At 31.1% G+C, this 115343-nt stretch carries 137 protein-coding genes, 1 tRNA gene, 1 riboswitch and 2 other annotated features (1 of these 141 running past the window's edge); of the genes, 127 read left to right on the top strand and 11 right to left on the bottom strand.

Going from position 1 to position 115343, the window contains the following annotated elements:
• The 23 genes from ABWP20_RS05005 to ABWP20_RS04895 all read left to right on the top strand — a co-directional run.
• Window positions 1-315 carry the 3' end of a GNAT family N-acetyltransferase gene (locus ABWP20_RS05005; RefSeq protein ID WP_353094343.1) on the top strand. 561 nt of this gene lie to the left of the window's left edge, so the window shows 315 of its 876 coding nt (coding positions 562-876); its start codon lies beyond the left edge, outside the window; its stop codon occupies window positions 313-315.
• A gap of 110 nt (window positions 316-425) precedes the next feature.
• Window positions 426-2012 carry a spore germination protein gene (locus ABWP20_RS05000; protein ID WP_353094341.1) on the top strand — a complete coding sequence of 529 codons (1587 nt, stop codon included), beginning with the start codon at window positions 426-428 and terminating at the stop codon, window positions 2010-2012.
• 10 nt (window positions 2013-2022) lie between these two features.
• Entirely contained in the window at window positions 2023-3195 is a 1173-nt protein-coding gene (locus ABWP20_RS04995) for a Ger(x)C family spore germination protein (RefSeq protein WP_353094339.1), read from the top strand.
• On the top strand, window positions 3196-4302 hold the full coding sequence (locus ABWP20_RS04990; RefSeq protein WP_353094337.1) for a GerAB/ArcD/ProY family transporter: 1107 nt from the start codon (window positions 3196-3198) through the stop codon (window positions 4300-4302).
• Window positions 4302-4514, top strand: coding sequence for a hypothetical protein (locus tag ABWP20_RS04985; RefSeq protein ID WP_353094335.1), 213 nt, complete (start codon window positions 4302-4304; stop codon window positions 4512-4514). The genes ABWP20_RS04990 and ABWP20_RS04985 overlap by 1 nt, the downstream gene beginning before the upstream one ends.
• Window positions 4515-4951: 437 nt before the next feature.
• Window positions 4952-5350 carry a hypothetical protein gene (locus ABWP20_RS04980; protein ID WP_353094334.1) on the top strand — a complete coding sequence of 133 codons (399 nt, stop codon included), beginning with the start codon at window positions 4952-4954 and terminating at the stop codon, window positions 5348-5350.
• Between the two features lie 42 nt (window positions 5351-5392).
• Window positions 5393-5761, top strand: a complete 369-nt coding sequence (locus ABWP20_RS04975) for a zinc ribbon domain-containing protein (protein WP_353094332.1) — start codon at window positions 5393-5395, stop codon at window positions 5759-5761.
• Between the two features lie 34 nt (window positions 5762-5795).
• Window positions 5796-6410 carry a hypothetical protein gene (locus ABWP20_RS04970; RefSeq protein ID WP_353094330.1) on the top strand — a complete coding sequence of 205 codons (615 nt, stop codon included), beginning with the start codon at window positions 5796-5798 and terminating at the stop codon, window positions 6408-6410.
• Between the two features lie 27 nt (window positions 6411-6437).
• On the top strand, window positions 6438-7043 hold the full coding sequence (locus ABWP20_RS04965) for a histidine phosphatase family protein (protein ID WP_353094328.1): 606 nt from the start codon (window positions 6438-6440) through the stop codon (window positions 7041-7043).
• Between the two features lie 27 nt (window positions 7044-7070).
• The gene (locus tag ABWP20_RS04960) at window positions 7071-7793 is read left to right on the top strand and encodes an NAD-dependent protein deacylase (RefSeq protein ID WP_353094326.1); all 723 of its coding nucleotides are present in this window, start codon (window positions 7071-7073) and stop codon (window positions 7791-7793) included.
• Between the two features lie 118 nt (window positions 7794-7911).
• The gene (locus ABWP20_RS04955) at window positions 7912-9087 is read left to right on the top strand and encodes a class I SAM-dependent methyltransferase (protein ID WP_353094324.1); all 1176 of its coding nucleotides are present in this window, start codon (window positions 7912-7914) and stop codon (window positions 9085-9087) included.
• A gap of 118 nt (window positions 9088-9205) precedes the next feature.
• A complete protein-coding gene (locus ABWP20_RS04950; RefSeq protein WP_353094322.1) occupies window positions 9206-9682 on the top strand; it encodes a PDC sensor domain-containing protein in 477 nt (158 codons plus the stop codon).
• Window positions 9683-9709: 27 nt separating this feature from the next.
• A complete protein-coding gene (locus ABWP20_RS04945) occupies window positions 9710-10192 on the top strand; it encodes a methyl-accepting chemotaxis protein (RefSeq protein WP_353094320.1) in 483 nt (160 codons plus the stop codon).
• Between the two features lie 6 nt (window positions 10193-10198).
• Window positions 10199-10387, top strand: a complete 189-nt coding sequence (locus ABWP20_RS04940) for a hypothetical protein (protein WP_353094318.1) — start codon at window positions 10199-10201, stop codon at window positions 10385-10387.
• On the top strand, window positions 10323-10685 hold the full coding sequence (locus tag ABWP20_RS04935; protein WP_353094316.1) for a methyl-accepting chemotaxis protein: 363 nt from the start codon (window positions 10323-10325) through the stop codon (window positions 10683-10685). The genes ABWP20_RS04940 and ABWP20_RS04935 overlap by 65 nt, the downstream gene beginning before the upstream one ends.
• Before the next feature lie 449 nt (window positions 10686-11134).
• Window positions 11135-13213: a methyl-accepting chemotaxis protein gene (locus ABWP20_RS04930; protein WP_353094314.1), complete on the top strand. Its 2079-nt coding sequence runs from the start codon at window positions 11135-11137 to the stop codon at window positions 13211-13213.
• A gap of 280 nt (window positions 13214-13493) precedes the next feature.
• The gene (locus ABWP20_RS04925) at window positions 13494-13874 is read left to right on the top strand and encodes a DUF2500 domain-containing protein (protein ID WP_353094312.1); all 381 of its coding nucleotides are present in this window, start codon (window positions 13494-13496) and stop codon (window positions 13872-13874) included.
• Window positions 13875-13934: 60 nt separating this feature from the next.
• Window positions 13935-14546: a DNA-3-methyladenine glycosylase gene (locus ABWP20_RS04920; RefSeq protein ID WP_353094310.1), complete on the top strand. Its 612-nt coding sequence runs from the start codon at window positions 13935-13937 to the stop codon at window positions 14544-14546.
• Between the two features lie 94 nt (window positions 14547-14640).
• Window positions 14641-15153, top strand: a complete 513-nt coding sequence (locus ABWP20_RS04915) for an RNA polymerase sigma factor (RefSeq protein WP_353094308.1) — start codon at window positions 14641-14643, stop codon at window positions 15151-15153.
• A gap of 92 nt (window positions 15154-15245) precedes the next feature.
• Window positions 15246-16826, top strand: a complete 1581-nt coding sequence (locus ABWP20_RS04910) for a DUF4179 domain-containing protein (protein ID WP_353094306.1) — start codon at window positions 15246-15248, stop codon at window positions 16824-16826.
• A gap of 201 nt (window positions 16827-17027) precedes the next feature.
• A complete protein-coding gene (gene ndk, locus ABWP20_RS04905; protein WP_353094304.1) occupies window positions 17028-17426 on the top strand; it encodes a nucleoside-diphosphate kinase in 399 nt (132 codons plus the stop codon).
• A 159-nt stretch (window positions 17427-17585) separates the two neighbouring features.
• Entirely contained in the window at window positions 17586-18800 is a 1215-nt protein-coding gene (gene dapG, locus ABWP20_RS04900; protein ID WP_353094302.1) for an aspartate kinase, read from the top strand.
• 100 nt (window positions 18801-18900) lie between these two features.
• Complete coding sequence (locus tag ABWP20_RS04895; RefSeq protein ID WP_353094300.1) at window positions 18901-20064, top strand: AI-2E family transporter; 1164 nt, start codon at window positions 18901-18903, stop codon at window positions 20062-20064.
• Between the two features lie 36 nt (window positions 20065-20100).
• Here the strand turns inward: ABWP20_RS04895 and hisC are convergent, their stop codons facing one another.
• Window positions 20101-21195: a histidinol-phosphate transaminase gene (gene hisC, locus ABWP20_RS04890; RefSeq protein ID WP_353094298.1), complete on the bottom strand. Its 1095-nt coding sequence runs from the start codon at window positions 21193-21195 to the stop codon at window positions 20101-20103.
• A gap of 242 nt (window positions 21196-21437) precedes the next feature.
• On the opposite strand from hisC, the gene fusA (ABWP20_RS04885) reads away from it, so the two are divergent.
• From fusA (ABWP20_RS04885) to radA, 6 genes are all read left to right on the top strand, one after another.
• Window positions 21438-23501: an elongation factor G gene (gene fusA / locus ABWP20_RS04885; protein WP_353094296.1), complete on the top strand. Its 2064-nt coding sequence runs from the start codon at window positions 21438-21440 to the stop codon at window positions 23499-23501.
• A gap of 104 nt (window positions 23502-23605) precedes the next feature.
• Window positions 23606-24067 carry a CtsR family transcriptional regulator gene (locus ABWP20_RS04880; RefSeq protein ID WP_353094294.1) on the top strand — a complete coding sequence of 154 codons (462 nt, stop codon included), beginning with the start codon at window positions 23606-23608 and terminating at the stop codon, window positions 24065-24067.
• An 11-nt stretch (window positions 24068-24078) separates the two neighbouring features.
• Window positions 24079-24585 (top strand): UvrB/UvrC motif-containing protein, encoded by a 507-nt coding sequence (locus ABWP20_RS04875; RefSeq protein WP_353094292.1) that lies wholly within the window; start codon window positions 24079-24081, stop codon window positions 24583-24585.
• Window positions 24586-24590: 5 nt separating this feature from the next.
• The gene (locus tag ABWP20_RS04870) at window positions 24591-25616 is read left to right on the top strand and encodes a protein arginine kinase (protein WP_353094290.1); all 1026 of its coding nucleotides are present in this window, start codon (window positions 24591-24593) and stop codon (window positions 25614-25616) included.
• 5 nt (window positions 25617-25621) lie between these two features.
• The gene (locus ABWP20_RS04865; protein WP_353094288.1) at window positions 25622-28048 is read left to right on the top strand and encodes an ATP-dependent Clp protease ATP-binding subunit; all 2427 of its coding nucleotides are present in this window, start codon (window positions 25622-25624) and stop codon (window positions 28046-28048) included.
• Window positions 28049-28089: 41 nt separating this feature from the next.
• Entirely contained in the window at window positions 28090-29466 is a 1377-nt protein-coding gene (gene radA, locus ABWP20_RS04860) for a DNA repair protein RadA (RefSeq protein WP_353094286.1), read from the top strand.
• A gap of 70 nt (window positions 29467-29536) precedes the next feature.
• On the opposite strand, the gene ABWP20_RS04855 is transcribed toward radA, so the two are convergent.
• On the bottom strand, window positions 29537-29953 hold the full coding sequence (locus tag ABWP20_RS04855) for a nucleoside triphosphate pyrophosphohydrolase family protein (protein WP_353094284.1): 417 nt from the start codon (window positions 29951-29953) through the stop codon (window positions 29537-29539).
• A gap of 243 nt (window positions 29954-30196) precedes the next feature.
• On the opposite strand from ABWP20_RS04855, the gene ABWP20_RS04850 reads away from it, so the two are divergent.
• The 69 genes from ABWP20_RS04850 to ABWP20_RS04510 all read left to right on the top strand — a co-directional run bounded on the left by ABWP20_RS04850 (window position 30197) and on the right by ABWP20_RS04510 (window position 81477).
• Window positions 30197-30703 (top strand): CarD family transcriptional regulator, encoded by a 507-nt coding sequence (locus ABWP20_RS04850; RefSeq protein WP_353094282.1) that lies wholly within the window; start codon window positions 30197-30199, stop codon window positions 30701-30703.
• 73 nt (window positions 30704-30776) lie between these two features.
• Window positions 30777-31868 carry a PIN/TRAM domain-containing protein gene (locus ABWP20_RS04845; protein ID WP_353094280.1) on the top strand — a complete coding sequence of 364 codons (1092 nt, stop codon included), beginning with the start codon at window positions 30777-30779 and terminating at the stop codon, window positions 31866-31868.
• Between the two features lie 92 nt (window positions 31869-31960).
• Window positions 31961-32701 carry a 2-C-methyl-D-erythritol 4-phosphate cytidylyltransferase gene (gene ispD / locus ABWP20_RS04840; RefSeq protein ID WP_353094278.1) on the top strand — a complete coding sequence of 247 codons (741 nt, stop codon included), beginning with the start codon at window positions 31961-31963 and terminating at the stop codon, window positions 32699-32701.
• An 18-nt stretch (window positions 32702-32719) separates the two neighbouring features.
• Window positions 32720-33199 (top strand): 2-C-methyl-D-erythritol 2,4-cyclodiphosphate synthase, encoded by a 480-nt coding sequence (gene ispF, locus ABWP20_RS04835; protein WP_353094276.1) that lies wholly within the window; start codon window positions 32720-32722, stop codon window positions 33197-33199.
• Between the two features lie 35 nt (window positions 33200-33234).
• Window positions 33235-33443: a binding site (T-box leader), on the top strand.
• A 263-nt stretch (window positions 33444-33706) separates the two neighbouring features.
• Entirely contained in the window at window positions 33707-35431 is a 1725-nt protein-coding gene (locus ABWP20_RS04830) for a proline--tRNA ligase (protein WP_353094274.1), read from the top strand.
• Window positions 35432-35646: 215 nt separating this feature from the next.
• On the top strand, window positions 35647-35814 hold the full coding sequence (locus ABWP20_RS04825) for a hypothetical protein (protein WP_353094272.1): 168 nt from the start codon (window positions 35647-35649) through the stop codon (window positions 35812-35814).
• Between the two features lie 144 nt (window positions 35815-35958).
• Entirely contained in the window at window positions 35959-37440 is a 1482-nt protein-coding gene (gene gltX, locus ABWP20_RS04820) for a glutamate--tRNA ligase (protein ID WP_353094270.1), read from the top strand.
• Window positions 37441-37558: 118 nt separating this feature from the next.
• Window positions 37559-38956, top strand: coding sequence for a cysteine--tRNA ligase (gene cysS / locus ABWP20_RS04815; RefSeq protein ID WP_353094268.1), 1398 nt, complete (start codon window positions 37559-37561; stop codon window positions 38954-38956).
• A 3-nt stretch (window positions 38957-38959) separates the two neighbouring features.
• Entirely contained in the window at window positions 38960-39379 is a 420-nt protein-coding gene (locus ABWP20_RS04810; protein ID WP_353094266.1) for a Mini-ribonuclease 3, read from the top strand.
• A 17-nt stretch (window positions 39380-39396) separates the two neighbouring features.
• The gene (gene thyX, locus ABWP20_RS04805; protein ID WP_353094264.1) at window positions 39397-40152 is read left to right on the top strand and encodes an FAD-dependent thymidylate synthase; all 756 of its coding nucleotides are present in this window, start codon (window positions 39397-39399) and stop codon (window positions 40150-40152) included.
• 177 nt (window positions 40153-40329) lie between these two features.
• Window positions 40330-41067 (top strand): 23S rRNA (guanosine(2251)-2'-O)-methyltransferase RlmB, encoded by a 738-nt coding sequence (gene rlmB / locus ABWP20_RS04800; RefSeq protein ID WP_353094262.1) that lies wholly within the window; start codon window positions 40330-40332, stop codon window positions 41065-41067.
• Window positions 41060-41590 (top strand): NYN domain-containing protein, encoded by a 531-nt coding sequence (locus ABWP20_RS04795; RefSeq protein WP_353094260.1) that lies wholly within the window; start codon window positions 41060-41062, stop codon window positions 41588-41590. The genes rlmB and ABWP20_RS04795 overlap by 8 nt, the downstream gene beginning before the upstream one ends.
• A 76-nt stretch (window positions 41591-41666) precedes the next feature.
• Window positions 41667-42311: an RNA polymerase sporulation sigma factor SigH gene (gene sigH / locus ABWP20_RS04790; RefSeq protein ID WP_353094258.1), complete on the top strand. Its 645-nt coding sequence runs from the start codon at window positions 41667-41669 to the stop codon at window positions 42309-42311.
• A gap of 55 nt (window positions 42312-42366) precedes the next feature.
• Window positions 42367-42442: transfer RNA gene (locus ABWP20_RS04785), tRNA-Thr, on the top strand.
• A gap of 108 nt (window positions 42443-42550) precedes the next feature.
• Window positions 42551-43744 (top strand): elongation factor Tu, encoded by a 1194-nt coding sequence (gene tuf, locus ABWP20_RS04780; RefSeq protein WP_353094233.1) that lies wholly within the window; start codon window positions 42551-42553, stop codon window positions 43742-43744.
• Between the two features lie 252 nt (window positions 43745-43996).
• Window positions 43997-44146 carry a 50S ribosomal protein L33 gene (gene rpmG / locus ABWP20_RS04775; protein ID WP_072978085.1) on the top strand — a complete coding sequence of 50 codons (150 nt, stop codon included), beginning with the start codon at window positions 43997-43999 and terminating at the stop codon, window positions 44144-44146.
• Window positions 44147-44174: 28 nt separating this feature from the next.
• Window positions 44175-44387: a preprotein translocase subunit SecE gene (secE, locus tag ABWP20_RS04770; protein WP_353094256.1), complete on the top strand. Its 213-nt coding sequence runs from the start codon at window positions 44175-44177 to the stop codon at window positions 44385-44387.
• A gap of 38 nt (window positions 44388-44425) precedes the next feature.
• Window positions 44426-44971: a transcription termination/antitermination protein NusG gene (gene nusG, locus ABWP20_RS04765; protein WP_353094254.1), complete on the top strand. Its 546-nt coding sequence runs from the start codon at window positions 44426-44428 to the stop codon at window positions 44969-44971.
• Window positions 44972-45063: 92 nt separating this feature from the next.
• Entirely contained in the window at window positions 45064-45489 is a 426-nt protein-coding gene (rplK, locus tag ABWP20_RS04760) for a 50S ribosomal protein L11 (RefSeq protein WP_353094252.1), read from the top strand.
• A 55-nt stretch (window positions 45490-45544) separates the two neighbouring features.
• Entirely contained in the window at window positions 45545-46243 is a 699-nt protein-coding gene (rplA, locus tag ABWP20_RS04755; RefSeq protein ID WP_353094250.1) for a 50S ribosomal protein L1, read from the top strand.
• Between the two features lie 39 nt (window positions 46244-46282).
• Window positions 46283-46418: a sequence feature (ribosomal protein L10 leader region), on the top strand.
• An 18-nt stretch (window positions 46419-46436) separates the two neighbouring features.
• Window positions 46437-46964, top strand: coding sequence for a 50S ribosomal protein L10 (rplJ, locus tag ABWP20_RS04750; protein WP_353094248.1), 528 nt, complete (start codon window positions 46437-46439; stop codon window positions 46962-46964).
• 29 nt (window positions 46965-46993) lie between these two features.
• Window positions 46994-47380 carry a 50S ribosomal protein L7/L12 gene (gene rplL / locus ABWP20_RS04745; protein WP_353094246.1) on the top strand — a complete coding sequence of 129 codons (387 nt, stop codon included), beginning with the start codon at window positions 46994-46996 and terminating at the stop codon, window positions 47378-47380.
• A 245-nt stretch (window positions 47381-47625) separates the two neighbouring features.
• A complete protein-coding gene (gene rpoB, locus ABWP20_RS04740) occupies window positions 47626-51378 on the top strand; it encodes a DNA-directed RNA polymerase subunit beta (protein WP_353094244.1) in 3753 nt (1250 codons plus the stop codon).
• Between the two features lie 75 nt (window positions 51379-51453).
• Entirely contained in the window at window positions 51454-54981 is a 3528-nt protein-coding gene (gene rpoC, locus ABWP20_RS04735; protein WP_353094242.1) for a DNA-directed RNA polymerase subunit beta', read from the top strand.
• 108 nt (window positions 54982-55089) lie between these two features.
• Complete coding sequence (locus tag ABWP20_RS04730) at window positions 55090-55332, top strand: ribosomal L7Ae/L30e/S12e/Gadd45 family protein (RefSeq protein ID WP_353094241.1); 243 nt, start codon at window positions 55090-55092, stop codon at window positions 55330-55332.
• Window positions 55333-55360: 28 nt separating this feature from the next.
• A complete protein-coding gene (rpsL, locus tag ABWP20_RS04725) occupies window positions 55361-55783 on the top strand; it encodes a 30S ribosomal protein S12 (protein WP_353094239.1) in 423 nt (140 codons plus the stop codon).
• Between the two features lie 118 nt (window positions 55784-55901).
• Window positions 55902-56372, top strand: a complete 471-nt coding sequence (gene rpsG, locus ABWP20_RS04720; RefSeq protein WP_353094237.1) for a 30S ribosomal protein S7 — start codon at window positions 55902-55904, stop codon at window positions 56370-56372.
• Window positions 56373-56429: 57 nt separating this feature from the next.
• A complete protein-coding gene (gene fusA / locus ABWP20_RS04715) occupies window positions 56430-58499 on the top strand; it encodes an elongation factor G (protein ID WP_353094235.1) in 2070 nt (689 codons plus the stop codon).
• Window positions 58500-58524: 25 nt separating this feature from the next.
• Window positions 58525-59718, top strand: coding sequence for an elongation factor Tu (tuf, locus tag ABWP20_RS04710; RefSeq protein ID WP_353094233.1), 1194 nt, complete (start codon window positions 58525-58527; stop codon window positions 59716-59718).
• A 341-nt stretch (window positions 59719-60059) separates the two neighbouring features.
• On the top strand, window positions 60060-60377 hold the full coding sequence (gene rpsJ, locus ABWP20_RS04705) for a 30S ribosomal protein S10 (RefSeq protein ID WP_072976851.1): 318 nt from the start codon (window positions 60060-60062) through the stop codon (window positions 60375-60377).
• Between the two features lie 55 nt (window positions 60378-60432).
• Window positions 60433-61059 (top strand): 50S ribosomal protein L3, encoded by a 627-nt coding sequence (gene rplC, locus ABWP20_RS04700; RefSeq protein ID WP_353094231.1) that lies wholly within the window; start codon window positions 60433-60435, stop codon window positions 61057-61059.
• A gap of 27 nt (window positions 61060-61086) precedes the next feature.
• Window positions 61087-61710, top strand: a complete 624-nt coding sequence (rplD, locus tag ABWP20_RS04695; protein WP_353094229.1) for a 50S ribosomal protein L4 — start codon at window positions 61087-61089, stop codon at window positions 61708-61710.
• Window positions 61710-62003 (top strand): 50S ribosomal protein L23, encoded by a 294-nt coding sequence (rplW, locus tag ABWP20_RS04690; protein ID WP_353094227.1) that lies wholly within the window; start codon window positions 61710-61712, stop codon window positions 62001-62003. The genes rplD and rplW overlap by 1 nt, the downstream gene beginning before the upstream one ends.
• 25 nt (window positions 62004-62028) lie before the next feature.
• Window positions 62029-62859 carry a 50S ribosomal protein L2 gene (gene rplB / locus ABWP20_RS04685; RefSeq protein WP_353094225.1) on the top strand — a complete coding sequence of 277 codons (831 nt, stop codon included), beginning with the start codon at window positions 62029-62031 and terminating at the stop codon, window positions 62857-62859.
• Between the two features lie 26 nt (window positions 62860-62885).
• On the top strand, window positions 62886-63170 hold the full coding sequence (gene rpsS, locus ABWP20_RS04680; protein ID WP_353094223.1) for a 30S ribosomal protein S19: 285 nt from the start codon (window positions 62886-62888) through the stop codon (window positions 63168-63170).
• Window positions 63171-63190: 20 nt separating this feature from the next.
• On the top strand, window positions 63191-63526 hold the full coding sequence (rplV, locus tag ABWP20_RS04675; RefSeq protein WP_353094221.1) for a 50S ribosomal protein L22: 336 nt from the start codon (window positions 63191-63193) through the stop codon (window positions 63524-63526).
• Between the two features lie 17 nt (window positions 63527-63543).
• On the top strand, window positions 63544-64212 hold the full coding sequence (rpsC, locus tag ABWP20_RS04670) for a 30S ribosomal protein S3 (protein WP_353094219.1): 669 nt from the start codon (window positions 63544-63546) through the stop codon (window positions 64210-64212).
• Between the two features lie 30 nt (window positions 64213-64242).
• On the top strand, window positions 64243-64686 hold the full coding sequence (gene rplP / locus ABWP20_RS04665; RefSeq protein WP_353094217.1) for a 50S ribosomal protein L16: 444 nt from the start codon (window positions 64243-64245) through the stop codon (window positions 64684-64686).
• Window positions 64676-64882, top strand: coding sequence for a 50S ribosomal protein L29 (gene rpmC / locus ABWP20_RS04660; RefSeq protein ID WP_072976872.1), 207 nt, complete (start codon window positions 64676-64678; stop codon window positions 64880-64882). The genes rplP and rpmC overlap by 11 nt, the downstream gene beginning before the upstream one ends.
• A 6-nt stretch (window positions 64883-64888) precedes the next feature.
• A complete protein-coding gene (gene rpsQ, locus ABWP20_RS04655) occupies window positions 64889-65143 on the top strand; it encodes a 30S ribosomal protein S17 (RefSeq protein ID WP_072976875.1) in 255 nt (84 codons plus the stop codon).
• Between the two features lie 29 nt (window positions 65144-65172).
• Window positions 65173-65541, top strand: coding sequence for a 50S ribosomal protein L14 (rplN, locus tag ABWP20_RS04650; protein ID WP_072976877.1), 369 nt, complete (start codon window positions 65173-65175; stop codon window positions 65539-65541).
• 15 nt (window positions 65542-65556) lie between these two features.
• Window positions 65557-65871 (top strand): 50S ribosomal protein L24, encoded by a 315-nt coding sequence (gene rplX, locus ABWP20_RS04645; protein WP_353094215.1) that lies wholly within the window; start codon window positions 65557-65559, stop codon window positions 65869-65871.
• 26 nt (window positions 65872-65897) lie between these two features.
• Entirely contained in the window at window positions 65898-66440 is a 543-nt protein-coding gene (gene rplE / locus ABWP20_RS04640; protein WP_353094213.1) for a 50S ribosomal protein L5, read from the top strand.
• A 17-nt stretch (window positions 66441-66457) separates the two neighbouring features.
• Window positions 66458-66643, top strand: coding sequence for a type Z 30S ribosomal protein S14 (locus ABWP20_RS04635; RefSeq protein WP_353094212.1), 186 nt, complete (start codon window positions 66458-66460; stop codon window positions 66641-66643).
• A 31-nt stretch (window positions 66644-66674) separates the two neighbouring features.
• Window positions 66675-67070: a 30S ribosomal protein S8 gene (gene rpsH / locus ABWP20_RS04630; RefSeq protein WP_353094210.1), complete on the top strand. Its 396-nt coding sequence runs from the start codon at window positions 66675-66677 to the stop codon at window positions 67068-67070.
• A 33-nt stretch (window positions 67071-67103) separates the two neighbouring features.
• Window positions 67104-67643 carry a 50S ribosomal protein L6 gene (gene rplF / locus ABWP20_RS04625; protein WP_353094208.1) on the top strand — a complete coding sequence of 180 codons (540 nt, stop codon included), beginning with the start codon at window positions 67104-67106 and terminating at the stop codon, window positions 67641-67643.
• 16 nt (window positions 67644-67659) lie between these two features.
• Window positions 67660-68022 (top strand): 50S ribosomal protein L18, encoded by a 363-nt coding sequence (rplR, locus tag ABWP20_RS04620; RefSeq protein WP_353094206.1) that lies wholly within the window; start codon window positions 67660-67662, stop codon window positions 68020-68022.
• A 17-nt stretch (window positions 68023-68039) separates the two neighbouring features.
• Window positions 68040-68546: a 30S ribosomal protein S5 gene (gene rpsE / locus ABWP20_RS04615; RefSeq protein ID WP_353094204.1), complete on the top strand. Its 507-nt coding sequence runs from the start codon at window positions 68040-68042 to the stop codon at window positions 68544-68546.
• A gap of 13 nt (window positions 68547-68559) precedes the next feature.
• Entirely contained in the window at window positions 68560-68736 is a 177-nt protein-coding gene (gene rpmD, locus ABWP20_RS04610) for a 50S ribosomal protein L30 (protein WP_353094203.1), read from the top strand.
• 18 nt (window positions 68737-68754) lie between these two features.
• The gene (gene rplO, locus ABWP20_RS04605) at window positions 68755-69204 is read left to right on the top strand and encodes a 50S ribosomal protein L15 (RefSeq protein ID WP_353094201.1); all 450 of its coding nucleotides are present in this window, start codon (window positions 68755-68757) and stop codon (window positions 69202-69204) included.
• Window positions 69205-70479: a preprotein translocase subunit SecY gene (secY, locus tag ABWP20_RS04600; RefSeq protein ID WP_353094199.1), complete on the top strand. Its 1275-nt coding sequence runs from the start codon at window positions 69205-69207 to the stop codon at window positions 70477-70479.
• 19 nt (window positions 70480-70498) lie between these two features.
• On the top strand, window positions 70499-71146 hold the full coding sequence (locus ABWP20_RS04595) for an adenylate kinase (protein WP_353094198.1): 648 nt from the start codon (window positions 70499-70501) through the stop codon (window positions 71144-71146).
• 66 nt (window positions 71147-71212) lie between these two features.
• Window positions 71213-71494, top strand: coding sequence for a KOW domain-containing RNA-binding protein (locus ABWP20_RS04590; RefSeq protein WP_353094196.1), 282 nt, complete (start codon window positions 71213-71215; stop codon window positions 71492-71494).
• Between the two features lie 30 nt (window positions 71495-71524).
• Window positions 71525-71743, top strand: a complete 219-nt coding sequence (gene infA, locus ABWP20_RS04585) for a translation initiation factor IF-1 (protein ID WP_072976916.1) — start codon at window positions 71525-71527, stop codon at window positions 71741-71743.
• Window positions 71744-71759: 16 nt separating this feature from the next.
• On the top strand, window positions 71760-71873 hold the full coding sequence (gene rpmJ, locus ABWP20_RS04580; RefSeq protein WP_072976919.1) for a 50S ribosomal protein L36: 114 nt from the start codon (window positions 71760-71762) through the stop codon (window positions 71871-71873).
• A 53-nt stretch (window positions 71874-71926) separates the two neighbouring features.
• Entirely contained in the window at window positions 71927-72289 is a 363-nt protein-coding gene (gene rpsM / locus ABWP20_RS04575) for a 30S ribosomal protein S13 (RefSeq protein WP_353094193.1), read from the top strand.
• Window positions 72290-72307: 18 nt separating this feature from the next.
• On the top strand, window positions 72308-72706 hold the full coding sequence (gene rpsK / locus ABWP20_RS04570) for a 30S ribosomal protein S11 (RefSeq protein WP_353094191.1): 399 nt from the start codon (window positions 72308-72310) through the stop codon (window positions 72704-72706).
• A 15-nt stretch (window positions 72707-72721) separates the two neighbouring features.
• Window positions 72722-73345 carry a 30S ribosomal protein S4 gene (rpsD, locus tag ABWP20_RS04565; protein WP_353094189.1) on the top strand — a complete coding sequence of 208 codons (624 nt, stop codon included), beginning with the start codon at window positions 72722-72724 and terminating at the stop codon, window positions 73343-73345.
• Window positions 73346-73413: 68 nt separating this feature from the next.
• On the top strand, window positions 73414-74361 hold the full coding sequence (locus tag ABWP20_RS04560) for a DNA-directed RNA polymerase subunit alpha (protein ID WP_353094188.1): 948 nt from the start codon (window positions 73414-73416) through the stop codon (window positions 74359-74361).
• 23 nt (window positions 74362-74384) lie between these two features.
• A complete protein-coding gene (gene rplQ / locus ABWP20_RS04555) occupies window positions 74385-74726 on the top strand; it encodes a 50S ribosomal protein L17 (RefSeq protein WP_353094186.1) in 342 nt (113 codons plus the stop codon).
• A gap of 363 nt (window positions 74727-75089) precedes the next feature.
• Window positions 75090-75923, top strand: a complete 834-nt coding sequence (locus tag ABWP20_RS04550) for an energy-coupling factor transporter ATPase (RefSeq protein ID WP_503012511.1) — start codon at window positions 75090-75092, stop codon at window positions 75921-75923.
• Window positions 75920-76783: an energy-coupling factor transporter ATPase gene (locus ABWP20_RS04545; protein ID WP_353094184.1), complete on the top strand. Its 864-nt coding sequence runs from the start codon at window positions 75920-75922 to the stop codon at window positions 76781-76783. The genes ABWP20_RS04550 and ABWP20_RS04545 overlap by 4 nt, the downstream gene beginning before the upstream one ends.
• Window positions 76776-77573 carry an energy-coupling factor transporter transmembrane component T family protein gene (locus ABWP20_RS04540; RefSeq protein WP_353094182.1) on the top strand — a complete coding sequence of 266 codons (798 nt, stop codon included), beginning with the start codon at window positions 76776-76778 and terminating at the stop codon, window positions 77571-77573. The genes ABWP20_RS04545 and ABWP20_RS04540 overlap by 8 nt, the downstream gene beginning before the upstream one ends.
• 8 nt (window positions 77574-77581) lie before the next feature.
• Entirely contained in the window at window positions 77582-78319 is a 738-nt protein-coding gene (truA, locus tag ABWP20_RS04535; protein ID WP_353094179.1) for a tRNA pseudouridine(38-40) synthase TruA, read from the top strand.
• 113 nt (window positions 78320-78432) lie between these two features.
• The gene (rplM, locus tag ABWP20_RS04530; protein WP_353094177.1) at window positions 78433-78861 is read left to right on the top strand and encodes a 50S ribosomal protein L13; all 429 of its coding nucleotides are present in this window, start codon (window positions 78433-78435) and stop codon (window positions 78859-78861) included.
• Between the two features lie 25 nt (window positions 78862-78886).
• A complete protein-coding gene (gene rpsI / locus ABWP20_RS04525) occupies window positions 78887-79279 on the top strand; it encodes a 30S ribosomal protein S9 (RefSeq protein ID WP_353094175.1) in 393 nt (130 codons plus the stop codon).
• A gap of 265 nt (window positions 79280-79544) precedes the next feature.
• A complete protein-coding gene (locus ABWP20_RS04520) occupies window positions 79545-79907 on the top strand; it encodes a BlaI/MecI/CopY family transcriptional regulator (protein ID WP_353094173.1) in 363 nt (120 codons plus the stop codon).
• A 2-nt stretch (window positions 79908-79909) separates the two neighbouring features.
• Window positions 79910-81058 (top strand): M56 family metallopeptidase, encoded by a 1149-nt coding sequence (locus ABWP20_RS04515; protein WP_353094171.1) that lies wholly within the window; start codon window positions 79910-79912, stop codon window positions 81056-81058.
• A 92-nt stretch (window positions 81059-81150) separates the two neighbouring features.
• Complete coding sequence (locus tag ABWP20_RS04510; protein ID WP_353094169.1) at window positions 81151-81477, top strand: hypothetical protein; 327 nt, start codon at window positions 81151-81153, stop codon at window positions 81475-81477.
• Between the two features lie 340 nt (window positions 81478-81817).
• Here ABWP20_RS04510 and ABWP20_RS04505 read toward each other — a convergent pair whose 3' ends face one another.
• Complete coding sequence (locus tag ABWP20_RS04505) at window positions 81818-82018, bottom strand: tyrosine-type recombinase/integrase (RefSeq protein WP_353094167.1); 201 nt, start codon at window positions 82016-82018, stop codon at window positions 81818-81820.
• A 230-nt stretch (window positions 82019-82248) separates the two neighbouring features.
• Here ABWP20_RS04505 and cwlD point away from each other — a divergent pair, with 230 nt between their 5' ends.
• The 22 genes from cwlD (at window position 82249) to ABWP20_RS04395 (ending at window position 103923) form a co-directional block, all read left to right on the top strand.
• Window positions 82249-82983, top strand: coding sequence for an N-acetylmuramoyl-L-alanine amidase CwlD (gene cwlD, locus ABWP20_RS04500; protein WP_353094165.1), 735 nt, complete (start codon window positions 82249-82251; stop codon window positions 82981-82983).
• 385 nt (window positions 82984-83368) lie between these two features.
• Complete coding sequence (gcvT, locus tag ABWP20_RS04495; protein ID WP_353094163.1) at window positions 83369-84463, top strand: glycine cleavage system aminomethyltransferase GcvT; 1095 nt, start codon at window positions 83369-83371, stop codon at window positions 84461-84463.
• Between the two features lie 20 nt (window positions 84464-84483).
• On the top strand, window positions 84484-84867 hold the full coding sequence (gene gcvH / locus ABWP20_RS04490) for a glycine cleavage system protein GcvH (RefSeq protein ID WP_353094161.1): 384 nt from the start codon (window positions 84484-84486) through the stop codon (window positions 84865-84867).
• A 3-nt stretch (window positions 84868-84870) separates the two neighbouring features.
• The gene (gene gcvPA / locus ABWP20_RS04485; protein WP_353094160.1) at window positions 84871-86217 is read left to right on the top strand and encodes an aminomethyl-transferring glycine dehydrogenase subunit GcvPA; all 1347 of its coding nucleotides are present in this window, start codon (window positions 84871-84873) and stop codon (window positions 86215-86217) included.
• Entirely contained in the window at window positions 86214-87668 is a 1455-nt protein-coding gene (gene gcvPB / locus ABWP20_RS04480) for an aminomethyl-transferring glycine dehydrogenase subunit GcvPB (protein ID WP_353094158.1), read from the top strand. Before gcvPA ends, gcvPB begins: the two co-directional genes overlap by 4 nt.
• Window positions 87669-89087 (top strand): dihydrolipoyl dehydrogenase, encoded by a 1419-nt coding sequence (gene lpdA / locus ABWP20_RS04475; RefSeq protein WP_353094157.1) that lies wholly within the window; start codon window positions 87669-87671, stop codon window positions 89085-89087.
• Between the two features lie 434 nt (window positions 89088-89521).
• Window positions 89522-90091: a sigma-70 family RNA polymerase sigma factor gene (locus ABWP20_RS04470; protein ID WP_353094155.1), complete on the top strand. Its 570-nt coding sequence runs from the start codon at window positions 89522-89524 to the stop codon at window positions 90089-90091.
• Window positions 90084-91055 carry a DUF4367 domain-containing protein gene (locus ABWP20_RS04465; protein WP_353094153.1) on the top strand — a complete coding sequence of 324 codons (972 nt, stop codon included), beginning with the start codon at window positions 90084-90086 and terminating at the stop codon, window positions 91053-91055. The genes ABWP20_RS04470 and ABWP20_RS04465 overlap by 8 nt, the downstream gene beginning before the upstream one ends.
• A 465-nt stretch (window positions 91056-91520) precedes the next feature.
• Window positions 91521-91706, top strand: a riboswitch (cobalamin riboswitch).
• A 144-nt stretch (window positions 91707-91850) separates the two neighbouring features.
• Entirely contained in the window at window positions 91851-92699 is an 849-nt protein-coding gene (locus ABWP20_RS04460; RefSeq protein WP_353094151.1) for a YitT family protein, read from the top strand.
• Between the two features lie 116 nt (window positions 92700-92815).
• A complete protein-coding gene (locus ABWP20_RS04455) occupies window positions 92816-93424 on the top strand; it encodes a phosphatase PAP2 family protein (protein WP_353094149.1) in 609 nt (202 codons plus the stop codon).
• A gap of 115 nt (window positions 93425-93539) precedes the next feature.
• Window positions 93540-94013, top strand: a complete 474-nt coding sequence (locus ABWP20_RS04450; protein WP_353094148.1) for a M56 family metallopeptidase — start codon at window positions 93540-93542, stop codon at window positions 94011-94013.
• Window positions 94014-94054: 41 nt separating this feature from the next.
• Window positions 94055-94243 (top strand): hypothetical protein, encoded by a 189-nt coding sequence (locus ABWP20_RS04445; protein ID WP_353094146.1) that lies wholly within the window; start codon window positions 94055-94057, stop codon window positions 94241-94243.
• Window positions 94244-94605: 362 nt separating this feature from the next.
• Window positions 94606-96009 (top strand): TolB-like translocation protein, encoded by a 1404-nt coding sequence (locus ABWP20_RS04440; RefSeq protein WP_353094144.1) that lies wholly within the window; start codon window positions 94606-94608, stop codon window positions 96007-96009.
• A 73-nt stretch (window positions 96010-96082) separates the two neighbouring features.
• Window positions 96083-97489 carry a hypothetical protein gene (locus ABWP20_RS04435; RefSeq protein WP_353094142.1) on the top strand — a complete coding sequence of 469 codons (1407 nt, stop codon included), beginning with the start codon at window positions 96083-96085 and terminating at the stop codon, window positions 97487-97489.
• A gap of 130 nt (window positions 97490-97619) precedes the next feature.
• Complete coding sequence (locus tag ABWP20_RS04430; RefSeq protein ID WP_353094140.1) at window positions 97620-98603, top strand: ABC transporter substrate-binding protein; 984 nt, start codon at window positions 97620-97622, stop codon at window positions 98601-98603.
• Window positions 98578-99333 (top strand): ABC transporter permease, encoded by a 756-nt coding sequence (locus ABWP20_RS04425; RefSeq protein ID WP_353094138.1) that lies wholly within the window; start codon window positions 98578-98580, stop codon window positions 99331-99333. Before ABWP20_RS04430 ends, ABWP20_RS04425 begins: the two co-directional genes overlap by 26 nt.
• Window positions 99312-99998: an ABC transporter ATP-binding protein gene (locus ABWP20_RS04420; protein ID WP_353094137.1), complete on the top strand. Its 687-nt coding sequence runs from the start codon at window positions 99312-99314 to the stop codon at window positions 99996-99998. Before ABWP20_RS04425 ends, ABWP20_RS04420 begins: the two co-directional genes overlap by 22 nt.
• A gap of 78 nt (window positions 99999-100076) precedes the next feature.
• Entirely contained in the window at window positions 100077-100631 is a 555-nt protein-coding gene (locus tag ABWP20_RS04415; RefSeq protein WP_353094135.1) for an RNA polymerase sigma factor, read from the top strand.
• Window positions 100624-101292 (top strand): DUF4367 domain-containing protein, encoded by a 669-nt coding sequence (locus tag ABWP20_RS04410; RefSeq protein WP_353094133.1) that lies wholly within the window; start codon window positions 100624-100626, stop codon window positions 101290-101292. Before ABWP20_RS04415 ends, ABWP20_RS04410 begins: the two co-directional genes overlap by 8 nt.
• 77 nt (window positions 101293-101369) lie before the next feature.
• Complete coding sequence (locus tag ABWP20_RS04405; protein ID WP_353094131.1) at window positions 101370-101810, top strand: hypothetical protein; 441 nt, start codon at window positions 101370-101372, stop codon at window positions 101808-101810.
• Between the two features lie 249 nt (window positions 101811-102059).
• Entirely contained in the window at window positions 102060-103298 is a 1239-nt protein-coding gene (locus ABWP20_RS04400; protein WP_353094129.1) for an amidase domain-containing protein, read from the top strand.
• A 76-nt stretch (window positions 103299-103374) separates the two neighbouring features.
• Entirely contained in the window at window positions 103375-103923 is a 549-nt protein-coding gene (locus ABWP20_RS04395; RefSeq protein WP_353094127.1) for a hypothetical protein, read from the top strand.
• A 55-nt stretch (window positions 103924-103978) separates the two neighbouring features.
• Here ABWP20_RS04395 and ABWP20_RS04390 read toward each other — a convergent pair whose 3' ends face one another.
• The 7 genes from ABWP20_RS04390 to ABWP20_RS04360 form a co-directional block, all read right to left on the bottom strand.
• Window positions 103979-105796, bottom strand: a complete 1818-nt coding sequence (locus tag ABWP20_RS04390) for an ABC transporter ATP-binding protein (RefSeq protein ID WP_353094125.1) — start codon at window positions 105794-105796, stop codon at window positions 103979-103981.
• 11 nt (window positions 105797-105807) lie between these two features.
• Window positions 105808-107601 (bottom strand): ABC transporter ATP-binding protein, encoded by a 1794-nt coding sequence (locus ABWP20_RS04385; protein WP_353094123.1) that lies wholly within the window; start codon window positions 107599-107601, stop codon window positions 105808-105810.
• 368 nt (window positions 107602-107969) lie between these two features.
• The gene (locus ABWP20_RS04380; RefSeq protein ID WP_353094122.1) at window positions 107970-108239 is read right to left on the bottom strand and encodes a putative Se/S carrier protein; all 270 of its coding nucleotides are present in this window, start codon (window positions 108237-108239) and stop codon (window positions 107970-107972) included.
• A gap of 8 nt (window positions 108240-108247) precedes the next feature.
• A complete protein-coding gene (locus tag ABWP20_RS04375; RefSeq protein ID WP_353094120.1) occupies window positions 108248-108460 on the bottom strand; it encodes a sulfurtransferase TusA family protein in 213 nt (70 codons plus the stop codon).
• Window positions 108453-109547, bottom strand: coding sequence for a YedE family putative selenium transporter (gene yedE / locus ABWP20_RS04370; protein ID WP_353094118.1), 1095 nt, complete (start codon window positions 109545-109547; stop codon window positions 108453-108455). The genes ABWP20_RS04375 and yedE overlap by 8 nt, the downstream gene beginning before the upstream one ends.
• A gap of 153 nt (window positions 109548-109700) precedes the next feature.
• The gene (locus tag ABWP20_RS04365; RefSeq protein WP_353094116.1) at window positions 109701-110381 is read right to left on the bottom strand and encodes a Crp/Fnr family transcriptional regulator; all 681 of its coding nucleotides are present in this window, start codon (window positions 110379-110381) and stop codon (window positions 109701-109703) included.
• A 147-nt stretch (window positions 110382-110528) separates the two neighbouring features.
• The gene (locus ABWP20_RS04360; protein ID WP_353094114.1) at window positions 110529-111440 is read right to left on the bottom strand and encodes a copper amine oxidase N-terminal domain-containing protein; all 912 of its coding nucleotides are present in this window, start codon (window positions 111438-111440) and stop codon (window positions 110529-110531) included.
• A gap of 364 nt (window positions 111441-111804) precedes the next feature.
• Between ABWP20_RS04360 and ABWP20_RS04355 the strand changes: the two genes are divergently transcribed.
• The 4 genes from ABWP20_RS04355 to ABWP20_RS04340 all read left to right on the top strand — a co-directional run bounded on the left by ABWP20_RS04355 (window position 111805) and on the right by ABWP20_RS04340 (window position 114139).
• On the top strand, window positions 111805-112089 hold the full coding sequence (locus ABWP20_RS04355; RefSeq protein WP_353094112.1) for a hypothetical protein: 285 nt from the start codon (window positions 111805-111807) through the stop codon (window positions 112087-112089).
• A 38-nt stretch (window positions 112090-112127) separates the two neighbouring features.
• Entirely contained in the window at window positions 112128-112721 is a 594-nt protein-coding gene (locus ABWP20_RS04350) for a DUF4230 domain-containing protein (protein ID WP_353094110.1), read from the top strand.
• A gap of 106 nt (window positions 112722-112827) precedes the next feature.
• On the top strand, window positions 112828-113547 hold the full coding sequence (locus tag ABWP20_RS04345; protein WP_353094108.1) for a L,D-transpeptidase family protein: 720 nt from the start codon (window positions 112828-112830) through the stop codon (window positions 113545-113547).
• A gap of 103 nt (window positions 113548-113650) precedes the next feature.
• Entirely contained in the window at window positions 113651-114139 is a 489-nt protein-coding gene (locus ABWP20_RS04340; RefSeq protein ID WP_353094107.1) for a ferritin, read from the top strand.
• Between the two features lie 48 nt (window positions 114140-114187).
• Here ABWP20_RS04340 and ABWP20_RS04335 read toward each other — a convergent pair whose 3' ends face one another.
• Window positions 114188-114400 (bottom strand): alpha/beta-type small acid-soluble spore protein, encoded by a 213-nt coding sequence (locus tag ABWP20_RS04335; protein ID WP_353094105.1) that lies wholly within the window; start codon window positions 114398-114400, stop codon window positions 114188-114190.
• 287 nt (window positions 114401-114687) lie between these two features.
• Between ABWP20_RS04335 and ABWP20_RS04330 the strand changes: the two genes are divergently transcribed.
• The 3 genes from ABWP20_RS04330 to ABWP20_RS04320 all read left to right on the top strand — a co-directional run.
• Window positions 114688-114882, top strand: a complete 195-nt coding sequence (locus ABWP20_RS04330) for a spore coat associated protein CotJA (protein ID WP_353094103.1) — start codon at window positions 114688-114690, stop codon at window positions 114880-114882.
• Window positions 114875-115135, top strand: coding sequence for a spore coat protein CotJB (locus tag ABWP20_RS04325; protein WP_353094101.1), 261 nt, complete (start codon window positions 114875-114877; stop codon window positions 115133-115135). Before ABWP20_RS04330 ends, ABWP20_RS04325 begins: the two co-directional genes overlap by 8 nt.
• Window positions 115136-115147: 12 nt before the next feature.
• Window positions 115148-115343: manganese catalase family protein (locus tag ABWP20_RS04320; RefSeq protein ID WP_353094099.1), on the top strand; the 196-nt coding region annotated here is incomplete at its 3' end.

Raw genomic sequence — 115343 nt, 5'->3', positions numbered from 1 at the left:
ATATTAAGATTAAATAATCATAGGAAAGTATTTGTCTGTAAAGAAGCTAACGAATTAGCTGGCTATATTTATGTTGAAGCTGAACCTGAATTTGGTGAAGGAAATATTGAATTTTTTGCAGTAAATGAGTTAAAGAGAGGTAAGGGAGTAGGATGTAAATTGTTGACTATGGCATTAAAATGGTTATTCTCATTTGATTCAATAGATTCTATTAGTCTTTGTGCTAATTCGCAAAATGAAAATGCAATTAATTTGTATAAAAAGGTAGGTTTTAAAGAAAAACACCAATTAAGTTATTTTATGAAGAAGAGATAGGATATGTAAATGAAAAATAGATAGCAATTGCTATCTATTTTTCATTTATTGAATAATGCAGAAGAAAGTGCTAACAATATTTATAACACATGGGAGGGGCGTTGTTATGAATGTTGTTTAGGTATTTTATGAGGAAAGTTGTATTTTGGCAAAATCACAATAGGCGAGAACATGATAATGAAGATTATCTAGATAAATACATAGCAAGGAGCTTAGCAGAAAATATAGAATTTTTTAAGCTAGTTTTAGGTAATAGCAACGATATAAAAATACATGAATTTATGTTTGGAGACTGTTGTGAGTTTAATGGAGCAATTATATATATTGATGGACTTGTAAATAATTTAGAGATTACAGAGAGTATATTAAAACCTATTATACTAAACAAGGATTTTAAAGATGATATAATTGAAAATTTTAATATGGGAGATTTGAAAAAATGTATTATTTGTTCAGGAGACACTGGGGAAAGTAAAAAATACTCAGATTTACTTGAAGGATGTCTTTCGGGAAATACAATATTATTAGTAGATGGGTTATCTACAGGTCTAATTGTAAGTACAAAGAGATGGGAGAAAAGAAGTGTTACAGAGCCTCAGACAGAATCAGTGGTTAGGGGGCCTAGAGAAGGATTTACTGAAGATTTCAGGACAAATACATCTCTCTTAAGAAGAAGAATTAAAAGCCCTCAATTTAAAATGGAAAATATGATAATTGGAAGAAAAACATATACCCATGTATGCATCGCATATATAGAAGGAATAGTAAGACCAGAAATTCTAAAGGCTTTGCGGGCTAGATTAAAAAACATAGATGTAGATTCCATAATAGATTCGAGTTATATAGAGGAATATATAGAAGATTATCCCTTTTCGATATTTTCTACAATAGGGTATAGTGAAAAGCCTGATGTAGTTGCCGCTAAAATACTTGAAGGGCGTGTTGCTATTGTAGTAGATGGAAGTCCGTTTGTCCTGACAGTTCCAATGTTATTTGTTGAAAGCTTTCAAACAGCAGAGGATTATTATATAAGGCCTATATATGCGTCCCTTATTAGAATGATGAGGTTTTTAGCATATTTTATTGCAATATTTGCAGTTCCAGGTTTTATTGCATTAACTACTTTTCATCAAGAATTGATTCCAACGACTCTTTTATTTACAGTAGCAAATGCAAGAGAGGGTACACCATTTCCAGCTTTAATAGAGGGATTAATAATGGTTATATCCTTTGAAATATTAAGAGAGGCTGGTTTAAGATTGCCCCGTCCTATAGGTCAGGCAATTAGTATAGTAGGTGCTTTAGTTATGGGAGATGCAGCAGTATCTGCAGGAATAGTGGGAGCGCCTATGGTAATAAATGTTGCAATAGCAGCTGTAGCTGGATTTATAATACCAGAGCAGGCAGATTCTATTTCTATACTTAGGATAATTATGATGTTTTTAGCATCTGCATTGGGAGGGTTTGGTATAGCTGTAGGATTTCTAGGTATGCTTATACATTTATCTATATTGGAACCTTTTGGGGTGCCATATTTTGCATCTATAAAGTTTTCTAGAAATCAGCAAGATAGTTTTGTTAGAATGCCACTTTGGATTATGGAAGAAAGACCAAAGGAGTTAGCTTATATAGATGAAAAAAGGAAGAAAACTTTTATTCCTCCAAATGAAGGAAAAGATAATAATATAGAAAAATAGAGGTTAGTATATGAGGATTAAAAATCTATATTTAATTAAAATCATTACAATTATATTGATTTGTTTTATTTTAGTAGGGTGTTGGGATAATAAAGAATTGGATACTATTTCAATAGTAACAGGCGTTGGCATAGATGCCACTGATAATGATGACAAGATTGATCTTATACTACAAGTAGGAAAGATAAATAAAAGTAATTCTGATTCATTTAAAAGTGAAAATGCTAATGATAATTCAGTGATTTTAGAAGCAGAGGATAAAAGTATTATATCTGCCATTGATAAACTTCAGAAACAAAGTACTAGAGATTTATTTATGCATCATAATCAAGTTGTTATATTTGGAAAAGAACAAGCCATAAAAGGAGTTCAATCTCATGTAGATGCATTTCTCAGGCAATATGATATGCGTATGGAAACTTTAGTATTTGTTGCAGAAGGTAAAGCTAGAGACATTCTCTATAATAGTATGGATCAGGATAAGATATCTTCCCTAGCAATTACTAAAATGATTGAATCTACTAATAGATATTATGAATCATATTCAATTAGAGTAATAGACCTTGTTTCTATGATAATAGACGAGACTACAGCTCCTGTAATTCCTATTGTGAAATTAGAGAATAATCAGGGAAATACAAGACTGTTTTTATCAGGATTAGCTATTCTAAATAATGAAAGGCTTATTGGTCAATTAAATGAAATTGAAACTAGAGGATATACTTGGATTGCTGATAAATATAAAAATGCTTTTATAGAGGTGGATACAGAAGATGGTTTTTCAAACTTAAATATAATCCATATAAAACATAAGCTTGAGCCAGAAATTAGGAATGAAAATGAATTAGTAATATCATTGGAGGTTATTGGAGATATTGTAATTTCCGAGATACAAGGATTTGAAGATATGGCAGTTAAAGAAGTAACCGATATTCTCTTAGAAGAAGGGAAGAAAACAATAGATAAAGAAATACAAGCTTGTTTACAAAAAAGTAAGGAATTAAATGCTGACTTCTTAGGATTTGGTGTAGAATTTTATAAAAGATTTCCTAAAGAGTGGAAGAAAATAGAAAAAAATTGGGATAGTGTATATCCACAAATTAAAGTATCTACTAATATAAAATTAAATTTAATAGATACTGGTAAAATTCTAAATTCATTGAATATGAGAGAGGAAGATTAAATGAAAATAGATAAAGGAAAAATTCCAGGAGTTCAGTTCATGTTTACAGTAGCTTGTTTTATACAATCTTCATCCCTTCTGACATCATTTTTTACATCTATTACCAAACAGGATTCATGGATAGTTATAATAATAGGTTTTATAATTTCAATGTTTCCTATATTGATATATACATATATTATGAGAACATTCCCAGATAAAAATTTAATAGAAATAAATGATGTAGTTTTTGGTCCTGTTATAGGAAAATTATTCTCAGTACTATATCTATGGTTTTTCATAACTTTATCATCTTTAAATACAAAAGATTTAGGAGATTTCGTACAGAGAACAACAATGCGAAAAACTCCTTCTATAATTATCTTAGGAATATTTATTTTATTATGTGCTTGGGCAGTAAGGAATGGAATAGAAGTTGTCACAAGATATAGTATGCTTTTTACATTTATTGCAATATTAATAGTTTTATCCACAAGTTTTTTTACTATGAATCAAATGAAAATAGATAATTTTTTACCTATTTTAAGCCAGCCTACAATGGTGTATGTTCAAGGAACACATATTATATCAACTATTCCTTTTGGAGAGATAGTAGTATTCTTAATGATTAATTCAAATTTAGATATTGAACCCGAAAAAAGAAGAAAGTATTTTATATATGGATTTATAATTGGAGGATTGGCTTTGTTAATTATAATCCTTAGGGATACGGCAGTACTTGGAAATACAATAAAGATATTTGCTTTACCACCATTTGAAACCCTTAGGTTAATAAGAATATATTCTGCATTAAGCAGAGTAGAAGTTCTTTTCGCAATTAGTTTAATTATGCTGATGTTTTTTAAGATTTGCATATTATATTATGTAACAGTAATGAGCATTGCATATATATTTAAATTAAAATCTTTTAGGTCTTTAGTTACAAGTATAGGGGTAATCATTGTGATATATTCTTTTAATATATATCCTTCAATAATAGAGCATATTAATTCTGCAAGTAGAACAGCACCATTTCAATGGTTCTTATTTGAAACCATATTACCACTTATTACTATGATAGTTGCTAAGATTAGAAAATTACCTAAATTGGAAAAGGGAATGATTTAATGCTATATGTATGTGCAGTCTTTATAATAATAGGGTTAAGAGATTTTAAGGGATTGATAAAATCAGATAAGAAGAAAGAGTTTAAAATAACACTTTTAGTGATGCTTATAGCTTTTATTTTATCTACCATATATGCTTTAGATTATAGAATACCTAGTCCTATGCTGGCGTTAGATAAGTTTGTCAATGAAGTATTAGGTTTAGGGTATTAGAAATATAATTTGTAAATAGATTGAAACTGTCAAATATATCCGATATTTTGACGGTTTTTATTTATTTTTAATCAAAATTATCAACAAGTATTACTAAAATATTGTATAATTTAGACAACGATTATTATTTTAATATAATTTTTTAGTAATCATCAATAATAAACTAATATATATTAGAAATTAATAGTTGAATATGTAATGTATTTTGGATAAATTATGAAAAGCTATAATGAATATTAGATTTACAGGGGTTAAATTTAGAAATATTATAATGATGAGATGGAAACCTTTTCTTGCATATAGTATGATAGATTTAATAAATACATGTTGTCTGAACGCAGATACAAAGTAATAATTGAAGAAACCAGCTTTCTTTGAAGATTAGAAGATTACTCAATCAAGATTAATTATTGTAAAATTATAGAGAGGAAAATTATATGAAAGCATATATTGGAATTAAATATTATGATGATTATAGAAACAAGGAAATTATTTATAATATTACATTAGCTCTTGAAAAAGCAGGATATAAGACTAGTTGCATTGTAAGGGATATACAAGATAATGATGGACAGAATGGATACAGCCCCAATGAACTAATGAAATTAACATTTAATGAAATTGATGAATGTGATTTAGTTATTATTGATTTAAGTGAAAAGGGAGTAGGTTTAGGGATTGAAGTAGGATATGCTTTCGCAAGGGGCATCCCAGTTATTACCATAGCAAAACGTGGTTCAAATATATCAGAAACATTGGAAGGTATATCTGAAAAGGTATTTATTTATGATGATATAGAAGGAATAAAGGATTTATTTAGTAAAAAAATACTCTAATATTTTTAAAAAGAAGTAGTTAAGTTAATTAGGAGGGAGAAAATGTTTTTTGTATTTGGAATTTCTACTAAGGAAAAAAATATTGATTTTGTTCAGACTATAATATGTCCAAATTGTAGTTCCTATGGACGTTTAGAAGTTTTTATGACCTATACATATTTTAGTTTATTCTTTATTCCTATTTTTAGATGGAATAAAAAATATTATGTAAGGAGTACTTGCTGTAATAGCCTATATATGATAGATAATAGTATAGGGAAGGCTATTGAGAGAGGTGAGAGGAGTAACATAAATGAATCAGACTTACATCCTATAAATATAAATTATAATAAGCAGCGAGTTTGTCCAAATTGTAATTATTCTATTGATACTGATTTTGAATATTGTCCTAAATGTGGAAGAAAGCTTTAATAAAATATAGGATATAGAAAGTTGGGGTGATTTCATGAGTCTATTAAGAGATATTTTTGGACCAAGTCAGGAAGAAGTATGGAGTCAATTTGCAGAGGAAATAGAGGCAGATTTTATAGAAGAAGGATTTTGGAAATCTAAAAAAATAGTTGCTAAATTTGAAAATTGGGTTATTACTTTAGATACATATGCACAATCTACTGGTAAGTCAAGTGTAACATATACAAGAATAAGAGCACCATATATAAATAAAGATGGGTTTAATTTTAAAATATATCATAGTGGATTGTTTAGTGAGATAGGGAAAACCTTTGGAATGCAAGATGTCGAAATAGGATACCCAGAATTTGATGAAAAATTTATTATTAAAGGAAATGATGAAAAGAAATTAGTGGAACTATTTTCAAATGATAAAATTCGTGAGCTTATAAATGCTCAAAATAGTATGCATCTCGAAGTAAAAGATGATGAGGGTTGGTTTGGTTCTGAGTTTCCAGATGGAGTGGATGAACTTTATTTTCAAACTGTAGGAGTAATTAGGGATATTGAATTACTTAGAAGCTTATATACGTTATTTGTATTAGTATTAAATAAACTTTGTATAATGGGTTCAGCAGATGCAGATGGTCCAGATATAATATTAAATTAGAAAATTTTATGTAATGGGGTGTTATTATTGAAAATATATATAACTAGACATGGAGAAACTGAGTGGAACAAGGAAGGAAGACTTCAAGGGTGGAAGAATTCTAATTTAACTGAAAAAGGTATTAGAGATGCTAAAAAATTAGGTGATAGACTAAAAGATATTAATTTTGATTATATATATTCTAGTCCTCAAGGAAGAGCGTTAGATACAGCTAAGTACATTAGAGGGCATAAAGATACTGAAATTATTATATTCGATTCTTTGAAAGAAATGGGTTTCGGAAAGTGGGAAGGAATGGAAAATAAAGAAATAGAAATCCTTTATCCAATAGAGTATTTCAACTTTTGGAATAAGCCTCATTTATATAGAGCAGTAGAAGGGGAAAGTTTTGATGACCTGTTTAATAGGATAAAAAATGCGCTGAATAGAATAATAAATGATAATGCAGAAGAAAATGTTCTGATAGTATCCCATGGAGTCGCAATTAAGTCAATGTATTCAATTATTAAGGGATGTCCGCTAAAAGAACTGTGGAATTCCATTTTTATAAAAAACAATTCATTGACCATAGCTGAAGTAGCAGATGGGAATATTAATTTTATATTAGAATCTGATACTTCTCATTTAGAATAATAATATTTTTACATGGAGGTTGATAATGTGACTATAGAAAAACTAAGAGAGGTTATAGACGGTAGTGATAATATTGTATTCTTTGGAGGTGCAGGAGTATCTACTGAGAGTAATATACCTGATTTCAGATCTGCTGCTGGACTTTATACTACATCGAAGAATTCAAAATATCCTCCAGAATATATGCTAAGTCATACATGCTATAAAAAGGATACTGAGGATTTCTTTGAATTTTATAAATCAAAGATGATTTATAAAGAGGCAAAACCAAATTTAGCTCATATTGCATTAAGTGAATTGGAGAAAAGGGGAAAACTTAAGGCTATAATTACACAAAATATTGATGGACTTCATCAATTGGCAGGATCAGAGAATGTACTTGAACTTCATGGTTCAATACATAGAAATTACTGCACTAAATGTAATAAATTTTTTGATCTTAAGTATATATTGGAAAATCAAGGGATTTCCATATGTGATCAATGTGGTGGGATTGTGAAACCCGATGTGGTACTCTATGAGGAAAGTTTAAATATGGACATTTTAGATAGAGCTATTAAGTATATTCAGAAAGCTGATGTATTGATTGTAGGCGGGACATCCTTAATGGTATATCCAGCTGCTAGTTTAGTAGAGTATTATAGAGGGAGTAAATTAATTTTAATCAATAAATCAGAAACACATTATGATAGTAGGGCATTACTAAGTTTTAATGACAGCATTGGAAAAGTATTAAGTTTTATAATATAGAACATTATAAAAAAGAGATATAGAAATTATTTAATTACTTATTAAAAAAGAATGAGTTATATAAGAATGGAAAAAAAGCACTAGAATAGCTAATTACGAATTATTAAGGAGATTTTTAATGAATGAAGTTATAGACTTGTTAAATAAAATTATTCTGGATAGAGAAATTATATATGGAGTATTTAGTAATCTAAGAAAAAAAGATGAAAATAGTTTTACTAAAGTGACTATTAAACCTGTGATTATAAAAGATGAAATAAAGTTGCAATTTACCTATGAATATATAAATAAAGTACTGCATAAAAATCTTGAGTATTATGAATCCATTAATGAAATAAAAAGTATTTTAGATTATAAATTTAAACAAGGCATGATTTTTACCAAGGAAGCAGATTATCAAATACTGGTAAATAAGAAAGGTAAAGCTACTATTTTAAAAAGGAAACCTACAAAAGAACATATAGATTTATCACATAATAGAAAAAAGTCTTATATAATTGAAGAGGGAGAGCCTGTAGATTTCTTAATAAGGCTTGGTGTAATGAATGAAAACGGTAAGGTTGTTTCCAAAAGATACGATAAATTTAAGCAGATAAATAGATTTTTAGAAATGGCAGCTGATGCTATTCAACGAATAAGGAAGGATAAAACATTAAATATTGTAGATTTTGGATGTGGAAAGTCTTATTTGACTTTTGCCTTATATTATTATCTCGTAAATATTTTAGAGCTAGATGTAAATATAATAGGTCTAGATTTAAAAGAAGATGTAATTAAATTTTGTAATGAAGTTGCATTAGATTTAAATTATAATAGATTAAAATTTATCCATGGAGATATTAAGGATTATGAAGGATTTAATAAGGTAGATATGGTGGTTACACTTCATGCTTGTGATACTGCTACGGATGCGGCATTAGTAAAGGCTATAAATTGGGATGCAGAAGCTATTCTTTCAGTACCATGTTGCCAGCATGAATTCTATGATAAAATTAATAATTCAGTATTAGATCCAATGTTGAGTCATGGAATAGTAAAAGAAAAGTTATCATCTTTAGTTACAGATAGCCTTAGGGCTAACATATTAGAAATAATGGACTATCAGGTACAATTATTAGAATTCATAGATATGGAACATACTCCAAAAAATATATTAATAAGAGCTATAAAGGCTAGTAACAAGAATAAAAAAGAAACTGTAGGTAAATATATTCAATTCAAAGAATTCTGGGGATTAAGGGATTTATATATAGAAAAGGAACTTGGAGAGAAATTAGATAAACAATTACAATAGTAAGTCCTATTAGATATTTCTATGGCAAATTTTGACTATATAGACAAAGTATAAAATGATGCCGATAATAAAGGTATATAGTTAAAAATACAGAAATTTTAAGAAAGAGGAAGCAACATTGAAAAAGATCAGTACAAGAATCGTACTAACAGTGCTGAGTTGTGCCATAGCAATGTCTTTAGTAGTTGGAGTTACTAGTATAATTAGAAGTATGGATGTAATAGAAAAGAAAGTTAAGTTAAGTCAATTACCTACTGGATTCACTAGTAAGGATGAAAATAATCCGAAATTTGCTTGGTATTTTGACTGTATAAAATCTGTTAAGGGATTATGGAGTGACATGTATGTAAGTAATGCTAATTTAAATGTAATTACATATTCGGCGCCTATTGTTGTTGATAATATACCTATCGGGGCCATAGGTGTAGATTTAAGTGTTGAAGATGTAGTAAATAATATAAAGAGTATAAAATTATATGATACAGGATATGCTTTCTTGCTTAATAAGGACTATTATTATTTGATACATCCAACTTTAGATAGTACTAGCAACTTAAGTACTATAGATGGAGAAAAGTATGGTAATCTAATATAAGCTATTGAAAGTAAAGGTACTGGTATCATGCCTGCTGAATTTAATGGTGAGAATAAAATTATTGCTTTTTCAAAACTTTATGAGGATAAGATTATTATAACAACAGTTCCTCAAAAAGAAATATTAAAGGATATGTATGGGACAATTTATATTATTCTGGGAGTTATTATAATAGCAAGTATATTGGCGGCAGGAATAGCTTTATACTTAGGAAAAAGAATTTCTAATCCAATAGTAATGGCTATGGGTATCTTAGATACAACATCTAAATTAGATTTAAGTGATATAGAGGAAACCAATAAAATAAAGGCACTTTTTAATAGAAAAGATGAAATAGACTATATATTTAGATCTACTAGAGTTTTAAGAGATGAAATGAGGAAGATTATTACAGCCATAGATGTAACAACAAAGAGTGTTACGGAGAATATTAACAGCTTGACCACTGCTACTCATGAAACTACCCAAGCTACAAATGATATGGCTAAAACTGTAGAGGAGTTAGCATAAGCCTCTATGGGACAGGCTGAGGATGCAGAAACTGGTTCTGAAAGATTATATAGATTGGCTAATGAAATAAAATCAGCTGTAGAAGATGGAGAAACAGTAGTAGAAAGTTCCATTAAGGCACAAAAGATAAATGAAGAAGGCTCCAAAGCAATGGATAAAAAGGAAATTATCAGAGCAAACAGGAAATGCTACTAAGAGTATAGAGGGTATATTAAATAATATTCAAATAGAGGTTGAAGCTACAAAGGGAAGTATGGTTGAGTCAGAGGAAGCATTAAATGATGCTAACAAGACTTTAGAACTAGTGAAAGAAGGATTTGAGGGAATATATGCAGCAATATTGGCAATTAAAAGTATATCATCTGTAACTGAGGAGACAGCGGCATCTATGCAGGAGCAATCCGCAACGATGGATACAATATCTAGTAATACGGATAATTTAGCTAGAATTATAGAAAAATTAAACGAATTAGTAAATAGATTTAAGCTATAATAATAAAAAGGTTGAATTAAGGGAGATATGTTATTGAATCAGCCTTCTCTCTTGTATTCAATGAATTTGCTAGTTTTAAAATATCATCATGAAAGTATCATAATTCTAAAATACTAAATTCTAGGATTATTTCCCGTTGAAACAAAAAATAAATTAATATCTATAGATAAATAATCTTAAGCTAAAACATATTTTAAGATAAAATAATAGAATCCAAAATATTTAATTTAACTATGAGATTATAATTTACAAATATTTTGCAAAGATTATGGATAAAAATATTAAAATTGGAAGAGTTTGGGCATTAAGGGCTTGTATATTTAAAAAATTATATTAAAATATATTTATATATAAATTATTTCCCATTTAATGTAAATAATTGTCGAGTGATGTCGATAATAGATATATGCATAAATAGGAACAAAAGATTAGAAAGAGGGGAAGAGAAATTGAAAAAGATCAGTACAAGGATTGTATTAATAGTCTTAATTTGCTCTATAGCAATGTCTTTATTAGTTGGAATCACCAGTATGGTTAGTAGTATTAGAGTAATTGAAAAGGAAGCTAGGGAAAACCTTTTAAGTACTGTACAAATATATTCTGGAGAATTCAATGAGGATCTAATGCATTTTGAGGGTACATTAAGTAATTTATACAAAGTAGTTGAAGGAACTATTGATACAACAAGATTAGGGGAAAATGGATATTTAGCTAATTATAGTCAAACCATTCTAAAGCCTATAGTTAAAGGAGTTGCTAAAGATACTAGAAAATGTTCTGGGATATTTATAGCATTAGATCCTAAATATACTGGTAGGACTGAAGGGGTTTGGATTAAATTAGATGAGGCAGGAACTTTGATGCAATCTTTACCAGCAGATATAGTAGGTAGAAAAGAGGATGACCCAGTAGCATCATATTATTATGATGCCATAAAAGCAGGTGGTGGGATCTGGAGTGACCCATATTTTAATAATGCAAATTTCAATGTAATGACTCATTCAATGCCTATTATTATAGATAATCAAACTGTTGGAGTAATGGGAGTAGACTTACGTGTAAATGATTTAATTAAAGGAATTGGAGAAATAAAGATACACGATACTGGATATGCTTTTATGCTTAACAAAAATTATGATTATTTAATTCATCCAGATCTGGACAAGACTGACAATTTGAGGACTGTAAATGATGGCAGATATAATTTTCTTGCAGATGAAATGGAAAACAATGATATGGGTATAATGGAAACTGATTTTGGTGGACAGCAAAGGATTACAGCATTTTCAAAACTATATGATGGTAAAGTTATAGCTCTAACTGTACCAAAAAGCGAAGTTCTAAAGGATATGTATACTACTGTCTATATAATCTTTGGAGTTATCCTTATATCTGCTGTATTGGCAATAGGTATGGGTTTGTTTTCAGCTAAGAGAATTTCTGAACCTATAATATCGGTAGCTGAAATATTGGAGAAAACATCTAAATTAGATTTAACTCGTTTTGAAGAGACGAAAGAAATAAAATCTCTTTCCAATAGAAAAGATGAAGTGGGAGTTATATTTAAGGCTGCGTCAACTTTGAGAGAAGAAATGAGAAGAATTATAAGCGAAATAGAGGGAACTACTTTAGACATTGTAGAGAATACTACTAGTCTAACTACAGCAACCAATGAAACAGCTCAATCTATAAATGATATGGCTAAAACTGTAGAGGAGTTAGCACAAGCCTCTATGGGACAGGCTGAGGATGCAGAAACTGGTTCTGAAAGATTATATAGATTGGCTAATGAAATAAAATCAGCTGTAGAAGATGGAGAAACAGTAGTAGAAAGTTCCATTAAGGCACAAAAGATAAATGAAGAAGGCTCCAAAGCAATGGATAAAATGGTAGAGAAATTTAGTATAACAAATGAAACAACTAAGATGGTAGCAAAAAATATTAATTCTCTATCGGAAAGATCTCAATCCATAGGAGGTATATTAAACACTATAATAGATATATCAGAGCAAACTAACTTATTAGCTCTAAATGCGGCTATAGAAGCAGCTAGAGCAGGGGAAGCAGGAAGAGGATTTGCCGTAGTGGCTGAAGAAATAAGGAAATTATCAGAGCAAACAGGAAATGCTACTAAGAGTATAGAGGATATATTAAATAATATTCAAATAGAGGTTGAAGCTACAAAGGGAAGTATGGTTGAGTCAGAGGAAGCATTAAATGATGCTAACAAGACTTTAGAGCTAGTGAAAGAAGGATTTGAGGGAATATATTCAGCAATATTAATATCAATAGGTACTATAGAACAGTTAGATGGAAGGCTAGAAATAGTAGATAATGAGAAGGAAGATGCAATATTGGCAATTCAAAGTATATCATCTGTAACTGAGGAGACAGCAGCATCTACAGAAGAACTATCAGCATCTATGGAAGAACAGTCTGCAACAATGGAGACAATATCTAGTAATACAGATAATTTAGCTAGAACCATAGAAAAATTAAACGAATTAGTAAATAGATTCAAATTATAATTATAAAAGCTGAATCAATGTAATTCATCATTGACTCAGCTTTTATTTTAATACTGTATTTGAATTATAGACAAGAAAATCTTTCTTTTATTTAATAAGGATTGGCACTTGCTTATAGATAATAAATATAATAAACTATATCTAATTAAGAGATAATAGATTAATAAAAGATAGTGTAATACAGATATTAAAAACAGTATTGTATATGGTAAAATTAGTCTTAATTAATTATTTTAGTGGTATTAATATGATATGATAGTGAAAAAATAGGAGGGCTGTTATGTACGGGTTTGATATGTTTTCAATTATGGAAGCTATTTTTCCATTATTTTTTATATTTGTTTTTGGTATAATTATATTCACTATTGCAAAGGGCGTTAAAGAATGGAATTCAAATAATAAGCAGCCAGTTCTAACTGTAGCAGCTAAATTGGTTTCAAAGAGAACTAATACTTCGGTACATCATCATAATCATGATAATCATATGAATTCGTCTACTAGTACATCCTATTATGCTACTTTTGAGGTTGAATCTGGAGATAGGATGGAATTCAATATTGGAGGAAAGGAATATGGGATGTTAGTTGAAGGGGATATTGGGAAACTTACATTTCAAGGAACCAGATATCATGGTTTTGAAAGAGTTGGTTTGGATGAATAATACATTAAATAATGCAAAAATAGGAAAGATAAGACATCATGGTTTTGAAAGGATGTTTTTATGAGATTAGGTAGAGAATTTTATGAACGAAATACTATATTAGTTGCAAGGGATTTACTAGGGAAGATTTTAGTGTATAATGACGGGGAAAAAATATATAAGGGAAAGATAGTTGAAACAGAAGCATATATAAATGCAAAGGATGATGGTGCTCATTTTAATAAAGGTTTAACAGATAGGACAAGGATAATAGATGAAGTTGGAGGACATATTTATATCTATACTATATATGGTATGTATCTATGTTTTAATATTGTAGCAGAGAAAAAGGGAGTTCATGGCGCTGTGTTAATTAGAGCTATAGAGCCATTGGAAGGAATAGAAAAAATGTATGAAAATAGGTACAAAAAGCCTTATGATAATCCAAAGAGAAAAGAAATTTTAAACTTAACCAATGGACCGGCAAAGTTCATTATGGCATATGGTATTATTAAAGAGCTATATGGAGCAGATATAGTTACAGATTCAAGAATTTGGGTAGAGGATGCACCAAAGTTATTATTGGATGATATTGTAAGAAGTAGAAGAATTAATATAGACTATGCAGAAATGGCAAAAGATTATTTGCTGAGATTTCATATTAAAGATAATCCTTTTGTATCACGAAAATAGTTATAGAAGATAAAAGAGCAAAATTATTTTGCTCTTTTTGCTTTTCTGGGAACTTTTATACAATCCTATGTATCTAATTAATAGAGGGGAGGGGATGAATATCATAAATTTGGCAAATAAAGAGTTAGTTGAAAAAATAAAATCAGGGGATTTAGGGAGTCTAATGGATTGGATTATGGAGAGAAAAGATAAATTTTATAAAATTGCTTGGTCCTATGTATATAATCATCAGGATATTGAAGATATATTTCAAAATACGATGATAAGGGCTTATTTAAATATAAGAACTCTTAAAGATATTTATTTGTTTGAGACTTGGTTTACAACTATTTTAATTAATGAATGTAAACAGTCTTTAAGACATAGAAAAAAAGAGATTCTTAAAGAAGATATAGGAGATCATGATTATTATATAGATGAATATAATTTCTTTCAAGAGATTCATTCCATTGATGAAATATTTAGGGAAGTAATTATATTAAAGTACATAGCAGGATATAGCCAAGAAGAAATATCAAAGATATTAAATATCCCCATAGGAACTGTGAAATCTCGTGCATATAGAGGATTAAGAGAACTTAGAAATTTACTAAAGACTAGTTATTAAATATAAAAGGATTTATATAAATGAAAGCAGCAAGTTTAGGATTAAGATAAGACAATTAAAGCTTCAATTATTTAATATAGGGAGGTGTATATATGGATTGTAATCTAATTAGGGATAAACTTTTAGATTATATTGATGGTACATTAAATGAAAAAGAAGAAAGTTTAGTTAGAAAGCATATAGAAAAATGTAATGAATGTAGTAATGAATATAATGAGCTTAAATCTACAATATATTATCTAGAGAAAACCAAAAATAATATTTGTATGAAAAAAGTTATAAATTTAAAAGCAAAAGTAAATAGGGTTAAAACTATGAGAAAGATTAAAAGAATTTTCTTTATTGCTATAGTGTTTTCACTTATTCTAGTTATGACAGCTATTGCGACGGATAACTTAGATTATATAAAACGATGGAAAAGATACAGTGAGGAAATGATTACTATTTGGGAAAAATTAATTGATAGTGGGGTAGGACAAAGGCTAGATATATCTGCAATAGATAAAAATATTAAAGTTACAGCTGAAGGAGTAATATCAGATGAATTAAATACAGTTGTTCTTCTTAGAATAGAAGACTTAAAGGGAAATATTAAATTTATACCAGGAGATACGACAACAGAAAATCCATGCCCTATTATAGTCAGTGGAGATATTGTAAATAGCTATGAAGATTTAAATAGATATTATACTCAAGGAGAGAAATTACCACCAAAGACTTCTTGTTCAAGCATATATTTGGAGGAAAGGAATTCTATTGGGCTTATGATAAATACCGAAACTTTAATAGGAGATAAAGGAAATGTAGATATTTGTATTAACAATTTATCTAATATGCCTAATAAGGATGGAGAATCTATAATAAATATAAAAGGAAATTGGAATTTGCATATTCCAGCAGAAAAAATAAAATCTAAATCGTATAATGTAAATAAAATTATTAAATTTGATGGCAATGAAATGTCTATAGAAAAAGTAAATATAGCACCAACAGCAACTAGTATAGAATATAAGATGAAAAAATACAATTCTTTCATAGGTGTAGATGATATAAAATTTTCTATGAGATATAAATTTAAAAAATATGGATATTCTCCAATTTCCTATAGTAATAGAATCTTAGGACCTAGCTCTAGAGATTCCATAAGTGATGCAGCCCTTGAATCACTATATCTTGAAAACCCAAAAAGGATAAAGTTGGTTATAGAATCCTATAGCTATACTACTAGAGATAAGAAAAGTTATAATGTAGATATAAATAACCTGCCCCAAATGGTAGAATATGATGGAAATAAAATAACTATAGAGGATGTAATATATAATGAAAACAACACTGAAGTCATAATAAAAGAAGATACAAATAAAAATAGAAAATATAGTAGTTCTATCTTGGGGATTACAGCAAAAGATAATCCATCAGCTTATTGCTTTAGTAGAATATCAAACTTTGAATTTAGAGATAAAAACGGGAAAGTTTTAAAAGATAAAGAACAGAATTCATACGCTGGTTTATTCTCTACAAAACAAAAACTAGTATTACAAAATGATTTACAGTTAATAGAGATTACAGGAGAAGAACCTAAGACTTACGAACTAATTCCTGAGAAGTTCTATATAGAGGGGCAAAGGTTTACATCATTTCCAAATAAAAAAGTAACAATAAAATTAAAGTAGTTGTTTTCCACTACTTTAGTTTTGATATATAGGAGAGTTCTATTTCTTATTAATATAAATTTGATTTGATGATTTTCAAGAGAGATTTCCTTAAATTATTAATGCTTTAATATAAGTCTTAATATGTTTAAAGAAAAAGGGTAGAAATATGAAAATATGATAATAATCAACTAATATACAATAAGAGTAGGAGGTAATTTAGTGGAGAAAACTTTTATTATGATTAAACCTGATGGAGTAAAAAGAGGACTTATGGGGGAAATAATAGGACGAATTGAAAGAAAAGGATTTAAAATCATCAAAGCTAAGTTATTTCAGCCAAGCAGAGAATTAATTGAAAGGCATTATGAAGAGCATAAAGAAAAGCCTTTTTTTGAAGAGTTAGTAAGTTTTATTTTAGAAGGACCTGTAATGGCTATGGAGGTACAGGGTGAATCAGTTATAGAAGTTATGAGGTCAATTATAGGACACAGGGATTTTAAAATAGCCTCTCCTGGTACCATAAGAGGAGATTTCGCATATTCTTTAACAGAAAATATAATCCATGGTTCAGACTCAGTAGCCAATGCAGAGAGAGAGTTAAAATTGTGGTTTAAGTAGAAAAACATTAAATCTATTTTTATGAACTAGTAAACTTTTCATCATTCAATAAAGAAGTTCACAACATGCCAAATATAATTTATAATATATAGTGACAAAAGTGATAATGTTTGAATAAAGATATAATTACAATATAGAAATTTAATGGAGATGAATATAATGAAAATAATTATTCAAAAATTTGGCGGAACATCTGTAATGAATGATGAGAGAAGGAATTTAGCTATAGATAAAATTGAAGCAGCCATAGAGAAAAATTTAGATCCTGTTATAGTAGTTTCAGCTATTGGGAGAGCAGGAGATCCATATGCAACAGATACTTTAATAAATTTTATTAAATCCATGGGAGTAGAGCCAAATCCAAGAGAATTAGATATATTAATGGCATGTGGAGAAATTATATCTGCAACGGTAATGGCTAATACTTTAAAGGCAAGGGGACATAAGGCAGCTGTATTTACTGGGGGACAAGCGGGAATTATAACAGATGATAATTTTTCTGATGCAAGGATATTAAAAGTAAATCCAGATAATATTTTCAAAAGCCTGGAAGAAGAAGTAATTCCTGTAATTACTGGATTTCAAGGAGTAACGGAAAATGGTGATATTACAACATTGGGAAGAGGAGGTTCTGATGTCACTGCATCTATTATGGGTGAAGCGTTAAATGCTGAATTAGTAGAGATATATACTGATGTGGATGGAGTAATGACAGCAGACCCTAAGATAGTTCCAGATGCAAAAGTAATGGATACTATATTTTATAATGAAGTATTTCAAATGGCAGAATATGGAGCAAAGGTATTGCATCCTAGAGCAGTAGAAATAGCTATGAGATCTAATATACCTATAGTTATTAGAAATACAAGTTCAGACTATAACGGTACATTAATTACTAATTATCATAGAACAAGAGCCTATATAGAAGAAGATACGAAACTGATTACATCAGTTGCTCATATAAATAATAGAATTCAAGTTAAGATAGTATCCAATAAGTCAGATTTGGACAGTAATGAAAAGCTATTTGCTTGCATAGCTAAGGCAGGAGTTAGTATTGATATGATAAATATATATCCAGAGCAGATATTTTTTATCATAGATGAAAAGCAAGATCTGCTATTAGAGAATGTACTGAAGGAGTTAAATTATGAATATAGCTTAATACATGATTGCACTAAGGTAACTATTATTGGAAATAGAATGAGGGGTATTCCAGGAGTAATGGCAAAAGCTGTTTCAGCTTTAGTAAAGGAAAATATAGAGATATTACAGACATCGGACTCACATACTACAATTTCTTGTTTAATAGAGAGTCAATATACAAATAAAGCGGTAAATGCATTACATGAATATTTTGAACTAGGGAAATAATATATAAATATAGAACGGTAATTGCCGTTCTATTATATTTTTCTTGTAAATATTATGATTTTGTTATAAAATTAGATAAAATAATAATGGGGGGACGAGATTGAAGATTAATTGGAATTCTAAGTATACTACTATATCAATTTATTCATTTTTTGTAATTTGTGCTAGTATAATCTTCTATTTGATTGCATCTGAAGTAAGTAAGTTTCAAATTAGAGTAGGGGAATTTATATCAATATTTATGCCGATTATAATTGGATTTGTCATGGCATATCTTTTTAATTTTATTCTAAGGTTTTATGAAGAGAATTTGTTATGTTTTAATTTTTTTAAAAAAACCAAACCAAAATTTAAGCGATTTATAGGTATAATTTTGACCTATGTCACAGTAATACTTTTAATCTATATATTTATGAAATTTGTATTTCCACAAATTTATTCAAGTATAATGGGCTTAGTAAACGATATACCGTCTTATGTAAGTAAAATTACATATTTAGTTGATGATTTTAATAGTAAACATGAAATACAGGAAGAGTATTATAATTTTATAGTAACAAAATGGAATGAGTATAGGGATAGTATAATAAAATTTGCAACAAACCTTATACCTGTTCTAGGAAATATGGTTAAAAGTATATTATCTAGTGTATGGAATATAGTGCTCGGTATTATAGTATCAATATATTTATTGATTGATAAAGAAAAATTCTTAGGATTAAGTAAGAAAACAACAAGAGCTTTATTTTCAGAAGCAAGGGCAAATAGGATAATAGAATTAGCAAATAGAGGAAACAATATATTTGGAAAATTTTTAAGTGGCAAGATATTGGATTCATTTATTATAGGGATTTTAACTTTTATTGTTGTAACTATAGCTAAGATACCTTATACAATTTTGATATCATTTATAGTTGGTATAACTAATATAATTCCGTTTTTCGGACCATTTATTGGAGCTATACCTTCAGCAATAATTATCTTATTTGTATCACCTATTAAAGCCTTGTGGTTCTTAGTAATAATACTTATAATTCAGCAAATAGATGGGAATATTATAGGACCAAAGATATTAGGAGACTCTCTAGGTATATCTGCATTTTGGATATTATTTTCTCTCTTAGTTACTGGGAAATTATTTGGACTATTAGGAATGATTATTGGAGTACCATTATTTGTGTTTATATATTCTATTATCAAAGAAATAGTAGAAGATAGATTAAAGGAAAAAGGGTTACCTTATAAAACAGATGAGTATATGTAAAAAGGCGAGCAAAGCTCGCCATATTTTTATTTTAAATTAAGCATTGTTATAAGCTAACAAAACTTCTTTTAATTTTTCAATAAATAAATTATTTTCTTCCATGGTTCCTATTGAAACTCTTATAAAATCTCCACCCATAGGTCTTATAATAACTCCTTTTTTTTGCATCTCAACAAATACTTCTTGCCCATTTTTGCTGGCATTAACAAAAATATGGTTCGTTTCAGATGGTATATAATTAAGTCCTAGTTTATCAAATTCACTATAAAGATAATTTTTGCCTTCTAAATTAGCATCATAGCTTCTCTTTAAAAATTCAGTATCATTTATAGCTGCCATTGCAGCAGCTTGTGCTAATATATTAACATTAAAAGGTCCTCTAACTTTATTTATATTTTCTAGAATATCTTTATGTCCTATAGTGTAGGCTACTCTAATACCAGCTAATCCATAGGCTTTGGAAAAAGTCCTCATAACTAGGAGATTAGGATATTTTTTTGATAGTTCTACAGTATTGTAAGGATAATCATCTCTAGTCACATATTCCCTATAGGCTTCATCAGATATAACTAAAACATTTGAAGGGACATTATCTAAGAAATCTACAAATTCTTTTTCTGTAATCATAGTGCCTGTTGGGTTATTTGGGTTACATATCCAGATCATTTTAGTTTTATTAGTAATTTTTTTCAAGATTCCATTTAAATCGAATGTAAATTCTTTCAATGGAACTACGACAGGTATTCCTCCCATCATTTTTGTAGTTTGTATGTATCTTGGAAAGGTGATATCAGCCATGATTATTTCATCATCTTTGTTGATATATGCTTTTGCTATTAAGTCAATCATTTCATCAGACCCACCGCTTGGTAAGATTTCATCAACATTTAGTCCAAGGGCTGAGGCCAAGGTTTCTTTTAGTTCTGTAGAATTTCCATCTGGATAAATAGCCAATTCATCTAAGGTATTAATTATAGCTTCCTTAACTTTTGGTGAACATCCTAAAGGATTTTCATTAGATGCAAGTTTTATAACCTTGTCAAGATTAAATTCTTTTTTTACATCCTTAATGGGTTTGCCAGGTTTATATGGCTCTAAATCCTTTATTTCATTCCTAAACTCAATTGACAATATAAACAGCTCCTTTCTTGTTATAAAGATATCATTATACTAATTGTAACATAACTTAGCAATAAAAAAAGACTATGATAATAATATGCATTATGATATAATCGAAGGGGTAACTAAATTTAAAATACTTTTAATTAAAATTTACTAAAAATTTTGTGAAATTTGTAAATGTGAAAAATAGGTTATGAAGATTTTCAATAAAATCTTTTAAATAAATATGCTGGTTAAGGGGGAAATGTATAATGAGAACATATTCAGCTGATAAAATCAGGAATGTAGCTTTATTAGGACATAGCAGTAGCGGAAAAACAACTTTAACTGAAGCAGTACTATTTGCAACAGGAACAACGAAAAGACAGGGAAGAGTAGATGATGGAAATACCGTATCAGATTTTGATAAGGAAGAAATCGCACGTAAGGTATCCATAGGTACAACTGTTATCCCTGTAGAATGGAAAGACACAAAATTCAATTTATTAGATACACCAGGATATTTCGATTTTATTGGCGAAATGTATGGTGCAAAACGAGCATCGGAAGGCTCTGTATTATTAGTTGATGCTTCATCTGGAATTGAAGTAGGTACAGAGAAATCATGGAAAAACTTAGAGAAATATGTAACGCCAAGGATTATTTTCATTAACAAAATGGATAAAGAAGAGGTTAATTTTGAAAATTTATTATCTAATTTAAAAGAAAAATTTGGTGATAAAATTATACCTTTTGCTTTGCCTATTGGTATATCTAATGATTTTAAAGGCTTTGTATCTGTAATTGATGGAAAGGCCTATGAATATAATGAAACTCAAAGAAAAGAATTAGAACTTACAGAAGAACAAAAAACTGAAATAGAATCTATTAAAGAAAGTTTGATGGAAAAGATAGCTGAAACAGATGAAGCTTTAATGGAGAAATATTTCGAAGGAGAAGAATTCACACAAGAGGAAATTGATAAAGGATTGAAATTAGCAATTGTAAATGGAGATTTAGTACCTCTAATTGTAGGGTGTGCAGAGAATGCCATGGGATGTGATTTCTTATTGGAAATTATAGATAAATATATTCCATCTCCGAAGGAAATTGAAGTTGTAAAGGGATTAAAGGATGATAAAGAAGCGGAAAGAAAAATAGATCCTAAAGATCCATTTTCAGCAATAGTATTTAAAACAATTATAGATCCATTTGTAGGAAAATTAACTTTATTTAAAGTAGTATCTGGTAAGATAACTAAAGATATGGAATTATATAACTCTACTAGAGATAAAATGGAGAAATTGGGAGGATTGTTTGTACTTAGGGGTAAAAATCAAATTGAAGTTTCAGAAGTGCAAGCTGGAGATATAGGTGCTACTGCAAAACTGAATTTTACTAGGACAGGTGATACATTATGCTCGAAGAATGATTGGATACTTTATGAAGAGATAAAATATCCTCAACCAACTTTATTCTTAGCTGTTGAACCAAAGGCTAAAGGTGATGAAGAAAAAATCGGAACATCTTTACAAAAGTTGACAGATGAAGATCCAACTTTTATTGTCCAAAGAAATTCAGAAACTAAACAGCTTTTAATTGGCGGACAAGGAAATATGCAATTAACAGTTATAGTTGATAAATTAAGAAATGCATTTGGAGTAGAGGTTAATTTAGCCAATCCAAAGATTGCATATAGGGAAACGATTAAAGGAACGGCTTCTGTACAAGGCAAACACAAAAAACAATCAGGTGGAGCGGGACAATATGGAGATGTTCATATAAGATTTGAGCCATGTGAAGAAAAGTTTGTTTTTGAAGAAGAAGTATTTGGTGGTGCAGTTCCAAGAAACTATTTTCCAGCAGTAGAGAAGGGACTTATAGATTCATTAGAGCATGGTGTTTTGGCAGGGTATCCAGTAGTTAATTTAAAAGCAGTACTATTTGATGGCTCATATCATGCTGTAGACTCTAATGAAATGGCGTTTAAAATTGCAGCATCATTAGCGTTTAAAAAAGGTATGGAAGCAGCAAAGTCGATATTACTTGAACCTATAATGAAGTATGAAATATCAGTACCTGAAGACTATATGGGTGATGTTATGGGGGATATGAATAAACGTAGAGGTAGAATATTGGGAATGGAACAACAAGATGATGGTACGCAAAAAATTACTGCAGAAGCACCGCATTCTGAAATGTTTGAATATGCAATAGATTTAAGGGCTATGACTCAAGCAAGAGGAAGCTTTACAATGGAATTTGCTAGATATGATGAAGTACCATCTAATATTGCAGAAAAAATTATAGCAGATGCAAAGGCTGAAAAAGAATAAATAATATGTTATAATAAAATAAATATTTGCTCTAAATTTTTAGAATTAGAGCAAATATTTTCAAGACAAAGGGCAAAGAAAGTCAAAGTCAAAGGAGGATTTAAATGCCTGGCATAAGTAATACTATAGAGCGTTTTATTAAATCCATGATAGAAGTGGCTGAAGATAGAACTATAGAAATTCAAAGAAATGAATTAGCAGAAAAATTTGATTGTGCACCTTCACAAATAAATTATGTGCTGACCACTAGATTTACTCCTTATAAAGGTTATTATATTGAGAGTAGAAGAGGCGGTGGTGGGTATATTAAGATTATAAAGGTAGGAATAGATGAGAATGAAGATATCAATACTATTATATTAAATACTATAGGTGAGGCAATTACTAAAAATAAAGCATATCATATAATTGAAGGACTATTAGAAGAAAAGGTTATTAGCAGAAGAGAAGGAGATATTATTAAGGCTGCATTAGGAGATAGAGCTTTAGATAAAGAGAATGTAGAGAGAAAAAATAAATTAAGGGCTGATATTTTAAAAAATATCTTATTGATTCTTATTAAATAGGGGGTGTTATCTTGTTATGTCAAAATTGTCAAAAAAACAATGCAACAATCCATTTTACAAAAATAGTAAATGGTAGTGTAGAGGAAATGCATTTATGCGATTCTTGTGCTAAAAAGAATAATGATTTAGATTTTGATTTTCCTTTCTCTTTTCAAAAGATTTTTACTGGACTTATAGGTCCTATACAGGAAGGGAAACAAGAAATAGAGAATATTACTTGTCCACAATGTGGTTTAACTTATAAAAAATTTATGGAAGTAGGAAAATTTGGTTGTGCAGAATGTTATGAAACATTTAGAGAAGATGTTGACTCTTTATTAAAGGGAATACATGGGCATAATGAGCATAATGGAAAAGTTCCTATGAGAACAAATAGCAGGACTATCCAGAAAAAGGCAATAGAGTCCTTGAGAATTCAATTGGAAGAATCTATAGTTAAGGAGGATTTTGAGAGGGCAGCTTTTTTAAGAGATGAAATAAAAAAATTAAAGAGTAATACTGATGGTTGTGAGAGGTGATAAATTTGACTAAATGGTTAGATAGTATAGGGAATGATGAAGATGTAGTAGTTAGTACAAGATTAAGAATTGCAAGAAATATGACAGATTATAAATTTCCAGATTTTATGACTGCAGATGAATCAGAAGCAGTTACAGAAAAAGTTTTAAATGCTATGAAAAATAGAGAGGATATATATAGATTTTATAGGATTAAGGATTTATCTGAATTAGAAAAGGCTGTGTTTGTTGAAGAACATCTAATAAGTCCAAATCTTGCACAGAGCAATAAAAATGGCAGTTTTCTTTTAAGATCTGATGAAAAGGCCATTATAATGATAAATGAGGAAGATCATATAAGAATACAGGTATTATTACCAGGATTAAATATAGGGGAAGGCTGGAAAATTTCTTCTAGTATAGATGATAATTTGGAAGAAAGTATTGAATACGCATTTCATGACAAATTTGGATATCTAACATCTTGTCCTACTAATGTAGGTACTGGTCTTAGGGCATCTGTAATGGTCCACCTTCCTTGTTTGGCAATGATAGGACATTTAAACGCTATAATAGAAGGATTAGGGAAAATAGGATTAACTGTAAGAGGTCTTTATGGTGAAGGCTCTAAGGCCTTAGGTCATTTGTTTCAGATATCTAATCAAACTACTTTAGGAGAAAAAGAGGAAGATATAATTAAAAAATTAAATAAGGTAATATTTCAAATAATTGAAAGAGAAAGAAGTACTAGGGAATATATGTTAGATAAAAATAAGATCCAGCTTGAAGACAGGATATTTAGGTCTTTTGGAATTTTAAACTATAGCAGACTTATAACATCTACAGAAGCGATGATTCACTTATCTAATGTTAAGCTAGGAGCTGACATGGGAATAATAAATGGTATTAATTCTAAGGATATTGTCAAACTAATGATAGATATACAACCAGCTAGTATACAGACAAATTTGCATATGGATATGTTAAAGGACGAAAGGGATATATATAGAGCACAAATAATAAGAAACAATTTAATTAATATGGAGGGATAGTAGATATGGCAATGTTTGGAAGATTTACAGAAAGGGCACAAAGAGCAATATTGTTGTCACAAGAAGAGGCTAAGGCATTAAAACACAATTATGTAGGAACAGAACATCTACTATTAGGTCTAATGGCAGAAGGTGAAGGAGTAGCTGCAAAAGCCTTGTTACAATCTGGTGTAACACTGGAGAAAGTCAGAGAAGAGGTTATTGAAGCCATTGGAGAAGGTCAATATGGTGCAGATATTTTAGGATTCACACCTAGAACTAAAAGAATATTCGAGCTAGGATTTATTGAGGCAAGAAATTTAGGTCATAATTACGTTGGGACAGAGCATTTGCTACTCGGTTTATTGGAAGAGGGAGAAGGAGTTGCAATTGTTGTATTAAGAAAATTAGGAGTAGATATAAATAAACTTGGAGAATTAATCCTTAGTATGATAACAGATGCAGGCCAAAAACAAGGACAAAATATGGAAAATAGTAATCCAAATACACCTAATTTAGCTAAATATAGTACTGATTTAAATAAATTAGCAGAAGCTGGAAAAGTTGATCCAGTTATAGGCAGAACCAAAGAAATAGAAAGAGTAATTCAAGTATTGAGCAGAAGAACTAAAAATAATCCAGTATTGATTGGTGAACCAGGTGTAGGAAAAACAGCCATCGCAGAAGGACTTGCCCAAAAAATAATCGAAGGACAAGTGCCAGAAATCATAAAGGATAAAAGAGTTCTTACTTTAGATTTACCTGGAATGATAGCAGGGGCAAAATATAGGGGAGAATTTGAAGAAAGATTAAAATCTGTAATGAAGGAATTAAAAGAAGCTGGAGATGTAATACTGTTTATAGATGAACTTCACACAATAGTAGGAGCTGGAGCTGCGGAAGGGGCAATAGATGCTTCAAACATATTAAAGCCTATATTAGCTCGTGGTGAACTGCAAGTAGTTGGAGCAACAACTATAGATGAGTATAGAAAATATATTGAAAAAGATTCTGCTCTGGAAAGAAGATTACAAACCATTATGGTAGAAGAACCTAGTGTAGAAGATACTATAAAAATATTAGAAGGGTTAAGAGATAGATATGAGGCTCATCATAGAGTTAAAATAACTGATGAAGCAATAAAAGCAGCTTCTGAACTATCAAGTAGATATATAACTGACAGATTTTTACCAGATAAAGCTATTGATTTAATAGATGAAGCGGCATCAATGATTAGGATAAATTCTTATGTTGCACCAGATGGTCTAAAGAAATTGGAAGAAAGACTTGAAGAATTATCTCAAGAAAAGGAAGAAGCAATAAATACTCAGAACTATGAAAAAGCAGCAAAAGTAAGGGATGTGGAAAGACAAGTCAAAGAAGAATTGAACAATAATAAAGCAAAATGGGAGCAGGAAAAACAGACTTCAAATATGGTGGTAAATTATGAAGAGATAGCCAAAGTGGTATCTAATTGGACAGGTATACCTGTTACTAAGATGACAACAGAAGAATCTGAAAGATTATTAAAATTAGAAGATATATTGCATGAAAAAGTAATAGGACAGGATCAAGCTGTTAAGGCTATATCCAGTGCAGTAAGAAGATCAAGAGTTGGTCTTAAAGATCCTAAGAAACCAGTAGGCAGTTTTATATTTGTAGGTCCAACTGGTGTAGGTAAGACATATTTAGCCAAAGCCTTAGCAGAGGCTTTATTCGGTGATGAAGAGGCAATGATAAGAATAGATATGTCAGAATATATGGAGAAACATTCTGTTTCTAGATTAGTAGGATCACCTCCAGGATATATTGGTTATGATGAAGGTGGACAGCTGACAGAAGCAGTAAGAAGAAAGCCATATGCAGTAATTTTATTTGATGAAATTGAAAAAGCACATCCAGATGTATTTAATATGCTTTTACAAATATTAGATGATGGAAGGCTTACAGACTCAAAAGGAAAGACTGTAGATTTTAAAAATACAGTAATCATAATGACTTCAAATGTTGGAGCTACATCTATTAGAAAACAAAATGTATTAGGATTTTCTATGGGTAGAGAAGATAATAAAGAAGAATATGAGAAAATGAAGGAAACTATAACTGAAGAATTAAGAAGGACATTTAGACCTGAATTTTTAAATAGATTAGATGAGGTCATAGTCTTCCATAGCTTAGAGGAAGAGCATGTGAAAGAAATAGTGGATATTATGATAAAAGATTTAGAGAAACGTCTTTTGAAAATTGGAGTTAAAATAAAAGTATCCGAGAATACAAAAACATATATAGCTAGCAAAGGTTTTGATCCAGTATATGGAGCAAGACCACTTGAGAGAACCATAAGAAGAATGATAGAAGACCAGCTCGCTGAGGAAATATTAAAAGGCGAAGTGTCTAAAGATGATGATATAATTATTAATTATGAAGATGATAAGTTAATCTTCAAAAAATAGGGAATGACCCTTTGGTCATTCCTGATATTCTGGGGGAAAAGATGAAGAAAAAAACTATGTATATATGTGAAAGCTGTGGATATCAAAGTATTGGGCATTTAGGAAGATGTCCAGAATGTAATTCTTGGGGGAGCTTAAAGGAAACAATAATTGATGATAAAAAAGGAACCCTTAATTCTAGGAGAAGTGTAGAAAAAAAACCTACAAAAAGATTACAAGATATAGTGTCTACGAATAGTGATAGAATAATAACAAATATAAATGAATTTAATAGAGTAATGGGAGGGGGAATAGTTAAAGATTCTATAACCATACTTTCTGCAAAACCAGGTGCTGGAAAATCTACTTTGCTTCTACAGGTAGCTAATGATTTAGCTAAGATGAATTACAAGGTTTTATATGCATCTGGGGAAGAAAGTGAGTCTCAAATAAAGAATAGAGCAGATAGAATCATAAATAAGATTAATTCTAATGTATGGGTAATGTCTGATAATAGTATGGATAATGTGCTTGAAACTATGGAAGAGATTGATTGTGATCTAATAATTATAGATAGTATTCAGACCTTTGTTCTCAATGAGTTTTCTAGTTCTAGAGCAGGTTCCCCAACTCAAACAATGGAATGTGCAAATGCTTTAGTTCAAGTAGCTAAAAATCAAGATAGGCCTAGAGCTGTAATTTTAATAGGACAAATGACAAAGGAAGATGAGATAGCTGGGGTGAGAGCCTTAGAACATTTGGTGGATACTGTTCTAATTATAGAAGGTGAAAGTGGTGAAGAGTTAAGAATCTTATTGACTACGAAGAATAGATATGGATCTACTGGAGAAATGGGATTTTTTTATATAACAGATGAGGGGATGATATCAATAGATAATCCCTCGGAATATTTTATGACATCAAGAGAAGGAAACAGTATAATGCCAGGATCTGCAATAACCGTAGTTAGAGAAGGGACAAGACCTATTATCTTAGAGATAGAATCTTTAGTTTCAGACTCTTTTACTCCATACCCCTCAAGAATAGGAGAATGTTTAAAAAGAGAACAATTAAACACTTTAGTATCCATAATAGAGCAAAGAGGAAAAATAAGACTTTATGATAAAAATGTGGTTATAAAAACTACAGGAGGAATAAAATTAAAGGAGCAAGCATCTAATTTGGCAGTATTAATGAGTATAGTATCTTCAGTAAAATATAAAGGGATATCAAACGATACTGTCTTTATATCAGATGTTGGACTAACAGGAGAATTAAAAAGAGTACCATCTTTGGAAGTAAGACTTAGAGAGTTAGATAGAATGGGATTTAAAAAGGTATATGTAGCTCCAAATAGTGGAAAGGGAATTAAGACAAGTGGATTAAAGATTATAGAACTAGAGACCTTAGGAGATGTAATAAGAGATGTTTTTGATTAAAATAAAGACAGGCTAGGATTTATTTCCAGTCTGTCTTTGGTTTAATGATTTAAATTTGATATGGATTTTCTTATTTTAAACTAAAAACACCAAGGGTTTTAATAGTATCATATTCCTTTTTTAATATTTCATCCAGATTTAAATCTAAGGAATTACATAAAGCAGCTAGATAAAATAGATATGATCCTATTTCTTCAGTAACAACTTCTTTACAGCCATCACAAATATTACCTTCAACATGGGTCTTAGCAGCATCTAACATTTCTTCAAAAGTATCTTTACTATAGTCTTGTTTAGTGGCATTTATAGAGATGCATCCACATGAGGTAACGGATTTTGCAACTGCTCTATTGATTCGAGCATTGTATTCATCTAGTTTTGTCATCATATCTAACACACTTTTATGTCTAATAAGAACCTTAGAAACTTGGTCTTGAAAATTTCTGCATATTGAATTAATATCTGAATTCATAGTATTGTCATTCATATTCTCCACTCCCGTCAAAAGATTATTTGCTATATTTCAATTATACTTATGAAGACAAGCAGTTGTCAAATCTTTCTAACAATTAGTTACAAAGATTTATTAGATTAACCCTAGGATAATAATTTTCTAAAATACAAGTAAAAAGGGATTGACAACTGAAATGTTACTATGATAAAATATAAGCTTTACAATTCCAGTATTTTAATGTATAATAGGATAGAAAGGTAGATAGGAGGTTTTCAGATGTTTAATATTGGAGATAAGGTGGTATATCCTATGCATGGTGCTGGAGTTATTGAAGGCATAGAAGAAAAGGAAATCTTAGGAGAGAAAAGAAAATATTTTATTATGAGAATGCCTATTGGAGATATGAAGGTAATGGTTCCCGTAGATAACATTGAGGAAGTAGGTGTAAGAGAAATAATAAATAGTTCAGATTTAGACAAAGTAATCTCGATATTAAAAGGAAATAAAACTGCAATGCCGCAAAATTGGAATAGAAGATATAGAATAAATATGGATAAAATAAAGTCAGGCGATATATTTGAGATTGCAACTGTTGTTCGAAATCTTCTAATGATGGATATGGAAAAAGGATTGTCTACAGGTGAGAGAAAAATGTTAGGTTCTGCAAAGCAAATGTTACTATCTGAGATGGTATTAGTTGCAGATTCTGATATTGATAAGATTGAACAAATAATATTAGATGCAATAAGCCATGAAGAAGAAATAGAAGTTAAAGAAATTTAATTTGACAAATATGAAGATTTAGTTTATTTTCATAAGAAATTGGTAATAATTATATTAAATAGGAGGTGAATTGATGATTGATAAAATTTTAAAAGGGGTCATTGGGTTAATAGGAGCGTTGATTGGATACGGTATTTTAACCCTATTTATCAATCTAGAGATTATTGAGATATCTAGAGCAGGATGGGTTAATTTAATATTGCATTTGGGTACTGCTATTCTGTTTGGAATTATATTTTTTTCTTTGTCATCACGAATAATTGATAGGGGTAGAAGATTAGTGAAATTAATTGAGAATGAATTAGAAAAATTCTCTGTATATGATATTACTATATCTTCAGTTGGACTTATCATAGGATTAATAATAGCATTTTTATTATCTCAACCACTTAATGGTTTAGGACCTTATGTTGGAGTTATTGTATCAATTATGCTTTATAGCATATTTGGATATTTAGGGTTGACTATTCCTCATAAAAAAAGAGATGATATATTTTCAACATTAGGAAATTTAAAGAGAAATCCTAAGGATAGAATGAAATCTCAAAGTAAAGCATGCCCAAAGATATTAGATACATCTGTTATAATTGATGGTAGAATAGCTGATATTTGTAAGACTGGATTTATTGAAGGACCCCTTATTATCCCGGAGTTTGTGTTGGAGGAGTTACAGCATATTGCAGATTCTTCGGATTCTTTAAAAAGAAATAGAGGAAGAAGAGGGCTGGATATCCTAAATAAAATACAAAAAGAATTAGATGTTGAGGTAATAATAAATGATAAGAAATTTGACGATGTTCAAGAAGTCGATTCAAAGCTTTTAAAATTAACTCAATTACTTAAGGGGAAAATAATAACTAATGATTATAATTTAAACAAAGTAGCAGAAGTACAAGGCATAAGTGTATTAAATATAAATGAACTGGCCAATGCAGTAAAGCCAGTAGTTCTTCCAGGTGAGGAAATGTTGGTTCAAGTAGTAAGAGATGGAAAAGAACTAGGGCAAGGGCTTGCATATTTAGATGATGGTACTATGATTGTTGTAGAAAGTGGAAGAAAATTTATAGGAGAAACTATAGATGTAGTAGTAACATCAGTCCTTCAAACATCTGCTGGAAGAATGATATTTGCTAAACCAAAATCAATGGTAGATAGAGCAGTTTAAGACCCGTATGGGTCTTTTTTTATTTTTTGGTTATAATAAATGTTGTTTATTGTTTTAATATACTATGTTATAATACTTAAGAGGTGAATAGGATGTATAAAAACTACTATGTATCTGCTATTATTGCTGCTGCAGGAATGAGCAATAGAATGGGAAGTAAAATAAATAAACAGTTTATTACAATAGATGGCAAACCAATACTTGCCCATACAATAGAAAAATTTGAGAATTGCAGATACGTTGATGAAATAATCTTAGTAGCGAAAGAGGATGAGATCGAATACTGCAGAAAGGAAATCGTTAGAAAATATAAATTTAATAAAGTAGCAAATATAATTAGAGGCGGGAAAGAACGCCAGGATTCTGTATATAATGGAATATTAGCTTTAAGTGAAAGAGCGGATATAGTATTAACTCATGATGGAGCTAGGCCATTTGTAAAGATTGAGAATATAGAAGATGGAATAAAGGGCACAGTTGCTCATGGCGCTTGCGTAATAGGAGTTCCAGTGACAGATACAATTAAAGTAGTATGCGAAAATAAAACTATAGACAGTACACCGCAAAGATCATTATTGTGGGCAGCGCAAACTCCCCAGTGTTTCTTTAAACATATTCTTATTAAAGGATATGAAAAGTCTATAGACAGTGGATTTGTTGGAACTGATGATAGTTCCATAGTAGAGAGAATAGGTTATGAAGTTAAGATGATTATGGGTTCTTATGAGAACATTAAGATTACTACTCCTGAAGATATAGTTTTTGCAGAATCTTTATCTAAGGATAAAGACTTAATTTTTAGTAGAAGGGAGTTTATATTTCAAAGTAGATAACAATGGGTAGGTGATAAGATGAGAATAGGTTTTGGTTATGATGTTCATCAACTTGTAGGGGAAAGGAAATTAATTATAGGCGGTATAGAAATTCCTTTTGAAAAAGGATTGTTAGGTCATTCTGATGCAGATGTTCTTATACATGCAATAATGGATAGTATATTAGGAGCACTAGCATTAGGAGATATAGGAAAACATTTTCCAGATACTGATAATAAATATAAGGATATCTCCAGTGTTTATTTATTATCTCAAGTCTTTAAATTAATGGATGAACAAGGTTATGAAATAGGAAATATTGATGCTACAGTCGTTGCTCAAAGACCTAAATTAGCTCCATATATAGAAGATATGAAAGTTAAAATTGCAGAAACTTTACATACGTCTATGAATAATATAAATATAAAGGCTACAACAACAGAATGGCTAGGTTTTGTAGGAAGAGAAGAGGGGATTTCATCATATAGTGTTTGTTTACTTGAAAAAAGAAACAATTGACAATGAATAATACTATTAGTATAATGAAATATATTATATAGGCAAAGATGGGAAATAGTAAATATTATAGGTCATAGAGAGGAAGTCAAATGGTGAAAGACTTCTGCCCTCACTAATATTGAACCTATCCTTGAGTCTTTAGGTGATAAAGCTTAAACGGTTGTGCGTTATAACTATTGAGTGAACTTAACTTTTATTAAGTTTATTAGAGTGGTACCGCGGAATTCAACCTTTCGTCTCTTATGGAGATGAAAGGTTTTTTTATGACCTAACCCAGTGAAGGAGCGAAGCGAGTGAACTGTAGGTAGGTCAAACGCAACGTTCGCTACAATCACTAAAGTTTATTTGCTATTGGTTTTGTCTGCGATTCACCAGCGTTTATTAGATAAAAATGTAAGGATAACCAAATTTATGCGACCCATAGGGAACGAATAAATTTAAGTTGAGAAATTGTCAAATTATAAATATTAATTTAAATATTGATATAAATACAAGGAGAGTGATTTTATGAGAATGTCAAAACTTTATATACCTACCTTGAGAGAAATGCCAGCAGAGGCAGAAATAGCAAGTCATAAATTGCTTTTAAGGTCAGGTATGATGAGGAAATTAGTTAGTGGAGTATATTCTTATCTTCCAATGGGATATAGAGTAATAAGGAAGGTTGAGAAAATTGTTAGAGAAGAAATGGATAAAGCTGGTTCTCAAGAACTATTAATGTCTGCTATTCAACCAAAAGAGATATGGGAAGCAACAGGTAGATGGGATAATTTTGGACCAGAAATGTTTAGATTAAAGGATAGAAATAGCAGAGAGTTTTGCCTTGGACCTACACATGAAGAATATTTTACTAAATTGATAAAAGATGAAGTAAGATCCTATAAACAGCTTCCATTAAATCTTTATCAAATCCAGACAAAATACAGAGATGAGAAGAGACCAAGATTTGGCTTAATGAGATGTAGAGAATTTATTATGAAAGATTCATATAGTTTTGATGTAGATGAAGAACATATGAGAAAAGCCTACGATATAATGTGGGAGGCTTATGATAATGTATTTACTAGATTAAAGCTAAAGTATAAAGTAGTTCAAGGTGATACAGGAGCCATGGGTGGGAAAATATCTCATGAATTTATGGCGATGTCTGATGTAGGTGAAAGTCTTGTAGCATATTGTGATCATTGTGATTATGCGGCTACTGATGAAAAAGCTGAAGTAATATATGAATTAAAAGAAGATAATCAGAAAGAATTAAACTTAGAGAAAGTTCATACACCAAATGTGACTACAATTGATGAATTAGTAGAATTCTTTAATATAGAGCATAGTAAATTTGGAAAGGCATTAATATTTAATGTAGCAGGTAAACCAGTAGTTGCTATAATTCCTGGAGATAGAGAATTAAACATAACTAAATTCTGTAACTATCTAGGTGTTGGTGAACATGAAGTAGAGATGGCAGATGAAAAGATGATATTAGATATAACTGGTGCCAGTAAAGGCTTTACGGGACCTATAGGTTTGAAGAAAGAAGTTAAGCTTTTGATTGATTCTAGAATTACTAAGATGAAAAACTTAGTAGTAGGAGGAAATGAGACAGATTATCATCTAAAAAATGCAAATTATGGAAGAGACTTTACTGGTGAAGTAGTAGAAGATTTACTTTTAGTAACAGAAGGGGACATATGTCCAAAATGTGGTAAAGCATTAGAGATGGATAGGGGAATTGAGGTAGGAAATATATTCCAGCTAGGAACAAAGTACTCTGATTCTTTAGGGGCAACCTTCTTAGATGAAAATGGTAAAGAAAAACCATTTATAATGGGATGCTATGGGATTGGTGTTTCTAGATCTGTAGCAGCTGTTGTTGAGCAATATCATGATGAAGACGGGATTATATGGCCTTTAGTTGTAGCACCTTATCATGTAATTATAACAGTAGTAAATATAAAAAATGAGGAACAAATGCGTTTGGGAGAAAAATTATATAATGAGCTAAACTCATTAGGATTAGAAGTTATCCTAGATGATAGAAATGAAAGAGCAGGAGTTAAATTTAAAGACAGAGATTTAATAGGAATTCCAATTAGGATAACTGTAGGCAAAAGAGCAGGAGAATCAGTTGTGGAATATTCTGTAAGAGGTAATGATGAAAAATTAGAGGTTAATATAGAGGAGTTAACATCTTTAATAAAAGGTGAATTTCATAAGGCAGGATTAAATATATAGACATAATGAAAAGTAAGACATTAGTCTTACTTTTTTTTATAAAAAAGAAGGAATTTTAAAATAAATGTTGAATATATATAGTATAATCTAGCAATCTTGTATGAAATGTTCAATTATGATCTATAATTATTCTAAAATTTATTTTGTAAAGTCGAATTTGAGGGAATGAGGGGATAGGAAATATATCTATACTATATAATTAATGGAGGGTTACTATGTTAATAGGATTAGAAACCGAGTTAATTACATTATGTGAAGAAGTTGTAAGCATATTATATGAACTAAAGGAAAAGGAACTGATCACTGAAGAAGAGTTTAATATTCACTCAAAGAATAAATTGAAATTTATTGAAGAGGCTACTAAAATAGTTACAATGCAATAATAATTTTTTAAAATGGAAATACTATATTGAAATCTCTAAACGTTAAGATTTTGGTATAGTATTTTTACTTATTTACAGGGGATAGTTTACACTTAGGTACTAGTGATATATAATATAAGGTAATTAATTCAGGAGGTGTAAGTTTTGAAAGAAGTTAGAGTAAGATTTGCCCCAAGTCCTACAGGATATTTACATATAGGAGGACTAAGGACGGCTTTATACAATCATTTATTTGCCAGACATAATAATGGCAAGTTTATTTTGAGAATAGAAGATACTGACCAGACTAGATTTGTAGAAGGTGCTATAGAAAATTTAATAGAATCTTTACATTGGGCTGGAGTAGAATATGATGAAGGTGTATTTGTAGAGGATGGTAAAATTGTACAAAAAGGCGATTGTGGTCCATATATTCAATCAGAAAGACTAGATGTATATAAAAAATATGTAGATGAGCTTATTGAAAAAGGCCATGCATATTATTGTTTTTGCTCTAAAGATAGATTAGAACATGTACGTGAAGAACAAAAAGTAAAAGGCTTAGTTCCAAAATATGATGGTTTCTGTAGAAATATATCTTTAGAAGAAGCGAAGAAAAGAATTGCAAATGGTGAAGAGTATGTAGTTAGATTAAAATTACCTCAAAACTATGATGTGAAATTTCATGATTTAGTTAGAGGAGATATAGTGATAAATACTGATGATGTTGATGATCAAGTATTATTGAAATCTGATGGTTATCCAACATATCATATGGCAGTAGTGGTAGATGATCATCTGATGGGTATAACTCATATAGTAAGAGGAGAAGAATGGCTGCCATCTACACCAAAGCATATATATTTATATGAAGTATTTGGATGGGAAAAACCTATTTACGTTCACCTTCCGACTGTATTGAATAAAGATAGGAAGAAATTAAGTAAACGCCAAGGAGATGTATCTGTAGAAGACTTCAGGGATAAAGGATATTTACCAGAAGGATTAATTAACTATTTAGCATTAGTAGGCTGGAGTCCAGAAGATAATCAAGAAATTCTTTCTATGGAGGAACTAATTGAAAAATTCTCTTTTGAAAGAGTATCAAAAACTGGTGGAATATTTGATAAAGATAAACTAAACTGGGTAAACGGACATTATATAAGGAGCTCATCTGTTGAGAGAATTACAGATATGGCTATTCCTTATTTAATTGATAGTGGTCTTATTGATAATGATTTTGCAAAAAATAAATATGAATGGCTTAAATTATTAGTTCATACAGTACAAGAAAATTTAGATACAATTGGAGAAGTAGTAGATAAAGTAGAATTTATTTTTAAAGACTACACAGAAATTGTGGAAGATGACGCTTTAGAAATAATAAAAGGGGAACAAGTAAGTACCGTACTTACTGCTATAAAAGAAGAATTAGAAAATGTAGAAGAATTAGATGAGGAATATGCTAAAGGATTTATGAAGCTTATTCAAAAATCTACAGGAGTAAAAGGCAAAAATTTGTTTATGCCAGCTAGAGTAGCACTAACGGGTACAGCTCATGGTCCAGAATTTGTAAATATATTGCTTTTATTAGGTAAAGAAAATATATTAAAAAGAATTGATTATGTAATGAAGAATTATATTTAATGAAAAGTGAAAAAATCAGTGAATAGCGAATACTTTTTGGTAAGATTAAGGAACTTTTAATATTTTCAAATATCAGTTATGAACTATTTGTTATTAACTGTAATAGAAGGAGGGACATATGAAACTTTATAATACTTTAACAAGAAAAAAGGAAGAATTCATACCAGTAGTGGATGGACAGGTTAGTATATATACATGTGGACCAACAGTTTATAATTATATACATGTGGGAAATGCCAGACCTATGGTAGTATTTGATACATTAAGGAGATTTTTTCTATATAAGGGATATAATGTCAGATATATTGTAAATTTTACAGATATTGATGATAAAATAATAAATAAAGCTAATGAGGAAAATACTACATTCAAGGATATAGCAGAAAGATATATAGAGGCTTTTAAAGAGGATGCAAATGGATTAAATATATATGAAGAAAAAACTATACATCCAAGAGCCACAGAGTTTATTCAGCAAATGATTGAGTTTATAGAAGGGTTGATAGAAAAAGGTGCAGCTTATAATGTAGATGGTAATGTTTACTTTAATATAGAAAGTGCAAAAGATTATGGAAAATTATCTAAGAAAAATATTGAAGATTTAGTGAGTGGTGCAAGGGTAGAAGTTAGCGAAGAAAAAAATAATCCTATGGATTTTGCATTATGGAAGAAAGCTAAACCAGGAGAACCTTATTGGGAAAGTCCATGGGGTAAAGGAAGACCAGGATGGCATATTGAGTGTTCCGTTATGTCAAGAACATTATTGGGAGATACAATAGATATCCATGCAGGTGGTGAAGACCTTCAGTTCCCACATCATGAAAATGAAATTGCTCAATCAGAAACTTTAACTGAGAAACCATTTGCAAATTATTGGCTGCATAATGCTATGCTAAATGTAGATAATCAAAAGATGTCAAAATCTCTAGGTAACTTTTTTACTGTAAAGGATATTGCAAAGGAATTTGACTTGGAAGCCCTTAGATTCTTCTTGCTATCTGCTCACTATAGGTCGCAGATTAATTTCAGCAGAGAAGTAATGGAGCAAATGTCAAATGCTTTGGAAAGATTATATAATGGGAAGAAAAACTTAGAATATTTGCTTGAGAAAGCAGAAGATAGAGAATTAAATGAAGCAGAAAATAATTTATTAAATGATATTGAAAAGTTTGAAAAAGAATTCATTGAAAGTATGGACGATGATTTAAATACAGCAGATGCCATAGCATCAATATTTGAACTTGTTAAATTTTCAAATTCAAATTTAAATGGAAAATCATCTAAAAAATTAGTACAAAAATCTTATGATGCATTATTAGAACTATCTAATGTTCTAGGATTATTAAATAAAAAAGATGAAATTTTAGAAGATGAGATTTTAGATCTTATAGAAAAAAGAACAATGGCAAGAAAAAATAAAGATTTTAAATTAGCTGATGAGATTAGAGATACATTAAAAGAAAAAGGAATAATCTTAGAGGATACCCAAGAAGGGGTGAAGTGGAAACGTATATAAATTATGGGAGAAAATTTATTTAGAAAAATTAATACAGAATTAAATGCAGAGGATATAGCGATGTTATCTCCTCTGCAGCTTGCATATATAGGTGACGCAGTATATGAATTATTAGTTCGAACCTATCTTCTTAAAAAGGAAATATCAGTTAAAGATTTGCATAAAACAACTATTAAATATGTAAGAGCAAAATCACAAGCTGTCATTGTACATTTGCTAGAGGATATACTTAGCGAAGAAGAACAAATAATAGTTAAAAAAGGTAGAAATGCAAAGTCTAATACAATGCCTAAAAATGCAGATATGATAGATTATAAATATGCTACTGGATTTGAGGCTTTAATGGGTTATCTCTATTTGATTGGACAGGAGAATAGAATATTAGAATTATTTGAAGTAGTGTCGAACATGGAAATTAATTAGTAGAAAAGGGGATTAGAATGGCTAAGGTGGAACTTTTAAGATATACACCTGATGGAGAAAAACTAATTGCAGCAGCTGCTAGATTGTGTTATTCACCTATAGGTGTTACTGAAATAGAAAAGAATTTAAGTGAAGAGAAGGTTGAATCATTCTTATCTCTTTTAATGGATTTAAATCATGAAAGTCCTATTGAACATGTTACCTTTACTTTTGGGATAGAAGGTGTATCTCGTACACTTACTCACCAATTAGTAAGACATAGAATAGCAAGCTTTTCTCAGCAATCACAAAGATATGTAAAGCTTGAGCAATTTGAATATATTATTCCTCCAGCTATTGCAAATAATAAAAGAGCTAAGGAATTATTTGAGAATGCTATGAAACAAGACCAAAGATATTATGATGAAATATCAAATCTTCTATTTGAGGAACATTATAATAAATATATTAAAGAAGGACTTACAGATAAGGAAGCAAGAAATAAAGCGGAAAAGGCATCTATTGAGGATGCAAGATATGTTTTTCCTAATGCCTGTGAAACTAAAATAGTATGTACTATGAATACAAGATCATTACTTAATTTCTTTAGGCTGAGATGCTGCAATAGGGCTCAATGGGAAATAAGAGAACTTGCTACTTTAATGCTTAAAGAGGTAAAAAAAGTCTATCCTATATTATTTAAAAATGCTGGACCAGGATGTATAAATGGTCCCTGTCCAGAAGGGAAAATGACTTGTGGAAAGATCATAGAGGTTAGAGAAAAATTTAAATAAATTGGTTTTAAATAATTCACTATGCAAAAAATCTAAGGGAGTACTAACTTGTGCTCTTTGGGAAAGTAAAAATAATTAAGCAATGAACACAAAATTGAAAGTTATAATTTTGGTTCTTTGCTTAAGTGAATTGTTATTTATATAGTGAATTGTGCATTTGCGGAAAGGTGTGATTAAGTGGATTTTCAGTATGTTGTTGGGAGAAATCCTGTTTTAGAAATATTAAAGACAGATAGAGAAATAGAAAAGCTCTATATATTAAAAGGAGAATTACAAGGCTCCATAAATAAAATAATCGGAATAGCAAAAGATAGAAACATTGTAATACAGCAAGTAGATAAAAATAAACTTGATTCTCTATCAGAGGGTAATGCTCATCAAGGAGTAGTTGCATTAGTTACTTCTTATACTTATTCAAGTATAGAAGATATTCTTAATAGGGCAAAGGAAAGAAATCAACCTCCTTTTATTGTAATTTTAGATGGGTTGGAAGATCCTCATAATTTAGGCTCTATAATTAGAACTGCAGAATGTGCAGGAGTCCATGGAGTGATTATTCCCAAGAGGCGGTCAGCTCAGATAAATCAAACAGTATATAAAAGTTCTGCTGGTGCAGTAGAACATATGCTTGTGGCTAAGGTAAATAATATTGTAAATACAATTGAAGAATTAAAAGACAAAGGGCTGTGGGTTTATGGTGCAGATATGAATGGGGAAGACTATTATTTTAACACTTCTTTAGAAGGAGCTATAGCATTGGTAATAGGAAATGAAGGTAAAGGTTTATCGCGACTTGTAAAAGAAAAATGTGATGTATTGGTTAAAATACCAATGCTCGGTCAAATATCTTCTTTAAATGCTTCCAATGCAGCATCTATATTGATATACGAGGTAGTAAGGCAAAGCCATGGCTAAGAAAGGTAAAAAGGTTAAAGAATACCTTTTTGTTGATGGATATAATATAATTAACTCTTGGGATAGATTTAATCAGCTTAAACATGAAAATCTAGAGGACGCACGGAACCAACTTATAGAAATAATGACAGAATATAAGCATTACTCTGGAATTGAAGTAATAATTGTATTTGATGCACATTTAGTAAAAGGTAATAGTGGAGCTAAAGAGAATTATAATGGACTAAAGGTTGTATATACGAAAGAAAACGAAACTGCGGACCAATATATAGAAAAACAATTAGATGAAATTGGAAGAATAAAAAGAGTCAGGGTGGCTACATCGGATTGGATGGAACAACAGATTATTCTTGGCCGAGGAGGTACTAGGATCTCAGCTAGAGAATTAGAAGTGGAAATTTTTAATGAGAAGAAACTCATTAATCGTAAAAATACTATGGAAAATAAAAAGAATGAAATATTTTTAGGAAGATTAAGTGATGAAGCAATAGACAAATTAAATAGATTGATAGGTAAAGATTGAATAACCTTGACTAATATGTAAGTATTAAATATAATTATAGTGATAAAATTAAAGTAGATACTGGGGGGGATACTTAGTGCAACTAGAGATACATAATTACTTGGAATTATCTACATATAGAGTTATGCAAGATGAGGAAATTGTAGAGGCGGCCAAAAATGATGATGCTATTGCACTGGAATACCTAATGTACAAATACAAAAGCATCGTGAAAGGGAAGGCTAGATCTTACTATTTGATTGGAGCAGATAAAGAAGATATTATACAAGAGGGTATGATAGGACTTTATAAGGCTATTCGTGATTATGATAGGGACAAGCTGACATCCTTTAGAGCTTTTGCAGAAATCTGTATTACAAGACAAATAATTACGGCGATTAAAACCGCTACAAGACAGAAACATATACCTTTGAATTCTTATGTTTCGCTTAATAAACCTATATATGATGAGGATTCGGATAGAACATTATTAGACATTATTTCAGGATTTAGAACCCTAGATCCTGAAGAATTAATGATTAGTAGAGAAGACTTGAATTTAATGGAAAGAAAGATGGAAGAAGTTTTATCGGAATTAGAATTAGAGGTTTTGATGTCTTATGTAAATGGTATGAGTTACCAAGAAATAGCAGAAGAATTGGACAGGCATGTAAAAAGCATTGATAATGCATTACAAAGAGTCAAAAGAAAACTGGAAAAACTATTAGATGACAAAGTATAAACTTAAGCTTGACAATTTTAAGAGGAAATAGTAAAATAACTAGCAGTGAGAAAATGCCCACGTAGCTCAGGAGGTAGAGCACTTGCATGGTAAGCAAGAGGTCACCAGTTCGAGTCTGGTCGTGGGCTCCAAGATTTTTAAGCATAAGAAACACCAGGGTGAGTTTTCTTAGATATCTTCCTTGAGAGAACTGGAGAATACTAAAATTATTAATATAATTATTAAGGAGGAAAATTGAAATGGCAAAAGCAAAATTTGAAAGAACAAAACCCCATGTAAATATAGGGACAATAGGACACGTAGACCATGGTAAAACAACATTAACAGCAGCAATTACAATGGTATTAAACAAAAGATTTGGCTCAGGAGAAGCAATAAGCTATGACAACATAGATAAAGCACCAGAAGAAAGAGAAAGAGGAATAACAATTTCCACATCTCACGTAGAATATGAAACAGCAAACCGTCACTATGCACACGTAGACTGCCCAGGCCATGCTGACTATGTAAAGAACATGATAACAGGAGCAGCACAAATGGATGGAGCAATCTTAGTAGTATCAGCAGCAGATGGTCCAATGCCACAAACAAGAGAACATATTCTATTATCAAGAAACGTAGGAGTACCAAAGATAGTAGTATTCTTAAACAAACAAGACATGGTAGATGACGAAGAATTAATCGAATTAGTAGAAATGGAAGTAAGAGAATTACTATCCGAATATGATTTCGACGGAGACAATACACCAATCGTAGTAGGTTCAGCATTAAAGGCAATAGAAGAACCAGACGGACCATGGGGAGACAAAATAGTTAAACTAATGGAAGAAGTAGACGCATACGTTCCACAACCAGAAAGAGATACAGACAAACCATTCTTAATGCCAGTAGAAGACGTATTCTCAATCACAGGAAGAGGAACAGTAGCAACAGGAAGAGTAGAAAGAGGAGTAGTAAAAACAGGCGATACAGTAGAAATCGTTGGATTAGCAGAAGAAGCAAGACAAGTAGTAGTAACAGGAGTAGAAATGTTTAGAAAACTACTTGATGAAGCACAAGCAGGAGACAACATAGGAGCGCTTTTAAGAGGAGTTCAAAGAAACGAAATCGAAAGAGGCCAAGTACTAGCAAAACCAAAATCAATAAACCCACATCTAAAATTTGAGTCAGAAGTATATGTATTATCAAAAGAAGAGGGTGGAAGACATACACCATTCTTTAACGGATATAGACCACAATTCTATTTTAGAACAACAGACGTAACAGGAAATATCCAATTAGAAGAAGGCGTAGAAATGGTAATGCCAGGAGATAACGCAAAGTTTACTATAGAACTAATCACATCAATAGCTATAGAAGAAGGACTAAGATTCTCAATTCGTGAAGGTGGAAGAACAGTAGGATCTGGAGTTGTAACTAAAGTTCTTGAATAATTATGAAAGGCTAGGTCTTTTGGCCTAGTCTTTTTTCTGGATGGATTTGGAATAATCATTGACTTAAATAGGAATAATGTAATAAGTAATAGATAATTTTGTAATTAGATTTTGTAATTAGAAGGAATACTTTTTTATTGACATAAATTTTATTTTGTGATAGTTTATATTAGTAACGTTGTTAATAATGGGGTTATGTACCCGAAAACGATAGTTTAACATATATATGATGTTTGTAGGAGGTGTTTTAAAGTGAGAGATAGAATCACATTAGCTTGTACAGAGTGCAAACAGAGAAATTATAATTCATCCAAGAATAAAAAGAACAATACAGAAAGAATTGAGTTAAAAAAGTATTGTAAATTCTGCAAAACTCATACTACTCATAAAGAAACCAAATAATATTATAACAAGTAAGGATGTGAGTGTTATGACAGCACCAACTGGTACAAATGGTACAAAGAAGGCTAAAATGGGCACATATTTCAGGGGTGTTAAGGCCGAAATGAAGAAAGTAATTTGGCCTACTAAAAAAGAACTAATAAACTATACTGGGGTAGTTATAATGATTAGTGCAATTGTAGCTGTTATAGTATGGGTATTGGATCTATTGATACATGGAGGATTAAGATTTATTATTTAGTACAAGAGGGAGGGAGGAACCTAGAGGTTCCCAATTGTATGACGGATAAAAGTAGAGAACAAAGGGCTATGGATGCAAAATGGTATGTAGTCCATACTTATTCAGGTCATGAAAACAAGGTTAAAGCTAACCTTGAAAAGATGGTTGAGAATAGAGGAATGCGAGACGATATATTTGAAGTAGCGGTGCCTACGGAAGAATATATGGATAATAAGGGCGGGAAAAAAAAGCTTAAGGAAAGAAAACTTTTCCCTGGATATGTTCTTGTGAAAATGATTATTAACGATGAAGCATGGTATTTAGTCAGAAACACAAGGGGAGTTACAGGGTTTGTAGGACCGGGCTCTAAACCAGTTCCATTAACAGATGCAGAAGTTAAAGCATTAGGAGTACAAGAGACCATTTTACCAGATATAGATCTAAAGGTAAACGATGTAGTAAAAGTATGTTCAGGACCTTTTGAGAACTTTATGGGTACTGTAGATAGTATAAATATGGAAAAGAGAAAAGTTAAAGTGTTTGTTTCCATGTTTGGAAGAGAGACTCTTGTAGAATTGGATTTTGACCAAGTAGAAAAGTTATAGTTTTTTAAAGCAAATTGCTTTTTAAATATATATAATTAAGTGGGAGGGTTTATCCCGCCAAACCACAAAGGATACAAGGAGGTGGAAGTTTTATGGCAAAAAAAGTCATGGCTTTAGTTAAGTTACAAATACCAGCTGGAAAGGCTACTCCAGCACCACCTGTAGGAACTGCATTAGGACCTCATGGAGTAAATATTATGCAATTTACAAAAGAGTTTAATGCAAAAACTGCAGATCAAGCAGGAATGATAATACCAGTTGTTCTTACGGTTTATCAAGATAGATCTTTTTCTTTCATTACAAAAACACCGCCAGCTGCAGTATTGATTAAAAAGGCTGTAGGTATTGAATCAGGTTCAGCTGAGCCAAACAAGAAAAAAGTTGCTAAGATTTCTCAAGCTAAGGTTAGAGAAATTGCTGAAATAAAGATGAAAGACTTAAATGCTGCTTCTGTTGAAGCTGCTATGAGTATGGTATCAGGAACTGCAAGAAGCATGGGTATTACAGTAGAAGAATAAGAATTTAGGAAATTAGTGGGAGGAAATTCCGTTAAAACCACAAGGAGGTAAAGTTATGCCAAAAAGAGGTAAAAATTATCAAGAAAGTTTAAAAATAGTAGATAGAACAACATTTTATGATGTAGCTGATGCTATTGAATTAGTACAAAAAACAGCAAAGGCTAAATTTGATGAGACTATAGATTTATCAGTTAGACTTGGAGTAGATCCAAGACATGCTGATCAACAAGTAAGAGGTGCAGTAGTATTACCACATGGTACAGGTAAATCAAAAACTGTACTTGTTATTGCTAAGGGAGACAAAGTTAAGGAAGCTGAAGAAGCTGGAGCAGAATATGTAGGCGGAGACGAATTAGTTGCTAGAATCCAAAATGAAGGATGGCTAGATTTTGATGTAGTAGTTGCGACTCCAGATATGATGGGAGTTGTAGGCAGAATAGGTAGAATCCTTGGACCAAAAGGACTAATGCCAAATCCAAAATCAGGAACTGTAACTTTCGAAGTAGCGAAAGCTGTTAACGAAATTAAAGCTGGTAAAGTTGAATATAGAGTTGATAAAGCAAGTATTATAAACGTGCCTATTGGAAAAATATCTTTTGGAACAGAAAAAATAAGAGAAAACTTTGATACTGTTATGGATGCTATAATTAAAGCAAAACCAGCTGCATCAAAGGGTAGATATTTAAGATCAGTTGCTATATCTAGTACAATGGGTCCTGGAATTAAAATAAATGGACAAAAATTAATGGACTAATTTTATTGACAAAATTCATTATTGTTGATACAATCTTATTATTAATTAAATGGATTACCGTAGACAGTAGGTACCTAAAAGGTTTAATTTCCTACCGAGGTTGAGATTAATCTAATTCATAAAATAGAAATTAGGATCTCTCTGTGTCTACGGAGAGATCTTTATTTATTCGTCCTATTGGGAGGTGAAGTCAGTGAGAGAAGAAACCCTTAAGGCTAAAAGTCAAAATGTAGAAGAGATAAGAGAAAAAATTAGTAGAGCTCAATCCGTTGTAGTGGTTGATTATAGAGGACTTAATGTTGAACAATTAACTGAATTGAGAAGTCAATATAGAAAAGCTGGTGTTGAATATAAAGTTTATAAAAACACTATGATGAGATTTGCTTTTAAAGATTCTGGATTAGAAGAATTTAATCAATTCTTAAAAGGACCAAATGCTATTGCTTTTGGATATGAAGATCCAGTTCAAGTTGCTAAAATTACATCTGATTTTGCTAAGGAAAATGATAAACTAGAAATAAAAGCTGGTATTGTAGATGGCAAAGTTATTGATGTAAATGGTGTTAAAGATTTAGCTAGCTTACCACCAAGAGAAGTACTTGTTGCTCAAGCACTTGGTGGATTGAATGCACCAATTCAAGGATTTGCAAATGTACTTCAAGGTACAATTAGAGGTCTTGCAGTAGTACTTAATGCTATTCAAGAAAAACAAGAAGCTTAAAACAAAATTATTGTGGAGGGATATATTAAATGGCAAGTGAAAAAGTATTAAATTTAATTGAAGAGGTTAAAAATTTAACTGTATTAGAATTATCAGAATTAGTTAAAGCATTAGAAGAAGAATTCGGAGTAAGTGCAGCTGCACCAATGGCAGTAGCAGCAGCTCCAGCAGCAGGAGGAGCAGCAGCTCCAGCAGCAGAAGAAAAATCAGAATTTGATGTCGTATTAACATCAGCTGGCGGAGAAAAAATCAAAGTTATCAAAGTTGTTAGAGAAATAACTGGCTTAGGATTAAAAGAAGCTAAAGAATTAGTAGACAACGCTCCAAAGGCAATTAAAGAAGGAGCTTCTAAAGAAGAAGCTGACAGCTTCAAAGCTAAATTAGAAGAAGTTGGAGCACAAGTAGAAGTAAAATAGTTATTTAGAATTAAAAAAGGCTTTCAATATATTGAAAGCCTTTTATTATTCTAAGAATACATAAAAAAATCTTGACATAAGATTTACATTATGGTAACATAGTTAAATGCATAATAGGGAAAAATATTGTCTATTGTATAATTTTTCAAATATATGACAATATTATAATATATTTGTTTTTGAAAGTTTTACCAAAAGTATTTAATGCTTTTGGATATTTTAGTTTAATAAGGGGTGAATTGTTGATGGTACATCCTGTAACCTACGGAAAGCGTGTTAGGATGAGTTACTCACGCATTGATGAAGTGCTAGACTTACCTGACTTAATTGAGGTGCAGAAATCCTCTTACGAATGGTTTCTAAAGGAAGGTCTTAAAGAGGTTTTTGAAGATATTTCTCCTATTCAAGACTATACTGGTAATCTTATATTAGAATTTGTTGATTACCATATTGGAGAAAATATTAAATATGACGAAGATGAAGCAAGAGAAAGAGATGCTAATTATTCAGCACCACTAAAGGTAAAGGTTAGACTCATTAATAAAGAAACTGGTGAGGTAAAAGAGCAAGAAGTTTTCATGGGTGATTTACCTTTGATGACTGATAAGGGCACATTTATTATTAATGGTGCTGAGAGAGTAGTGGTTAGCCAATTGGTTAGATCTCCAGGAGTTTATTTTGTAGAAGAGATAGATAAAACTGGTAAGAGGTTATATTCTTCTACATTAATACCAAATAGAGGAGCTTGGCTAGAATATGAATCAGACTCTAATGATATTGTTTATGTCAGAGTAGATAGAACAAGAAAAGTTCCTATTACAACTTTACTTAGGGCTTTAAATCTTCAAAGTAATTCGGAAATTATTGAGGTGCTTGGTGAAACAGAACAAGTATTAAATACATTAGAGAAAGACAACACTACTAATGAAGAAGAAGCATTAATCGAGATATATAAGAGATTAAGACCTGGAGAACCACCTACAGTTGATAGTGCTAGAACTCTTATTAATAATTTATTTTTTGACCCCAAAAGATATGATTTAGCTAAGGTTGGTAGATATAAATTTAATAAAAAATTAGCCTTATATAATAGAATATATGGAAAAAGAGCAGCTAATGATATATATAATATGGAAACTGGGGAGATATTAGTGCCCCAAGGTGAAAAAATTACTAGAGATCAAGCTATAGAAATTGAAAATAGTGGCATAAATGTAGTAGATGTATTATTAGAAGATGGAAGAAAAGTAAGAGTTTTAGGAAATAATTTTGTTGATTCTAAGGTATTTGATTTGCCATTTTCACTAGAGGAAATGGGAATTAAAGAAAAAGTATACTATCCTTTAATGAAAGAATTAGTAGATACTTATGATAACATGGAAGAATTACAAGGGACTATAAGTGACAGAATGAAAGAGCTATTGCCCAAAAATATTATTGTAGATGATATTATTGCATCAATAAACTATGAGTTAAATCTATTTGATGGAATTGGCAGTACAGATGATATTGACCATTTAGGGAATAGAAGACTTAGATCAGTTGGAGAACTGTTACAAAACCAATTTAGAATAGGTTTATCTCGTATGGAAAGAGTAGTTAGAGAAAGAATGACGATACAAGATATTGATGTAGTTACACCACAAGATCTAATAAATATAAGACCTGTAGTTGCTTCAATTAAAGAATTTTTTGGTAGTAGCCAGTTATCTCAATTTATGGATCAGACAAATCCATTGGCAGAATTAACTCATAAAAGAAGAATGTCTGCATTAGGACCTGGAGGACTTAGTCGTGATAGAGCAGGCTTTGAAGTTAGAGATGTTCACAACTCACACTATGGTAGAATGTGTCCTATTGAAACCCCAGAGGGACCTAATATAGGACTTATAACTTCACTGACTACTTATGCAAGAATTAATGAATATGGTTTTATTGAATCACCATATAGAAAGATTAAAAAAGGTACTGGTAAAGTAACTGGGGAGATTCATTATTTAACTGCTGACGTAGAAGATGAATTCATAATTGCCCAATCTAATGAAAAATTAACAGAAGATGGACAAATTAAAGGCAAAAGAGTTATAGCAAGAGGTAAAAGCGGAGTTATAGATATATTCCCTACCGAGGAAGTTGATTACATGGATGTCTCGCCTAAACAGCTTGTATCTGTAGGTACAGCGATGATTCCATTCTTAGAAAACGATGATGCCAATAGAGCACTGATGGGTGCAAACATGCAAAGGCAAGCCGTACCACTTTTAAAAACAGAATCTCCAGTCATTGGTACTGGAATTGAGTATAAGGCTGCCAAAGACTCTGGAACTGTAGTTTTATCTAATCATTCTGGAGTTGTAGAAAAAGTAAGTTCAGCAGAAATAGTTATAAGAAAAGATGAAGACAATAAGTTAGAAAGATATAAATTGTTGAAGTTTAAACGTTCTAATCAAGGAACTACTATAAATCAAAGACCTATTGTATCGAAAGGTGAAAGAATCGAGAAAGGTCAAGTAATAGCAGATGGTCCAAGTACTAACTTAGGAGAAATTGCATTAGGTAAAAATATTTTAATAGCTTTTATGACATGGGAAGGCTATAACTATGAGGATGCTATTTTAATCAATGAAAAATTAGTAATGGAAGATGTTTTAACTTCAGTTCATATAGAAGAATATGAATCAGAGGCTAGAGACACTAAATTAGGCCCAGAAGAAATAACTAGAGATATTCCTAATGTAGGGGATGATATGCTAAAGGATCTAGATGAAAGAGGAATCATCAGAATAGGGGCGGAAGTAAAATCTGGAGATATATTAGTTGGTAAAGTAACTCCTAAGGGAGAAACTGAGTTAACTGCAGAGGAAAGACTTCTTAGAGCTATATTTGGTGAGAAAGCTAGAGAAGTTAGAGATACATCTCTTAGGGTTCCTCATGGTGAAGCAGGTATTATAGTGGATGTTAAAATTTTCTCTAGAGAAAATGGAGATGAATTACCACCAGGCGTTAACCAAATGATAAGAGTATATATAGCTACTAAGAGAAAGATAAATGTTGGAGATAAAATGTGCGGACGCCATGGAAATAAGGGTGTAGTTTCTAGGATAATGCCAGAGGAAGATATGCCTTATTTACCAGATGGGACACCAGTCCAAATTGTTTTAAACCCACTAGGAGTACCTTCTCGTATGAACCTAGGGCAAGTATTGGAAGTTCATCTAGGACTTGCTGCCAAGAAGTTAGGGTGGCATGTTGCTACACCAGTATTTGATGGTGCTAATGAAGAGGATATTATCCAAGCCTTAAGGGATGCAGGATATCCAGAAAATGGTAAGATCTACCTTAGAGATGGAAGAACTGGAGAAGAATTTAATAACCCAGTTACTGTAGGATATATGTATATGCTTAAGTTGCATCACCTTGTTGATGATAAAATTCACGCTAGATCAACAGGACCATATTCCCTAGTTACTCAACAGCCATTAGGAGGAAAAGCTCAATTTGGTGGGCAAAGGTTTGGAGAGATGGAGGTTTGGGCTCTTGAGGCATATGGAGCAGCTCATACCCTACAGGAAATACTAACTGTTAAGTCAGATGATATTGTAGGTAGAGTTAAGACTTACGAGGCAGTGGTGAAGGGTGAAAATATTCCTGAACCTGGTATTCCAGAATCCTTTAAAGTTTTAATAAAAGAACTTCAAAGTTTATCACTAGATATTAAGATATTAACAGAAGAAAATCAGGAAATAGAAATTCAAGAATCGGTAGATGGTGAATTATCGGATTTAGAAGCTATGGGTGAAGAATTAGCAGGAGAAAAAGTATTTTCTGATGACGAAGATGATGATACTGAAGACGATGAAAATGAAATCGTGGAAAAAACAGATAGTGCCATACCTACGGGCTTTATTTTAGAAGAAGAAGAGGAAGATATGGACATTAATATTGATCTTGACGAAGATGATTATGAAGATGCAGAAGATGATTATGATGATTTTTAAGACCTTGGGCTTTATGCCCGAGGAATTAGAAACAAAAAATTCTTTAATTTTATTATAGAAAGGAGAGAATGCTCCTTGTTTGAATTCAATACATTTGATTCAATTAAAATTGGGCTGGCTTCACCAGAGAAAATCAGACAATGGTCTAAAGGAGAAGTAAAGAAACCTGAGACAATAAATTATAGAACATTGAAACCAGAAAAAGAAGGACTTTTCTGTGAAAAAATATTTGGACCTACAAAGGATTGGGAGTGTCATTGTGGGAAATATAAGAGAGTAAGATATAAAGGTGTAGTATGTGATAGATGTGGGGTAGAAGTTACAAAGTCTAAGGTTCGTAGAGAGCGATTAGGACATATTGAATTAGCGGCTCCTGTATCTCATATATGGTATTTTAAAGGAATTCCTAGTAGAATGGGACTTTTGTTAGATATGTCACCAAGATCTTTGGAAAAAGTATTATATTTTGCATCTTATGTAGTTATAGATGGTGGAGATACTTCTCTATATGAAAAACAACTTTTGACAGAAACAGAATATAGAGAGGCTTATGAGAAATATCATAACAAATTTAAAGCTATGATGGGCGCAGAAGCGATAAAAGCGTTGTTGAAGAAAATTGACTTAGATAAAGAATCAAAGGAATTAAGACAACAATTAAAAGATGCTTCGGGCCAAAAAAAGGTAAGAATAACAAGAAGACTAGAGGTCGTAGAAGCATTTAGAAAATCAGGAAATAGACCAGAATGGATGATATTAGATGTTATCCCAGTAATACCTCCAGATCTTAGACCAATGGTACAACTAGATGGAGGAAGATTTGCGACATCAGATTTAAATGATCTATATAGAAGAGTTATAAATAGAAATAATAGACTTAAAAGGCTATTAGATTTAGGTGCGCCAGATATTATTGTTAGAAATGAGAAGAGAATGCTTCAAGAAGCAGTAGATGCTCTTATAGATAATGGTCGTAGAGGAAGACCTGTAACAGGTCCAGGTAATAGACCTTTAAAATCTCTATCAGATATGCTTAAAGGTAAGCAAGGAAGATTTAGACAAAACCTACTTGGTAAAAGGGTAGACTATTCAGGACGTTCAGTAATAGTAGTTGGTCCTGATCTAAAATTCTATCAATGTGGTATACCAAAGAAAATGGCTCTTGAGTTATTTAAACCTTTTGTAATGAAAAAATTAGTAGAAGAAGGTCATGCTCATAATATAAAATCAGCTAAAAGAATGGTTGAAAGAGTAAAACCACAGGTATGGGATGTATTAGACGCTGTAATCAAAGACCATCCAGTACTTCTAAACAGGGCTCCGACTCTTCATAGATTAGGAATACAAGCATTTGAGCCTGTTTTAGTTGAAGGAAAGGCCATTAAATTGCATCCTTTAGTATGTACAGCATATAATGCTGACTTTGATGGTGACCAAATGGCGGTACACGTACCTTTATCTACAGAAGCACAAGCGGAAGCAAGACTTTTGATGTTATCTACTAATAACATTCTTGCGCCAAAGGATGGTAAACCAATTACTACTCCTACACAAGATATGGTTTTAGGTGCTTATTACTTATCTCTTGAATCTCCTGGAGAACCTGGGGAAGGCATGATATTTAGAGATTTTGATGAAATGTTACACGCTTATTATAATGGTTCTGTAGGATTACATGCTAAGGTAAAAGTTAGAACGGGATTAGATGAATCTAATACAGGCATACTAGTTGAATCTACAGTTGGAAGATTTATATTAAATGAACATTTACCTCAAGATTTAGGATTTGTAGATAGGACTAAAGATAAATATTCATTAGAAGTTGATATGGTTGTAAATAAAAAGACATTAGGAAATATTATAGAGAAATGCTTTAGAAAACATGGAAATGCAGTTACTGCAACAGTGTTAGACCATATTAAGGAAACTGGTTTCCACTATTCAACAATAGGAGCAATATCTATTTCCATGGGAGATATATTTGTTCCAGAATCAAAACCTGAACTTTTGGCAAAAGCTCAAGAGCAAGTTGATAAATTTGAGAGGTCTTATCGTAGAGGACTTATATCAGATGATGAAAGATATGAAAAGGTTATTGAAATTTGGAATAAAACTACTGATGATTTAACTGATAGATTGATGGATGGACTAGATCCAATGAATAATATTTACATCATGTCTTTATCAGGTGCGAGAGGTAGTGTAAACCAAATTAGACAGTTGGCAGGCATGAGAGGACTTATGGCATCTGCATCTGGTAGAACCATAGAAATTCCTATTAAATCAAACTTTAGAGAAGGGCTTAGTGTATTGGAATTCTTCGTTTCAACTCACGGTTCTCGTAAGGGATTGGCAGACACGGCTCTTAGAACTGCAGACTCAGGATACTTAACTAGAAGATTAGTTGACGTAAGCCAAGATGTTATAGTTAGAGAAGTAGACTGTGGAACTGATGAATATTTATTGGTTAAACCTTTTAAAGATGGAAGAGAAGTTATTGAAGAGTTACATGATAGAATTGATGGAAGATATGCCTTTGAAGATATATTAAATCCTGAAACGGGAGAAGTTATAGTAAAGGCAAATGAAATGATTTCAGATTCTCAAGCAGAATTAATTGAAAAAGTTGGTATAACAGAAGTTAAGGTACGTTCTGTATTAGGATGTAAAGCTAAACATGGAGTATGTGCTCATTGCTATGGAAGAAACTTAGCAACAGGCGATGAAGTAAATATAGGTGAAGCTGTTGGAATTATTGCAGCTCAGTCAATCGGTGAACCGGGTACACAGCTTACAATGCGTACATTCCATACAGGAGGAGTTGCTGGAGCAGATATTACTCAGGGTTTACCTAGAGTTGAAGAATTATTTGAAGCAAGAAAACCGAAAGGACTTGCGGTAATTGCAGAAAACTCAGGAACCGTTAGTATAGAAGAAAGTAAGAGGAAAAAAGAAGTTATCATCACTTCGCCTAATGGAGAATCTATGAATTATAATATAGTTTATGGATCTAGGTTGAAAGTAAGACCTGGAGATATAGTTGAAGCAGGTGATGAACTAACAGATGGTTCTGTAAATCCTCATGATATCCTTAAAATTAAAGGAGTTCAAGGAGTTCAAAACTATTTAGTTAAGGAAGTTCAGAGAGTTTATAGGTTACAAGGTGTAGATATTAATGATAAACATATTGAAATAATTGTAAAACAAATGTTATCTAAGGTAAAAGTAGAGGATGCAGGAGATACCCATATGTTACCTGGTTCTTTGGTAAATTCTCATGAATTTGAGGAAAATAATAGAATAGCTGCTGAAGAAGAATTAGAGCCAGCAGTAGGAAGGAAAACTTTATTAGGTATTACAAAAGCTTCTCTAGCTACTGATTCATTTTTATCAGCAGCTTCATTCCAAGAAACCACTAGGGTTTTAACACAAGCTGCAATTGAAGGTAAGGAAGATTTTCTTCTAGGACTTAAAGAAAATGTTATCATTGGAAAACTTATTCCAGCAGGGACAGGAATGAAGAGATATAGAAACATTGAAGTCGTAGGAGATGAAAATATTCAAATTTTAGAAGAATTAAATGTTGACAGTGAAAATAACTGATGATAAAATGTATTAGTGTGTAAACTTAGAGAATACTCTGGATGACATAAAGATTATGTGGACTTTAGTCCACATAATCTTTAAAGTGTTTAAAGGAGGGAAGGTTTTATGCTATCAAAACTCAATGCTGACAATAAGATTGTTGGTGTCAAACAAGTAAAAAGAGCCTTGAGCTCTAAAGATGTTGAGGCAGTCTTTATAGCTAAAGATGCAGAAGATAAGGTTACAGACGAGATTAAAGACATTTGCATTAATAAACATATTCAAGTTATTTATGTTGATGATATGAAAAGTTTAGGAAATGCTTGTGGTATTGATGTTAATGCAGCAACTGCTGCGTTAGTAAAATAATATATAAAAAATAGAAGGAGGTGCCTTAATGCCAACCATTAACCAATTAATTAAAAGAGGCAGAGATAAAGTTGTTTATAAATCAAAATCTCCTGCTTTAGGAGTGAATCTAAACACTCTAAAAAAGAAGGAAACTGAAGTTAACTCACCACAAAAAAGGGGAGTATGTGTTGCTGTTAGAACAGTTACACCTAAGAAACCTAACTCAGCTTTAAGAAAGGTTGCTAGGGTAAGACTTACTAATGGTGAAGAAGTTGCAGCATATATCCCAGGAATTGGACACAACTTACAAGAACATAGTGTTGTTCTAATAAGAGGTGGAAGAGTTAAAGACCTTCCGGGTGTTAGATACCATATTGTTAGAGGTACCTTAGATGCTTCTGGCGTTGACAAAAGAATGCAAAGCAGATCTAAATATGGTGCTAAGAAGCCAAAGGCTAACAAGAAATAACAATTGCTTAAAATGCAGGATTATAATCCGTTGATATATATGCATTTTGGCGCGGTACGGCAAAATAATTTGTCGAGTACCAATGAATCGACTTTATATAGTTAAGGAGGGAAGTAAAGTGCCAAGAAAAGGACATGTACCAAAGAGAGAAGTTATGCCAGATCCTATTTATAATGATGTGGTAGTAACTAAATTAATTAATGGAATTATGTTAGATGGCAAGAAAGGAACTGCCCAAAGCATAGTTTATGGAGCTTTTGATTACATTCAAGAAAAAACTAATGAAGATGCACTAGAAGTATTCTATAAAGCTATGAACAATATCATGCCTGTACTAGAAGTAAAGGCAAGACGTATTGGGGGAGCAACTTATCAAGTGCCAATAGAAGTAAGAGCAGATAGAAGAGAAACTCTTGGTCTTAGATGGTTAGTAGACTATTCAAGAAAAAGAGGAGAAAAAACTATGGTTGAAAAATTAGCAAAAGAAATCTTAGATGCTTCAAATAGTATGGGAGCAAGTGTTAAGAAAAGAGAAGATACTCACAAGATGGCTGAAGCTAATAAAGCTTTCGCACACTACAGATGGTAATATATCGTTTTTATTGTGTGGAGGGGGACTAAGAATCAAGAAGAAGGAGGAAAAATTGTGCCAAGACAAATTTCATTGGAAAAAACTAGAAACATCGGCATAATGGCTCATATTGATGCAGGAAAAACAACCACCACAGAGAGAATTTTATTTTACACTGGTAAGATACACAAAATAGGAGAAACCCATGAGGGCGCTGCCCAAATGGATTGGATGGAACAAGAACAAGAAAGAGGAATTACAATTACATCTGCTGCAACTACATGTATGTGGAGAGAACATAGAGTTAATGTTATTGATACACCAGGACACGTGGATTTCACTGTAGAAGTAGAAAGATCATTACGCGTCCTTGATGGTGCAGTAGCTTTATTCTGCGCTAAGGGTGGAGTTGAACCTCAATCTGAAACTGTTTGGAGGCAAGCAGATAAATATCATGTACCTAGATTAGCATTTGTTAACAAAATGGATATTTTTGGAGCAGACTTCTATAGGGCAGTAGGAATGATTAAAGATAGACTTAAGGCCAATCCAGTACCTATACAATTACCAATTGGAAAAGAAGAAGGCTTTTTAGGAGTAGTTGACCTAGTTAATATGAATGCTAGAATTTACAAGGATGATCTAGGTGAAGATCTTGAAATAACAGAAATACCATCTGATATGTTAGATTTAGCCAAAGAATATAGAGAAAATTTACTTGAGAATGTAGCTGAACACGATGAAGAATTAATGATGAAGTATTTAGAGGGAGAGGAAATAACTACAGAAGAGCTTATGAGAGGTATTAGAACAGCAACTAATAAAGTAGAAATAACACCTGTTCTATGCGGTTCTTCTTATAAAAATAGGGGAGTACAGCCTCTATTAGATGCTATAGTTGATTATTTACCTTCTCCATTAGACATACCACCAATAAAAGGTATGGGATTAAATTCTGAAGAAGAGGAAGAAAGAATATCTTCAGATGATGAACCATTTTCAGCATTAGCATTTAAAATTGTATCAGATCCTTTTATAGGAAAACTTGCATATTTTAGAGTATATTCGGGTAGCCTTAAAGCTGGCAGTTATGTACAAAACACTAGCAAAGGTAAGAGAGAAAGAATTGGTAGAATATTGCTTATGCATGCTAACAAAAGAGAAGAGGTTGATGAAGTATTCGCAGGAGATATAGCAGCTGCTGTAGGATTAAAGGATACTTCTACAGGAGATACTTTATCTGATGATATACATCCAATAGTTTTAGAAACTATGGAATTCCCAGAACCGGTTATTCACGTAGCTATAGAACCAAAAACAAAGGCATCTCAAGATAAAATGGCTACTGCCTTAGCAAAGTTAGCTGAGGAAGACCCAACATTTAAAACTTATACTGATGAAGAAACAGGTCAAACAATAATCGCTGGAATGGGTGAACTTCACCTAGAGATAATTGTAGATAGACTTCTTAGAGAATTCAAGGTAGAAGCAAATGTTGGTAGTCCACAGGTAGCGTATAAAGAATCTATCCAAACTGCTGCAGAAGCAGAAGGTAAGTATGTAAGACAATCCGGTGGTCGTGGACAATACGGTCACGTAAAATTAAAAGTAGAACCTCAAGAACCGGGTTCGGGTTATGAATTCGTAAATGCTATAGTAGGAGGAGCAATACCTAAGGAATACATCAATGCTATAGATGGCGGAATTCAAGAAGCCTTGGAATCAGGTGTTATCGGAGGTTACCCAGTGTTAGATATAAAAGTTACTCTTTATGATGGATCATATCATGATGTAGACTCTTCAGAGATGGCATTTAAGATAGCTGGATCTATGGGTGTTAGAGCAGCTATTGCAAAAGCTAAACCTACATTACTTGAACCAATGATGAGGGTAGAAGTAATAGTACCAGAAGAGTATATGGGTGATGTTATAGGAGATATTAACTCTAGAAGAGGTAGAATAGAAGGAATGGAATTAAGAAGCGGTGCTCAAGTAATTAGAGGATTCGTGCCGCTATCAGAAATGTTTGGATATGCAACTGACCTTCGTTCTAATACTCAAGGTAGAGGAGTATTTTCTATGCAATTTGATCACTATGAATCAGTGCCGAATAGTATTGCAGAGAAAATTACAGGTAAGAAATAATCTATAATTAAGGAGGAAAATTGAAATGGCAAAAGCAAAATTTGAAAGAACAAAACCCCATGTAAATATAGGGACAATAGGACACGTAGACCATGGTAAAACAACATTAACAGCAGCAATTACAATGGTATTAAACAAAAGATTTGGCTCAGGAGAAGCAATAAGCTATGACAACATAGATAAAGCACCAGAAGAAAGAGAAAGAGGAATAACAATTTCCACATCTCACGTAGAATATGAAACAGCAAACCGTCACTATGCACACGTAGACTGCCCAGGCCATGCTGACTATGTAAAGAACATGATAACAGGAGCAGCACAAATGGATGGAGCAATCTTAGTAGTATCAGCAGCAGATGGTCCAATGCCACAAACAAGAGAACATATTCTATTATCAAGAAACGTAGGAGTACCAAAGATAGTAGTATTCTTAAACAAACAAGACATGGTAGATGACGAAGAATTAATCGAATTAGTAGAAATGGAAGTAAGAGAATTACTATCCGAATATGATTTCGACGGAGACAATACACCAATCGTAGTAGGTTCAGCATTAAAGGCAATAGAAGAACCAGACGGACCATGGGGAGACAAAATAGTTAAACTAATGGAAGAAGTAGACGCATACGTTCCACAACCAGAAAGAGATACAGACAAACCATTCTTAATGCCAGTAGAAGACGTATTCTCAATCACAGGAAGAGGAACAGTAGCAACAGGAAGAGTAGAAAGAGGAGTAGTAAAAACAGGCGATACAGTAGAAATCGTTGGATTAGCAGAAGAAGCAAGACAAGTAGTAGTAACAGGAGTAGAAATGTTTAGAAAACTACTTGATGAAGCACAAGCAGGAGACAACATAGGAGCGCTTTTAAGAGGAGTTCAAAGAAACGAAATCGAAAGAGGCCAAGTACTAGCAAAACCAAAATCAATAAACCCACATCTAAAATTTGAGTCAGAAGTATATGTATTATCAAAAGAAGAGGGTGGAAGACATACACCATTCTTTAACGGATATAGACCACAATTCTATTTTAGAACAACAGACGTAACAGGAAATATCCAATTAGAAGAAGGCGTAGAAATGGTAATGCCAGGAGATAACGCAAAGTTTACTATAGAACTAATCACATCAATAGCTATAGAAGAAGGACTAAGATTCTCAATTCGTGAAGGTGGAAGAACAGTAGGATCTGGAGTTGTAACTAAAGTTCTTGAATAATTTTTAAGTTTAGATATAAAGGCAGGGACCCGAAAAATGAAGGGCCCCTGCTAATCTCTAAAAATATATAAGAAAACTTAAAAAACTTAAGTTTATTTAAAAAAAAGCTTGAGTTTTCATTAGGTTTATTATAAAATGTATTAGTGTTCAATTTTAGACATTGCGATGACGCAAAAGGTGGCTGATTTTAAACAGGGAATTTTTGCTGAGAATGTCCGGTTATAAATCGGGCGACTGGGATTGCCGTTGCTTATTTAAAAAATAGCAACACACCCGGAGGTGTGTATCGGCAACGCCAAGTCGCATGTAAAAAACAGCATGCGATAGAAGGAGGGAATTAAATGTCAAACAATGGTAAACAAAAAATAAGAATTAGGTTAAAGGCTTATGATCATGAACTTTTGGATGCATCAGCTCAAAGAATAGTTGAGACTGCTAAGAGGACGGGTGCGACTGTGTCAGGTCCAGTACCTCTACCAACAGAGAAAGAAATAATCACAATACTAAGAGCAGTTCATAAGTACAAAGACTCTAGAGAGCAATTCGAGCAAAGAACTCATAAGAGATTAATCGATATCTTAAATCCTAATCAAAAGACTGTGGATTCACTTATGAAATTGAATTTACCTGCTGGAGTGGATATTGAAATTAGATCATAAGATATTTATATGATTACCTATGGTAATCCGCTGTAATATAATAGGAGGTGTAGTAATGAAAAACATAATAGGAAGAAAAATTGGAATGACTCAAATTTTCAAAGAAGATGGGTCTGTAGTTCCAGTAACAGTTGTTGAGGCTGGCCCTTTAGTTGTTGTTCAAAAGAAAACTGTTGAAATAGATGGATATAATGCAATCCAAGTTGGATTTCAAGATATAAAGGAACAAAGAATAAACAAACCTATAAAAGGTCATTTTAATAAAGGAAATGTAGCATATAAGAAATATTTGAAAGAATTTAAAGTAGAGAATCCAGATGAATATGAAATAGGTCAAGAAATAAAAGCAGATGTATTTGCTGAAGGTGACCTAATTGATGTTATTGGTATTTCAAAAGGTAAAGGAACACAAGGCGTTATAAAGAGACATGGATTTGGTAGAGGAAGAGAAACACATGGTTCTAAATTCCATAGAATGCCAGGTGGTATGTCTGCAGGTACTTACCCAGGAAGAGTATTTAAAGGCCATAGAATGATGGGCAGAATGGGAAATGAAAGAGTAACTGTACAAAACCTTGAAGTAGTTAGAGTAGATGCTGATAATAATCTAATCCTTATAAAAGGCTCAGTTCCAGGACCTAAAAAAGGAATAGTAACTATAAAAGAAACGGTTAAAAAGTAATAATTACGTCGGAAAGGAGGATGCAAAATGCCTAAGGTAAATGTTTATAACATGTTAGGAGAACAAGTAGGAGAAATTGAATTAAATGATAGTATATTTGGGATTGAAGTAAACCAACATGTAGTTTATGAAGTTGTAAAAAATCAACTTGCTAATAAAAGACAAGGAACACAATCTGTTAAAACTAGAGCAGAGGTAAGAGGCGGCGGTAGAAAACCTTGGAGACAAAAAGGTACAGGTAGAGCTCGTCAAGGTAGTATTAGAGCGCCACATTTCACAGGTGGTGGAGTTACGTTTGCACCAAAGCCAAGAGATTACAGCTACAGTGTGCCTAAAAAAGTTAAGAGACTTGCAATGAAATCTGCATTAACTTCAAAGGTTTTACAAAATGAAATAATCGTAATAGATGAAATAAACCTTGATGCTCCAAAAACTAAAGATATGGCTAATTTCTTAAATAAAATAAATGCAGATAAGAAAGCTTTAATAGTTATGGGAGAAAAGAATGCAAATGTTATAAAATCAGCAAATAACATTCCGAATGTACAAACTGCTCTTGTTAATACATTAAATGTTTATGATATATTAAAATATAATTCATTTATTATAACTAAGGATGCAGTAAGAAAAGTGGAGGAGGTGTATGCATAATGCGTAATCCACACGATATTATCATCAGACCAATAATAACTGAGAGAAGTATGGATGATATGGCATATGGCAAGTATACTTTTGTTGTTGATAAAAGAACAAATAAAGCTGAAGTAAAAAAAGCTATTGAAACTATATTTGGTGTAAAAGTTGAAAAAGTTAGTGTAATGAATATGCTTGGCAAAATAAAAAGACAAGGAATGAATTCAGGTAAGAGACCAGATTGGAAGAAAGCCATAGTGAAATTAACGGAAGATTCTAAGAGAATAGAATTCTTCGAGGGAATGGAATAGAAATTTCATAGAAGGAGGGAAAACGATGAGCGTTAGAAAATTTAAAGCAACTTCCCCTGCACTTAGACAGATGACAGTTTCTACATTTGAAGAGATAACAAAAAAAGAACCAGAAAAATCACTACTTATTAACTTAAATAGAAGTGGTGGAAGAAACTCACAAGGTAGAATAACTATTCGCCATAGGGGTGGTGGAGCTAAAAGAAAATATAGAATAATAGACTTTAAAAGAAATAAAGATGGTATACCAGGTCGTGTTGCTGCTATTGAATATGACCCAAATAGAACAGCTAATATAGCGCTTATTAATTATGTTGATGGTGAGAAAAGATATATTTTAGCCCCTCATAACTTAAAAGTTGGGGATATAATAGAATCCGGTGAAAATGCTGATATAAAAACTGGTAATGCATTGGAATTAAAAGATATTCCAGTTGGTACAAATGTTCACAATGTAGAGTTACAGCCAGGAAAAGGTGGTCAGCTTGTAAGATCTGCTGGTGCATCAGCACAATTAATGGCAAAAGAAGGAGAGTTTGCACAACTAAGACTTCCTTCAGGAGAATTTAGACTAGTTAGACTTAACTGCCGTGCAACAATTGGTCAAGTAGGAAATATATCTCATGAGCTTATTACAATAGGTAAAGCTGGTAGATCTAGACATATGGGTATTAGACCAACAGTTAGAGGTAGTGTAATGAACCCTGTAGACCATCCACATGGTGGTGGAGAAGGTAGAGCACCTATAGGTATGCCTGCACCATTAACTCCATGGGGTAAACCTGCAATGGGATTAAAGACTAGAAAGAAAAACAAGAAATCAGACAAATATATTGTAAGAAGAAGAACTAAGTAGTTAAATATCTGAAAGGAGGAGTAATCATGGGTAGATCTCTTAAAAAAGGACCCTTTTGTGATGACCATCTTCTTAAAAAAGTAGAAGAGTTAAATAAAAATAATGATAAAAAAGTTATTAAAACATGGTCACGTCGTTCAACTATATTTCCAGAAATGGTTAGTCATACAATAGCTGTACATGACGGAAGAAAACACGTCCCTATATATATTACTGAAGATATGGTAGGTCACAAGCTGGGTGAGTTTGTTCCAACGAGAACTTTTAGATCTCATGTTGATAAAAACGAAAGGTCATCTGGTGTAAGATAAAGGAGAAGGAGGGAAATATAGTGGAAGCTAGAGCTATAGCCAAATATGTACGAATTTCACCATTAAAGGTAAATTTCATATGTAAAGAAATCAGAGGCAAACAAGTAGATGAAGCTTTATCAATCTTAAGATTTACACCTAAAAAGGGTGCAAGAGTTCTTGAAAAGGTTTTAACATCTGCAATTGCTAATGCTGAAAATAACTTCAATATGGATAGAGATAATCTTTTTGTAGCTGATGCCTACGCAAATGATGGTCCACATATGAAAAGATTTAGACCTAAAGCGAGAGGTAGCGCTTATCCAATATTAAAAAGAAGTAGTCATATAGGAGTAACTGTAAAAGAAAGAGACTAGAAAAGGAGGGATAGTTAATGGGTCAAAAGGTTAACCCACATGGTTTAAGGGTCGGAATAATTAAAGATTGGGATTCAAAATGGTACGCTGATAAAAAGACTTTTAATGAATATTTAGTGGAAGACAATAAAATACGTGAATTTGTTAAGAGAAAACTATTCATCTCTGGTATTTCTAAAATTGAAATTGAAAGAGCTGCTAATAGAATTAAACTTACAGTATTCACAGCTAAACCAGGAATGGTTATAGGTAAAGGTGGTTCTGGAGTAGAGGAATTAAGATTAGATATTGAAAAAATGACTAAAAAGTCTGTAGTTGTAAATGTTGAAGAAATTAAAATTCCAGAATTAAATGCTCAATTAGTTGCTGAAAATATTGCTTCTCAACTTGAGAGAAGGGTTTCATTCAGAAGAGCAATGAAACAAGCAATCCAAAGAACTATGAGAGCTGGTGGAAAAGGAATTAAAACTTCAGTATCAGGAAGACTTGGTGGAGCAGATATGGCCAGAACTGAAGGGTATAGTGAAGGGACAATACCTCTACAAACATTAAGAGCTGACATAGATTATGGATTTGCTGAGGCAGATACTACTTATGGTAAGCTTGGAGTAAAAGTATGGTTATATAAAGGTGAAGTTCTTCCTACTAAGAAGGTAGAAAAAGTAGAGAAAACTGTAAAAGAATAGGATAAATTCCGTAGGAAGGAGGAAAATAAAATGTTAATGCCTAAAAGAGTAAAATATCGTAGAGTTCATAGAGGAAGAATGAAAGGTAAGGCTAATCGTGGAAATACAATTACTTATGGAGAATTCGGTTTACAAGCGTTAGAACCAACTTGGATTACTTCCAATCAAATAGAGGCTGCAAGAAGAGCTATGACAAGATATGTAAAAAGAGGCGGTAATGTTTGGATTAAAGTATTCCCAGACAAACCAGTAACGGAAAAACCTGCTGAAACACGTATGGGTTCAGGAAAAGGTTCACCTGAGTATTGGGTAGCAGTAGTTAAACCAGGTAGAATTTTATTTGAAATGGGTGGAGTATCAGAGGAAGATGCTAGAGAAGCAATGAGACTTGCTGCACATAAATTGTCAATAAAGACAAAGTTCGTTACTCGTGAGGAATCGCAAGAAAAGGGTGGTGAAGCTAATGAAGATTAAGGAAGTACGCCAATTATCAGAAGTAGAATTAAATAATAAGCTAACAGAGTTAAAAGCTGAATTATTCAACTTAAGATTTCAATTGGCTACTGGTCAATTAGATAATCCATTACGAATAAAAGCAGTTAGAAAAGATATAGCTCGTGTTAAAACAATAGTTAGAGAACGAGAATTAGGTATAGGAAAGGAGGTTTAATCTTAGATGGAAAGAGGTAATCGTAAGGTTAGAATAGGCAATGTTGTAAGTGATAAGATGGATAAAACTGTAGTTGTTGCTGTTGAGACTTTCGTAACACATCCTTTATATAAGAAACAAATAAGGAAGACCACTAAGTTTAAAGCTCATGATGAGAATAATGAGTGTGGAGTTGGCGATATCGTTAAAATAATGGAAACCAGACCACTTAGTAAAGATAAAAGATGGAGAGTAGTAAATATAGTAGAAAAGGCTAAATAGTCCTTTTAACTTGGAAGGGAGGTATTCGAATGATTCAAACGGAAAGCCGTATGAGAATAGCTGATAATTCAGGTGCTAAAGAAGTATTAGTTATTAGAGTATTAGGTGGAACAAATAAGAAATATGCTAGGGTTGGAGATATAGTAATTTGTACCGTTAAAACAGCAACACCAGGCGGAGTTGTTAAAAAAGGCGAGGTAGTAAAAGCTGTTGTTGTAAGAACTAAACATGGAGTTAGAAGAAATGATGGTTCTTATATCAAATTCGATGATAATGCCGCTGTTATTATAAAAGATGACAAGAACCCAGTAGGTACTCGTATATTTGGACCTGTTACTAGGGAGCTTAGAAGAGGAAACTTTATGAAAATAATATCCTTGGCACCGGAAGTACTATAGGAGGAGGTGTAAAGCATGCATGTAAAGAGTGGAGACACAGTAGTTGTTATTGCTGGAAAAGATAAAGGCAAAAAAGGGAAAGTACTAAGAGTATTACCTAAAGAAAATAAAGTAATAGTTGAAGGCGTAAACATGCTTACAAAACATAAAAAAGCACAAGGACCTACAGCTCCAGGCGGAATAGTTAAAATGGAAGGCGCAATAAATGTATCAAATGTGATGTATTATTGTGAAAAAGATAAAACTGGAGTAAGAGTTGGTCATAGCTTACTAGCTGATGGAAACAAAGTAAGAGTGTGTAAAAAATGTGGAGAAGTTCTAGATAAATAGTTTAATGTAGAGAGGAGGTAATAGGAATGGCTTCCAGATTAAAAGAAAAGTATACAAATGAAGTAATAAACGCTTTAATGGAAAGATTTCAATATGGCAATATAATGGAAGTGCCAAGGCTTGAAAAAGTAGTAATTAACATGGGTATTGGAGAGGCTAGAGATAACCCGAAATTACTTGAATCAGCAGTTAAAGAATTAGAAATCATTGCAGGACAAAAACCAGTTATAACTAAAGCTAAAAAATCAATAGCGAATTTTAAGCTACGTGAAGGTATGAATGTAGGTACTAAAGTTACTCTTAGAGGAGACAGAATGTACTACTTTTTAGATAAATTGATGAATATTGCATTACCAAGAGTTAGAGACTTTAGAGGAGTAAGTGATACTTCTTTTGATGGTAGAGGAAATTATGCATTAGGAATTAAGGAACAGTTAATATTCCCTGAAATTGAATATGATAAGGTTGAATCTATTAGAGGATTAGATATCATAATCGTAACTACAGCAAAAACTGACGAAGAGGCAAAAGAGTTCTTAGCACTAATGGGTATGCCCTTTAAAAAGTAAAGAAGGAGGGAATTTTTTTGGCAAAGAAATCTATGGTTGTTAAACAACAAAGAAAACAAAAATTTAGCAGTAGAGAATATAATAGATGTAAAATATGTGGAAGGCCTCATGCTTATTTAAGAAAATATGGAATATGCCGTATTTGTTTTAGAGAATTAGCATATAAAGGTCAAATACCTGGAGTTAGAAAAGCAAGCTGGTAACAACAAGCTTATGAAAGGAGGTAGCTAAATTATGATGACAGACCCAATCGCAGATATGTTAACGAGAATAAGAAATGGGAACAATGCGAAGCATGATTCTGTTGATATTCCTGCTTCAAACATAAAAAAACAATTAGCTCAAATCCTATTAGATGAAGGATTTGTAAAAGGCTATGATGTAATAGATGATGGGAAACAAGGGATTATAAGAGTAGATTTGAAATATGGTAAACATAGTGAAAAGGTTATATCTGGAATTAAGAGAATTTCTAAACCAGGCCTTAGAGTATATGTAAAATCTGATGAAGTTCCAAGAGTATTAGGTGGTCTTGGAATAGCAATACTTTCCACTTCTAGTGGTATTATGACTGATAAAGTTGCTAGAAAAGAAGGAGTAGGCGGAGAAGTTATTTGTTACGTATGGTAATAGATAACTAAATTACGTGAAGGAGGTGCACTCATGTCAAGAATAGGGTTAAAACCAATTACTATCCCAAATGGCGTGGAGATTAAGATAAATGACAATAACTTAGTTGAGGTAAAAGGTCCTAAAGGACAATTAGCTGAGCAAATAAATCCTGATATGGAAGTAAAGATAGAAGATGGTGTGCTAACAATTGCTAGACCAACTGAAAACAAAAAACATAAATCTTTACATGGTTTATCAAGAACTTTAATTTCAAACATGATAATAGGAGTTACTGAAGGATATTCAAAGGATTTAGAGATTGAAGGTACTGGATATAGAGCTGCAAAACAAGGGAAAAAATTAGTACTAACTTTAGGATATTCCCATCCAGTAGAACTAGAAGATCCTGCAGGAATCGAAGTAGAAGTACCAGCAGCAAATAAAATTGTTGTTAAAGGTATTGATAAACAATTAGTAGGTAATTATGCGGCTAATATAAGAGCATATAGAAAACCAGAGCCTTATAAAGGTAAAGGTATTAGATATGTTGGTGAAGTAATAAGACGTAAGGTTGGTAAGACTGGTAAGTAGAAGGGAGTGAAGGACATTGTTTAAAAAGATAAATAGAAATGAAAATAGACAAGCAAGGCATTCAAGAGTAAGAAAAAAAATCAATGGAACTCCTGCTAGACCAAGACTTAATATCTATAGGAGTGGAAACCATATATATGCTCAAATAATTGATGACTCAATAGGTCATACATTAGTTTCAGCTTCCACATTAGATAAATCTGCAAACCTTACTACTACAAACAATAAAGAAGCTGCAAAATATGTTGGGGAAACTATTGCTAAAAGAGCAATAGAAAAAGGCATAGAAGAAGTAGTATTTGATAGAGGCGGATATATTTATCATGGAAGAGTAAGGGAACTTGCTGAATCAGCAAGAGAAGCTGGACTTAAGTTCTAATAGAAGGAGGGGAATTAATGGAACGTTCATATAAAGACGGAAGTGAATTAGAATTAAAAGAAAGAGTTGTTAGCATCAACCGTGTTACTAAAGTTGTAAAAGGTGGTAGAAACTTTAGATTCAGCGCTTTAGTTGTAGTAGGAGACGAAAACGGTAATGTTGGAGTAGGAATGGCTAAAGCATTAGAGGTACCTGAAGCTATTAGAAAAGCTATCCAAGATGCTAAAAAACATGTAATATCAGTTCCTCTTGTTGGAACTACAATACCACATGAAATTATTGGAGAATTTGGAGCAGGAAGAGTATTATTAAAACCATCTAAAGAAGGTACTGGAGTTATTGCTGGTGGAGCAGTGCGTGCTGTATGTGAATTAGCTGGTATAAGAGATATAAGAACAAAATGTTTAGGAACAAACAACCCAAGAAATGTTGTTAATGCTACAGTTGAAGCTCTAAAAGGACTTAAGAGAGCAGAAGATGTTGCAAAATTAAGAGGAAAAACTGTAGAAGAAATATTAGGCTAGGGGGGATTTTAGAATGGCTATGATCAAAATTAAGTTAGTTAAAAGCCCTATTGGCAGACCAGAGACTCACAGGAAAACAATAGAGGCTCTTGGATTCAAGAAGATTGGTCAAGTAGTGGAAAAGAATGATACCCCTCAAATTAGAGGTATGATACATCAAGTAAGCTACATGGTTGAAATACTAGATTAGATTTAAGGAGGTGTAACTATGAAACTAAATGATTTAAGACCAAATGCTGGCGGAGGAACTAAAGCTAAGAAGAGACTAGGTAGAGGTATTGGTTCTGGTCTTGGAAAAACATCTGGTAAAGGTCATAAGGGTCAAAACTCAAGATCAGGCGGTGGAGTTAGACCAGGGTTTGAAGGTGGCCAAATGCCATTATTTAGAAGAATTCCAAAGCGTGGCTTTACTAATATATTTGCAAAAGAATATGCCACAGTAAATATTGAAGAGTTAAATAGATTTCCAGAAAACACAGTTGTTACTCCAGAGCTTTTATTCAGTGAAGGAATAGTTAAAAAAGGAAAAGCAAAAGATGGAGTAAAAATACTTGGAGATGGGGAGCTTAGCATCAAACTTACTGTACAGGCACAAAAATTTAGTAAAACTGCCGCTGAAAAGATTGAGGCTGCAGGAGGAAAGGTAGAGGTGATATAAATGCTTTCGACCTTAAGGAATGCCTGGAGGATACCCGAAATTAGAAAGAAGATTATATTCACATTGTTAATGTTATTAGTTTTTAGATTAGGATCTAGTATACCAGTTCCATATATGAATAAAGATATTATAACTGATATATTTGAGAGAACTAAGGGCGGAATATTACAATTCCTTGACTTAATGGGCGGTGGAACCTTAAGTAACTTTAGCATATTTGCTACGAATATTTATCCATATATTACAGCATCTATTGTAATTCAACTTCTTACTATAGCGATTCCTAGATTAGAAGAATTAGCTAAAGAAGGAGAAGAAGGTAAGAAGAAAATAACAAAGTATACTAGATATACTGCTATGGGCTTAGCATTAATTCAAGCCATAGGATATACTTTTGGATTATTTAGTTCAGCATTACAAACTACTAATGCTCTACAAAATATAATAGTTATAATTACTATGGTAGCAGGTACCGCATTTTTAATGTGGATAGGAGATATGATAACTGAAAAAGGAATTGGTAACGGTATATCACTTATAATCTTTATAGGAATTATATCTAGATTACCAAGCGATTTAATAAACACATTTAATTTAGTGAGAATAGGCGAATTAAATGCAATAAAAGTTATTATCTTTGCTATAGTATTTTTGTTTATAATTGCACTTGTAGTTGCATTACAAGAAGGGGAAAGAAGAATTCCTGTTCAATATGCTAAGAGAGTAGTTGGAAGAAAAATGTATGGTGGTCAATCCACACATATACCTGTAAAAGTATCAATGGCAGGAGTAATGCCAGTAATATTTGCATCATCTTTACTAGCATTTCCACAAACCATAGCATTATTTACTAAAGGATCTCCTTCAGCATGGATAACTAAATGGTTGACACCACAAGGTAACATTGGTGTTTGGATATATTCAATATTAAATGTTCTATTGATTATGTTCTTTACTTATTTTTATACAGCTATTCAATTTAATACTGTAGAATATGCGAAGAACTTACAACAAAATGGAGGATTTATTCCAGGAATTAGACCAGGAAGACCAACATCTGAACATTTAAATAAGGTTGTAACTAGAATTACATTTGTTGGCGGATTAGCTTTAGCAGTTTTAGCATCTTTACCAATTATTTTATCTAAGATATTTGGTATGAGTGTTAATTTCGGTGGAACAAGTATAATAATAGTAGTAGGTGTTGCACTAGAAACTGTTAAACAAATGGAAGCACAAATGTTAATGAGACATTATAAAGGATTTTTAAATTAAGCTATAGGAGATGAGTAGTGTGAGATTAATCTTATTAGGGCCACCTGGTGTAGGTAAGGGAACTCAAGCATCAGCTATAGTAAAGAAATATAATATACCACATATTTCAACTGGAGATATATTCAGAGCAAATATAAAAGAGGGAACTGAATTAGGTAAAAAGGCCAAGGAATATATGGATAAAGGTCTTTTAGTACCAGATGAACTTGTGGTTTCAATTGTAAAAGACAGACTAACTAAAGAGGATTGTGTCGATGGTTTTCTTTTGGATGGATTTCCAAGAACTATAAATCAAGCGGAGGCTCTAGACAAAGAACTTACAAAAATGGGTATAAAACTTGATAAAGTTGTTAATATTGATGCAGACAAGGAAATTTTAATAGAAAGAGCTATTGGTAGAAGAATTTGCAAAACTTGTGGCGCTTCTTATCATATTAAATTTAACCCACCTAAGGTGGAAAATAAGTGCGATATAGATAATGGAGAATTATTTCAAAGAGATGACGATACCTATGATACAGTAGCTACTAGGATAGAAGTATATCTTAAACAGACACAACCACTAATTGACTATTATAAGGAAAAAGGGATAATACTTAATATAGATGGAACTAAACCAATAGAGGAAGTCTTTGAAACTATAGTGAAAGCTTTAGAAGATAAATAGGAAAGGTAATACCTTTTATAAAGAAGCCAGCATGTTAATAAGCTATTATAAAGAGGTGAATTTATAATGGATTTAAGTGACGACATAGCCATCGGTCAGGTGGTTAAGTCGAGAGCTGGAAGGGATAAAGGGAAAGTTTTCTTAGTACTGGACATCGTAGATAGTCAAAATGTATTGATTGTAGATGGGAGTTTAAGAAAACTTGACAATCCAAAACAGAAAAAAATGAAACATTTGATTGTTTATAATACGGTTTTACCTGAATTAAGGTATAAGCTGGATAATAAAATGAAGATCAATAATGCGTATATAAGAAAATTATTAGAACCTTTCAATAAGAGTTTCTAAATTTGTTTGAACAGGAGGTTCGAAAACCTAATGTCTAAATCTGATGTTATTGAAGTTGAAGGTACGGTAGTAGATGCCTTACCTAATGCTATTTTTAAAGTAAAACTAGAAAATGGTCATGAAATATTAGCCCATATTTCTGGAAAATTGAGAATGAATTATATAAGGATACTTCCTGGAGATAAGGTAACAGTTGAGCTGTCGCCCTATGATTTGACTAGAGGCAGAATAACCTGGCGAAACAAGTAGCATGGGAGGGATTTAAATGAAAGTAAGACCATCAGTTAAGAAGATATGTGAGAAATGCAAAATAATCAAAAGACATGGAAAAGTCATGGTTATTTGTGAAAATCCAAGACATAAGCAAAAACAAGGCTAATTATAACGAAATTGCTTTTGTGAATGTATTTATTTTAGGAGGTGTAAGCATTAATGGCAAGAATAGCAGGTGTTGACTTACCAAGAGACAAGAGAGTTGAAGTTGGTTTAACATATATATTCGGCATTGGTAGACCAAGAGCAAATGAAATATTAGCGAAGGCTGGTGTAAACCCAGATACTAGAGTAAAGGATTTAACAGAATCTGAAGTATCAAGCCTTAGAGCTGTTATAGATAGTTACCATGTAGAAGGTGACTTAAGAAGAGAAATTGCTCTAAATATAAAAAGACTTAGAGAGATCAATTGTTATAGAGGAATGAGACATAAGAGAGGACTTCCAGTAAGAGGTCAAAGGACTAAAACTAACGCTAGAACAAGAAAAGGTCCAAAGAGATTGGTATCTAAAAAGAAGTAGGTAAAGGAGGGAAATTAAGTGGCAGCTAAAAAAGGCAAAGCAACTCGTGTTAGAAGAAGAGAACGTAAAAACATAGAGAGAGGTCAAGCACATATCTCATCAACATTTAACAATACTATGGTTACCTTAACAGATTTACAAGGAAATGTATTGTCATGGGCTAGTGCTGGACAATTGGGTTTTAGGGGTTCAAGAAAATCTACTCCTTACGCAGCACAACAAGCAGCTGAAGAAGCAGCTAAAAAAGCTATGGAACACGGTTTAAAGAGTGTAGAAGTATATGTTAAGGGACCTGGTTCAGGAAGAGAAGCAGCAATTAGGTCATTACAAGCAACAGGATTAGAAGTAAATATGATTAAAGATGTTACTCCTATTCCTCATAACGGATGTAGACCACCAAAACGTAGAAGAGTTTAATAGGAGGTGTAGTAGATGGCAAGGTATACAGGTCCAGTTTGCAGACTATGTCGTAGGGAAGGTATGAAACTATTTCTAAAAGGAGATAGATGTTATACAGACCACTGTGCAGTAACTAAGAGAAATTATGCACCAGGACAGCACGGACAATCAAGAAAAAAAGTAACAGAATATGGAATGCAACTTAGGGAGAAACAAAAAGTTCGTAGATTCTATGGAATCTCTGAATCTCAAATGGTTAAATATTTCATAATGGCAGATAAAATGAAGGGAATAACAGGTGAAAACCTACTTAAAATCCTTGAATTAAGATTAGACAATGTTGTATATAGAATGGGTTTTGCATCATCAAGAGCAGAAGCTAGACAATTAGTAACACATGGTCATTTCTTAGTTAATGGTTCTAAAGTAGATATACCATCTGTAATTCTTTCTGTTGGAGATGTTATTGAAATAAAAGAAAGAACTAGAAGTAGTGAAAAGATTAAAAATTTAGTAGCAAATCATAATGGCAACACTGTTAAATGGATAAATGTGGATATTGATGGATTGAAGGGTAGCATAGTAGCTGAACCAACTAGAGAGGATATAGATATACCAGTAGAAGAACACTTAATCGTTGAGTTATATTCTAAATAATAGTATTCATAACAAAATCAGTTGCCCTCGTACTTTAACAAACCAAATTTTAAGGAGGGTTAATGTTAATGATAGAAATTGAAAAACCAAGAATTGAAATTCTAGAGTTGAGTGATGATGAGAGTTATGGAAAGTTTATGGTAGAGCCTCTTGAGAGGGGCTATGGTACAACCTTAGGCAATTCACTTAGAAGAGTGTTATTATCTTCATTACCAGGCGCAGCGGTATCTTCGATAAAAATTCAAGGAGTACTACATGAATTTTCAACTATACCAGGTGTACTGGAAGACGTACCAGAAATAATATTAAATATAAAAGGTCTTGCTGCTAGAATATATACTGATGAACCTGTGACCTTAAGAATTGAGGCACAAGGTTCTCAAGTTGTAACAGCAGGAGATATTATTACAGGACCAGATGTGGAGATTATAAATAAGGATCATCATATTGCTACCGTAAATGAAGATGGTAATCTATACATGGAACTTGAATTAGTTAAGGGTAGAGGCTATGTAGTAGCCGAAAGAAATAAAAAAGAAGGTCAACCAGTAGGCGTTATACCCGTTGACTCTGCATTTACTCCAGTAAAGAAAGTAAATTTTGCAGTGGAAAATACAAGAGTAGGTCAGATTACTGACTACGATAGATTGATTCTAGAAGTATGGACAAATGGAACGATGAATCCTGATGAGGCTACATCTTTAGGAGCAAAAATACTTACAGAACACTTAAATCTTTTTATTGGGCTAACTGAACATGTTAGTGAAGTTGAAATAATGGTAGAAAAAGAAGAGGACAAGAAAGAAAAAGTTCTTGAAATGACTGTTGAAGAGTTGGATCTTTCAGTACGTAGCTATAATTGCTTAAAGAGAGCAGCAATAAATACAGTAGAAGAATTAACACAGAAAACTGAAGAAGATATGATGAAAGTAAGAAATCTTGGTAAAAAATCCCTTGAGGAAGTACAAAGAAAACTTGCTGAATTAGGATTGAGTTTAAAAAAATCTGATGAGTAACAAGGCATGAAGGAGGGATAAATGTGACAACATTAAGAAAACTTGGTCGCCCTACAGATCAAAGAAAGGCAATGCTTAGAAACCTAGTAACATCCTTGTTGAGAACCGGAAAAATAGAAACAACAGTTACTAGAGCTAAGGAAACAAAAAGAATGGCAGACAAGATGATAACCTTAGCAAAAAGAGGAGATTTACATGCTAGACGTCAAGTTTTAGCTTATATATATGATGAAGATGTAGTAAAGAAGCTATTTGATGAAATAGGACCAAAATATCAAGATAGAAACGGTGGCTATACAAGGGTACTAAAAGTTGGACCTCGTCGTGGAGATGGGGCAGAAATAGCTATATTAGAATTGGTATAAATGGTAGGGGATTAAGTTTAAACTTAGTCCCTTTATTTTATGACCTAACTTAGCGAACGATAGTGAGCTTTAGTAGGTCAAACGCAATGAGAACCAAATCTATACGAACGTAGTAAGTAAATAGATTTGAGCTTCGAGACTGCGTGGATGTCCTACTATCAAAAGTATAGTAATGAATGATGGTAGGATGGTAGGTCAAAGGCAATGGGCATAGCGAGAAAATAAATTTGTGCAGTGAGACTAAAGAAATATACTAACTAAATTTAGGGTATAAATCTGTAAGATTGTGAATTGTAGATTGAATTAAGGGTATCCTTATGTTATATTAGAGTATGGAAATAATAAAAAAATAGAGGTATAACAATGAATGATACAATGATAAAAATCGAAGATGTTACCTATGAATATAAGTCATTAATAGATGATAGTACTCAACAGGCAGTAAAGAATTTAGATTTAGAAGTTAAAAAAGGTGAATTTTTATTAATATTAGGTCATAATGGTTCGGGTAAATCTACATTGGCTAAACTTATGAATGGATTATTGATGCCAACAACAGGTAATATTTTTGTAATGGGAATGAATACCAAAGATACAGAAAAAATATGGGAAATAAGGGAGAAAGCAGGTATGGTATTCCAAAACCCAGACAACCAAATAGTTGCTACAATAGTAGAAGAAGATGTAGCTTTTGGGCCGGAAAATTTAGGCATACCTCCATTAGAAATAAGGAAAAGGGTAGATGAAGCCTTAGAAATAGTTGAAATGACAGAGTATAAGAAACATGCACCTCATCTTCTATCAGGCGGTCAAAAGCAAAGAGTTGCTATTGCTGGAATACTTGCCATGAAGCCAGATTGTATTATTTTAGATGAGCCAACTGCTATGTTAGATCCTATAGGTAGACTTGAAGTAATGAATACTATAAAAAAGTTAAATAAAGAAGAAAATAAGACGATAGTTCTAATTACACATTATATGGATGAAGCTGTAGAGGCAGATAGAATTCTTGTAATGGAGCAAGGAGAAATAGTAATGGAAGGAACACCAAGGGAAATATTTAGACAAGTAGATAAAGTGAAGGAATTAGGTTTAGATGTACCCCAGGTAACTGAGTTAGTATATGAGTTAAGAAAAGAAGGATTATATATAAAAGAAGATATACTATCCATAGAAGAATTGGTGGAATTATTATGATGCTGAAAATAAATAATTTAAATTATTTATATAATAAAAATACTCCATTTGAAAAAAAGGCCCTTGATAATATAAATTTAGAAATAGACGAAGGGGAATTCATAGGATTAATAGGTCATACAGGTTCTGGAAAGTCTACTTTTGTACAACATTTAAATGGGTTAATGAAACCAACTTCAGGAAATATAATAATAGATGGAGTAAATATAGTAACAAAGGATGCAAATCTAAAAGAAGTTAGACAAAAAGTAGGACTTGTATTCCAGTATCCAGAGCATCAGCTGTTTGAAGAAACTATTTATAAGGATATCGCTTTTGGTCCTAAAAATTTAGGACTCAATGAAGAATATGTCCACAATAGGGTAAAAGAATCCATGGAATTAGTAGGACTAAATTTTGAAGAATTAAAGGATAGATCTCCTTTTGAGCTAAGCGGAGGACAAAAAAGAAGAGTAGCCATAGCAGGAGTAATAGCTATGAAACCTAAGATATTGGTTCTAGATGAGCCAACAGCAGGTCTTGATCCAAGAGGTAGGGATGAAATCTTAGGAGAAGTTCAAAGCCTTTATGAAAAAGGTGGCATTACAATAATATTAGTATCCCATAGTATGGAAGATGTGGCAAAGCTAGTAGATAGAATACTTGTAATGCACAAAGGCAGAGTAGAAATGGATGGCAGTACTAGGGAAGTCTTTAGAAGGGCAGAAGAATTGGAAGGTTTAGGATTGGGAGTTCCACAAATAACGAAATTTATGAAAAAGTTCAAAGAAAAGGGAAATGATGTTAATGACGATGTATTAACAGTAAATGAAGCTAAGGAAGAAATATTAAAGTTTTTAAGGAGAAAGAAAAATGCTTAAAGATATAACTATAGGTCAATATTTTCCTGGAAATACTATAATCCATAGATTAGACCCAAGAATAAAGATAACTATAATTTCATTGTTCATAGCATCATTGTTTTTCATCAATACTTTTATGCCATATATATTTATATTGGGTTTTATTCTTATGGTAGTTAAGGTATCAAATGTGCCATTAAAGTTTATTTTAAAAGGAATTAGACCCCTTTTATTTATCATATTAATAACTTTTACTATAAATATTTTTATGACTAAAGGAGAAGTATTGTATGACATAGGACCTTTGGCTGTAACTAAAGAAGGACTATATTTAGCTGTTTTTATGGCGTTAAGGTTAATCTTTCTAATTACAGGTACTTCACTTCTTACACTTACTACATCGCCTATAGCATTAACTGATGGAATAGAAAAATTATTATCGCCATTTAAAAAAATTGGATTACCAGCCCATGAATTAGCTATGATGATGACCATAGCATTAAGGTTTATTCCTACACTATTAGAAGAAACTGATAAAATAATGAAAGCCCAAATGGCTAGAGGTGCGGATTTTGAATCTGGTAATATATTGAGTCGGGCTAAGAACTTGGTACCACTATTAGTGCCTTTATTTATAAATGCTTTTAGAAGAGCTGATGAATTGGCTACAGCAATGGAGGCTAGATGCTATAGAGGTGGAGATAATAGAACTAGATTGAATGAGTTAAATTTAGAAAAAATAGACATAATAACATTAATATCCATGACTATATTTTTTGGATTTATTATAAGTACTAGATATATATAGGGGTAATTATGAAGAATATTAAACTTACCATTGAATATGAAGGGACAAATTATTCTGGATGGCAAAGACAAGATAATGCTATAACCATACAGGGGAAATTGGAAGATGCTTTAGAAATCTTAGTGGAGGAGAAAATAAAGCTTATTGGTTCTGGAAGAACTGATGGAAAGGTTCATGCATTAGGACAGGTTGCAAATTTTTTGACCACATCCAATATTCCAGGGGAAAGGTATAAATATGCTTTAAAGTTTTTATTACCTGATGATATTACTATTATAGAATCAGAAGAAGTGGATCTAAACTTTCATGCAAGATTCGATGCTCTTAAAAAGAAATATAAGTATATAGTATATACTGGGGAATTGCCAAGAGCTATATATAGAAATTTTTCTTATTATGTGCCATATAATATTGATATAAATAAGATGATAGAAGCTTCTAAATATTTAATTGGAACCCATGACTTTTCTGCCTTTATGTCTGCTAATTCAGATGTAAATAGTACTATTAGAACAATTTATGATATATCCATAGAAAAAAACAAAGATTTAATAAAATTTAGTGTAGAAGGAAATAGTTTCCTTAGAAATATGGTGAGAATAATTGTAGGTACGTTGCTTTTTGTTGGATTTGGGAGAATTGATGTGGATAATTTACCCAAAATAATCCTAGATGGAGAAAGAAAAGGGGCAGGACCTACGGCTCCACCTCAGGGATTATTTTTAGAAAAAGTTTACTACCCTTAAAAAACGTATTGACATAGCTAATTACTTGTATTAGAATATATTAGAGTGTTTTAAAAAAGCCCCGGAACTTTTTTAACTTTGATTACTCAACGTTGGTATAAGGAGGGAAAATGATGAAAAGCTTTATGGCTAAAACAAACGAAGTTGATAGAAAATGGTATGTAATAGATGCAGATGGCAAAGTATTAGGAAGATTAGCTACAGAGGTAGCTACAATACTAAGTGGAAAGAATAAGCCAATATATACTCCTCATGTAGACACTGGTGACTTTGTTATCATAATAAATGCAGATAAAATTAAATTAACTGGTAAAAAATTAGAACAAAAAAGTCATTTCTACCATACTGGATATCCAGGTGGAGGAAAAGAAATATCATATAAGAGAATGATGGAAGAAAAGCCAGAAATGGCTATTGAATTAGCAGTAAAAGGAATGCTTCCTAAGAATAGTCTAGGAAGAAAAATGATTAAAAAGATGAAAGTTTATAGTGGAAATGAGCATAATCACGAAGCTCAAAGACCTGAGATATATGAATTTTAATGCTCACGAGAAAGGAGGACTGTAAGTGGCTAATATACAATTTTTGGGAACAGGAAGAAGGAAGACTTCAATAGCAAGAGTTAGATTAGTACCAGGAAATGGTAATATTACTATAAATAAAAGAGATATAGCAGAATATTTCGATTATGAGACTTTAAGAGTAATTGCAAAAGAACCACTTGTTATTACTGAAACTATGGATAAATATGATGTTTTGATAAATGTTGAAGGCGGTGGGTCTACAGGTCAAGCTGGTGCAATTAGACATGGTATAGCAAGAGCACTAATTGAATCAGATGGAGAGTTAAGACCTATACTTAAAAAAGCAGGACATTTAACAAGAGATTCAAGAATGAAAGAAAGAAAGAAATATGGTCTTAAGAAAGCAAGAAGATCACCACAATTTAGCAAGAGATAGAACAAACAATGGAACACCAAAGGCATATATACCTTTGGTGTTTTTTGATATAAATTTATTTTATAATGACTTATATAGATAATGTATTTATGTCCACTATATTTAAACCGACAATCAGTAGATATATTCTCCTAGTTGGTGGTTTTTTATTCTATGATTAATAATATTATTTATATACATTTCTAAAAATTATCATTGACATTTTGGTCTATTCAGTATAGATTAAAATAGGAAGTCGATTCTGAATAGACCAAGGAGGTTTATCATGAAGTATTATAAACTTGCAGAAACTGAAGAGAAGTTTGCAGAATTAATCTGGCAGAACGAGCCGATTAGTTCTGGTGATCTTGTGAAGTTATCTGAAAAAGAAATGAATTGGAAGAAATCAACAACATATACAGTACTTAAAAAATTATGTGAAAAAGACATTTTCCAAAATGAAAATACTATTGTATCATCTCTAGTCACAAAGGATGAGTATTACGCAAAGCAAAGCGTTCGCTTCGTTGAGGATACTTTTGGAGGGTCATTGCCGAAATTTATAACGTCTTTTATTGGAGCAAGAAAATTAAGTAGATACCAGGTTGAAGAGATAAAAAAGTTGATTGATGAGTATGAGGAGGTGTAGCAATGAGTGAACAATTTCTTACCGTTTTTAATATGAGCCTTACGGCAAGCTATGTAATCATTTTTGTAATATTTATCAGACTACTACTCAAAAAAGCTCCAAAATTTGTCTCCTACGCATTATGGGGTGTGGTGGCATTTCGCCTTATAACTCCGTTCTCCTTTGAAAGCATGTTTAGCCTTATGCCACGGAATACAAATTCTGTTCCAATCCCCCGTGATATTATCTATCAGCAAAGCCTGCAGATTAATAGTGGGATAGAAGTAGTTGATTCTTTTGTAAGCAAATCACTTCCTGCACCGACTATTGGAGCAAGTGCAAACCCACTTCAGATTTATGTGCAAATAGGTATATACATCTGGATATTAGGCATAATAGTATTACTTATTTACAGTCTAGTGTCCATTTTACAATTAAAAAGACAGCTAAAAAGTGCACAATTGATAGAGAAGAATATCTACGAAGCTGAGAATTTAAAAACACCATTTGTGCTTGGCTTAGCAAGACCAAAGATTTATTTACCAGTTGGACTTAACGCCGCCGAAAGAAGCTATATTTTGCTACATGAGCAGACCCACATCCATCGAAAAGACCACATAATTAAGTTGTTAGCTTTCTTTATATTGTCCATACATTGGTTTAATCCTCTTGTGTGGATAGCGTTTATGTTAATGAGCATAGATATCGAGCTATCCTGTGATGAAAGAGTATTGAAAGAAATGAATGAAGATATTAAAAAGTCTTATGCTAATTCGTTATTGTCGCTTGCTACAGGAAGGCACATTTTAAATGGTAGTCCTCTTGCTTTTGGTGAGGGGAATGTAAAAGTGAGGATAAAAAATGTGTTGAATTATAAAAGACCAAGGTTTTGGGTAATTGTTTTCTCAACTATCATTGTGACAGCAGTTGGAATCGGACTAATAGCAAATCCGAAAGCTACGGCAATAATTGGTGCGGATGGACCTACTGATATAATTATTAGCCCCAAAAATGGAGTTGTAATAGCCGAGTCAGACAGGGTTACATTATATGTAAATAATGTAAAAGAAGATATGTATGAAGGAATTACAGTACAAACAAAGGATACTATCAATTCTTTTTCATGGGTTAATGTGATAAATCCAACTATGCACCAACTATTAATGTTGTAGATGTAGATAATGATGGCAAAGAGGAAATAATTATTATATTAGTAACAGATTATGGTACAGGTGTTTTACATCAAGATATTCATATTTTAAATATGGAAGATTTATCTGAAATTAATACACAAGACCCTATCGATGAAATCAATAAAGAAGTAAATTCTACCATTACTAAAAAAGAAGGCGAAGTAAATGTGATAATAAAATGGGATGGAAAGGTAATTGAAAAAAGCTATAATGAATCAGATGCTGGTATTTGGTTTGATGAAGTTACATTCGGTTCAGTTATTATGTATGAAATAATTGATAACAAAATAACTGCAAGTATATTAGGCGCTGTATCACCTTCAGGATTTCCTGTAACAGCATTTATTGAATATGGCTCAGACCTTAGAGTTGATACTATTACAATCCTTGAGCAATAAGATTTATATTTCACTTGAAATATAAATAGTAATATAATAAACAGGTTAAACGGGCAGATTAATAGTAGTATATAGACATTTTACACGATTTACACATGGTTTAAAATAGTTACTTTATACATTCCGATATATTGTGGTTGGAGTATGGCTTATAACACTATATATAGTGTATTTTAGGTAAATTTATTCCGTACATCAGTTACCAAAACGATAATATAATGAAAAATAAAACCCCCCCAAATACTGATATTTGAGGGGTTTATTATTTGTGAGATTCTATGAAAACTTATGAAAATTCATTCGTAACTAACTAACAAACAACTAACACGCAACTAACAAACTATTTTAACATGTCAATAGCTTCTAAAAGTTCTTTAATGTCTGTATGAGTATAGATATCAGCAGTAGTTGAGTAGTTAGCGTGACCTATTATATTTTGCAAAGATTTTTTGTTCGATCCTGCTCTATCCATTCTGCTAGCAAAAGTATGCCTACAATCATGAGGAGTGTGTTCCATATTTAAAATACTCATTGTAGGCATCTAGATTTCCCTGTAATAGTTGTCATATAGTAATATTTACCTAATACAATTATAAATTACTCTAATGAACAGATATCTTTTAAAAGATTTATAATATCTTTATTAGTAAGAAATTATAGTAAACACTGGACCTCCAGTGTATTTTTAATATTTTCATAATTAATCTAACTTTTCCTTGGAATATACTTTGTAAGATTACAATATATTTCTATAGGAGGGGATAAGGAGAGATGAAATTACTTATTATCAAAAAAAGATATATTAGACTAGTAGCAGCAGTAGCAGCTATAATTTTAATACTAAGCTATGGCTTATTGAAGCAATCTGAGGTTATGCCCGTAAGTTATCTGCCAATAGCAAATAAAATCATTGCTATAGACCCAGGCCATGGAGGCGTAGATCCAGGAGCAGTAAGTAAAAATGGAATTAAAGAAGATGAGATAAATTTAGCAATATCATTAAAACTTAAAAGATTGATTGAGCAAAGTGGTGGAATAGTTTTTATGACTAGAACGACAGATAAAGGCTTATATACATCAGAGGCTAAAACCCTTAGACAAATGAAAACCGAAGATTTAAAAAAGAGAAGGGAAATTGTAAATAATAGTGGCAGCCATATATTTATATCAATACATTTAAACAGCTTTACTAGACCTAATTATTATGGGGCACAGACATTTTATAAAAGTGGATCAGAAGAGGGAGAGAAATTAGCATCAATAATACAAGAAGAATTAAAAAATATATTAGATAAAGATAATAAAAGACAGCCTTATGAAAGAGATGATGTATATATATTAAAAGAGGTAAGTATGCCGGCAGTATTAGTTGAATGTGGTTTTCTCTCAAATGCTGCGGAAGAAAAGCTATTAATAGATGAATCGTATCAAGAAAAAATAGCATGGTCAATATATGTGGGAATAATGAATTATTTTAACGATATGGATGCAAATCATAAATTTTGAAATGTTAATAAAAGCTGTGGATAAGATTGATAACTGTGAATAGTTGATAATACATATTTATCAGTATTAGGAAAATTAATAGTTATAAGAGAATCGGAAGTTTACATAAATTATCCACGACCTATTGTGGATAATGTGGATAAAGTGAATTAAAAATTGATAAAACTTTATTAAAAATATTAAATTAGCATTTAATGCTATAAATATCACATATACAAGAGTTAATTTAAATAATATCAATTTAATACAGTATTGCGTATTTTTTACTCCTCTTGTATAATTAAGTCATACTACAATATACTGCCTATAAATAAAATCAGTTTAATTTTTAGATAATTGGGTAATATATTTGTAGATTTGAAAAAATAAGGGAAGGAGTGGTTAAATGGAAGCAAAGAAGACCCCATTATATGATGAGCATGTAGATTTAGGAGGAAAAGTAGTTGATTATGCAGGTTGGTATCTTCCTGTACAATATGAGGGTTTAATTGCAGAACATGAGGCTGTCAGAAATGCAGTAGGTTTATTTGATGTATCCCATATGGGTGAAATCACTATTAAAGGAAAGGAAGCTTTGGCATTCGTAGATTATCTTATGACAAATGATATATCTAAAGTTGTGGATAACCAAATCGTCTATACTTTTATGTGTGCGCCTGATGGAGGGGTAGTAGACGACTTATTAGTATATAGACTGGCTCATGATGATTTCTATTTAGTAGTAAATGCTTCAAATACGGCAAAGGATTACAAATGGATAGTAGATCAAAAAGGTAATTTTGACGTAGAAATCACTAATATTTCCGATACTGTTGGAGAAGTAGCAATACAAGGACCTCTAGCACAAAAAACACTACAAAAGTTAACAAAGACTGATTTAAATACAATTACTTTCTTTACATTAAATAGAAAGGTAGATATTAATGGAGTAGAGTGTATGATTTCTAGAACTGGATATACTGGAGAAGATGGTTTTGAAGTTTATACAACCAATGAAGGTATAGTAAAGGTATGGAAAGATATACTTGAAGCAGGAAAAGAAGCAGGTATTAAACCTTGTGGTTTAGGCTGTAGAGATACTCTTAGATTTGAAGCTTCATTACCATTATATGGTCATGAAATTTCTGATGAAATAAATCCTTTAGAGGGTGGATTTAAATATTTCGTAAAACTTGATAAGGCGTCCGATTTTATAGGTAAGGAAGCTCTTAATAAACATTGGAAAGAAGGACTTAAGAGAAAATTAGCTGGATTTGAAATGATCGACAGAGGAATTCCAAGAGAAGGCTATGAAATTCAAAAAGATGGTAAGACAATAGGGCATGTAACTACAGGTTATATGTCACCAACTCTTAAGAAAAATATTGGTAACGCACTTATTTCACCTGAATATACAGAATTAGGAACAGAAATTGATATTATTATAAGAAATAAGCCAGCTAAGGCAAAAATAGTTAGTAAAAAATTCTTAAAAAAATAATAAATTAGGAGGGTTAAAAGATGAAAGTTGTAAAAGGATTAAATTATACTAAAGATCATGAATGGATTAAAATAGAAGGAAATTTAGCAGTTGTAGGTGTTGCTGATTATGCACAACATCATTTAGGAGATATAGTTTATGTAGAGCTTCCAGAAGTTGATGATGAAATTGAAAAAGAAGAAGCTTTTTCAGCTGTAGAATCAGTTAAGGCAGCTGCAGATATTTATATGCCAGTAAGTGGAAAAGTAGTAGCAATAAATGAAGAATTAATAGACGATCCAGCTCTTTTAAATGCAGATCCATATGAAAACTGGATGATTAAAATAGAAATGACTAATAAAGATGAATTAGAAGAATTAATGACAAGTGAGGAATATGAAAAGTTTTTAGCTGAGGAGGAATAAAATATGTTTCCATATATATCAACCACTCACGAAGACGAGCAGGAAATGCTAAAGTCCATTGGGCTAAATTCTATAGATGATTTATTTAGTGATGTTCCAGGGGACATGAGATTAAATAGAGAGTTGAATTTACCTAAGGCAAAGAGTGAACTTGAAGTTAGTTCATATTTGAGTTCATTAGCACAAAAAAACTGTTCAACAAGTGAGATGCCATGTTTCCTTGGTGCTGGAGCATATGATCATTATATTCCTTCAATAATTAACCATATTATTTCAAGATCAGAATTTTATACATCATATACTCCATACCAACCGGAGATAAGTCAAGGTACTTTACAGTATATATTTGAATTCCAGACACTTATGTGCAATTTAACTGGAATGGATGTTGCGAATGCTTCATTATATGATGGTGGTACTGCTATTACTGAGGCAGCTTTAATGGCTGCAGCAACTTCTAGAAAAGGTGAAATCATAGTATCTAAGACAGTAAGACCAGAATCAATACGAGTTCTAAAGACCTATGCACATGCTCAAGGACTAAAAGTTATAGAAGTTGATATGAAAGATGGAGTTACTGATTTAGAGAAATTAGAAGAAAAAGTAAATGATAATACTGCAGCAGTTATAGTTCAAAGTCCAAATTTCTTTGGCATAATTGAAGATTTAAAGGCTACAGGAGAAATTGTTCATAAAGTTAAGAAGGCTAGCTTTATAGCATCTGTTGATCCAATATCTCTTGCTGTTTTAAAGAAACCAGGTGAATTAGGTGTTGATATAGTAGTAGGAGAAGCTCAAGGTATGGGTATACCTCTATCATTTGGTGGACCATATTTAGGATTCATAGCTACTAAATCTGAATATATGAGAAAATTGCCTGGTAGAATAGTAGGACAAACAGAAGATAAAAATGGTAAAAGATCTTTTGTTTTAACACTTACAGCTAGAGAACAACATATAAGAAGAGAAAAGGCTACTTCTAATATTTGTTCTAACCAAGGATTAAATGTATTAGCAGCAACTATTTATATGGTGACTTTAGGAAAAGAGGGGATAAAAGAAGTTGCTCTTCAAAGTACAAAGAAAGCTCACTATGCTTTTGAGAAGATTACTAAATCTGGTAAATATAAACCACTTTTCGATAAGCCATTCTTTAAAGAATTTGCTGTTACATCTGATATAGATGCTGATAAAATAAATGCAGATTTAAGAAATGAAAAAATAATAGGTGGATATCACCTAGGTAAAGATTATCCCCAATTGGAAAATGCTGTCCTATATGCAGTAACAGAAAAGAGGACAAAAGAAGAGATAGATAGATTAAGTAGTGTATTGGAGGGGATAAAATGAGAAAGTATGAAAAACTAATATTTGAATTATCTAAACCAGGAAGAAAAGCATATAATCTTCCAGAATTAGATGTAGAAGATAAGGATATAAATAGTTTTATTCCACAAGAATTTTTATCTGATACTGAACTTGATTTTCCAGAACTATCTGAGGTTGATGTAATAAGACATTATACAAATTTATCAAATAAAAACTATGGGCTAGATACTGGATTTTATCCACTTGGCTCTTGTACCATGAAGTATAATCCAAAAATTAATGAAGATACATGTAGATATGATGGATTTGCAAATATTCATCCATATCAATCTGAATGTTGTACTCAAGGTGCATTACAATTAATGTATGAACTAGATAGATCTTTATCTGAAATAGCTGGTATGGATAAAATGAGTTTACAACCAGCAGCAGGAGCTCATGGAGAATTAACTGGCGTTATGGTTATTAAGGCATACCATGAGAAGAATGGAGATTTTAAACGAAATAAAATCATAGTTCCAGACTCTGCTCACGGTACTAACCCAGCTACAGCAGCAATGGCTGGATATAAAATAGTAGAAGTTAAGTCAACTAAAGAAGGTTTAGTAGACTTAGAAGCACTTAAAGCTGTAGTAGGAGATGATACAGCAGGATTAATGCTTACAAATCCAAATACACTTGGTATATTTGATAAGCATATCAAGGAAATTGCTAAAATTGTTCATGATGCAGGAGGACAATTATACTATGATGGAGCTAATGCTAATGCCATCTTAGGTCATGCAAGACCAGGAGATATGGGATTTGACGTAGTTCACTTTAATATTCACAAAACTTTCTCAACACCTCACGGTGGTGGAGGTCCAGGCTCAGGACCAATAGGGGTTAAAAAACATCTTGAAGAATTCTTACCTGTTCCAATAGTACAAAAAGATGGAGATAGATATTATCTAGATTACAATGTACCGTATACTATAGGTAAGGTTAAAGATTTCTTTGGACACTTTGGTATATTAGTTAGAGCATATACTTATATACTAACAATGGGTAGTGATGGATTGAAGAGAGCTAGTGAAATAGCTGTATTGAATGCTAACTATATGGCTAGTAAATTAAAAGAACATTTCTATTTACCAATAGACACTATATTTAAACATGAATTTGTATTAGGTGGATTAAAGGATACATTATCTGAAGTAACTACACTGGATATAGCTAAGAGATTACTTGACAAAGGTTATCATCCACCAACAGTTTACTTCCCATTGATTATCAATCAAGCAATTATGATTGAACCAACAGAAACTGAATCTAAAGAAACACTTGACGAATTCATAGATGCTATGATAGAGATTTCTAAGGAGGCAAGTGAAAATCCACAATTATTAAAGGATGCGCCTCTTAACACTATTGTAAGCAGACCAGATGAAACAAAAGCAGCAAGAAATCCTGTGCTTAGATACGAAGGGTAGGTGTACCGCTTGACTAAAACTATTGCAGTTATAGGAGCTGGTCCAGGAGGCTATGTAGCGGCAATAAGAGGAGCTCAACTTGGTGCAAATATAATCTTAATAGAGAATAGAGAGGTAGGGGGTACATGTCTTAATAGAGGCTGTATCCCTACTAAAACATATTTTAGGAATGCAGAGATTATGTCCAGTTTTAAAAGAGCTGCTGAGTTCGGAATTACAGCAGGAGAATTTAAAATGGATGGAAAAGCACTACAGGAGAGAAAAAATAAAGTTGTAAATACTTTAGTAGGAGGTATTGAACAACTTATATCCTCTTATAAAAACATAGAGTTTCTACGTGGAACAGCTAATATAAAAGACAAAAACAATATTTCTGTAGATTTAAAGGACGGAACTACAAAGGAAATAACTGTAGATAATATAGTTATAGCTACAGGTTCTAAGCCTCAAATGACTGAAACAAAAGGAGTGGATTTAAAAGGGGTAATTACCTCTGATGACCTTTTAGAAATGGATGAAATTCCAGAAACTCTAATTGTAGTAGGTGGTGGAGTAATAGGGTTAGAATTTGCAAGTATTTATCAAGAATTAGGTTCCAAGGTAATTCTTTTAGCATCCAGAATCTTAAAAGATGCAGATAAAGAAATTTCAAGAAGACTTGTTCCAATGCTAAAGAAACAAGGGATTGAAACCTATGTTGATATTAGGGCAAAGGAGATTACCAAAGAAGGGGACAAGCTTAGAGTATTAGCTAGATATAAAGAAAAAGACGAAGAGATAGAAGTAATAGGTGATAAAGTTCTTATTGCATCTGGTAGGGGTCCTGTAGTGGAAGGACTAAATCTAGATGGACTAGGGATTAAATATGATAATAAGGGTATCTTTGTAGATAATGAGTTTGAAACAAATATTTCTGGAATATATGCCATAGGAGATGTAAATAGAGGGGTTCAGTTGGCTCATGTAGCATCTGCTCAAGGCGTATATGTAATGGAAAAGATAATGGGTCATACGCCAGATATCAATCTAGATATTTATCCAAACTGTGTATTTACAATGAATGAAGTAGCTCATGTAGGTTATACTGAAGAAGAGCTTAAGGAAAAAGGCATACCTTATAAAGCAAGTAAATTTATGTTTGCAGCCAATGGAAAAGCTCTGTCCTTAGGAGAAGGTGAGGGTATAATAAAGATACTCGCTGGAGAAGAAGATAAAAAAGTTCTAGGTGTTCATATACTTGGACCTCATGCAAATGATTTGATTGCTGAAGGAACGTTGGCAATGGCTAATAACTTAGATATCCATAGTATAATGAGAACAATTCATGCTCATCCAACTCTTTCAGAAACATTCTATGAAGCTACATTAGGACTAGAAAATCAGGCTATTCATATAGCACCGCCGAGAAAAAGAAGATAGTTTAAACTATCTTCTTTTTCTATTTAATTAGGATATTTTAATTTTAATAAAGTAAAAGACATTTTTAAGAAAGAAGAATATGGAATATTATTTTCAATTTTAAGTTTATATTTATTAAAAAATTAGTAAAGAAGTTTTTAGTAATTTAGAAATATTTGGATATGTCAGATGAAAATAATATTAAACTATAGATACTCTAGTGGAGATTATATCCTTTACTTATGGTAGACATATAAAATAATAAAAAATGTTTACTGTAAGGAGGAGCAAATCAAAACACTAGGGTCTTTTTATTTTCTATGATAAAATTTAAAATAATATGTAATGGAATCGAAAATTTACCGTATTAACATATGAGAAAGGAAGTGAAAAACAAGTTTAAAACATATAGGTTTTACTTAGCTAGGTAAAGATAGGAAGGAGGTTTTAAAAAATTGCAACAAGTTGCATCAATAGATATTTTAAATAAAGAACAATCAGAGAAGAATTTCTGTAAAGAAAAGGATTTTACTTATGTTTTTGAAACATATTATAAAAGAGTTTATAACTATATATATTATCGAATTAATGCTTATCATACAGCGGAAGACTTAACCAGTCAAGTCTTTGAGAAGGTAATGGTCAAAATAGATACCTATTGTGAAGAAAAGGCACAATTCGAGGTATGGTTATTTGCCATAGCTAGAAATGTAGTAAATGATTATTTTAGAGATTTAAAAAAATGCAAATTATTTTCAATTGATAAAATTAGAGACTTAATATCTAATAAAGGAACACCAGAAAAAATAATTGAGATAGAAGAAACCACTGATGAACTTTTAAAAGCATTAAAAATTTTAGATGAAAGAGAAAAAAATATTGTGGCTCTTAAATTTGGTGCAAATTTAAAAAACGTGGAAATTGCAGAAGTATTAGATATAACTGAAAGTAATGTTGGTGTAATCCTTTATCGTACAATGAAAAAATTGAAAAGTAAATTGGAAAGAGGGGATGGGTTTGAATAAAAAAAACATTGAAGATAGATTTTCCATGGATATAGATGATTATCTCAATGGTATAGAATCCCAAAATAATCCCGAAGGGGAATATAAAGAACTTCTACAATTGGGAAAATCATTGGCTAATAATGACTTTAGCAAAAATAGTAATAAAGATGAAACCTTTAATAAGAGTTTAGAAAATATTAATGAATATGGAGGAAAAAATAATATGAAAAAATCAAGCAGATTTAAACATCCAATGGTGAAGGTGGCTTCACTTACTTTAGTATGCATACTAGGTGTTTCCACAATGAGAACATCCTTTGCACAAGAAATAGTAGATAAAATAGTAAAAACTATGACACTTGGGCATGTAACAGTAATAGAGGAAGAACCTGTAGAATCATTTCCAGTTCCAGAGGAACTTAAAGGTAAAATCTTTGATAAAGATGGAAAACCAGTAGAAGTATTTTTAGCAGATGACCCTCAAAAAATATACACAGTTGATGGAAAAGAGATTGGTGGTTTTAGTACCGATGAGAGTGGTAACATAAAGATAGTAACAGCTGATGAAAAAGAAAAGGAAAGAGAAATAAAAGACTTAGTAGTTAAAAATACCAGTGAATTAAATAATTACACTTGTTTTAATGTTATACTTCCTAGTTATTTACCAGAAGGATATGAATTTGATAGAGCTGAATTTTTCAGAGGAAATGAGAATGACACCGTAGAGAATAGTAAATATATTTCTTTATTCTTTACCAATGATAAAACTGGAGAATTTATATATATGCAGCAAAGATTTGCTGATGAAGAAAATGGATACGAAGCTGGAGCAAATAAAGTTGAAAAGATAAAGATTAATGGTGTAGATGCTTTACTATATGATAATAATCTTGACTGGGAAGATAATGGTGTTATTTATATATTAAATGGAAGAGGTATTGCGAGAGATGAATTAATAAAGATGGCAGAATCTTTTAAATAATTATCAGGAGAATAATTAAAAACTCCCTATAGACGTGGTTCTATAAGGAGTTTTTATATTAATATGAAAAAGTTATTTTTTATAATTTATTTTATGCTATAATATGAAACAAAATTTCAGAGGAAAAATACTCTAATTTTGGTATAAGCATTAATAGATGAATATATAGGATATTTATGGAATTCCAAAAGCGAAAAATAAAATACAAGAATGGTTAAATTAAAGAAGTATCTAGAGATGTAATAGATAAGGATGAATTTGGATTGGCCTATTATAGGGATATAGATAAATTTCAAACTATTATTATATTTAAGAAACCTATATATTTTGATGAAGTGGAGTATAAAATAAAATAGAAAGATTCATATAAGAGTTATCTACAACGAAAATAAAAAAATCATTAAAATATTATATACTGTACGCAATATTGACTATAGTATTATTATACTATATACTTAGAATATAATTAAATATTTACGTAAAGGTGTAGCATGTAATATCATCTACTTAAAAGGGAAATAGGTTAAAATCCTATACGGTCCCGCCGCTGTAATGGGGAGAAATTTAAAATTAATGTCACTGAGTATATCGGGAAGACTTTAAATTTTTATGAACCAAAGTCAGAAGACCTGCCTTTACTTATGCACTAGAAAGCTCTACGGTCGATAGGGGAGGTGTTAAAACGGATTTTTATAATGACGAATTGTATTGTAATCCGTCTATTTTTCATGTCTCCCGGAGTATTTTATATTCGGGGGATTTTTGTTGTTAAATATCATAAAAGGGGGAGTATTTTTGAAAGAAAAGATTAGAGAATATGTACTTATAACTATTGGAATGACAATGGTGGCTTTAGGGTTGTACTTTTTTCTTATGCCGGAGAAATTAGCCATAGGTGGTGCTAATGGACTTGCCATTGTGATTAATAACTGGATTCCATTATCTATAGGGAGTATTATGATAATTATTAATATATTTTTGTTTGTAATTGGTTTTTTAGTTGTTGGAACTAGCTTTGGATTTAAGACTATTTATGCAAGTATAGGAACCTCTGTAATTGTTTCTTTACTTGAGAAGATTATTCCGCTTCAACAGCCTCTAGTAGAGGATATGATATTGCAACTTATCTTTGGAGTTTTTATATCTGCAATAGGTGTAGGAATTGTATTTAATCAAAATGCATCTACAGGAGGAACTGATGTAATAGCTAAGATAATGAATAAGTTTTTTGGAATAGAACTTGGGAAAGGAGTGCTTATATCAGACTTTGCTATAACAATAATGGCTGGATTTGCATTTGGACCTAAATTAGGAATGTATTCTTTATTGGGAGTTATACTAAATGGTATAGTAATAGATTGGACAATTGAAGGAATAACCCTATGTAAAGAAGTGAATATAATAAGTGAATGTAGTAATGATATTAAAGAATATATAATAAATAATCTAGAAAGAGGAGCAACTATTTATAGTGCCAAAGGAGCTTATACAGGAAATGAAAAAGATATAGTAATAACAGTTGTAGATAGAAGAGATTTTATTAAACTGAAAAATTATATTAGAGGAATAGATAAGAATGCATTTATTACAGTGAGTAATGTTTATGAAGTACTGGGAGATGGCTTTAAAAATATAGAAGAATAAACTATAGTGAGGTTGATTTTATTGTGGAAATCAACCTCATTATGTTTATAATTATTTTATATTTCGAAGAATATTTGGTATAATTGATTTATTAAAATAAGAAATAGGGTGAATAGATGATTAAGGGTAATAAAATAATAACTCTAAGTTTAATGCTAGTAGTGTTTTTTATATTGGGATTTATGGTAAAGGGAAGTAGCAGTGGAATTTTATTTGATATATGGATAATGGATAATACCCATATCAACCCTAATCCAATATTATTATCTATAATGAGATTTATATCCTTTATGGGTTCAGGTGGTTTTTTGCTTCCTGTAATAGCTATGGTCGTATCATATACATTGATTAAGAAAAAATACTATGAATCCAAGCTGTTATTAATATCTACCTTAGGCTCATATTTATTGAATCATTTATTAAAACAATTTTTCAGAAGGATAAGACCATTGGAGTATTTTTTGGTAAACCAGAGGGGATTTAGTTTTCCTAGTGGACATTCTATGGTAGCTATGACTCTTTATTTAACAATAGCTTTTTTACTAGTGAAAAGTAGTAATGATAATAGAAAAAATACATTAGTATATATTATAGCTTCTATGATGGTATTGTTAATGGGAATTAGCAGAATTTATTTGGGTGTTCATTGGCCAACAGATGTAATAGGAGGATATTTAATAGGATATATATTCTATTGTTTAAGCATTAGACTGGTTAAGGAATAAACCTGCTTGAAGTTTGTATTATTTAAGAACACAAGGGCGTTTTGGTGTTAGTATATAAGTATGGACACAAAAAGTTTAACACGATACAATAATTAAAAGAAAGGTGTGTTAAACAATGTCCAAGATTATTAATGGGTTTGAGATTGTTAAAGATAGTAATATAAATAGAATTTTAGAGTATTCTAAAATTAAAATAGGATTAAATAAAAATATATTAATCATTACAAATGATTTTTTCAATAGCCCATTTATTACTGGGATATCTGATATAAAGATATATATACCTAAGAAAGTATTGGAAAGTATGAGTGAAGAAAAACTGACATATATTATTTTGCATGAATTATTGCATTATAAAAATAAGGATTTGATAGTTAATATATTACAAGCCTTTGTTACAATAGTTTATTGGTTTAATCCTTTTATTTGGCTTGCAATGAAACTGATGAAAGAAGATAGGGAATTGGCAAGATATTATGATGTGTTGAAAATCATCAGGAAAGAAAATTCTTTATCCTATGGAATGACTATATTAGAGATTTCAGAAATGTTTTTAAACAATTCAAGAAATAAAGTTTTAGACAAATAAAAAACACAAGTGATCATTATAATTTAAATACAATGATAGATATGGATAGCATTAAACAAAGTAATATGAAAATTAAAGGACAAGATATATATTGTTTTGAAAAGATAAATAATGACAATGAACATATAGAAGAAATATATACTTGGAAAATAGACGATATTGTATATGAGATAATTTATCGTGGGGAAAAGATGTATGATTTTGAAACTATAATTAAATCTTTAATATAAATTAGAAAAAACCCTGTAGATATAGGCTTGAAGCCTTATCTATAGGGTTTATTTAAATTAATAAATTTATATTCTACATAGTGTAAAATAAGGTTAAATCAATACTACATGATGTAGAATATAAAGGAGTTGTTTAAATTGAATATAACTTAATTTTTGATGCAGAATATGGGATTATGTGGATATCAATATAAATCTTATTAATCAAGAGATTTTATAGGGGATATGTATGAGGTAGTACTAAAAGGTCTAATTACTTTATTGTATTACAATTTTATTGTTGGAAGTATTTTTATTCTTACTTATAATGCCTTTAAATAAGAAAAACTTTAATTTATCTCGGTATTATAGGAGGGAGAATATTGAGAACAGCTAGGAATTGTAAGGGAAAGGAATTAAAGGCTAGAATTAAAAACATGAAGAATTCAAGAAATAAAAATATTAAATCTCTGTTTATATTGGGAATTATCTTGATATCAGGGTTGGTTATGAGTGTGCGTACAACGTCTGCGAGGGGAGATAGCCTAAAAGATCCAATTGTGACATATATAAAAACAGATGGTTTATATTTCTCTTATTTAAACAATGGAGAAAGTGTCAAAGCTCATGAAGGTGAAGATTTTAGTGTTCCTATTATATCAAAAGAAGGAAGTTATATTGCATATACCCATGGAAATGATTTCTATATATTTGATATTAAAAATAAGAAATATCAAAAGGTTGCAGATGAAATCCTTTCTTATGATTGGATTGATGATACGAATATAATATATTCTACTAATGAAAATGGATTAAAAAAACTTAATATGGAAAACATGAAAACATTAAATCATGATGATGAATATTATTATTCAAATTTAAAGGCATCTAAAAATAATTTAATCTATGGGAAAAGAATATCCAAATGGACTACAGAAGAAGGAGATTTTTCTTTTAATACTGGTATTGTAGAGATAAATCTAAATGAATATGACTTAAGAAATAAAGAATTTACAACAGATATAATCATAGAAGGAAAAAAATCTACAGATGAGATTATCGGATATGATCCTACTATATCTAATATAACAGAAGATGGACGATATATTTATATTATGGAAAAGTTCTCTTCAGCTTCATTAAGTGCAGATTATGCAGGTATAGGGATATATGATGTAGATAATAGGACACATATAGATTTTACAAATATATATGGAGATGAAAATGAGGAATTAATAGTTCTGCCTTATAAGAATAACTTAGCTATAAACCCAAAAAATAATAATTTAATTAGTGTGATTATAGGCCAAGGCAGAGAAATGATTGATAATAAGGAAGCAATTTTATTAGATATAAATAAAAATAAAACATATAGAATTTTTAACTTTATGGATAAGGATTTAGTTGCTATGACTCCAAGTTTTACAGTAAATGGAGATAAATTATTATTTTCGGCTACGAAGAATATAGATATTTCCAAGGAAATCGATTATAATTACGCATTTAAAGATTGGTATAATCAACCACATAATATTTATGAATATGATTTAGAAAGCTCAGAGATAAAAAAGATAACCAAAGATGATTATTTTGATTTTATGCCTATAAGTATAGGTGAGGATACAATATTATTTAGCAGATATAAGGGTGATGGACACTATAGTTTGATGAAACTAGCTGATGGAAAAGAAGAAATAATAGCAGAGAATATTATTTTTGAGAATGAAGGTAATTTAGGATTTTATGGGTATATAAAAATAGAAAAGGCAACGGATATATTTAAATAAATATAAATAGTGGAACCATAGATACCCTTCTTTGCATATTCTAAAGTACTAAGGAAATGTAAGGAGGGATTTTATGGATATTCAATTAAATGCTTTACATTATGTATATCTTTTATTTACTCTTTTAATACTTTGGGTAATGATCAGGAAGCGTGATACTTCTTTAGTTTGTATTTTAGGAATATTTATATTAGGAATTATCTCTACATCTTCACTATCTCAAGCATTAATGGGAGTATTTAACTCTTTTATCTATGCCATAGTGGAGTTAATGGGAACAATACTTATTATTTCAGTAATAGTTGGAATGAGTACGATTTTAACCAAAACTGGAGTTAATGAGATAATGATTTCTCCATTTACGAAATTAATAAAAAATCCAACTCTAGCTTACTGGGTCATAGGTATACTTATGATGATAATATCTTGGTTTTTTTGGCCATCACCAGCAGTTGCTTTAATAGGTGCAGTTATGTTACCAGTGGCAGTAAGTGCAGGTCTACCAGCATTAGGTGTAGCCATGGCAATGAATTTATTTGGTCATGGAATAGCATTATCAGGAGATTTTATCATTCAAGGAGCACCAAAGCTTACTGCAGATGCAGCAGGTATTCCAGTTTCAGAAGTTATTACTGCAAGTATTCCGTTGGTTGTTGTAATGGGTTTAGTCACTACTATAATAGCATTTATAATATTAAAAAAAGATTTAAAATCTGGGAAAATTAAAGTGGATAAAGAGAATAAGGGTAAAAGACTAATGGATGAAGATGGAAGCGAGAATATAAAGAATGTATTAAGCTATAAGACTAAAAAGAAGCTTGCTCTGTTTATTCCATTATTATTTATTATAGATATTATAATTATGATTATAGCTAAACTACAAGGTGGAGATGCTACAGCTTTAATAGGAGGGACTGCTATATTTATACTTATTATGGTTTCTCTATTGACCCATAAGGGAAATGCTTTGGAAGAGATAACTAGATATTTAGTATCAGGGTTTAAATTTGGATTTGAAATATTTGGTCCAGTGATACCAATAGCAGCTTTCTTCTATTTAGGAGATGATGGATTTTTAAAGGTTATTGGTGAGTTCCTGCCACAGGGTTCTGAAGGATTGGTAAATGATTTAGGAATTGCTTTAGCTAATATTGTACCACTAAATGCTGGAGTAGGAGCAGTAACGTTGACAATAGTAGGGGCTATAACTGGATTAGATGGTTCAGGTTTTTCAGGTATATCCTTAGCAGGTTCCATAGCTAGACTATTTGGTTCAGCAATAGGTAAAGGTATAGCTACACTTACTGCATTAGGCCAAGTTTCGGCGATTTGGGTAGGAGGAGGTACATTAATACCCTGGGCTGTTATTCCAGCAGCAGCTATTTGTGGAGTAGATCCATTTGAACTTACAAGAAGAAATTTTAAACCTGTAGTTATAGGATTGGTTGTAACTACAATAGTAGCAATGTTTATAATGTGATTAAAGGACTGGATTTTTAGAGTAAATAAAAATCCAGTTTTTTTATATATACATATAAAGATATGTATATTAGTAGGTTGTATGATATAATATATTGTTGTATAAAAGTAAAATTATAGGAGGTATGAGTGTGAAAAAAATCTTAATGTTATTTATGTCATTGATTATTATATTATCGGGAATTGCTGGATGTAGCAATAGTACAGATGGTAAACAAAAGGAGTCTAAGAACATTAAATTTTACTATCAAGATGGAACACCAGCTTTAACAGTTGCTAAATTAGTAAAAGAAAATTCAATTGTAGATGAAAACATAACAATTGAATATGAAATGCAGAAGTCACCAGATTTATTAGTTTCAAAGATATTAAAGGAAGAAGCTGATATTGCAATAGTTCCATCAAATTTAGCGGCTCAAGCATTTAATAAAGGTATTCAATATGAAATAGTAGGTACTTCTATATGGGGTTCACTTTATTTAGCTAGTACAGAGGATATAAAAGGATTTGAAGAATTAAAGGGTAGGGAAATATATACATTTGGAAAGGGACTTACTCCTGATTTAGTTTTTAGTCTTATTTTATCTAAAAATGGTATCGATTTAGATAAGGATGTGAAAATCAATTATTTAAATTCTGCAGCAGAAGTTGGTCCTGCATTTATAGGTGGAAAAACTAATTTGGCAGTTTTAGCAGAACCTTTGTTAACTACTGTAATGATGAAAAAACAAGATGCTAAAATAATCTTAGATTTAAATGAAGAATGGACTAAGGTAGCAGAAACTGAAAAAGGATATCCTCAAGCTAGTTTAATAATTAAAAAAGATTTAATAGACAATGATAAGGAGTTTGTGGAGAAGTTTATTAAGGCATATGAAGAAAGTAGAAGATGGACAATAGAACATCCAAAGGAATTAGGTGAATATGCTGAAGAATTAGAGATTAGTGTAATGAAAGAGACAATAGAGAAAGGAATTAGATGGACAAATATAGAATCCTTTGATATTAATGATGGTAAAGAAGAATATGAAGCCTATTACAAGGCTATATTAGACTTTGCACCTGAGTTTATAGGAGGAAAAATGCCAGATGAAGAAATATATTTTGAAAGATAGAAGATTATCTATTATTTCAAAAGCTATAATAGTTATTATATGGATTTTACTATCAAGAATTGTAAATAACGAAGTAATATTTCCTACATTAAAAAGTATATTTATTAGTCTTGTAGATATAATTAAAAATCCAAATTTCTTGATTATTATAGGATATTCTTTATTAAGGAGTTTTATAGGCTTTATAATTTCATTATCTTTAGCCGTTATAATTGGTATTCTTTCTGGTATTTCTAAAATTATATATAATCTAATGATTCCTATAATAAATTTTTTAAGTTCAGTGCCCACTATGGCAATTATTATATTGACCCTTATATGGTTAAATAATGAATTTGCACCTATGTTTGTAGGATTTATTATGGTATTTCCTATATTATATGAAACAGTTTTAAAAGGAATATTAAATATAGATAAAGATATTATAACTATGGCACAAATATATAAAGTGGATAAAAAGACCATTATAAAGGATATCTACATACCAAGTATTTTTATAAGTTTAAGTAATATTTTCTCATCTGCATTAGGAATTAATTTAAAGATGGTAATTGCAGGGGAAGCTTTATCACAACCTAAATATGCCATAGGTAGCAACCTTCAATTGCAAAAAATATATTTAAACACTTCAGGTGTTTTTGCTTGGATAATAATAATTCTTATTATTGCTAAAATATTTAAATCTATATTAGAAGGGATAAAATTTTTATGTATCAAATCAAGAATATAAATAAAAATTACAATGATTTGAAAGTGTTAAATGATATTAATATTGACTTCCAAGAGAACAAAACCACATGTGTTTTAGGACCATCTGGATGCGGAAAAACTACTCTTTTAAATATAATAGCAGGAATAATAAATAAGGATTCCGGAGAAATAATTGGATTTAAAGACAAGGATATAAGCTTTGTATTTCAAGAGGATAGACTTATTGAATGGAAAAATGTAAAAGATAATATAAATTTCGTTTTAAAAGGGAAAATAAGCAAATATAAAATAGAAACTACTATAGATAAATACTTAAAGTTAGTTGATTTAGAGAAATATAAATACTATTATCCTAAAGAACTCAGTGGTGGAATGAGACAGAAGATAAGTATATTAAGAGCTTTTGCTTATCCGTCGAAACTACTTATAATGGACGAGCCATTTAAATCTTTAGATATTAATAGTAAACAAGTATTAATAGGATTTTTTAGGGAATTACGAATAATGGAAAACAAAACATGTATTATAGTAACCCATGATATAGAAGAAACTTTAACATTAGGAGATAGTATTATAATACTAACAGAAAAGCCTGCTAAAGTAAAGAAGGTAATAGAGTTAAATGGAAATGAAGAAAATAAGATTAAATTAAGGGAAGAAATAGAAAGGGAACTAATGTTTTAATAAGCAAAGTATAATGCCCACTTTATTTAGTGCATAATTGAATAAAGTGGGTATTCATTTATCAAGGGGGAATGCCAATTGATCATATATTTAGCTATGATTGAAAATGATAGTGATAAATCTAAATTTGAAAGATTATATATTACATATAAACAGATTATGTTTTATAGGGCGAAAGAGATATTAAGGGATAGTCATCTTGCAGAGGATGCAGTTCACCAAGCTTTTATTAATATTATTAAAAATTTAGATAAAATTGATGAAAATAATTGTCACAAAACCAAAGCTTTTATCGTTATAGTTATTGAGAACTCAGCCATAGATATGTACAGGAAGTTAAAAAAAGAAAAGAACATTTCAATAGATGACATAGGATATGAGATAAAAGATATGACTTATTCTGCAGAGGATATATTTGAAGAAAATAATGAAAGCACAATCATAAAAGCTATAGCTTCATTACCTTTAAGTTATTCCTTAGTAATAAGACTAAAATATAGTCATGGTTATAGTAATAATGAAATAGCACAAATTCTAAATATAAATGAGGATAATGTTCGTAAGCGATTGTCCCGTGGAAAGAAAAAGTTAGCAAAGATTTTAGAAAGACTGGAGATTGAAAGCTATGAATAAGATTGAAGTAACCGATGAACTACTTTATGAATTAGTTCCAAAGGTAGAAAAATGCTTATTAGATCAGTTGCCTTCTGATAAAGAGTTAAGCCACACTTTTTCAAAAGCTTTTAAAAAGAAGAAGATGAAAAAACTTATAAAGGAAAATAGGGATAAATATTTTATAAAATCATTTAAAAAGATAGCCGTCGCCTTTTTAATAATAGTTTCTATAATATTGACAACAGTAATGAGTGTGGAAGCATTAGGAGCGAAAATGTTTAAGATAATTAAAGAAATTTATAAGGAATTGAGTTCCATATCTTTTGTGGTAGATAATGATGATTATAGTCTGGAACTTATAGTTATGGAACCCAAATATATTCCTAAAGGATTCGAGAAAACTGATACTGAAATCTTATATACTATGATTTTTATAATTTATAACAATAAAGATGGAGAAGAAATTATATATAGGCAAAGTAAAATAACAAATGGTACAAGTATAATAGATACAGAAAATGCTGAAATAGAGGATATATTAATAAATGGATATAAAGGTCAGATAGTTTTAAAAAATGGTACGAATCATTTAATATGGTTTGATGAAGAATACTTTTACAGCATTAGATCTACTATTAAAAAAGAAGAATTAATAAAAATGGCTGAAAGTATAAAATAAATATAGAAATAAAGTGTCACAAAACGCCTTTTGATTTCGTTATAGTAGATACAATGATAAATTAAGGAGGCGTTTTTATGTGTTTAAAAAGGTTAGTAGGAATATTTGTATGCTCAATTGTTCTAGCAGGCTCCATAGGACAAGCATATGCAGTTTCCAATGATAACACAGATTTGCTGCAAGATAGAGTAATAAGTCCTCAAATGACCTATATTAGTGATGCAGGTAGTTATATCACAATAACATCTGCAGGACAAGCTATGGTAGAGTGTTATGTTCTAGGAAATAGTAGCACTGTAACAAAGGTGAATATTAAAGCTGAATTACAGCAATTTACAAATGGTAAATGGACTACTATAGAAACTTGGACAACATCAAGTAATAGTTATAAAGTGACACTTGCAAAATCCAGACAAGTATCAAAAGGATATTCATATAGGGTGGTTGGAAATTTTACTGACTATAGCGGAAGTAATTCTGAATCTCAAGTTGTAAAAAGTAGTGAATCTAGGTATTAAAGATTTATATACATAATTGAGAAAGGAAGTGATTTCAATGGTGATATAACACTATAAGGATAGAATATAATGATTAGATAGAATTGGGGGAAACAATGGTAAGGGAATGAGATAATATTAAAATATAAGTTTCTTAAGATTTTAGATAAGGGATAGCTTTTCCAATGAATAAATATATAAAAATACTAGGGGGGATTTAAAAATGAAAAAACAAATAAGGCACTAATATTAATATGCCTTTGCGTAATAATGATTTTTACATCAACATATAATGCTTTGGCAGTAAAGATTGATACTTTAGATGAAGATAAAGAATTTATAAAGGACACTATCCAAAAATATTTTGAAAGTTATTATGAAACTCTGAAAACAGGAGCATATATTGATGTAGCTAATTTATTTATTGATAATGAAGAAGCAATAATACCGCAAAGGATACTAAAAAACAATTTGTTACTTTTTAAAGAATTTGGAAGAAACTATACTTTTTATGAATTAAAAATAGACTTTAAAGACATAGAAGTAAATAAAGATATTGCTAGAGCAGAAGTTATCGAAAATGCAGAATTTCATTACAATACAGTGCCAGAAGATATTATTTCAAGAATCGGAAATGTTCAGTATGTAATAGAACTAAAAAAGATTGATGGAAATTGGAAAATGTCTTCTATAGATTCAGAAAACAATCTAGATTATGAATTTGTTAGAGAACAACTTAAAGAATACAATAATCAAATTTCTAGACAGTCAAAAAAACAATATATTGAGAATGTATTTGATGAAAAAGATAGCTATACTAAAACATTAAAAAATTCTTTGGAAAAAAGCCTAGGAACTACCCCTATAATTGAAATAAATGATGAAGATATTAATACCGATGATATAATTTTACAGGGGACATATAGCTATAACATTGATAGAGGAATAAGATATGCAAGGAAGTATGCATATGCATCAAAACTTTCAAACTCAGAGAAAATATTTGCTGATTGCGATCCTGATTGCACAAATTTTGTTTCACAATGTATATGGGCTGCTTATGGAGGATGGGATGAAAGTAGTGTTACTAATAGTAGAAATAATGTACACAATAAAGTAAGAATGACAAGTGAATGGTATGGTTCAAAATGGGGGTATGGAGCTTTTTCAAATGCGTGGGCTGGTGTCCCTTATCTATATAATTACGTTACAAAGTCAAAAGCTACGGGTCCAAATGGATATGGATATGGAGAAGCATCTCCTAGAAATTTTGATTTAGCGCGAGTTGGTAGAGGAGATGTTATACAGCTTTATAATAGTTCGTGGGGAAATTGGAGACATTCACTATATGTAAGCTATGCTTATGGAAAGGATCCTAATGACCCAATAGTTTTGGTTTGTGCTCATTCAGGAGAAGCTAGAGATGAAGATATAATAAAATATCTAAATAAGCCTAATAATACTAAAGTAAGAGGACTTTATTTTTCATCAGGAAATTTTGATAAATAATTCGATATTAAATGTTAGAAGGGACTTTCTGGCTCCCTTCTAATAATATTCATAAAATGGCAAGGAGGAAATTATAGTGAAAAAAATTTCTAGGATATCTGTCTTTTTAGTTATAGTACTAAATCTTGTTAGCTGCAATGGAAAAAACACAGGATTTAATGAAGATAATATGTTGACTCAAGCTAACGAAGCTAAATATAGAATAGATAAAACTGATATGAATGATGTAATTTCTGACTATATAACTATCCGACTCTCTGGTTTCAGACCAGTTTATAAAAAGTTTGAAGCCCATGAAATATATGGAGTAGAAGAAAAAGATGATAAGTTAATAGTATATTTGTATTTTTCACTTGACGGTTATTCATTTAGCGACGGATATTTTAAATCAGAAACGGGAACTAATACTGGAGCTATAGTAGAATTAACTGAAAAGGAAGGAGAGTATGAAATAATCTCCTTTGAAGAAATGCTTACCAATGATGAAATTATAGATAGATTTCCTAAGGAATATGCAGAAAAAGCATTATATGGAGATCATAAGGGATTATATGATGAAGTAAGAAGAAAAGTCAACAATTGGCTAAAAGCAGAAAGAAGGACAGAAGAAATAAAAGAATATTAAATTAGAATTATGTAATATGGTTCTAGCGAGACACTAGAACCATATAATAATGCTATTATCTAAATATATCCATACTTTTTTCTTCAATGAATTGATTAGTATATAGATTATAGTAATAACCTTTCTTTTTAATTAATTCCTTATGACTTCCTGATTCTTGGACTTTACCATCTCTTATAACTAAAATCCTATCTGCGTTTCTTATAGTAGACAATCTATGAGCTATAACGAAGGAAGTCCTTCCATCTAGTACCTTGTGAATAGCATCCTGAATAATCTTTTCAGTTTCTGTATCTATAGATGAAGTAGCTTCGTCTAATACAAATAATCTTGGATTACGGACAACTGCTCTTGCAAAGGATATAAGTTGTTTTTGTCCAGTAGAAAGTAATCCTCCGCCTTCGCCAACTTCTGTATCATATCCTTTTTCAGTATCCATAATAAAATCATGAGCATCGACTAATTTACTTGCAGCTATGATTTCTTCATCTGTAGCTTCTAAATTTCCATATCTAATATTTTCCCTAATAGTTCCGCTGAATAGATGAGGAGCTTGCAATACATATCCAAGATTTTCATGGATCCAGTTTTGTGGCATATTCTTATAATCTATATCATCAATTAAAATCTCACCATCTGTTGGCTCATAAAATCTACAAAACAAATTTACTATAGTCGATTTTCCTGAGCCAGTTTCACCGACTAATGCTATTGTTTCTCCAGGTCTAACCTTTAGATTGAAATTGTCAAGTATGGTTTCACCATTTTTATATGAAAATGATACATTCTTAAATTCTACAGCTCCCTTAATTTCAGGCCAAAGTTCTTTTTTAGGATTTAATAAATCTCCATATTTATCTACGACTTCATCACTATCTAATATAGCAGGAACTTCATTTAATAAAGAAAAGATTCTTTCTGCTGAAGCTTGAGCTGCTTGTAATTCTGCAAATATTACAGCTATTTGACGTACTGGTTCATAAAACTGGGCTGTATAAGATATAAAAACTACTAATGTTCCATAAGAAAGAGTGCCTAATAAAACCCCTTTACCACCATAGTTCAATGCTAAAGCAGTACCTATACTAGCTAAGGTAAGTATAATAGGTAGATAAATTGATGAGATTACAGTAGCTCTTATGGATTTATCTTTCATAGATGTTGTTATCTCAGAAAACTCATGAAGATTTAAATCTTCCCTAACTAGTGTTTTCGTAGTTTTAGCTCCTTGGATATCTTCATTATATGCAGCTGTAATCTTTGAATTTATCTTTCTTACCTCTCTTTGAGCTTTTAATATTTTACTTTGGAAATAAAAGCTAATAACTGCCAATATAGGTATTACAGATAATGTAACTAAAGCTAGTTTAAAGTTTAGTTTCATCATTGCAATAGTTATAAAAGTCATCATAGAGAAACCCCATGCAAGGTCTACTAATGACCAAGAGATGGTTTCTGACAGTCGACTGATATCAGATGTCATTCTTGCCATTAACCATCCAATGGCTTTATCATCATAATAGGATAGAGGTAAAAGTTGGAGTTTTTCAAAACCAATTCTTCTAATATCATAGGCCATTTTTGTTTCTAATTTTCCAGCTAATGCTATAAATAAATAAACCGTAATACCTAGCATAATTACTGCAGAGAAATAAACAATACCAAATCTTTCTATACCAATAATAGTATTTTTCTCTACAAAGTTATCTATAGCATATTTTGTCATTAATGGGAATATAGAATCTAGCATTCCCAGACATATCATCATTATAGATAATATAAAGAACTGCTTTTTATATGGTTTCAAAAGTTTGAAAAAGTTTTTCCATATATTAATTTCTATTTTATCTTGATTATTATTTGTCTGTGTCAAATTAACACCTCCTATGCATTTATCACTTCATCATCTAAAGAATTTTGTATAGTGTATATTCTTTTATATAATCCGTCTTCAGAAATTAGAGTATTATGAGTACCTCTTTGTACAATTTTCCCTTTGTCTATTACTAATATTAAATCTGCTTCTGATACAGTTGAAATCCTATGAGAAATAATAAAAGTAGTAGATTTATTTTTTCTATTATTAAGAGCATTTCTAATTGAAATATCAGTTTCAGTATCTACAGCAGATAGGGAATCGTCAAATACAACAATAGGGCAATTATTAATAATGGTTCTTGCAATAGCCATTCTTTGTTTTTGACCCCCAGAGAGAGAAACACCACGTTCTCCTACAATAGTTTCGTATCCATCTTCAAAAGATTTTATATCTTCATGAATTGAAGCAACTTTTGCAGCATCAAAGACCCTTGAGTCTTTCACTGATGGATTAGCAAGTCTGATATTTTCTTTTATTGTTTTAGCATATAGGAATGGCTCCTGTAGCACTAGCCCGACATTTTTTCTAATCCAAGATTTATCTATTTTGTTTAGCTCAATACCATCAATTTTAATAGAACCATTATTATATTCATATAATCTTGGTAATAAATGTACCAAGGAAGATTTCCCAGAGCCCGTAGGTCCAATTAACGCAATCGTTTCTCCAGATTTAACTTCAAAGGAAAGATTGGATAAGACTGGTTTATTTTCTTCATATTCAAAATAAACATTTTTAAATTCAATATTGCCTTTGATTTCAGGTTTGTTATTATTTTCATCTAACAACTCTATAGGTTCTTCAAATATTTTCTCAATTCTTTGTAAAGAAACAAAGGCTTTGCCCATATCTGTTAAAGTTCTACCCATTTGCCTAACTGGCCAGATTATCATATTAATATAACTAACAAAGGCAACAAAAGATCCAAGAGATAATTCACCTGTATATGCAAGGTAGCTACCAACTATAATAACAAAACCAACTTGGCACATACTAAGAAAATCAGATATAGCCCAATATGCTGATAAATCTTTTATTAGTTTATAAGTCAAATCTTGATATTCTAAATTTTTCTTATCAAATTTATCAACTTCATATTTTTGTCTAGAAAAAGCCTTTACAACTCTTACTCCTGTTAGATTTTCTTGAAGAGTAGTAGTCATTCTTGCTTCTGCCTCGTCTGCAGCTTCAAATGCCTTTTTAATCTTAGTAAAAAATATAAATGAAAATATAAAAGTTATGGGCAATATTATTATAGATATCATAGTCATCTTAATGCTCATAATGAACATTATATAGACTATAAATACTAACATAAATATTGAACCAGCAACTTCTACAAGTTGTATAGCTAAAAATCTTCTTATGGTATCTACATCTGATGTACATTTCTGTATAAGTTCACCAGTTTCTGATTTTACATGATACTCATATGGAAGTCTTTGAATATGGTCGTATAGTTCATCTCTTATTTTCTTTGTAGTGTTTTCTGCAGATTTACTAGATAAAGTATTTTTTAAATATAAAAATATTCCTCTTAAAATGGCTACTGAAATGAGCAAAGCTCCTATAAGCCATAAATTTTGTTTTAAATAATCTTTACCGCCTAAGAAATTAACCATTTTTTGAATAAATGAAGAGTCAATTATTTCATTACCAATTATGCTATCAATTGTTGTTCTTAGTATTAGAGGAGTAACAGTGGTAAGTATTTGAGATATAAGAATTGCTATCATTCCAAATAAATAAATAATCCTGTACCCTTCCATAAAATTCAGCAGTTTCTTTAAGTTTTTCATTATATCCCTCCTTAATAAAAAAACCATAGGTTTGGGCCTATGGTTAATTACGTTTATATAGAGACACGAATATCCTAGTAAGGATTATAAAATATAAAAAACCATAGGCGAACACACCTATGGTATAAAAGTCAATGGCAAAAAATCAGAATTCGTACCTAGGTCGTGCTGCTAAAATTATTAAATTTTCTTTATCATTAAGTACAAAATTCATTCTTATCATCTTCACGACCTCCTTTCTTATATTTACCAATAATTCAATTATATATCAAAGTTTAGAAAAATCAAGTTATTTTTGTAAAAATAATAAAATTAAAATAAAAAATAAAGAAACAATTTCTTAAATACAAAAATTGTTTCTTTATTTTTTATTTATTAATATATTTAGAGAACCAGTTCTTTCCTTTTTTATTTTCAATTCTACAGAAATCGTCTATGGGTATATCTTCATCAATACACCATTTTTTTATATTTTGTTCTAATTCACAAGGTATTTTAGCTGCAGTTCCACAACTTGAACTAACTTGCCTAGGTACAGGCATTAGTTTTACAGAGATACCTTTATCCTTCATAGAGTTTTCAAAAATTAAAGCATGTTGAGTAACATGAAATGTAACTACACAGTAAGAGTATTCCATTAGATCACCTATTTTTTGATGTTAATTTTATATTCTCCATTATTTTCTTCTACATTTATATTATACCCTTTTCCATTTACAAATCTAGTAATATTTTCAACTGCAACATGAGTATCAACTAAAACTTGTAATTCCTTATTAGGATTATTATCAATCTCATTCTTAGTCATAATAACAGGTTCAGGACAAGACCTACCTCTAGCATCAATAATATTAGCCATTGATTTTTACCTCCTTAGATTGAGATTTAGATTTCTTGTTACTTATTACAACACTATAGGCTAGGAACAGCACAAATACTATTCCAATCATAACGGAAATTTGACCATTAGGTGTGGAGCCTTTGGCGCTAGATGCTAAACCAAAGTTATGTGCGAATGCAGCACCTGTGATAAGACCTAATACTGTAATTCCGGCATCACCATCTCCTTGACTAGCTAAGATGGTCTGTCTAATTGGACATCCGCCAAGTAAAACAGAGCAAAGGCCTACAAGAGTCATACCTAGTAGATTCCAAATATGATTTGAATGAGCTACTGGTTGACCTTCAAAACCTAATTTAAAGCTGCTAAAGTTTAAGATAAGATTACCAGCTAGATTAAATATAAAAATGCCAATTAGACCCCATAGGAAATGATAATCTTTAATTAATATAGCATCCCTAAATCCACCAGCAGTACAAATTCTGCTTCTTTGAAGAACTATACCAACTACTGCGCCTAAAATCAAAGATATAATAATAGGAGCTGCCATAGAACCAGGACCTTCTGTACTAAATAATATAAATGCAGGTTTGATGACTAAGAAAATAAGTAAAATAACAGCTATTATTGGGAAAATAAATCCTGTAATCTTAGGTTGTTCTATACTCTTGCCAAGTGTATAACCTTTCTTAAGAAATTGTACACCGATAAAGATTCCAATTACATATCCAACAAGTCCTACTACAGCGTTTAAATCTCCATTTCCTAATCTTAAAAGCATTCTAAGGGGGCATCCTAAAAATACAAGACCACCTATCATTAAAAAGAATCCTAAAACAAATCTTATTAGTGGGGAGGATCCGCCTTTTACTTTAAAGTCTCCAGTCATATAGGAAATAATAAAAGAACCAAAGACAATACCAATTATTTCTGGTCTTATATATTGCACCACCTCTGCCCTATGAAGGCCTAAAGCACCGGCAATATCCCTCCAGAAACATGCAATACATATTCCCATATTACCAGGATTTCCAAGTTTCATGAGAATAGCACCTATAAGACCAATAATACCACCATAGATAAACATTTTACGCTTACCACTCATTTACAAAACCTCCTTTGAAAAATAATTATCAATCTTACTTAGATTATATAAAATTAAGGTTAGATATAAAAATAGAAGATATCAATAACTAATTTATGAGTATAGATATCTTCTATACATAAAGTGGACTCTATGGAAATATATTGCAATTTATTATTTTAATAAACATTCTTCTAATAAATCTATGTCAATGATTTTAATATTATTTTTATGATAGTCAATCATACCATCTTCCTTCATTTTCATTAATTCTCTTGATAAAGAGGGACGAGGAGTATTCAATAATTCAGCCATTTTTTTTCTGCAAAAAGGTAATGTTAATATTTTGTTTTTTTGCTTACTATATTCAACTAAAATAATATTAGCTATTTTCTTTCTTACGGTATCATAAGATAAATTAGTTATTCTATCGTTTAACATTAAAATCCTATTAGATAATACTGATACAAAATTGTTTAATATCCTATCATCAAGTCTCATTAGGTTAATTATATCGTATTTACTTATATACATTATTTCTGAATTGCTGGAAGACACTATGGTGGCAGGATATTTATGTCTGCCAGAGAAGATAAGGGCTTCACCAAATACATTTCCAGCTTCAAAATTATTTATTGTAAGGATTTTTCCAGAGGGAAATGGCTTATGAATCTCAACAGTTCCAGATAATATTATACCTAAGCTGCTACAATCATCTTCCTCTATTGCAATTATATCATTCTTTTTATAATTAATTATTTTATAGGGAATATTAATTATTAAATCATTTATCTCGTTTGTATTTAAATTTTTAAATAATATGGATTTATTTAAACTATCTAGATATTTTTCCATAAAAACATCCTTTCTAAAATTCGATATATAAATTAATCTAAAGTTTTATAGATTTTATTAAATCTAGCTTTGCCATAAAATTTGAGGGATGACTCAATTTTAATTTTAGAATTAAAACAGTAATTATAATAATAAATACAATAAAGATTAATTAACCATATAACCATATTCAAACAATCTTGGATAATCAAATTTTATTTTCTTTAATTCAGAAAAAGAAATATCAATAATATTAAAATAAACATCATTCGTATATTTATCGAAATATATAGTATAAGGTCCTTCAAAAATATAATACCGAGAAAACTCTTCAATGAATTTTAAATTATTTATATTTTTTCTTAAGTGACTTGATACATTTTTTAAAAGATCTTCATCAGGATTATAGAGAATCATATAATTTTGTTCAAAATTATTATAAGCACTTTCTAAATTGTTTTTCAAATAACTATAAGCATTTTCATAAGAAATAGGCAGAATATCTAATTTAGAATCAATGGTGATAATTGAACTGTGTGCAATTAAATCAATGTCAGAAGAATTATAATATCCAACATTCAATTCCATTATTTCGCAGACAAATCTTAAAGGTACATATATTAAATCGTGCATAATCAATGGTGATACTTGCATCTCATATTCTTCACCATTAATATTTGCAACTTTATTGTTAATCTCCAATATAATTTTGGAATCATTAGAACTAATAATAAACTTATTATTTTCTTCTACTTGATTTACTGTCCAACCTAAAATTTCACTTAATCTTACTATAGGTGCTAAAATTATATTATCTCTATTTACTAATCCAACATTTGTTTCATATCTTCTACCATTAATTAATAAGAGCATAGCAGGATTTAAATATGAAATATCTAACTTTGTTCCATCTTGAAAAAAATATTCATATGTAGATATTAACTCTTGAGGGGCAATTTCTTTCATATCATGCTCACAATAAAAACTTAAATCTGCAACAGTTATATTCTCAGCTTCAACAAAATTCATGTTCATTATTCCTACCAAGATAAATAAAACAAATAAAGACACCCTTTTCATATTAATCTCTCCTTTTTAGATTTTATAATATACGACATAAACCATTTCTCTATTAACCAAAAAAACGTTAAATTATTTAAATTTGATTATATAAATTTGATTATATTATATACTAAATAAAATTAATAATAAAAACAAGGCTAATTTTGAAATCATATAAATTAATAATAAAAAATCTAGTATAAATGAATTTTTTTTAAAAAAATGGGTAAAAAGAATTAGAACAAAACTATTTATACATTAGATTTTGTCTAAGATGTAAAATAATAGATATTTTTGGGAGGTTTATGTATGACTTAATTTGGTTATTTGTCTATTTTATATTTTAGAACATTTTTTATAAAATCAAAAAGGAGCTATTGTAATGAATAAGATTATGCTAATTAGTAAATTAAATCCCCAGGATTACACCGAGGACAAGAAAAAAATATTTTTTTCCTTAGGTGAAATGAACATACCTACTATTGAAAATAAGATTATTGATGTGTTGCATAAATCTGGCTTAGTAGGATTAAACGATATAGTTTTAAAATATAACGGAATAGAGTTGAATATTACAACACAGCAAATACCAAATATAGTAAAACTTTTGTGTAATGAAAATATTTCTATATATAGTATCTACCAATTTTATAATCCAGATTTATAATATAGTAGGAGTGATAGAAGATTCGAAGAGGTGATCATATGAAGAATTTTGACCATATAAAAAGGAAATTAGTATTAGCAATAATAGTTATAGTAATTATATTAGGCATTACTGGATATATTAAAGTTTCAACAGTACGAAAAACAAATCTTCTATCAAATAGGGTTGAGGAAAATATTCTTAGATTAGTGGAATTATCAACTGTAAAATACAACTATACTAATATAGCTGAATACGAAGACAATATAGAGCTAAGTGGCATAAGTATACCATTTACTAATAAGAAATTTATTTTGAAATATAGTGGATATATTAAAGCTGGCATAGATTTAAGTTCTATAGAAGTTAATTTAAAGGATAAAGAGACTATAGAAATAAAAATGGATAAAGCAAAAATATTTGAAAATGTAATTCCAGAAGAGGATGTTTATTTTTATGATGAAAGGGACTCTGTATTTAATAAGTTAAGCTTCAAAGATTTATATGTAGTTCTTATACAGGAAAAAGAAAAGATGAAAGAAGAGGTAATACAAAAAGGAATATTAAATGATGCCGAAAAAAATGGAAAGGAAGTGATTACTTCTTTGTTAGAAGGAATGGGATTTAAAAAAATTACAATTGTATTTGAGTAGCTAAAAAAATTCCCCCTAAATTTTAATATAATTTTATAATATTCAAACTAAATTATAAGATTAATTTATGAAATTATAGCATATTAATGTTAGAAGGGGGGATATGATGAACAAAGATCTTGGAATGTTTATTTTAATAATTTTATTAGTAACTATTTTTTTAATTTTGGGAAGCTATATGCACAGATATTCTACTATGAAAAAATTTAGCTTGGAAGATGTGTATTTAAAAAGCAAATCTCAAAATTATACAATATTAATTGAAGTGGAAAAAAAACAACTAAAATTAGTAGATAGGGAAAGTGAAAGTGTAATAAAAACATATCCAATAGCGACTGGAAGACCAAATTCACCAACTCCTCTAGGTACATTTGAAATAATAGAAAAGGCACAATGGGGTGAAGGATTTGGTACTAGATGGATGGGACTTAATGTCCCTTGGGGTAAGTATGGAATTCATGGTACAAATAAACCAGGCTCTATTGGTGGAAATTTATCTGCAGGATGTATTCGTATGATGAATAGAGATGTAGAAGAACTTTATTCAATGGTAGAAAATAATACATTGGTTATTATAAGTAATGGAATATATGGACCTTTTGGCCAGGGATTTAGGGACTTAAGACCAGGAGATAGAGGTGCAGATGTCCTAGAAGTACAAAAAAGATTGGCAGAAAGAGGATATTATGACGGTAGTTTAGATGGAATTTATGGAGAGGGCATGAAGTCATCATTGATTAAATATTTAAAGGACAATGATATTATGCTTACAGATAGAATAGATTCTAAAATATATAATGTTTTAGATATTATTTTAATGGAATAATTTATTTGTGATTAAATGGAAAATCTATGGGTATCATTGAAATATAAATAAGTTAACGAAATTAATAAATATAAAATTTTTAATTAACTACGGGAGGTTTATTATGGCATCAGAAAAATTATTAAAAGAACTAAATAATCAATTTAATTTTGAAATATTATCAGCGTATCATTATATGGGAATGGCAGCATATTGCTCAGATGAAAATATGAATGGATTTGCTAATTTCTTCATAGCACAAGCAAAAGAAGAATATTCACATGCTATGAAATTCTATAATTTTATATATGATATGGATGGAAGAGTTAGGACACAAGCTATAGAAGAGCCAAAAAATGATTATAGCTCATTTTTAGAAGTATTTAAGGCTGCTCTTCAACATGAAAAATTAGTAACTTCAAAAATCCATAATTTAGTGACAATGGCAGAAGAAGAAAAATCATATCCAACTATCCAATTTTTACAATGGTTTATTGAAGAACAATTGGAAGAAGAGAATAGTATGAAGGATATAATATTTAAATTGGAAGGAATTAAAGATAATTTCCAAGGACTATATCTATTAGATAAGGAATTAGGAGCGAGACAGTAGAGTAAATATAAAAAGATAGGTCATATGACCTATCTTTTTTAGAATTTATTATTTTCCACTTAGGTTTTGTTGAGCCATTTCAACTAATTTTTTAGTCATATAGCCACCAACATAACCATTTTGTCTTGATGGTAAATTACCTTTATCCATTGAATCGTAGTTTGCCATACCTAATTCAGAAGCAATTTCAACTTTCATTTGATCAAGAGCTTGACGTGCTCCTGGAACAACTATTTTGTTACTACTAGTATTTGTAGTCATTTTTTTATCTCCTTTCAAATCTTAATTTTGTAAAACTTTGGTGTACTAGTATTATGTGTAGAAAATAATTTAATAATCATGTAATATTATCTATTATTGAATTTAGCTTCCATTTCTACCATAAACATCAAATTTTTAAAAAGAGCTTATCCTCCTTTTCATATAGATATAAAAGAAGATCCCTGCAGTTTTAGGGGTTTTCTTTTTGTATATAGAATTTTTCACTTGTCACCTTATTTTTTTTTTCACGTAATATATATTGAACAATTTTTTAGGAGGGAGATAAGATGTATAAAGAATATGATATACAAGATACACCATGTTGCCCCGGTGCATTGGCTAGAGCTTGCGTTCCTTTTCAGTTTATGGATCAAGTATTTAGTCCAAGGGAAGCATTACAGAAGGGTACATTGTTTCCAGAATTATATCAACCATATATAGTTAGGGATAATAGAGAAAGTGGGTGTAGAATGTATGGATAGAACGCAAATGGATTTTCTAGTAGAGTTAATGGAAGTTTCTTTTATATTAGTGGAAACAGCCTTATATTTAGACATACATCCAAATGATGATAAGGCTTTAAGACTTCACAATAATGCATCTCAGAGATATAGTGAATTAGAGACTATGTATCAGGCAAAATATGGTCCTCTAAGAAATACAGGTATGAGTAAATATCCTTGGGGTTATATTGATGGACCTTGGCCTTGGGAAATAAACTTTACTAATTTTTAAAGGAGGATAACCATGTGGGTATATGAAAAAAAATTACAGTATCCAGTAAGAGTAGATACAACTAATCCAACATTAGCAGCAATGATATTAGAACAGTTTGGAGGACCAGATGGTGAACTGTCAGCAGGAATAAGATATTTAACTCAAAGATGGACTATGCCAACAAATGAAGGTAAAGCAATATTAACAGATATAGGCACAGAAGAAT

It is taken from the genome of Tissierella praeacuta, from assembly GCF_040396155.1.
GTDB classification, from domain to species: Bacteria; Bacillota; Clostridia; order Tissierellales; family Tissierellaceae; genus Tissierella; species Tissierella praeacuta_A.
Note: the sequence above shows the minus strand (reverse complement) of the source record. Positions and strands in the feature narration are given on the sequence as shown.

Coding starts and splice junctions, on each gene's coding strand:
- rplO (WP_353094201.1), top strand. CDS start 68,755: ATGAAACTAAATGATTTAAGACCAAATGCTGGCGGAGGAACTAAAGCT.
- ABWP20_RS04375 (WP_353094120.1), bottom strand. CDS start 108,460: ATGGCTAATATTATTGATGCTAGAGGTAGGTCTTGTCCTGAACCTGTT.
- nusG (WP_353094254.1), top strand. CDS start 44,426: ATGACGGATAAAAGTAGAGAACAAAGGGCTATGGATGCAAAATGGTAT.
- ABWP20_RS04520 (WP_353094173.1), top strand. CDS start 79,545: ATGAAGTATTATAAACTTGCAGAAACTGAAGAGAAGTTTGCAGAATTA.
- ABWP20_RS04445 (WP_353094146.1), top strand. CDS start 94,055: ATGGATAGCATTAAACAAAGTAATATGAAAATTAAAGGACAAGATATA.
- rpmC (WP_072976872.1), top strand. CDS start 64,676: ATGAAGATTAAGGAAGTACGCCAATTATCAGAAGTAGAATTAAATAAT.
- ABWP20_RS04955 (WP_353094324.1), top strand. CDS start 7,912: ATGAATGAAGTTATAGACTTGTTAAATAAAATTATTCTGGATAGAGAA.
- rplX (WP_353094215.1), top strand. CDS start 65,557: ATGCATGTAAAGAGTGGAGACACAGTAGTTGTTATTGCTGGAAAAGAT.
- ABWP20_RS04970 (WP_353094330.1), top strand. CDS start 5,796: ATGAGTCTATTAAGAGATATTTTTGGACCAAGTCAGGAAGAAGTATGG.
- rplN (WP_072976877.1), top strand. CDS start 65,173: ATGATTCAAACGGAAAGCCGTATGAGAATAGCTGATAATTCAGGTGCT.
- ABWP20_RS04435 (WP_353094142.1), top strand. CDS start 96,083: ATGGATATTCAATTAAATGCTTTACATTATGTATATCTTTTATTTACT.
- ABWP20_RS04855 (WP_353094284.1), bottom strand. CDS start 29,953: ATGAATGACAATACTATGAATTCAGATATTAATTCAATATGCAGAAAT.
- ABWP20_RS04915 (WP_353094308.1), top strand. CDS start 14,641: ATGAATATCATAAATTTGGCAAATAAAGAGTTAGTTGAAAAAATAAAA.
- ABWP20_RS04325 (WP_353094101.1), top strand. CDS start 114,875: ATGGATAGAACGCAAATGGATTTTCTAGTAGAGTTAATGGAAGTTTCT.
- ABWP20_RS04385 (WP_353094123.1), bottom strand. CDS start 107,601: ATGAAAAACTTAAAGAAACTGCTGAATTTTATGGAAGGGTACAGGATT.
- secE (WP_353094256.1), top strand. CDS start 44,175: ATGACAGCACCAACTGGTACAAATGGTACAAAGAAGGCTAAAATGGGC.
- ABWP20_RS04845 (WP_353094280.1), top strand. CDS start 30,777: ATGATTGATAAAATTTTAAAAGGGGTCATTGGGTTAATAGGAGCGTTG.
- ABWP20_RS04450 (WP_353094148.1), top strand. CDS start 93,540: ATGTCCAAGATTATTAATGGGTTTGAGATTGTTAAAGATAGTAATATA.
- gcvH (WP_353094161.1), top strand. CDS start 84,484: ATGAAAGTTGTAAAAGGATTAAATTATACTAAAGATCATGAATGGATT.
- rpsD (WP_353094189.1), top strand. CDS start 72,722: ATGGCAAGGTATACAGGTCCAGTTTGCAGACTATGTCGTAGGGAAGGT.
- ABWP20_RS04330 (WP_353094103.1), top strand. CDS start 114,688: ATGTATAAAGAATATGATATACAAGATACACCATGTTGCCCCGGTGCA.
- yedE (WP_353094118.1), bottom strand. CDS start 109,547: ATGAGTGGTAAGCGTAAAATGTTTATCTATGGTGGTATTATTGGTCTT.
- rplE (WP_353094213.1), top strand. CDS start 65,898: ATGGCTTCCAGATTAAAAGAAAAGTATACAAATGAAGTAATAAACGCT.
- ABWP20_RS04420 (WP_353094137.1), top strand. CDS start 99,312: ATGTATCAAATCAAGAATATAAATAAAAATTACAATGATTTGAAAGTG.
- ABWP20_RS04365 (WP_353094116.1), bottom strand. CDS start 110,381: ATGGAAAAATATCTAGATAGTTTAAATAAATCCATATTATTTAAAAAT.
- ABWP20_RS04545 (WP_353094184.1), top strand. CDS start 75,920: ATGATGCTGAAAATAAATAATTTAAATTATTTATATAATAAAAATACT.
- ABWP20_RS04335 (WP_353094105.1), bottom strand. CDS start 114,400: ATGACTACAAATACTAGTAGTAACAAAATAGTTGTTCCAGGAGCACGT.
- cysS (WP_353094268.1), top strand. CDS start 37,559: ATGAAACTTTATAATACTTTAACAAGAAAAAAGGAAGAATTCATACCA.
- ABWP20_RS04795 (WP_353094260.1), top strand. CDS start 41,060: ATGGCTAAGAAAGGTAAAAAGGTTAAAGAATACCTTTTTGTTGATGGA.
- infA (WP_072976916.1), top strand. CDS start 71,525: ATGTCTAAATCTGATGTTATTGAAGTTGAAGGTACGGTAGTAGATGCC.
- ABWP20_RS04975 (WP_353094332.1), top strand. CDS start 5,393: ATGTTTTTTGTATTTGGAATTTCTACTAAGGAAAAAAATATTGATTTT.
- ABWP20_RS04340 (WP_353094107.1), top strand. CDS start 113,651: ATGGCATCAGAAAAATTATTAAAAGAACTAAATAATCAATTTAATTTT.
- ABWP20_RS04590 (WP_353094196.1), top strand. CDS start 71,213: ATGGATTTAAGTGACGACATAGCCATCGGTCAGGTGGTTAAGTCGAGA.
- ABWP20_RS04830 (WP_353094274.1), top strand. CDS start 33,707: ATGAGAATGTCAAAACTTTATATACCTACCTTGAGAGAAATGCCAGCA.
- ABWP20_RS04410 (WP_353094133.1), top strand. CDS start 100,624: ATGAATAAGATTGAAGTAACCGATGAACTACTTTATGAATTAGTTCCA.
- ABWP20_RS04560 (WP_353094188.1), top strand. CDS start 73,414: ATGATAGAAATTGAAAAACCAAGAATTGAAATTCTAGAGTTGAGTGAT.
- rplP (WP_353094217.1), top strand. CDS start 64,243: ATGTTAATGCCTAAAAGAGTAAAATATCGTAGAGTTCATAGAGGAAGA.
- rplM (WP_353094177.1), top strand. CDS start 78,433: ATGAAAAGCTTTATGGCTAAAACAAACGAAGTTGATAGAAAATGGTAT.
- ABWP20_RS04925 (WP_353094312.1), top strand. CDS start 13,494: ATGTACGGGTTTGATATGTTTTCAATTATGGAAGCTATTTTTCCATTA.
- cwlD (WP_353094165.1), top strand. CDS start 82,249: ATGAAATTACTTATTATCAAAAAAAGATATATTAGACTAGTAGCAGCA.
- rplW (WP_353094227.1), top strand. CDS start 61,710: ATGCGTAATCCACACGATATTATCATCAGACCAATAATAACTGAGAGA.
- ABWP20_RS04995 (WP_353094339.1), top strand. CDS start 2,023: ATGAGGATTAAAAATCTATATTTAATTAAAATCATTACAATTATATTG.
- truA (WP_353094179.1), top strand. CDS start 77,582: ATGAAGAATATTAAACTTACCATTGAATATGAAGGGACAAATTATTCT.
- radA (WP_353094286.1), top strand. CDS start 28,090: ATGAAGAAAAAAACTATGTATATATGTGAAAGCTGTGGATATCAAAGT.
- ABWP20_RS04550 (WP_503012511.1), top strand. CDS start 75,090: ATGAATGATACAATGATAAAAATCGAAGATGTTACCTATGAATATAAG.
- ABWP20_RS04990 (WP_353094337.1), top strand. CDS start 3,196: ATGAAAATAGATAAAGGAAAAATTCCAGGAGTTCAGTTCATGTTTACA.
- rpsH (WP_353094210.1), top strand. CDS start 66,675: ATGATGACAGACCCAATCGCAGATATGTTAACGAGAATAAGAAATGGG.
- rpoB (WP_353094244.1), top strand. CDS start 47,626: ATGGTACATCCTGTAACCTACGGAAAGCGTGTTAGGATGAGTTACTCA.
- ABWP20_RS04850 (WP_353094282.1), top strand. CDS start 30,197: ATGTTTAATATTGGAGATAAGGTGGTATATCCTATGCATGGTGCTGGA.
- ABWP20_RS04910 (WP_353094306.1), top strand. CDS start 15,246: ATGGATTGTAATCTAATTAGGGATAAACTTTTAGATTATATTGATGGT.
- ABWP20_RS04940 (WP_353094318.1), top strand. CDS start 10,199: ATGGGACAGGCTGAGGATGCAGAAACTGGTTCTGAAAGATTATATAGA.
- rplD (WP_353094229.1), top strand. CDS start 61,087: ATGCCTAAGGTAAATGTTTATAACATGTTAGGAGAACAAGTAGGAGAA.
- ABWP20_RS04920 (WP_353094310.1), top strand. CDS start 13,935: ATGAGATTAGGTAGAGAATTTTATGAACGAAATACTATATTAGTTGCA.
- rpsM (WP_353094193.1), top strand. CDS start 71,927: ATGGCAAGAATAGCAGGTGTTGACTTACCAAGAGACAAGAGAGTTGAA.
- rpmD (WP_353094203.1), top strand. CDS start 68,560: ATGGCTATGATCAAAATTAAGTTAGTTAAAAGCCCTATTGGCAGACCA.
- gcvPB (WP_353094158.1), top strand. CDS start 86,214: ATGAGAAAGTATGAAAAACTAATATTTGAATTATCTAAACCAGGAAGA.
- rplL (WP_353094246.1), top strand. CDS start 46,994: ATGGCAAGTGAAAAAGTATTAAATTTAATTGAAGAGGTTAAAAATTTA.
- ABWP20_RS04350 (WP_353094110.1), top strand. CDS start 112,128: ATGAAGAATTTTGACCATATAAAAAGGAAATTAGTATTAGCAATAATA.
- ABWP20_RS04405 (WP_353094131.1), top strand. CDS start 101,370: ATGTGTTTAAAAAGGTTAGTAGGAATATTTGTATGCTCAATTGTTCTA.
- rplA (WP_353094250.1), top strand. CDS start 45,545: ATGCCAAAAAGAGGTAAAAATTATCAAGAAAGTTTAAAAATAGTAGAT.
- gcvPA (WP_353094160.1), top strand. CDS start 84,871: ATGTTTCCATATATATCAACCACTCACGAAGACGAGCAGGAAATGCTA.
- ABWP20_RS04360 (WP_353094114.1), bottom strand. CDS start 111,440: ATGAAAAGGGTGTCTTTATTTGTTTTATTTATCTTGGTAGGAATAATG.
- ABWP20_RS04945 (WP_353094320.1), top strand. CDS start 9,710: ATGCCTGCTGAATTTAATGGTGAGAATAAAATTATTGCTTTTTCAAAA.
- fusA (WP_353094296.1), top strand. CDS start 21,438: ATGAGAACATATTCAGCTGATAAAATCAGGAATGTAGCTTTATTAGGA.
- ABWP20_RS04455 (WP_353094149.1), top strand. CDS start 92,816: ATGATTAAGGGTAATAAAATAATAACTCTAAGTTTAATGCTAGTAGTG.
- ABWP20_RS04400 (WP_353094129.1), top strand. CDS start 102,060: ATGATTTTTACATCAACATATAATGCTTTGGCAGTAAAGATTGATACT.
- ABWP20_RS04985 (WP_353094335.1), top strand. CDS start 4,302: ATGCTATATGTATGTGCAGTCTTTATAATAATAGGGTTAAGAGATTTT.
- ABWP20_RS04345 (WP_353094108.1), top strand. CDS start 112,828: ATGAACAAAGATCTTGGAATGTTTATTTTAATAATTTTATTAGTAACT.
- tuf (WP_353094233.1), top strand. CDS start 58,525: ATGGCAAAAGCAAAATTTGAAAGAACAAAACCCCATGTAAATATAGGG.
- ABWP20_RS04380 (WP_353094122.1), bottom strand. CDS start 108,239: ATGGAATACTCTTACTGTGTAGTTACATTTCATGTTACTCAACATGCT.
- ABWP20_RS04980 (WP_353094334.1), top strand. CDS start 4,952: ATGAAAGCATATATTGGAATTAAATATTATGATGATTATAGAAACAAG.
- ABWP20_RS04810 (WP_353094266.1), top strand. CDS start 38,960: ATGGGAGAAAATTTATTTAGAAAAATTAATACAGAATTAAATGCAGAG.
- ABWP20_RS04505 (WP_353094167.1), bottom strand. CDS start 82,018: ATGCCTACAATGAGTATTTTAAATATGGAACACACTCCTCATGATTGT.
- rpsQ (WP_072976875.1), top strand. CDS start 64,889: ATGGAAAGAGGTAATCGTAAGGTTAGAATAGGCAATGTTGTAAGTGAT.
- rpsJ (WP_072976851.1), top strand. CDS start 60,060: ATGTCAAACAATGGTAAACAAAAAATAAGAATTAGGTTAAAGGCTTAT.
- tuf (WP_353094233.1), top strand. CDS start 42,551: ATGGCAAAAGCAAAATTTGAAAGAACAAAACCCCATGTAAATATAGGG.
- rplC (WP_353094231.1), top strand. CDS start 60,433: ATGAAAAACATAATAGGAAGAAAAATTGGAATGACTCAAATTTTCAAA.
- gcvT (WP_353094163.1), top strand. CDS start 83,369: ATGGAAGCAAAGAAGACCCCATTATATGATGAGCATGTAGATTTAGGA.
- rplK (WP_353094252.1), top strand. CDS start 45,064: ATGGCAAAAAAAGTCATGGCTTTAGTTAAGTTACAAATACCAGCTGGA.
- ABWP20_RS04825 (WP_353094272.1), top strand. CDS start 35,647: ATGTTAATAGGATTAGAAACCGAGTTAATTACATTATGTGAAGAAGTT.
- rpsL (WP_353094239.1), top strand. CDS start 55,361: ATGCCAACCATTAACCAATTAATTAAAAGAGGCAGAGATAAAGTTGTT.
- rpsS (WP_353094223.1), top strand. CDS start 62,886: ATGGGTAGATCTCTTAAAAAAGGACCCTTTTGTGATGACCATCTTCTT.
- ABWP20_RS04730 (WP_353094241.1), top strand. CDS start 55,090: ATGCTATCAAAACTCAATGCTGACAATAAGATTGTTGGTGTCAAACAA.
- ispF (WP_353094276.1), top strand. CDS start 32,720: ATGAGAATAGGTTTTGGTTATGATGTTCATCAACTTGTAGGGGAAAGG.
- ABWP20_RS04880 (WP_353094294.1), top strand. CDS start 23,606: ATGCCTGGCATAAGTAATACTATAGAGCGTTTTATTAAATCCATGATA.
- ABWP20_RS04515 (WP_353094171.1), top strand. CDS start 79,910: ATGAGTGAACAATTTCTTACCGTTTTTAATATGAGCCTTACGGCAAGC.
- ispD (WP_353094278.1), top strand. CDS start 31,961: ATGTATAAAAACTACTATGTATCTGCTATTATTGCTGCTGCAGGAATG.
- rpsC (WP_353094219.1), top strand. CDS start 63,544: ATGGGTCAAAAGGTTAACCCACATGGTTTAAGGGTCGGAATAATTAAA.
- ABWP20_RS05000 (WP_353094341.1), top strand. CDS start 426: ATGTTGTTTAGGTATTTTATGAGGAAAGTTGTATTTTGGCAAAATCAC.
- ABWP20_RS04510 (WP_353094169.1), top strand. CDS start 81,151: ATGGAAGATTTATCTGAAATTAATACACAAGACCCTATCGATGAAATC.
- secY (WP_353094199.1), top strand. CDS start 69,205: ATGCTTTCGACCTTAAGGAATGCCTGGAGGATACCCGAAATTAGAAAG.
- ABWP20_RS04935 (WP_353094316.1), top strand. CDS start 10,323: ATGAAGAAGGCTCCAAAGCAATGGATAAAAAGGAAATTATCAGAGCAA.
- rplB (WP_353094225.1), top strand. CDS start 62,029: ATGAGCGTTAGAAAATTTAAAGCAACTTCCCCTGCACTTAGACAGATG.
- rplF (WP_353094208.1), top strand. CDS start 67,104: ATGTCAAGAATAGGGTTAAAACCAATTACTATCCCAAATGGCGTGGAG.
- dapG (WP_353094302.1), top strand. CDS start 17,586: ATGAAAATAATTATTCAAAAATTTGGCGGAACATCTGTAATGAATGAT.
- thyX (WP_353094264.1), top strand. CDS start 39,397: ATGGCTAAGGTGGAACTTTTAAGATATACACCTGATGGAGAAAAACTA.
- ABWP20_RS04355 (WP_353094112.1), top strand. CDS start 111,805: ATGAATAAGATTATGCTAATTAGTAAATTAAATCCCCAGGATTACACC.
- ABWP20_RS04425 (WP_353094138.1), top strand. CDS start 98,578: ATGAAGAAATATATTTTGAAAGATAGAAGATTATCTATTATTTCAAAA.
- ABWP20_RS04865 (WP_353094288.1), top strand. CDS start 25,622: ATGGCAATGTTTGGAAGATTTACAGAAAGGGCACAAAGAGCAATATTG.
- rpsE (WP_353094204.1), top strand. CDS start 68,040: ATGGAACGTTCATATAAAGACGGAAGTGAATTAGAATTAAAAGAAAGA.
- ABWP20_RS04540 (WP_353094182.1), top strand. CDS start 76,776: ATGCTTAAAGATATAACTATAGGTCAATATTTTCCTGGAAATACTATA.
- rpmJ (WP_072976919.1), top strand. CDS start 71,760: ATGAAAGTAAGACCATCAGTTAAGAAGATATGTGAGAAATGCAAAATA.